Consider the following 115,047-nt stretch of genomic DNA (forward strand, 5'->3'; position numbering starts at 1 on the left):
GAGTTGCAGGGGTTCGTCACGCAAACCGCCTATCTCGTCGTCAACGATGCCGACCAGGTGCACGAGCGCGTGGTCAGCGCCGGCGCGCCGGTGGTGCTGCCGCTGCAGGACGAGGACTATGGCGGCCGTGGCTTCACCTGCCGCGATCCGGAGGGGCATGTTTGGAACATCGGCACGTATGACCCCTGGGAAGAGCCGGAATATCGTCAGTGAGCAGCGGTGGCGTGGCCGGCCAGTGCGTCGACCAGCGCCCTGTCGGTGACCTGCACTGGATGCACGCGGATCGGATCGCGATAGAGCGGCGGCAGGCCTGCGCATAGCTGGCGCAGCGCTTCGGTGGCCATGCGCGGCTGCACGTATTGATACTGCCGCGGATTGTCCGGGGCGGGCGGCCCTTCCATCGTCGAACCCCAGGCACCGAGCTCCATGAAGCCGAGCGCCCCCTCGTCCGGACCGGCCGCAAACACGAAGGTGCCGTCACGCGGATGGCCGAGGTAGCGGCGGATGGCGTGCCGTTCGGCCGGGCCGGCGTGCACCATCAGGCGATGGCGCAGCTGCGCGTAGGCGCGCGTGCATTCGAGGAAGGCGGTGCGGATGCCGCCGCGGCCGTGGCAGCACAGGAGCAGGTTGCCGAAGGCGTCGAGCAGCGCCACCGCGTTGCCGCTGCCGCCGTGCGCGCGGTCCCGCTCGAGCTGGTGCAGCAGGTAGGGTGCCAGCCCGGCATCCGGCTCGTGCGGTGGGCAGCGGTAGGTGAGCGCATCCGGGTCGGCGCGCTTGAGGGCCCGCACGACAGGGTGATCGGCCGGCAGCGTGGCGGGATCGAGCAGGCCGCTGCGGGGCGGATCGGCATCGAACAGCCCGGCCACCGCGCCGGTGGTGGCTTCGAACACGAGCGAGCACAGGGCCTGCGTGGGTTCGGCGATGGTCTTGCCGATGAAGAAGGCCGGCACCGCGGCACCGCTGGCGGGGCGCGCATAGGAGGATGAACCGAGCACGGCCGGATAGGCAAACGTGGCGCGGGCCTGTGCGCGCAGCGTTTCCGGCAGCGCCGTAAAGCTGTCGCCCCCCTCTTCCGCATGGTTGTAGTGGATGCCGGCGGTGCGGTCGTTGGCGGCCACCACCACGTGGAAGCCGGCCGCCAGGATCGCGCCGGCACACATGCAGCAAGGGTCGAGCGAGGTGACGATCGTGACGTCGGCGGGCGCCGGCAGCTCGCGGCCCCGGGCCGCCTCGGCGTGGTACCAGTCCACCAGCTGGCGCTCGCCATGCGCGGTGGGGTCCCACACGAGACCGTCGCGGATGACATCGTTGTGGACGGCCTGCAGCACATTGCCGAAGCCGTCCAGCATCACGCAGCCGACGCCGAACGTGCCCTGCGTCTTCGCGGCGATCGCTTCGAGCGAGGCGCGGGCGACGGCGGCCTGCACGTCGATCGTCTTTTTCACTGCAGGCTTACTTCTTCAGGTCCTGGCCGCCGAAGGCGTTCGGCAGCTGCGCGGCGGCCGTCGTCTCGAGGATATCGCCCTTCAGGTTCGTCAGCAGCACCGGCAGCTCGTTGCCGCCCAGTTCCAGGATCACCTGGCGGCAGGCGCCGCAGGGCGCGATGGGTCCTTCCGTCTCGCCAACGACGACGAGCCGGGCGAAATCGCCCTGCTGGTAGCCCTGCGCGAAGGCGCTGAAGAACGCCGTGCGCTCGGCGCAGTTGCACAGGCCGTAGGACGCGTTCTCCACGTTACAGCCATGGAAGACCTTGCCGTCATTGGCCAGCAGCGCCGCACCCACCTTGAAGTTGGAGTACGGCGTGTAGGCCTTCAGGCGCGCGGCCTTGGCTTCTTCGATCAGTTGTTCGGTGTTCATTATCCTGATACGTCTTTCAAATATGGGGACAGACCCCATTTTCCAGGCAATGTTTCCTGAAAAATGGGGCCTGTCCCTATTTTTAGGGGCGGATGGTGCGGTAGACGATCGGGTTGGCGGCGGGCGCCGTGGCGGCGATCGTGTACGCGGCCTGCACGTCGGCGATGGCGCGCTGGGCGGCCGCTTCCGTGCGGGCGTGGACGAAGGCGAGCGGCTGGCCCGCTTCGATGCGCTGGCCCAGTTCCGCCAGCGCCGTCAGGCCCACGGCGAAGTCGATCGGATCCTGCGGACGGGTGCGGCCGCCGCCCAGCGCGACGACGGCCAGGCCGAGGGCGCGGCAGTTCGTCGTGGCGGCGTAGCCCGATTGCAGGGCCGGCACCGGCACGATGATCGGTGCCTTCTCCAGGTAGTTGTCCGGGTTCTGCATCAGGTCCGCGGGACCGCCCAGCGCGGCGACCATGCGGCCGAAGCGGTCGGCGGCTTCGCCCGAATCGAGCGAGGCCTGCAGCTTGGCGCGCGCTTCCGTTTCGTCGGCGGCCAGCTTGCCCAGCACGAGCATCTCGGCGCACAGCGCCATGTTCACTTCGTGCAGGCGCGCGGGGCGCGACTTGCCCGTCAGGTAGTCGATCGCGCAGCGCACTTCCACCGCGTTGCCGGCGGCAGGGGCCAGCGATTCGTTCATGTCCGTCAGCAGGGCCGACGTCAGCGTGCCGGCGCCATTGCCGACGGCGACGATCGATTCGGCCAGCTCCACCGATTTCTCGTAGGTCGGCATGAACGCGCCGCTGCCGGCCTTCACGTCCATCGCCAGCACATCGAGGCCGGCGGCCAGCTTCTTCGACAGGATCGAACCGGTGATCATCGCCACCGATTCCACGGTGCCCGTCACGTCGCGGATGCCGTAGAAACGCTTGTCGGCCGGCGCCAGCGACGCCGTCTGGCCGATGATGGCCACGCCCACTTCCTTGACGACCTTGCGGAACAGGTCGTTGTCCGGCACCGTCGTGTAGCCGGGGATCGAGTCGAACTTGTCCAGCGTGCCGCCCGTGTGGCCCAGGCCACGGCCCGAGATCATCGGCACGAAGCCGCCGCAGGCCGCGATCATGGGGCCCAGCAGCAGCGAGATCACGTCGCCGACGCCGCCGGTGGAGTGCTTGTCCATCACGGGACCGGGCAGGTTCAGCGATTTCCACTCCAGCACGTCGCCGGAGTCGCGCATGGCGAGCGTGAACGCCACGCGCTCGTCCATCGTCATGTCGTTGAAGTAGACAGCCATCGCGAGCGCCGCGATCTGGCCTTCGGTGGTTTCACCGGTGGGGATGCCGCGCACGAAGAAGCGGATCTCGTCGGCGGTCAGTTCGCCCTTGTCGCGTTTCTTGCGGATGATTTCCTGGGGGAGGTACATGGGTGTTCTCTTTCTTTAAACCTGGGTGGCCGCGATCTTCCCGATCGCGGGCCTGGTGATTCGGTGCGCGGATGTCGCAGACGGCAGCCGCGTCACGGGGTCTGTCCCCGGCCAGCGCTGGCACTGCCGCGGGCCTGCTGCGCCAAACAGGGGACTGACCCCGATTTTTCGCGGCAAGACAGGCACGCTGGCGAAAATCGGGGTCAGTCCCCTTGCCACTGCCAACGGCAGGCGGCAACGTCAACACTACCGGGGACAGACCCCGGCCGTTCAGCTGCTATCTGAAACCTCAAACGCCGTAAGGGATCCAGATGTTCTTCACCTGCGTGGCATGCTGCAGCACGGTGCGGCCAGCCGATTGCTGCGTGCTGAACCAGTCGCGGCCTTTCGCGCCGCCGGTCCAGGTGCGCTTCAGCGAGCCGGCCGACAGGCGCTCGACTTCGGCGCAGCCCTCAAGCGAACCGTCGTGACGCCAGACCGCATCGATCTCCGAGTGCGTGGCCAGCGTGCGCGCCAGTTCGTCCGCGCTGCCGGTGACGATGTTCACCACGCCGCCCGGCAGGTCGGAGGTGTCGAACACCTGGTACAGGTCCGTCACGGACAGCGGATACGCTTCCGACGGCACGGCCACCACGCGGTTGCCCACGGCGATCGCCGGTGCCACCAGCGAGACGAAGCCCAGCAGCGGGTTCTCGTTCGGGCAGACGATGCCGATCACGCCGACCGCCTCGTTCAGCGCGACGGCGATGCCGTGCATTGGCGGCTGGTGCGCGGCGCCGTCGTACTTGTCGGCCCAGGCGGCCCAGTAGAACAGGCGTTCGATGGAGGCCTGCACTTCCTTCTCGGCCTCGCGCGTGCCGGTCTGCGCGGCGATGCGGTCGGCGAATTCGCGGCCGCGGGCGGCCAGGTTCTCGGCGATGTAGTACAGCACCTGGGCGCGGTTGTGCGCCGTGGCCTTCGTCCAGCCGCCGGCCTTGTGCGCGGCCTCGACGGCGTTGCGGATGTCCTTGCGGCTGCCCTCGCCCACTTCGGCCAGGAAGCTGCCGTCCGCACCGTGCACGGCACGGCTGTAGGCGCCGTCCGGGCGGGCCTGCTTGCCGCCGATGTACAGCTTGGCGGTACGGTCGATGGCGAACGGATCGCCCGACGGCGCGGCGCCCTTCGCAGCCGCTTTCACGACTGCCGGCAGCGCCGGACGGGCATCCTCGCTCACCGGCACCAGGTATTCGACCAGGCCTTCGCGGCCCCCTTCGCGGCCATAGCCCGATTCCTTGTAGCCACCGAAGCCAACCGCCGCATCGAACTGGTTCGCCGTGTTGATCCACACGACGCCGGCCTTGATCTGCGGCGCCACGTCCAGCGCCAGGCTGATGTTCTCGGACCACACGCACGCGGCCAGGCCGTACACGGTGTTGTTCGCCAGCTGGACCGCTTCGGCAGGGGTACGGAAGCTCATCGCCACCAGCACCGGGCCGAAGATCTCGGCCTGCGCGACGGCGGCGGACGTCGAGGCGCCCATGATCAGCGTCGGCGGGAACCATGAACCGTCGGCCGGCAGTTCGCAGGCGGCCGGCTGGTAGATCTCGCAGCCTTCGGCACGCGCCGCTTCGACGAGGCCGTGGATGCGCTGGCGCTGGATCGGATCGACCAGCGCGCCGATGTCCATCGACTTGTCGAGCGGCGAGCCGAGACGCAGGTTGTCCATGCGCGTCTTGAGCTTCTTCAGGAAGCGCTCTTCGACGGACTCCTGCACCAGCAGGCGCGAACCGGCACAGCACACCTGGCCCTGGTTGAACCAGATCGAATCGACCAGGCCTTCGATGGCCGCATCGATGTCGGCATCCTCGAACACGATGTACGGCGACTTGCCGCCCAGTTCCAGCGACAGCTTCTTGCCGGTGCCGGCGGTGGCCTGGCGGATCAGGCGGCCCACTTCCGTCGAGCCGGTGAACGCCAGCTTGTCGATGCCGGGATGGTTGACGATCGCCTCGCCGGTGCGGCCATCGCCGGTGACGATGTTGACGACACCGGCCGGCACGCCGGCCTGCACGCAGATCTCGGCAAACAGCAAGGCGGTCAGCGGCGTGAACTCGGCCGGCTTGAAGACGACCGTATTACCGGCGGCCAGCGCCGGCGCGATCTTCCAGGACAGCATCAGCAGCGGGAAATTCCACGGCACGATCTGGCCGACGACGCCGACCGGACGGTGGTTCGGGAACTCTTCGTCCAGCAGCTGTGCCCAGCCGGCGTGGTGATAGAAGTGACGCGCCACCAGCGGCAGGTCGGCATCGCGCGTTTCGCGGATCGTCTTGCCGTTATCGAGCGTCTCCAGCACGGCGAACAGGCGCGCGTGCTTCTGCATCAGGCGCGCGATCGCGTACAGGATCCTGGCGCGGCCATGGCCACCCAGCGCGGCCCATGCCGGCTGCGCGCGACGCGCGGCGCTCACGGCGCGGTCGACATCGTCGCTTGTGGCTTGCGTCAGTTCGGCCAGCGGCTTGCCGTCGGCCGGATTGGTGGACGCGAACAGCTCGCCGGCATCGGTCCAGGCGTTGTCGATGAACAGGCCGAACGTCCGGCCGCGCCCTTCCAGCCACGCTTGTGCTTCTTTCTGGCTTTCTGGAGCGGGGCCGTATTCCATGGTGTTCAAAATCTCGTTAATGGTTGGCATAGGGTTCTCAAGGTTGCGCGTGGCGGTGGGCGGCCGAATAATTGCCGGTCACATGGTGTTCCAGCTGGCGCTCGATGTCGGTCAGCAGGCTGGATGCACCGATGCGGAACAGGTGCGGCTCCAGCCACTCGTTGCCCAGCTCCTCCTTCATCACCGTCATGTACTGCAGCGCGGCCTTGGCCGTGCCCACGCCGCCGGCCGGCTTGTAGCCGATCTGGAAACCGGTGCGCTCGTGGTATTCGCGGATCGCGCGCACCATCACGAGGGACACGGGAATCGTGGCATTCACGCCCTCTTTACCGGTGGACGTCTTGATGAAGTCCGCGCCGGCCATCATGCAGACCCACGACGCCTTCGCCACGTTTTCCAGCGTGACCAGGTCGCCCGTGGCGAGGATCGCCTTCACGTGCGCGTCGCCGCAGGCCTGGCGGTAGGCCACCATCTCGTCGTACAGCGCCTGCCAGTTCCCCGTCAGCACGTGCTGGCGGGTGATGACGATGTCGATCTCCTGCGCGCCATCGGCCACCGACAGTTCGATCTCGCGCACCTTCGTTTCCATGCTCGTCAGGCCGGCCGGGAAGCCGGTCGACACGGCAGCGATGGGCAGGCGGCCCTGCAGCACCTTGTCGGCGTGGCGGATCATCTCGTGGTAGACGCAGACGGCGCCCGTTTTCAGGTTGCGGTCCTGCAGGCCCAGTGCCTCGACCAGGTCCGTGCGCAGCGGGCGCATCGCCTTCATGCACAGGCGCTCGACGCGGCCCGGCGTATCGTCGCCGGCCAGGGTCGTCAGGTCGATCAGCTCGATGGCTTTCACCAGCCAGGCGGCCTGGTATTCCTTCTTCACCGTGCGGCGGTTGGCCAGCGAGGCGGCGCGGCGTTCGGCGGCGGACTTGTTGACGTGGATGTGGTTCAGCCAGCCCAGGTCGAGGTCGATGGCTTCGTTGCGCTTGAAGTCTGCGGGGATACTCATAACAGGTTGGTTCCGTTCGAAAGGGGTGGCACGCCGAGGTGGTGCGCGATGGTCTGGCCGATGTCGGAGAACGTCTCCGAGATGCCCAGCTCGCGGGCCTTCACGCGCGGGCCGAAGAAGATCATCGGGATGTGCTCGCGGGTGTGGTCCGAACCGGGCGACGTGGGGTCGCAGCCATGGTCGGCGGTGATCACCACCAGGTCGTCGTCGCGCAGGCGGGCGATGAATTCGGGCAGGCGCGCATCCAGTTCGTGCAGGGCCTGCGAGTAGCCGGCCACGTCGCGGCGATGGCCGAAGTGCATGTCGAAGTCGACGAAGTTCACGAACGTCAGCGACTTGTCGCCCGCCTCCTTTTCCACTTCCAGCAGGCGGTCGAACAGCGCCATGTTGTCCGGCCCTTTCACCACGCGCGACACGCCCTGGCCCGCATAGATATCGCTGATCTTGCCGAGGGCGATGACTTCGCCGCCGGCATCCTTCACGTGGTCCAGCAGGGTCGGCGCCGAGGGCGGCACGGCGTAGTCGTGGCGGTTCGCGGTGCGCTTGTAGTTGCCGTCGCTGCCCAGGAAAGGACGGGCGATCACGCGGCCGATGTTGTACGGTTTTACGAGCTCGTAGGCTTTCTCGCACATGTCGAACAGGCGATCGAGGCCGAAGGCTTCCTCGTGCGCGGCGATCTGCAGCACGGAGTCGGCCGAGGTGTACAGGATCGGCTGGCCGGTCGCGACGCTTTCGTCACCCAGCTCGGTGATGATCGTGGTGCCGGACGCGTGGCAGTTGCCCAGGAAGCCCGGCACGCCGGTCAGTTCCTGCAGCTTGTCCGTCAGCTCCTTCGGGAAGGTCGGCACCGTCTTCGGGAAGTAGCCCCAGTCGAACAGCACCGGCACGCCGGCGATTTCCCAGTGGCCGCTCTGCGTGTCCTTGCCGGTCGACTGTTCGCGCGCCGCGCCCCAGGCACCGGTAAAACCTTCGCGCTGGCCGAAGCCGGCCGCCCACTGGCCGCTGGCCGCGTGGGCCGCAGCGCCCAGGCCCAGGCTTTCCAGCGCGGGCAGCGCCATCGGCTTGCCGCTGTCGGCGGCCCACTTGGCGATGTTCCCGAAGGTGTTGGTGGCGGCGTCGCCGTACTTGCCGGCATCCGGCGTGGCGCCGAGGCCGAACGAATCGAGCAGGAGGATGAATGCGCGTGACATGATGGTCCGTAAAAGTTCAAGGGCGGCCAAGGCCGCCCGTCATTGCTAGTTCTTCGCGATGTTCTCGAAGTACGCGTGGATCAGTTTCACCAGGCTTTCCGCGCCGATGGCCGCGTATTTCAGCGTCTGCTCGTGCGACAGGGGGAACGGCGACAGGCCTTCGGCCAGGTTGGTGATCACGGACACGCCCACGACCTTCAGGCCGCAGTGACGTGCCGGCACCACTTCCGGCACCACGGACATGCCCACGACATCGGCACCCAGGCGGCCGAACGCGCGGATCTCGGCGGGCGTTTCGAAGTTCGGGCCGGCGTAGGCGATGTACACGCCTTCGTGCAGCGTGATGTTCTGGGCCGCGGCGGTGTCCTGCAGGAGTTTGCGCAGGTCCGCGTCATACGCGTTGGCCATGCTGAAGAAACGGGGGCCGAAGCGCTCGTCGTTCGGGCCGATCATCGGCGTGCCGGGCAGGAAGTTGATATGGTCGCTCAGCGCCACCAGCGAACCGGCATCGACTTCCGGCCGCAGGGAGCCGGCCGCGTTGGTCACGAACAGGAATTCGCAGCCCAGCAGCTTCAGCGTGCGCACCGCGCTCGTCATCACGCCCAGGCCGTAACCCTCGTAGAAGTGGCCGCGGCCCTTCAGGCAGACGACCGGCACACCGGCCAGCGTGCCCACCACCATCTGGCCGGCGTGGCCGTGCACGGTGCTGATCGGGAAGCCCGGCAGCTCGTCGAAGCCGATCGCGACCGAGTCCGTCATCTGTTCGGCCAGCACGCCGAGGCCGGAGCCGAGGATCAGTGCGGCGCGCGGCGCGAAGTCTGCGCCAAGCGCGGCCGACATGCGCGCACGCACGATGGCGGCGGCCTGGAAGGGGGAATTATTCGACATTGGGTTCTCTCTGGTTGGAATCGCGATGGCGGCGCCACGGAGGTGCACGCACTTTATTCGGGCGCACCGATGGCAGGCGACACTATGCACCATGCGCTATATGTATGACAAATACCATTTAACTTGGCTATTTATATTCGGGAAATATAAATAAAGACGTATTATAACGAATCCCGGTGCCCAACTCATCCATTTGACACGCAATGGACAACTGTTTAGCATGCAAGACAAAAGTTAGAATGCCTCGCTACTGACTCTCCCCATGAGCAAGAAAGAACAGCTGTACCAACTGATCCGGTCCAACCCGTTCATCTCGCAGCAGGAGATGGCGGATGCGCTCGGCCTGTCCCGGTCCGCCGTGGCGGGTCATGTGGCCAGCCTGATCCGCGAGCGCCGGTTGATGGGGCGCGCCTATGTGCTGACCGAAGAGCGCACGGTGCTGTGCATCGGCGCCGCGAACCTGGACCGCAAGCTGCGCACGCTGCAGCCGCTGCGCATGGGCACCTCGAATCCGGCCGGCGCCGAGGAAACCTATGGCGGCGTGGCCCGCAATATCGCCGAGAACCTGGCGCGGCTGGGCAGCACCTGCGCCCTGCTGACGGCGGTCGGCGACGACGCCGCCGGCCACGCGCTGCTGGGCCACGCGCAGGCCAGCGGCATCGACACGACAGGCACGCTGACACTTGCCGGCGCCGCGACCGGCACTTATACGGCGGTGCTCGATGCCGGTGGCGAAATGGTCGTGGCGCTGGCCGACATGGCGATCTGCGAGCAGCTCACGCCCGAGTACCTGGCCGGCCGCCAGCAGCGCCGCCACGGCGCCGCGCTGGTGGTGGCGGACCTGAACCTGCCGCACGACAGCGTGGCCCTGCTGCTGGCCGATGCCGCGCGCGAGGCCACGCCGCTGGTGCTGGTGGCCGTGTCGCAGCCGAAGATGGCGCGCCTGCCGCGCAGCCTGGCTGGCCTGCGCCTGCTGATCCTGAACCACGGCGAACTGGAAACCCGCGCCGGCCGCGCACTGCCCAACCAGGCCGCCATCCGCGATGCCTGCCGCGCGCTGCAGGCCGAGGGCGCGCAGGACGTGATCGTGACGGCCGGCGCCGCCGGCGTCCACCACACGGCCGGCGACGAGCTGCACTGGCTGCCCGCTCATGAGGTGAGCGTGGTCGATGTCACCGGCGCCGGCGACGCCTTTTCGGCGGCCGTGTGCTGGTCGCTGGCCCAGGGCGATACCGATCTCGCTCACGCCTGCGCACGCGGCCTGCAGGCCGCCGCCCTCACGCTGCAAAGCCCGCACACCGTCTCACCAGAACTGACTGCCGGCCTGTTCGGCCAGGCGTCCTCCACAGAACAGGAATGACCATGCAACGCTACCTCTCCTTCTCGCCCGAAGTGGCCAATGCCCGCACCGCCGGCAAGCCGATCGTCGCGCTCGAATCGACCATCATCTCGCACGGCATGCCGTATCCGCAGAACGTGGTGACGGCAAAGGAAGTCGAGCAGATCATCCGCGATGCGGGCGCCGTGCCGGCCACCATCGCCATCATCGGCGGCAAGATCTGCGTGGGCCTGACGGACGAGCAGCTGGAATTGCTGGGCAATTCGCCGGAAGCGATGAAGGTCAGCCGCCGCGACCTGGCGTATGCGCTGTCGCAGAACAAGCTGGGCGCCACCACCGTCGCCGCCACGATGATCTGCGCGCAGCTGGCCGGCATTCCCGTGTTCGTCACGGGCGGCATCGGCGGCGTGCACCGCGGCGCGGAGACGAGCTTCGACATCTCGGCCGACCTGAAGGAACTGGCGCAGACCAATGTCGCCGTCGTCTGCGCGGGCGTGAAGTCGATCCTCGATATCGGCCTGACGCTGGAATACCTGGAAACGCAGGGCGTGCCGGTGGTCGCCGTCGGCCAGGAAGGCTTCCCCGCCTTCTTCACGCGCCAGAGCGGCTTCAATGCCGACTTCCGCCTGGACACGGCGACCGAGCAGGCAGCCTTCATCCGCACCAAGTGGGCGCTGGGCCTGGACGGCGGCGTGGTGGTGGCCGCGCCGGTGCCGGAAGCCGATGCGATGCCGAAGGAGGAGATCGACGCCATCACGCTGCAGGCGCTGCAGCAAGCCGAGGAGCTTGGCGTGATGGGCAAGAAGGTCACGCCGTTCCTGCTGGCGCGCATCAAGACGCTGACGGCCGGCCGCAGCCTGGCCACCAATATCGCGCTCGTGAAGAACAATGCCCGCGTGGGCGCGGCGCTGGCCCGTGCGCTGCTGGAGTTCCCTTCCGCCTGAATCTTCGAGCCGCCATCATGTCGATCGACCTGAAGCAACTGAAGTACTTCCTGGCCGTCGCTGAAGAAAAGAGCTTCAGCCGCGCCGCCGAACGGCTGCACATCTCGCAGCCGCCGCTGTCGCAGCAGATCATGAAGCTGGAGGCGGAACTGGGCGTGAAGCTGTTTGCCCGCACCACGCGCAGCTTCGAGCTGACGGTGGCCGGCCGCGCGCTGATGAACGAGGCGGCCGACATGCTGGCGAAGATGCGCATGACGATCGACACGGTGCGCCAGATCGACCGCGGCGAAGTGGGCCGGCTGCGCGTGGGCATCGTCGGGTCGGCGATGTGGGGGCCGATCCCCAGCCTGCTGGAGGAATTCCAGGGCAAGTATCCGAAAGTGACGTGGACCATCCACGAGCTGGGACCCACCGTGCAGTACGAGGCGCTGCGCGCCAAGCAGATCGACGTGGGCTTCTGGCGCGAGCCGAAGCTCGATGCGGAGGACCTGAAAAGCGACAGCCTGCGCCAGGAACTGTGCTTCCGCGAAAACGTGTGCGTGGCCGTCAACGAGCACCATCCGCTGGCCAAGCAGGACGCCATCGAACTCGTCGACCTGGCCAACGAACCGATGCTGACGCTGGCGCTCGACAAGTCGGCCTTCCCGCGCTACCTGATCCAATGCTGCGTCAACGCGGGCTTCCAGCCGACGATCTTCCAGGAAGCCTCCGAACCGCAGACGCTGCTGGCGATGGTGGGCGCGGGACTCGGCGTGACGCTGATGCCGGAGACGACGAGCCGCATCGGCTGGCCCGGCGTGGTCTTCCTGCCGATCCGCACCAACCCGCCCTCCGCCAACCTCTACATCACCTACACCACGACGGACGACGCCCCTGTCGTGCGCGCCTTCCTCAACATCCTGCGGCCGCCCGAGCGGCAGTGATAGCCAACTACGGCTGAGGTCGTGTCCACCATGGGGTCAGACCCCGACATAGACACGGCCTCGGCAGTTCGGCCCATGCTCAGCCTGTGTCCACCTTGGGGTCAACCCCGAAATCAGACACGAACTCAGCCTTTGCATGAACGCAGGCATCCAGATCCACGAACAAATAAAGATGAGGCCGTGTCCATGTCGGGGTCAGACCCCAAGGTGGACACGAACTGGGCAGTAGCTTAGAAGTTCATCCGGAACTGCACGCCATAGGTGCGCGGTTCGTTGAGGATGCCGGTCATGTTGTTGAAGTCGATGGCGCCCACGGATTGCACTTCGTCGGTGATGTTGCGGCCGTACAGGGCCAGGTCGTATTTGCCGTCGCCCCATTTGTAGCCGGCGCGCAGGCCGCCTTCCAGCAGGTCCTTCGCCTTGTACTCCTTGGCTTCGTACAGGAAGAAGTTATACGACGAGCGGTACGACCAGTCGGTGAACGCGTAGAACTCGCCGTTCGCGACCGGGGTGCTGTATTTCAGCGTGAAGTTGTGCTGCCACTTCGGCGCGCGCGGCAGCGGATTGCCGTCGATGAGGGCGACGCGGGTGCCGCCCACGAAGGAGATCGGGTTCGTCACCGTGCAGCCGCCGCCGCAAGGCAGCACGTACAGGCTGGCGTCCTTGATCTCGGTGTCGTTGTAGCTGCTGCCGAAGGTGGCGCTCCAGTTCTGCGACAGGTTGGCCTGCACGTCCAGCTCCACGCCCTGCCCCGTGGCCTTGTCCGCGTTCAGCAGCTGGTTCATGTTGATGGTGCCGCTGCCGGCCGTCAGCTGCTTGTCCTTCACGCGGTAGTGGAACACGGTGGCGGACAGGCGCGCGCGGCGGTCGAACAGGTCCTGCTTGACGCCGATCTCGCCGGACAGCACCTTCTCGGCACCGGCCATCGACGGCAGGCTGGTCAGATCGTTCAGGCGGCCCTGCATCGACGGCGCGCGGTAGCCGGTGGCCACGCGGGCGAACACATTGGTGTCCTTGTCGACGACGTAGGTACCGGAGACATCCCAGCTCACGTTGTTCGACTCGTCATGCAGCGGCAGGTAGGTACGGCCGGTGGTCTCGATGCGCTGGGCGGCGAAGTCCTTCTTGTCGTTCGTGTAGCGCAGGCCGGCGCGCAGCTTGAGCTGATCGCTGACGGCGTAGTTGACGGAACCGAACGCCGCCCACGATTTCGAGTTCTGCGTCTGCGTGGCGTAGTTCGGCGACTGCGGATTGCCCGGTGCCAGCGAATTGAACGCGATGCTGTCGATCGTGATGTCTTCCTTGAAGTAGAACAGGCCGGCGATCCACTGCAGGCGGTCCTTCGTGTTCGACTCGGCGCGCAGCTCCTGCGAGAACTGCTTGTGGTTCGGGATCAGGTCGGCCGTCTCCACGGTGAACGGGATGAAGCCGGGGCCGTATGGGGGCGCATACACGGCACCGTAGCCGCCATCGACGTCCGCGCGGCTGTAGAAGTCCAGCTTCTCGTAGCCGGTGATCGAGTGCAGCGTGATGCCCGGCAGGTCCCAGCGCAGGCGCATGTTGCCGCCCTTGTTCTTCAAGTGCTGCTCGTTGACGCCGTCGGTCGGGTAGCTGTCGTAGTCGAAGCCGTCGACCAGGTCGTTGGTGCCCGTCTTGAGGATATTGGCGCGGAACAGCGTGGCCGTGCCGTCCATGTCGCGGCCGTGCACATTGAACAGCGCCGAGAAGTCCGCGGAAGGTTTCACCAGCACCTGCAGGCGCGCGGCATTGTCCTTGTAGCCTTCGAAGTCGCGCGTGCCGGTGGCGCGCTCGTTGTGCACGCGGTCGCCGCGGTGCTGCGACGAGCCGGAGAAGCGGATCGCCACCGTGTCGCTGACGGGGATGTTGTAGGCACCGTCGACATTGCGCACCCGGTCCTTGCCGAAGCCGGCGGCCAGGTAGCCTTCCTGCTTGAACACGGGCTTGGCGGAATCGAACTTGATCACGCCGGCCGGCGAGTTACGGCCGAACAGCGTGCCCTGCGGGCCGCGCAGCACTTCCATCTGGTCCACGTCGAACACGGGGAAGCCCTTGAGCATGGGGTTTTCCTGCACGATGTCATCCATCACCAGGCCGACCGGCTGCGAGGCGTTCAGGTCGAAGTCGGTATTGCCCAGGCCGCGGATATAGAAGCGCGGGAAGGTGCGGCCGTAGTCCGACTCGATGCTGACGGACGGCGTGCGGCCGGACAGGAAGCGGATGTCCTGGCCGCCGGAAGTCAGCACATCGAGCTTTTCGCCGCGCACGGTGGCGATCGACATCGGCACGTCCTTGATGTTTTCCGCGCGGCGCTGCGCCGTCACGATCACCGTTTCCAGCTGTCCGGCCCCGGCTTTCTCGGCCACGGCTTCCGCCGGCTGGGCCTCGGTAACGGCCTGTGCCCACACGGACGGGAAAGCGGCAGCGATGGCCAGCGCCATCACGGAACGGGGAACGAAACGACGGATTGCCATCATGGAACAACTCCTCATTGTGAGATCCAACATATTTGCAAAAGAGAAATAAGGAGCGATGCTAGCACGGCGCGGCGCTACCGGAAATCGTCATCGACGCCCATTATTTCAGAGCTTTTGCATATAAATCATCAACAAAAAAGGTATTGGTCTGATGGAATGGCGATGATGCATAGTAATCCGCCACTGCAGCCCGCCTGGCGGGCCGCTCCAGAGGGAGGCCGTGTTACGGCGCAGCCTTCACGGCTGCCGAGTGGGACGAAAACAACGGCGATCGCCCGGCCGGGTGGCAGCCAAGACATGTTGTGCAAATACTACAGGCCGATGACAAGTCGGCTTCATGGATGAAACTGCCGGTCAAAAAAATGCCGGCCGCAAAAAATGGGAGCCTGTCGCACGTGCCGAGCATCGCCTCTAATTCCCGCGCTTTCCCGCCTGCAAGCTCATGCGAGTTACTTGTTTTGCTCGCAAAAACTATACAATAGCGAACTTCCAGGAGTCTTTTCATGCAAATCAAACAACTTTCCACGATGATCGCTGCAGTTGCGGTCTCGGCCGGCGCACTGGCGGCCCCGGCCCCTGCGGCACTGAAACTGGGCGTCGTGTATGACGCCGGCGGCAAGTTCGACAAGTCGTTCAACCAGTCGGCCTTCGAAGGCGCCTCGCGCTTCAAGAAGGATACGGGCATCAACTTCATCGAAGTGCAGGCTTCGTCGGACACCCAGGCCGAGCAGGTGCTGCGCGGCCTGGCCCGCAAGAAGCTCGACCTGATCGCCTCCATCGGCTTCGCGCAGACCCAGGCCGTGGCCAAGGTCGCGAAGGAGTTCCCGAACGTGCGCTTCGTGCTGATCGACGGCGTAGCCGCGGGGAACAACGTCAATTCCGTGACGTTCAAGGAAGAAGAAGGTTCCTACCTGGCCGGCGTGGCCGCCGCGATGGCGACCAAGTCGAAGAAGCTGGGCTTCATCGGCGGCATCGACATTCCGCTGATCCGCACGTTCGGCTGCGGCTACGCGCAGGGCGCGAAATCCGTCGACAAGAACATGACGATCGTGCAGAACATGGTCGGCACCACCTCGGCCGCCTGGAACGACCCGGCCAAGGGCGGCGAACTGGCCCGTTCGCAGTTCGAACGCGGCGTGGACGTCGTGTTCGCCGTGGCCGGCGGTTCGGGCATGGGCACGCTGCAGATGGCCAAGGAAAAGGGCAAGCTGGCGATCGGCGTCGATTCGAACCAGAACCACCTGTACCCGGGCACGATGCTGACCTCGATGGTCAAGCGCGTGGACAATGCCGTGTACGACAGCTTCATGCAGATGAAGAACGGCACCTGGAAGGCCGGCATCACGGCCAAGGGCATCAAGGAAGGCGGCGTGGACTGGGCGCTGGACGCCAACAACCGCAAGCTGATCACGCCGGAGATCGAGAAGAAGGTGCTGGGCGTCCGCAAGGACATCATCGACGGCAAGACGAAGGTCATCGACATCCGTTCGGGCGCTGCCTGCCCGGCCTGATTTTTCCGACCCACAACGACAAACGCGCCGCCGGGGCCTCCCCCGCGGCGCGTTTTTCAGTACATGTCACACTACCATTCTATGCAGCCAGCAGTTGAATTCCGCGGCATCTCGAAGCATTTCGGGGCCGTGAAGGCGAATACGGACGTCAGCTTCACGATCGCCAAGGGCGCCATCCACGGCCTCGTGGGCGAGAACGGCGCCGGCAAGTCCACGCTGATGAGCATCCTGTACGGCTACTACCAGGCCGACAGCGGCGCCATCGTGCTCGATGGCCAGGAGCGCCACATCCGCTCCAGCCAGGAAGCGATCCGCCTGGGCATCGGCATGGTGCACCAGCACTTCATGCTGGTCGAAAACATGACGGTGCTCGACAACGTGATGCTGGGCACCGAAGGCGGCTTCCGCCTGGCCAGCCACCGCGCCGAGGCCGAAGCGAAGCTGCGCGAGATCTGCGCGCGCTACCGCCTGGACGTCGATCCGCTGGCCACCATCCACGACCTGTCCGTGGGCGCGCAGCAGCGCGTGGAGATCCTCAAGCAGATCTACCGCAGCGCCAGCATCCTCATCCTGGACGAGCCGACCGCCGTGCTGACGGCGCAGGAAACCGCATCGCTGTTCGAAATCCTGAAGCTGTTCAAGGAACAGGGCAAGACCATCATCCTCATCACGCACAAGCTGCAGGAGATCATGGACATCACCGACACGGTGACGGTCATGCGCGCCGGCCGCGTGGTGGGCGCCGTGCAGACGGCGCAGACGTCGAAGGCGGAACTGGCCAACATGATGGTCGGCCGCCCGATCGAGAACAACCTGCCCCGCGCACCCTACAACCCGGGCAAGCCGGTGCTGGAAGTGCGCGGCCTGGGCCTGAAGGACGGCGCCGGCGTGAACCTGCTGGAAGACATCGGCTTCACCCTGCGCGCCGGCGAGATCGTCGCCATCGCCGGCGTGTCCGGCAATGGCCAGAGCGAGCTGATGGAAATCCTGTCCGGCATGCGCCTGCCGACGGCCGGCGAGGCCGACTTCGAAGGCGCCGCCCTGCCCTACCGCCGGCATGACGCCGATGGCCTGCCGCTGGTGTTCCGCCACCTGGGCATCGCGCACGTGCCGGAAGACCGGCTGCGCGACGGCGTGGTGAAGAACTTCTCCGTCATGCACAACACCTTCCTCGGCTACCAGGACCATGTCAAAGGCCGCTGGGGCCTGATCGACTTCAAGGGGATCGCCGCGCGCTGCGCCGGCCTGCTCAAGGAGTTCGACGTGCGTCCGCCGAACCCGGACCTGCGCATCGGCCTGCTCTCCGGCGGGAACCAGCAGAAGGTCGTCATTGCCCGCGAGGTGCTGGCGAAACCGAAGCTGATGCTGGTCGGCCAGCCCACCCGCGGCGTGGACATCGGCACCATCGAGGCGATCCACACCCAGCTGCTGGCGCTGCGCGATGCCGGCGTGGCGATCCTGCTCGTCTCCGTCGAGCTGGAAGAAGTGCGCGCACTGGCCGACCGCATCCTCGTGATGTGCGGCGGCCGTATCACCGGCGAACTGCCGATCAATGAATTCGACACCACCCGCATCGGCCTGCTGATGGGCGGGACCCACACCTCATGAACAACGATCTTCCCCGCTGGGCCACTGCCGTCGCCTTGCCTCTCCTTAACCTGCTATCCGCGCTGCTGGTGGCCGCGCTCGTGATCCACCTGCTGGGCGAGGATCCCGTCGAGTCGATGCAGATCCTGATCAACAGCGCCATCGTCAATCCGGAAGGCCTGTCGTACACGCTGTTCTATGCATCGACCTTCATCTTCACCGGCCTGGCCGTGTCGATCGCCATGCAGGCGGGCCTGTTCAACATCGGCGCCGAAGGCCAGATGTATGTCGGCGGCCTCGGGCTCACCTGGGCGATGCTGGCGTTCGACGCATCGCTGCCGTGGTACCTGCTGATCCCCGCCGGCATGCTGGGCGCCGCGCTGTTCGGCGCGCTGTGGGCCTTCATTCCGGGCTACCTGCAGGCGAAACGGGGCAGCCACATCGTCGTCACGACGATCATGTTCAACTTCATCGCCGCCTCGCTGATGAACTTCGTGATCGTCAAGTACCTGATCCCGCCGGGCGAGCAGAACACCGCCAGCCGCGTGTTCTCGGCCGCGGCCGAAATGCCCCGGCTGTCCGACTGGCTGCCGGTGCTGGGCGACACGCCGCTCAACATCAGCTTCTTCATCGCCATCGTCGCGCTGGCGATCTATGGCCTGATGGTGTGGCGTTCGTCGTGGGGCTACAAGCTGCGCGCCACGGGCCTGAACAAGCATGCCGCCCACTACGCGGGCGTGAAGATCTCGAAGATGATCATCGTGACGATGCTGATCTCGGGCGCGCTGGCGGGACTGGGCTCGGTGAACTCCATCATGGGCTCGACGCACTACCTGTCGCTGAACTTCGTGGGCGGCGCCGGGTTTGTCGGCATCGCCATCGCGCTGATGGGCCGCCAGCACCCGATCGGCATCTTCCTGTCGGCCGTGCTGTTCGGCGCGCTGATCCAGGGCGGCTTCGACCTGTCGCTGGAAAAACCGAACATCCCCACCGAAACCTTCATCTTCATCCAGGGCCTGATCATCCTGTTCTGCGGCGCCATGGAATACCTGTACGCGCCCGTGCTGATGAAACTCATCAAAGGGAAACAAGCATGACCTTCGAAGACCTGCACCTGGGCAGTATCGTCGTCTCCACCGTGCGCAATGCGCCGGTGCTGATCTTTGCCGCGATGGCCGGCCTGTTCGCGGAACGCTCCGGCGTGATCGACATCGGCCTGGAAGGCAAGATCCTCGCCTCCGCCTTCGTCTCGGCCGCCGTGGCCTTCACCACGCAGAATCCCTGGTACGGCATCCTGGCCGGCATGGCCGTGTCGATCGCGCTGGCCACGCTGCAGGGCTACGTGGCCGTCACGCAGAAGGGCAACCAGCTCGTGGCCGGCATCGCCATCAATATCGCCATGAGCGGGCTGACGTTCGTGGTGGCGCAGTACTTCTTCCAGCAGGGCGGCCGCACGCCGGACCTGGGCGAGGCGCGCCTGTTCGACGTGGTGCTGCCCGGCAGCGCCGCGGTGGCGGACGTGCCGGTGCTCGGCTGGATCTGGACCAAGCTGCTGGGCGGCCATTCGGTGCTGGTGTACCTGGCGTTCGCGCTGGTGCCGCTGGTGCACTGGGTGCTGTACCACACGCGCTTCGGCCTGCGCCTGCGTGCCTGCGGCGAGAACCCGCATGCGGCCGATGCGGCCGGCGTCTCCGTCGCCTGGACCCGTTATTCGGCGATGCTGATCGCCGGCATGCTGTGCTCGTTCTCTGGCGCCTACCTGGCCATCGTGCAGAGCGGCTTCTTCCTGCGCGACATGTCGGCCGGTGCCGGCTACCTGGCGCTGACCGCCATGGTGTTCGGTAACTGGCGCCCCGCGTACACCTTCCTGGGCTGCCTGATGTTCGGCTTCTTCGGCGCCGTGCAGATCCAGCTGGAAGGCGTGGACCTGCCGGTGGTGGGCCGCATCCCGGGCGCCCTGATCCAGATGGTGCCGTATGTCGTGACGGTGATCGTGCTGGCCGGCCTGATGGCGAAATCGGTGGCGCCGAAAGCGATCGGCGTGCCGTTCGTGAAGTCGCGCTAGAGCCTTCGTCCCCACCCCAGGGGCAGTGCCGGGCAACGGCGCTGCCCCTTTTTTACAACAGTTGCCAAAGAAGAATTAGCATTGTCATCAGGATATTCGCTACGCCGTCGGAATTGTCTGATACAATTCTGTTACGCAATGACTTTTCCCTTATTTCAATAAAGTCATCTGACCGGCCCGACATCATCTCCGTCGCGCTGGCACAGTCGGCCCAAACATTGCCGGCAGTTTTTACCCAACTACTGACAATTTTCTGGAGCCTTTCATGCGCCTTGCTTCCGCACTGCTGTCCCTCGCCTTCTTTGCCGCCGGCCTCGCCAGCGCCTCCACCAACCTGGTGACCAATGGCGGTTTCGAATCGACCACCAACGGCAGCAACCTGCAGCTCGATAACAAGACCGGCCGCACCGACCGCACCACGCTGACGGGCTGGACCAGCAGCAACGGCAACGACGGCGGCTTCAACTTCGTGCTGGACAGCAAAATCATGACGACCTGGGATTCCGTGAAATGGCTCAAGGGCCAGAACAACGGTTTCGCCAACTCCGCCAATGGCGGCAATGTGTTCGCATCGGACGCCGTGTACTGGCCGGGCACACTGTCGCAGACGGTCAGCGGCCTGACCGCCGGTAACGCCTACACGCTGTCGTTCGACTACGCGCTGGCGCAGCAGGTGGGCTTCGACGGCGCCAATGCCGACAACTACTGGCACGTGGGCTTCGGCAGCGCCACGCAGGACAGCAAGGCGCTGAGCATCGCCAACGGCGGCTTCAGCGGCTGGCAGACGGCCACCATGACCTTCACCGCCACCAGCGCCAGCGAAGTGCTGTCCTTCCTGGCCAAGGGCACCGCGCCGGGCGCACCGCCGTTCCTGCTGCTGGACGGCGTGTCGCTGGTGTCGGCCGTGCCGGAACCGACGACGTGGGCCATGCTGCTGGGCGGCCTGGGCCTGGTTGGCTTCGCCGCGCGCCGCCGCGCCGCCAGGCAGGCCTGATCGCTTCCGACAGCGATCGCTTCGATCCCATGGCAGGTACCGTTCGCGGTGCCTGCCATTCGTGCGTTGTGCTTTCACGTTGAACCCACGCCATGCCCTTCTCCTTCAATGAATTCGCCGGCACCGTGCTGCGCCTGTTCGCCTGGCTGGTGCTGCTGACGCTCCTGTTCGTGCCGCTGGAACGGTGGTTCGGTGCGCAGCATGCAGCACGCCCGCGCCGCGAGGTGCTGCACAACCTCGCCTGGTACGTCATCAGCAGCCTGGTGCCGGTCGTGCTGCTGAGCGCTCCGCTGGCGCTGCTGGCCGTCGCCGCGCAGCACCTCGTGCCGGCGGCGCTGACCTCGTGGCTGCAGGCGCTGCCCGGCGCCGCGCGCATCGCGCTGGCCTTCGTCATCGGCGAGATCGGCTTCTACTGGGGCCACCGCCTGAGCCACGAGCTGCCATGGCTGTGGCGCTTCCACGCGCTGCACCACAGCACCGAGCACCTGCACTTCATGGCCAACACGCGCACGCATCCGGTGGACATGGTGGTCACGCGCCTCTGTGGCTTGCTGCCTCTCTATCTTCTCGGCCTGGCCGGCCCCAGCGTGGCGGGCACCGCCGCGCCGGCACTGCTGCTGGTGCTGGGCACGCTGTGGGGCTTCTTCATCCATTCGAACGTGCGCTGGCGTCTTGGGCCGCTGGAATGGCTGGTGACGACGCCGGCATTCCATCACTGGCACCACACGCGCAACGACCATATCAACCGCAACTACGCGTCCACGCTGCCGGTGCTGGACCGGCTGTTCGGCACGCACTACCTGCCGCGGCACTGGCCGGCACGGTACGGCACGGATACGCGGGTGGGCGACACGCTGGGCGCGCAGCTCATCGATCCGCTGCTGGGGAAGAAGAGGAAGAAGACAGCCGGGGTGGGATGACTGCCCTGGCCGATACCGGCAACGGTCGATGTCGCGGAGAGTGCCCGCGTCACGGGGTCTGGCACCGCTGGACGGGGACTTGCAGATGCAGTGTTGACGCGGGCTGCGGTGCCTGACCCCAGCCGTGGCGACATGCTGGCCAAAGGCTGGGGTCAGGCACCGCAGCACACGCCATCAGTGCTGCCAACCGCTCCACTGACGGTGCCAGACCCCGGACCGCGGGCCGTGATGCCCGTTACGACCAGATCGCCTTCAGCAGCTCGGCGAGCCGGTAGCCGCCCTTGATCAGCTGTTCGCGCGCGATCGCGGAGGATGGCACGGCGTAGTCGTCCGGCACCGTCAGCGCCCACGTCTTGTAGGTTTCGCCCGTGCTCTTGCTGGTCTGCGTGCTGGCGGCGCCCAGCTTCACGTCCTTGTGCGCGACCTGCGACACGGCCAGCGTATCGTCGGCCCACTGGTAGGGCCAGGTCAGCACATCGCCCTGCGACTTCGCCACCAGCGGCTTCGTGTCGATCGCATACTGCGCGAACTGCTCCGGCGTGCGCGTGTTCGAGCGGCGCATCGCGTACGTCACCACCGTGCTGTCCCAGTACGAGTGGAACGGCCGCGTGGTGCGCGGCTTGTCGCCCGCGGCGGCCTTGGCCACATCCGGCAGCGGCGGAATCAGCTTGTCGCCGCTGGAAGAAGTACTGGCTTCATCGAGCAGCAGGTTGTTGCCGCCGCGCGGATCGAACACGTTGACGCTGTCGATCTCGGCCTGCGTCTTCGGCACCACGAACTTGCCGTCCTTGCCCACGAACCCGGCGCCCACGTGCAGCGGTTGCACGATGTCGCCGCACAGGTGCACCACCAGCAGCAGCGCCTGGCGCTTGGTCAGCTTGTGGGGATTGGTGGCCGGCGTGTCCTTCCCCTGCAGGACGGTGATGGCCCCCTTCAGGCTCTGCACGATGTCGACCTCGGACGTGCCGGCACCATGGTCATGGTAAGCGCTCAGCTGGAACGGCACGTCGGTGTAGTGGTACTCGGCGTGCTTCGGATTGCCGGCCACGTAGTCGACCATCTCCTGCGTCTGCGGACCGCACCAGTCGCCCTTCACGCAGTCGGCCCAGACGGCGATCGATTCCAGCGTTTCGCCCGGCAGCAGCAGCGCATTGACCTGCCCTTCGGCCACGCTGCCCTTCAGCAGCTTGGCGGCAATGGCACCGACAACCCGGTGGCCTTCATAACCCCAGGCATGGGCGGCGGACGGCGCGACGGCGGCAAAGGCGCCGGCCAGCGCCACGATGGACGCGAGACGTTTCAGGGATTTCATTCTTCGGCCCCTTTCTGTGGCTTCGGATACTGCTTGTTGATGTCCAGCGGCTGCGCGTATGGCGAGCTCCAGATCTGTTCATGCACGGCCGCGACGCGCGCCGCCATCGCCTCGTTGCGCAGCACGATCTCCAGGTTGCGCGACAGGTCGAAGTAGCCGCCGGCCCAGTTGCTGGTGCCGACCCAGGCGAGCTTGCCGTCGATCGTCATCGTCTTGCTGTGGATGACGCGGGCGAACGGAATGAAGCCGGTGGACGCCTTCGGCAGGGTGACGATGCGGATCTCCACGTTCGGCAGCACGGCCAGGCTTTTCAGGTAGGGCAGCGCCGGCGATTCGAGATTCCAGTTGGAGACCATCAGCTTGATCTTCACGCCGCGGTTGGCGGCGCTGCGCACGGCATTGTCGACCACGGCGTAATACGGCCGCGTGCCTTTCGGGCCGTACGACAGCGGCGCATAGTCGAGCAGCTGCACGCGCACTTCGTTCTTCGCCTCGGCCAGCAGCAGCGGCAGGCCCGCTTCCGAGTCGCCGACACCGGGCGGGTTGTACGCCGCCGGGCTGGCCAGCAGGTACGCCGGCCGTGCCAGTTCGGCCAGCGCGGCGGCACCGCCAGTGGCCTTCTCCTGCAGGTGCGCCACATTGGCGCCCCGCGCCAGCTGTGCCTGGGCGGCCCAGTCCTGCTCGAAGATCGCCTTCACCTGGCCGACCACGGTGGCGTCATCGACCAGCAGTCCCGTCTCGTGGATGTGCGTGAACGAGCGCCAGTCGAAGTTCTGGCTGCCGACGAAGGCGCGCCGGCCATCGACGACGACATACTTCGCATGGATGATGCCGTTGCCCGTGAGCTGGCTGTAGTCGAGGATGCGCAGCTCCAGGTTCGGGATGGCGCGCAGCCGGTCCAGCGTGGCCGCATCGGACAGGCCGATGCCCTTCCTGTCGAGCAGGAAGCGGATCTTCACGCCGCGCTGGCCCGCCGCGGCAAGGCGCGCGATCACCTTCTCGAACGGCGCGCCCGGCTGGTTCACGGCATAGAACTGGCCGATCGCGATATCGCCCTTGGCGTTGTCGAACAGCTCGCACCACACGGTGACGGGGTCGCGCAGGTCGGCGTTCTTCAAGGTCGTTTCGACGGGCGCGGTCTGCACCAGTTCGAAGCCGGGAATGCGGAAGTCGGCTTGCGCGGTGCCGAAGGAAGTGGCCAGCAGGCCGGCCAGGAAAATGCGTCGCATGGATGTCGTCCTCATTGCACGTGCCCGATGCGGGGCTGGCCCGCCACCAGGCCGGCCGGTTTCAGGTCCTGCTCGCGGCGCTGCAGGTACTTGACCAGCGCATCCACGTCGCGGATGCCCGTCTGGACCCGGTTGGTGCCCTGGGCGAAGACGGGGAATGCGTCGCCGCCATCGGCCAGGAACGAGGCGGCCACGATGCGGTAGGAGGCATCATCGGCCACCGGCCGGCCGTTCAGCAGCATGCCGGACACGCGCTTGCCCTGCGGCTGGCGCAGGTCGTAGCGGTACGTGAAACCTTCCGAGACCTGCAGCAGGCCGCGGGTTTCCACCTTGTCGCCCACCCACTGGCCTTCCAGCAGCGCGCGCAGCTGCGCGCCCGTCAGGTTCATCACCACCAGCGTGTTCCCGAACGGGAGCACGGCCTGCACCTGGCCCTTGCTGGTGACGTTGCCGGCACCGGCCTCCAGGTTCTGGCGGATGCCGCCCGTGTTCATGAACGCGATCTGTGCGCCAAACGGGCGGCCGCCGGCCAGCGTGGCATCGGCCACCAGGTTGCCGAGCGGGGATTCGTCCTTGCCATCGCGCTCGCGCGTGACGAGCGGCACGGCCAGCTTTGCCACTGGCTTGTTCAGCTCGCGGTTGCTGCGCTCCCGCAGCGCTGCCAGGTAGGCGGCCGCTTTCGGCTCGGCCGGGAATGTGCCCTGCTCGATGACGACGTTGCGGGCATTGATGTCGACCACGCCGCCGGTGGCCTTGTCCACCACCAGTTTGATGCGCGACATCATGTGCCCGCCCATCTGCGCCTGCGTGACCAGCTTGCCGTCCACCTTGCACAGGTAGCCCTTGTGCGAATGGCCGCTGATGACGAGCTTGATCGCCGGGTCGAAGCGTTTTACCACCGGGACGATGTCGCCTTCCAGGTCGTCGCAATACTGGCGGTCGTAGTCGGAGGCGGTGCGGCCACCCTGGTGGATCAGCACGACGAAGGTGTTCACGCCCTGCGCGCGCAGCTCGGGCAGCAGGCGGTTCACGGCATCGGCCTCGTCGACGAACTGCAGGCCGGCGATGCCGCTGGCCGCCACCACTTCCGCCGTTTCCTTCAGCACGGTGCCGATGAAGGCGATCTTCACGCCCTTCGCTTCGAGCACGCGGTAGGCCGGCAGGATCGTCTTGCGCGTGCTGGCATCGATGACGTTGGCGGCCAGGTAGCCGAACTGCGCGCCGCCGTACCGGAGTTCGTACTGGCAGGCCTTCTCGGGCCGCGGCGAGTGGCAGCCGCCCTTCTGCTGGCGCAGCAGTTCGTTGCGGCCCTGGTCGAATTCATGGTTGCCGACCGAGGTGACGGTCAGGCCCAGCATGCCGAGCGCCGTGAGCGTGGGCTCGTCCGCCCACATCGCCGACAGCGCGGGGCTGGCGCCGACCATGTCGCCGGCACCGACCAGCAGCAGGTCCCTATCCTCGGCGCGCCACTGCTGCAGCGCGCCGGCCACGGTGTCGATGCCGCCGGCCATGACGGTGCGCGGCGTCGTGTCGCCGGTGCTCGTGTACGTGAACTTGGTGGCTTCCAGGTTGCCGTGCAGGTCGTTCAGGGCAACCAGGTTGATTTCGGTATTCGGGGATGGCGGCGGGGTCGCGCAGCCGGCAAGCGCCAGTGCCACGGCAGCGGCCAGCGGGAGGGAGTGCAGATTTTTCATGAGGTGAGGATGAAACGTGACCACGTATTGTACAGGCGGACGCCGGGCGAAAACAGCGCAGGCAGGCCGTGGAAACCTTCCGTTACAGAGCCGTTCCGGCAGGCGCCCGACATGAAAAAAGGCCGGCGTTTGACGGCCGAGATGAAAAAAGGCCGGCGTTTGACGGCCGGCCTTGCAGTGCAGACTTGAGCGGCGATGCCGCTCAGGCGATGCTTAGAACTCGTACTTGACGGTCGCTTGCAGGGCCCACTGGGACTCGCCCTTGGCCTGGCGCACTTCCAGGTCTTCCACCTTGTCGCGCAGCTGGTAGATGTACTTGCCGCTGGCATCGAGGCCCACCACGTCCACGAAGGAACGGGCTTGCGCGCCGTTGGCCTGGAAGCCCACTTCGTTGATACGGCCCCACTTCTTGTTCAGCAGGTTGCCGAAGTTCAGGATGTCCAGCGTGAAGACGCCTTTATGACCCTGCCAGAAGCCCGGCACTTCCTGCGACACACGCACGTCGAAGTTGTTGGTCCAGTTCGAGAAGCTGTTGTTGCGCTTCACGACGCCGCCCGCCGAATTGCGCAGGCCGCGGTACTGGTTGACGATGTCCCAGAAACGCTGCTCGTTGGCGTGGTTGGTGGCGGTGTCGCCCTTGAACACGACTTCGCCGGAACCGAATGCCGTTGGCACGTACATCAGGTCGTTGCCGGCCAGGCCGTCGCCGTTCATGTCGTTGTTGGTCGTCCAGCTGTACGGCTTGCCGGAGCGGCCTTCATAGAACGTGCCGAACGTGGTGCGGTACGAACCGAAGAAACGCTTCTGGAAGCTGATGGACGCCGTGACGCGGTCCTTCACCAGGTAGCTGGAATTGGCTTCCACTTCCTCGTTCGGGTTGAACACCGAGCGGCCCGAGTAGTTCGAGCTGGACGTCGACGACGTCAGCGGCGAGACTTCCTTCGATTCCGTGTACGTGTACGACGCGGTCCAGGCGAAGCCGCCGATCATCGGACGCTGCAGCGACAGCGTGGCCAGGTTGCTGCCACCCTGCTTCGTGTTGGTGGCGACCAGCACGTTGTTGAACTTCTCGTTCGAGCCGGCACGGGTGCGGAACGTGGAGCAGGTGCCGCTCGTGATGCTGTTGCCGCTGGCATCCCAGCATGCCGTGTTGTAGCCGGCTGGCGTGTAGAACAGCGCACGGCCATCGGTACCGGTGCGGGTTGCCGCGCCCAGGTTCAGGTTCTGGTAGAAGATCGCGTCACGTGCGTCCGTCTTCAGGAACTCGGCGCCCACCGTGATGTTCTGCCATGGCAATTCGTGGTCGACGGCCAGGTTCATCTTCCAGACCGAAGGCTGGCGCAGGCCGGCGGCCAGCACGTCCACCGACGCGGCCGACGGGGTGCCCGTGAAGCGCGGCTGGTTGTTGATGTCCGGGCTGAACACGCCACCCGTGGTCGGGCAGGCCGGGAAGCCGCTGATGCCGCAGCCGATCGTCGACGTGGCCACGCCGGCGTTCTGGAACGGGTTGGCCAGCCAGACGCTCATGGCAGCGCCCTGGAACAGGCCGGCGCCACCGCGGATCTGGGTACGGCGTGCCGTCTCGAAGTTGTAGTTGAAGCCCACGCGTGGCTGCCACAGCTTCTGGCCGTCCATCGTGTTGGTGTTGTCGATGCCGTAGCCGCCCGTTGCACGGCCGGCCGCGTTCATCGCGCCGGGTGCGGCAGCCAGGGCCACGTTCGCCAGCGGGCTTTGCGGCACGCCGACTTTATCAACACGCACGCCGGCCATGACGGTCAGGCGCGGCGTCACGGTCCAGGTGTCCTGCACGAACACGCCGGTGTTCTTCATCGTGAAGTTGGCGACCGCGTCTTCCAGCGAGTAGCCAGGGTTGGCGACCTGCGTCTGGTACGACACGGGACGGCCGCGGCGGAAGTTCTCCAGCACGGCCTGTTCGATCTGGCCGGCGTTCGCCGTGCACGAGGACAGGTTGGCGCCGCCCAGGAATTCGTAGCCGATGCCCGTCGTGCAACCGAAGGTGTAGTTGCCGTAGATGTTCTGCAGGAACGCGTTGTAGATGTCGTTCTTCTGGTAGTCCACGCCCAGCTTCACTTCGTGGTCGCCCAGCAGCAGGTTGCCGCCCACGTAGACGTCGTCCGTCTTGGTGGCCAGGGCATTGCGCTGGCGGCTGTTCTCGGTACCGAAGTTGACGAAGCGGTTGGCCGTGGAGGTGCCGGTGGCCGCGCCGGCTGCCAGCGGACCGGAGATGCGCAGGCCCACCAGCGGCAGCTGCGAGTTCAGCTTCGGCACGCTGTCGTAGTCGCGGCGCGAGTACTTGATCTCGGTGGAGAACGTTGGCGACCAGTCGGACGTCAGCTGGGCAACCTTCGTTTCGATGGTCTTGTTCTGCTGGTACCACTCGCTGTTGAGCGAGATGCCCGTGGCGGTCAGGCCGGCGAAGAACGGCTCGGACTGTTCGGTCTTGGACCAGCGGAACATGGCGCGGTGGTCGTCGTTGATGTTCCAGTCGACCTTGACCAGCTTGTCCGTCACGGACAGCATCGTGCCGCCAGGGACAGCCGAGCTGCCGACGTCGATGCCGTAGGTGTTCTTGGCGATGGCCGCGCCCTGGTCGATCGTGTTCTGCGTTACGCCCACGTTCGTCAGCGAGCTGCCGATCGGGCCGAACGACGGTGCCGTGCGGGTCGATTCCAGCTTCTCGTAGTTGGCGAAGATGAACAGCTTGTCCTTGATCAGGGGGCCGCCCACGGTGGCGCCCTTGGTCGTTTCCTTGAACTTGGCCGGATCGTAGTAGGTGCCGTCGGTGGTGTTGAAGCGCTCGCCGGCGGTCTTGTCGTTACGGAAGACGTAGTAGACGCTGCCCTTCACGTCGTTGGTACCGGACTTCGTGACGGCGTTGATGTTGCCGCCGGTGTAGCCCTTCTGGGTCACGTCGTAGTTGGCCACGTTGACCTGCACCGAAGCGATGGCTTCGATGGAGATCGGCTGCTTGGCGGTCGGCGAACCGGAGGCTTCCAGGCCGAACGTGTCGCTGACGGACACGCCGTCGATCGTCAGGGTGTTGTAGCGGCTGTTCTGGCCGGCCACGGAGATCTCGCCGCGTTCCTTGTCGGTCTGCGACACGCGCGGATCGGTGCGGGCGTAATCCTGCAGGTTGCGATTAATGGATGCCTGGATCGCCAGTTCCGTCGGGCCGATATTGGTACCGGTGCCCATGGCGGTCTTCGAGAAGCGGTCATTGCGCAGGTTGCTGCCGGAAACGGTCACGGTCTGCACGGCCTGGCCCAGCTGGGCATCCACGGTGGAGGTTTCGGCCAGCGCGATGAACACGTTCTCGCGCTTTTCGGTCACGCCGTTGTTGCTGATGGTGATGGTGTACGGACCGCCGACGCGCAGGCCGCGCGCCACGTAACGGCCTTGTGCATCCGTCGTCACCTTGCTCACGGAGCCGGACTCCACGTGCAGCACGCTGACTTCGGCGCCGGACGCTGGGGAGCCGTCCGGGCTCGAGATACGGCCGCCGATGGCAGACGTGGTGTTCTGTGCGAAGGTAGGTGCCGCGGCCAGTGCGATAGACAGACTCAGCGCGATCTGCGTGAGACGGAGCCGTTTATGATTCATCATTATTTCCCCAAATTGGACGAATTTACTGGCGGTTGGACGAAGATCGGGTAGATCTGCCCTTCCCGCCACACTTTACTTTTGCTGCAAACTGCTTAGCCAACCCGAGATTTTACCGGCCGTTGATGTCGCCACGATGACCGCAATGTGACCGTTTCGTGACATCCGGGCCGCCCTGTCTATTGGCTGCAAATCAACTATGCATGACGACAAAAGTCGTGACAAATTCGAATTTGCAAGCGCATTTATATGCGATTGCACTAAATCGATCGTTGGGACAGGCAGATATTTTTTCCCGGGCGGGCTGACGGCGGGGATTATAAAGGCGGCGTGGAAGCGTGAATTTATTTCATCGCGAAATTACAAAAACGCGCTTGCAGCACTGGGAAAGTGTAGCGAAAGGGCTACAAAATTAGTACATTGGAAAGATAAAGCGGCAAGATCCCGGCCGCGTCGGCGACGTGCGGACCGGGATCGGGACTGGGCTCAGCGACCGGTTTTGGGCACCGAGGCGGCGATGTCCGCCTCGAACCGGGCAAAGCGGCTGTCCAGTTGTTGCAGCAAGCGTTGTTTTTCCGCGTCACCGAGGAAGGCGTAGCGGATGCTGTCGTAGGACAGCTTCTTCACCTCCGCATAGTCCGTCCTGTAGCGGGTGGCGAACAGCACATACTCGTTCGACAGGTTGTGCCGGGTGACGCCGGCATCGTCCGTCGCCAGCACGAACGGCACGCCGTGGCGGCGGAACAGTTCGACCGGATGGGCGCCGCCCTGCACGCCGAGGATGAACTCGTTGCTGGTGAGGTTGACCTCGACCGGCACGCGGCGCTCCCGCATCGTCTTCAGCACGCCCAGCGCATCCTTTTCGTGGGCGATGTCGATGCCGTGGCCGATGCGGTCCGCGCCGGCCACCCCCACCGCTTCGGCGATATGGAACGTCAGGCCTTCCGGCGGCACGATGCCGAGACGCAGCTCGCCGGCATGCAGGGCCGTCTTCACGTCGGGATACTTCGCCTTCAGGAACCTGAACATCTTCATGTGCAGGCTGTAGTCGCGCATCGACACGTCGCGGCTTTCCTGGCCGACGATGTTCACGCCCACGATCTTCGGATTGGCTTTCGCGAGCTTGAAGCTGGCCAGCATCTGCGAATACACCAGCGATGGCGACAGGAAGCGCAGCACATACGGCTGGTAGCGCATCGTGAAGCGCTCGTCGTCGATGCCGGCGCTGCTCTTCTCCACGTTGGCGACGTAATCGGCCACGCCCTGCGCAAAGGCGGGGCTCGCTTCCAGCTTCTGCGTGAAGGCGGCCAGCGCGGCGTCCAGTCGTGCGGGATCGGCCACGGCCTTGTCGAAGTCCGCATCCGGCGTGCCCGGCGCCAGTTCGAAGATCGTCTCGATGTACGACAGGTTTTCCGCGATGGCCCGGTCCTTCAGCGTGCGCAGGCCGTCGTTCGTGTTGGTGGAGGCGACCGGGCCGAAATAGCCGAAGGTGTCGAAGAACGCCTGGTCCGGCGGCGGCTGGTCGGCGCCATGGTTGTGGAAGTCCAGCGTGGACCACTTCTGCAGCAGCTTGCGGTAGGCGCCGTCGTCGGCCATCAGGTCGGCGCCGGACACGCAGCCCCGCAGCGGGCCCGGTTTGGCGCGTTCCGCGTCGATCGCCGCCTTGTCGGTGCTGATGCGGAAGGTGGTCTTGCTGACGCAGTAGCCCTGCCGGTCGACCCATTCCAGGTACTGCTCGGCGTAGATCGCGCCGGAGTAATGGTGGTGCAGGTCGCCGCCCTTCGGCATCATCGTCAGGAACATTGTCAGTTCCGAGGTCTGCGCCGGCGCGGCCAGCAGGCTGGCGAAGTGGCGCTTGACGATGGCTTCGTTGTTGCCGGCCTTCTGGGCGTGCGCGGTGGCCGCGAAGGCGAGGGTCAGCGCGGCGGCGCTGAGGCGGGTCTTGTTGATGCGGGCTCGAGACATGGGGGCTCCGTGTGGGTGGACGAGGGCCCTGTCTTCAGCCGCGCCGGTGTACCAGCCTGCCGCCGGAATACGTGGCGGCGACGGTGCGGTCGTCGCCCAGCAGCGCCAGCGCGAACAGCATCTCCTCGAGGCTGTCCGTGTGCGCCGTGCGGCGCGCCAGCAGTGGCGTGCAGGCCGGATCGAGCACCACGAAATCGGCCTCGTTGCCGGCGGCCAGGCTGCCGATCGTGCCTTCCAGGTGCAGGCTGCGCGCGGCGCCCAGCGTGGCCAGGTAGAACATGCGCAGCGCGGGAAGATAGCTGCCCTTCAAGCGCGCTACTTTATAGGCTTCATTCATCGTTTGCAACATCGAGAACGACGTGCCGCCACCCACGTCCGTCGCCAGCGCCATCAGCATGCCGGCCGCATCGGCGCGCTCGAAGTCGAACAGGCCGCTGCCCAGAAAAAGATTGGACGTGGGGCAGACCGCCGCCGCCGATTGCGTCTCGGCGATGCGCCGGCGGTCCCCTTCGTCCAGCCAGATGCAGTGGCCGAACACGGCGCGCGGGCGCAGCATGCCGTAGCGGTCGTACACATCGAGGTAGCTGCGCGCCTGCGGATACAGCGTCTTCACCCATTTGACTTCATCCTCGTTTTCCGAGACGTGCGTCTGGATGAACGTGTCCGGATACCTGCGGGCCAGTTCGCCCGTCAGCTGCATCTGCGCTTCGGACGACGTGGGCGCGAAGCGCGGCGTGATCGCATACAGCGAGCGCTCGTGCCCGTGCCAGCGCTGGATCAGCGCTTCCGATTCCAGCACGCCCCGCTCCGCCGTGTCGCACAGGAAGTCCGGGCAGTTCCGGTCCATCAGCACCTTCCCCGCGATCATGCGCAGGCCACGCGCTTCGCTGGCCGTGAAGAACGCATCCACCGACTGCGGGTGCACGGTGCAGTAGACCAGCGCGGTCGTCGTGCCCACGCGCAGCAGCTCGTCGAGGAAGAACTCGGCCACATTGGTGGCATGCGCGGGATCCTCGAACTTGCGCTCGGCCGGGAAGGTGTACTGCTCCAGCCACGGCAGCAGGCCGGGCGCGGGCGAGCCGATGATGTCCGACTGCGGATAGTGGATGTGCGCATCGATGAAGCCGGCGCTGATGATCTTGCCGCGGTAGTCCGTCACCGCCACGTCCGGCGGCAGGCTGGCGTGCAGCGTGGACCAGTCGCCGATGGCCGAGATCTTCCCGTCCGCGACGATCAGCAGGCCATCCTCGTAATAGGAATGGGCGCGCTCGCTGAAGGCCGGATCGGCGTGAAAGGTCAGCAAGCCGGCACGGTAGGCTTGCACGGTGGAGGTGTTCTGCATGTCAGTTCTCTAGAAGGACGGGGCGCCGTTGGGCGAAGGAGGCGGCAGCGGCATGGGCCTGCGCTTCCCAGGTCATCAGTAATTGCGCGGCGACGGAGGCGGCGATGACGGCCGGTGCCTTGTCGACGATGCCCGGCAGGCCGATCGGGCAGACCATCGCGGCGATCTGCCTTGCGTCGCAGCCCCGCGCCAGCAAGCGCCGTTCGAACTGCAGGCGCTTCGTCTTCGAGCCGATCAGGCCGAACCAGCCGACATCGCCCCGGTCCGCGGCACGCGCCAGGATCGCGGCGCTCAGCCGCTCGTCCAGCGCGTGGCTGTGGGTCATCACGAGATAGCTGCTGCCGGCCGGCGCCTGGGCGACCACGGCTTCCGGGGTGTCGGTCGCTTCGATCGCGGCATTGTCCGGCATTGTAGCGGGGAACATGGCATCGCGTTCATCCACCCACGTGACGGTGCACGGCAGCCCGGCCAGCGCGCGCACGATGGCGGCGCCGACATGGCCCGCGCCGAACAGCACCAAATGCGCGCGCGGCGCGAGCACCGGGTCGACCAGCCAGCCGTCTTTGGTGACGATGGCGCTGCGCGTGCGGGCGAAAGTGCGCGGCGCGCCGGCATCGCCGGCGACCAGGTTGCCGTCCGCATCGAACAGGGCGTTGCGCGGCGCGCCTTCGGTCGCCGCAAGGCGCCAGTAGTCGGTGCGCGGGTTGGTGCGCAGCGTCGTCATGACCTGCGCGAGTTCGGCCGTCACCGGCTCGAATGCCAGCCACACGACGCCGCCGCAGCACTGGCCCAGGCTGGGACCTAGCCCGAAGCGCTGGTACTTCACCGCCGCCGCGCCGTTGGCCAGCATCGCGCGCGAAATCTCGATGGCGCGCAGCTCGAGATGGCCGCCGCCGATCGTGTCGCGCAGCGCGTGCGCCGTCACCAGCATCTTCGTGCCGGGTTCGCGCGGCGCGGAACCTTCCACGCGCGCCACCGTGACCAGCACCGCCGGCCCGGGCATCTCCTTCAGCCAGTCATTCATGATTCAACGACTTGCCTGAAAAATGGGGACAGACCCCATTTTCGAGGCAATGTTTTCGGTGACGGCGTCGATCGCGCGCAGGATCTCCTCGCTGGTGGCCGGGGCGTTCAGCGGCGGGTTCACGCGGTGGCCGGCGACGGCGGAGATGGCATCGCGGATGGCGAAGAACACGGAGAACGGCAGCAGCAGCGGCGGCTCGCCCACGGCCTTCGAGCGGTGGATGCTGTCGACCACGTTCGGCTGGTCGAACAGCTGCACGCGGAAATCTTCCGGGCAGTCCGAGATGCCGGGGATCTTGTAGGTGGACGGCGCATGCGTCATCAGCTTGCCCGCGGCGTTCCACCACAGCTGCTCCGTGGTCAGCCAGCCCATGCCCTGGATGAAGGCGCCCTCGACCTGGCCGATGTCGAGCGCCGGGTTCAGCGAGCGGCCCGCATCGTACAGCGCATCGGCGCGCAGCAGCTTCCATTCCCCAGTGAGCGTGTCGACCACCACTTCCGACACGGCTGCGCCGTACGCATAGTACGAGAACGGGTTGCCGTTCATCGACTTGGCATCCCAGCTCAGGTTCGGCGTGGCATAGAAGCCGTCCGACCACAGCTGCACGCGCTTCAGGTAGGCCTTCTGCACCACCTCCACGAACGGCAGGCTGCCGCCATTGACGTGTACCGCGTCATCGTGGAACTGCACGTCGGCCGCCTCGCCACCGAGCAGCGTGACGGCGAATGCGGCGAGGCGGTCGCGGATGCGGCGGGCGGCATCCTGGGCGGCCTTGCCGTTCAGGTCCGCGCCTGTCGAGGCGGCGGTGGCGGACGTGTTCGAGACCTTGGTCGTGTCGGTGGCCGTGATGCGCACATGCGCCAGGTCCACGCCCAGTTCATGGGCGACGACCTGCATCACCTTCGTGTTGACGCCCTGCCCCATCTCCGTGCCGCCATGGTTGACGAGCACGGAGCCGTCCACGTACACATGCACCAGCGCGCCGGCCTGGTTCAGGTGCGTGACATTGAAGGCGATGCCGAACTTCAAGGGTGTCAGAGCCAGGCCCTTCTTCAGCACGGGACTGGTGGCGTTGTAGGCATCGATCGCTGCGCGGCGTGTGCGGTATTCGCTCGACCGCTCCAGCTGGGCCGTCAGTTCGGGCAGCACATTGCCGGCCACCACCTGGCCATACGGCGTCTGGTTGCGTTCGTCGATGCCGTAGTAGTTCAGTGTGCGGATATCCAGCGCATCCTTGCCGAGATTGCGGGCGATCTCGTCGATCACGTATTCGATGGCGATGGCGCCCTGCGGCCCGCCGAAGCCGCGGAACGCCGTGTTCGACTGCGTGTTCGTCCTCCCGCAGGCGGCGCGGATGTCCACGTCCGACAGGTAGTAGCAGTTGTCGAAGTGGCAGACGGCGCGCGTGGCGACGGGGCCGGACAGGTCCGCCGAGTAGCCGGCGCGCAGCGTCATGTCCACGCGCGCGGCCACGATGCGGCCTTCGTCGTCGTACCCGGCCTCGTATTCGTACCAGAAGCAGTGGCGCTTGCCGGTGACGAGCATGTCGTCGTCCCGGTCGGCGCGCAGCTTCACGGGGCGCTTCAGGTGCGCGGCCGCCAGCGCCGCGCCGCAGGCCCACAGGGCCGACTGCGATTCCTTGCCGCCGAAACCGCCGCCCATGCGCCGGCATTCCACCTGGACGTGGTGCGAGTGCAGGCCCAGCGCATGCGCCACCACGTGCTGCATCTCGCTCGGATGCTGCGTGGAGCACTGCACCAGCATGCCGCGGTTTTCCTTCGGGATCGCGTAGGCGATCTGGCCTTCCAGGTAGAACTGCTCCTGGCCGCCGACGAACAGCTCGCCCTTCACCACATGCGGCGCCCGTTCGAACGCGGCCTGCGCATCGCCCCGCTCCAGCCGCATCGGCGGCAGCACGTAGGAAGCGGCGGCCTTTGCCTGCTGCGGCGTGATGATGGCCGGCAGTTCCTCGTACGTGACATTGGCCTGGCGCGCGGCGCGGCGCGCATTCGTGTGCGTGTCGGCGACCACGATGAAGACCGGCTGGCCGATGTACTGCACGGTATCCGTCACCAGGATCGGATCGTCGTGGATGATCGGGCCGCAGTCGTTGGTGCCGGGGATGTCGGCGGCCGTCAGCACGGCCACCACGCCGGGCATCGCGCGCACCGGTGCCAGGTCGAGCGCGAGAATCCTTGCGTGCGCCTTGCTCGACAGGCCCAGCGCGGCATGCAGCGTGCCCTGCAGCTCGGGGATATCGTCCGTGTAGGTGGCCTGGCCCAGCACGTGCAGCTCGGCCGATTCGTGCGGGCGGGACACGCCGACGGCGCGCCAGCCGGTGTCAGCGTTCGTCGCGGTTTCGGGCATCAGGTTGGGCATCTCGGGATGGTTCATGGCGCGCTCCTCAGGCAGCAAAGGCGTTGACATCGCGGGCCGCGAGCGGCGCATCGGGCCGCGTCTCCAGCCAGAAGCGGCGCAGCAGGTTCCGCGCCGTGCGCAGGCGGTAATCAGCGGAGGCGCGCATGTCCGACAGCGGCGCGTAGTCCTGCGCCAGCGCGGCCATTGCCGCGTCCAGCGCCGCTTCGTCCCAGGCGCGGCCAGCCAGCAGGGCTTCGGCGGCAGCGGCCCGCTTCGGCGTGCCGGCCATGCCGCCGAACGCGATGCGGGCGGACACGATGGTGGCGCCGTCCACCCGGAACGCGAACGCGGCGCAGACGGCCGAGATATCCTGGTCGAAGCGCTTGGCCAGCTTGTAGGTGCGGAAGGCGATGCCGGCACGGGGCAGCGGCACGCGCACGGCGCGCACGAATTCGCCGGGCCGCAGGTCCTTCTTCATGTAGTCCAGGTAGAAGTCCTCCAGCGCCAGGCGGCGTTCGCCGTCGACCGCATGCAGCACCACTTCGGCGCCCAGCGCGATCAGCCACGGCATGGAATCGCCGATCGGCGAGCCGTTGGCGACATTGCCGCCGAGGGTGCCCGCGTTCCGGATCGGCAGCGAGGCGAAGCGCTGGCGCATCTCGCCCAGTTCCTGCGGATAGTGGCGGCACAGCTCCGTGTAGGCTGCCTCCAGCGTGACGCCGGCGCCGATCTCCACCACGCCGCCATCGATGGCGACCGACTTCAGCGCCTCGACATGGCCCAGGTAGACGATGTCGCCCAGCGCGCGCATCTGCTTGGTGATCCACAGGCCCACGTCCGTGGCGCCGGCCAGCAGCGTGGCCGAGGGGTGGATGGCGCGCAGTTGCGCCAGTTCCGCCAGCGTGCGCGGCGCGTAGAACGCCTGGCCGTGGGCGGCGTACACGGACAGGCTGTCGCGCCGCAGGGCCTGCAGCTGCACGGCCAGTGCCGCCGTGTCGAACTGCACGCGCGGCAGCTCCGTCATGCGGCGCGCCGCGTCGATGATGGGCCGGTAGCCCGTGCAGCGGCACAGGTTGCCGGACAGGCAGTCGTCGATCGCCTTGCGCGCGGGGGCGCCATCCACCTTCAGGTACATGCCCCACAGCGACATGGCAAAGCCGGGCGTGCAGAAGCCGCATTGCGAACCGTGACATTCCACCAGCGCCTGCTGCACCGGGTGCAGCGCGCCATCGGGCTGCTGCAGGTCTTCCACCGTGAACAGCGCCTTGCCATCGAGCGTGGGCAGCGGCTGGATGCAGGCATTGACGGCCTTCAGTTCCACCTGCCCGTCCACCAGCGTGCCGACGACGACCGTGCAGGCGCCGCAGTCGCCCTCGGCGCAGCCTTCCTTGGTGCCGGTGCAGTGCAGGTCCTCGCGCAGATGCTGCAGCACGGTCTGCGTGGGGGCGACGCCCTGCACTTCATGCACGGCAGCGCGGAAATAAAAACGGATCGGTTCGGACATCATGGCCTCGGTGTTCTCCCAACGTATCACGTTAACACTGGCGGGCACGGGTCTATATATGCAAAAAATGATGTGTGCTATTCAAATCTAAACATATCAACTTGCATTGAAATCAATGACTTACCGTCATTTTAACGGTTATTTTCCACCTGGATACAACACTTTGATCCGGCACTTGTTACTTTTGATGGAATCCCCTTGTGACAGATGTTTCCGTATGGATAGAATCCAAATCCGCGAAAAATGATTGCGCCTTGCGCGGTCGTTGCAACAGATTCTCCCAACATTCCCGAGTCATAGGTCATTCATGAAAACACGTATTCTTGCCGCCATGCTGGTTCTGCCACTGGCCATCTCCACTGCCTACGCGCAGGAAGTCAGCGACGGCCCGACCGTCAAGATCAGCGGCTTCGGCACCGGCGCCCTGACGGCCACCAACACGGACGACGCGGAATTCGCGCGCGCCAACCAGGCCAGCGGCGCCCGCAAGGATGCCCGCACGGGCGTCGATTCCAACCTGGGCCTGCAGGCCGACATCACCATCAACAGCTGGCTGTCGCTGACGGGCCAGGGCCTGGTGCGCAAGGATGCCGTGGACGAATACGGCGCCGAGGCCACGCTGGCCTTCGCCAAGGCCAAGGTCACCGATGAGCTGAGCGTGCGCGTGGGCCGCCTCGGTTCGCCGATCTTCCTGATCTCCGAATACCGCAACGTGGGCTATGCAAACACCTTCATCCGTCCGCCGCAGGAGATGTACTCGCAGGTGCCGTTCAACGGTACCGACGGTATCGACGCGATCTGGCAGCACGGCTTCGGCCCGACCAGCGTGACGGCCCAGCTGTCCTTCGGCACCAACAAGAACGACATCGTCGGCGGCCAGAGCATGCGCCTGAAGAAGCTGACGTCGGTGAACCTGGTCGCGGAATACGGCCCGTTCACGGCCCGCCTCGGCCACACCCAGGGCAGGGCCACGCTGGACGGCTCGCCGACCCTGGAAGGCCTGTACACGTCCCTACGCGCGGCCGGTACCGGCTACCGCCTGCCGGTGCTGAACCAGCTGGCCAGCGACCTGGAACTGAAGGACAAGAAAGCCTCGTTCACGTCGCTCGGCCTGGCCGTGGACTGGAACAACTTCATCGGCCAGAGCGAATTCGCCAAGCGCCGCACCGACGGCTTCCTGGCCGACACCACCTCGTGGTACGTGATGGGCGGCTACCGCATCGGCAAGTTCACGCCGTACTACACGCACGCCAAGGTGTCGATCGACAGCAACGTGACCAACACCGTGCCGGGCGCCTGCCCTGCCGGCTACCCGGCAGCCTGCCGCGCCACGCTGGCGGCCCTGTCGGCCGGCGTCAATTCGATGCGCACTTCCGGTGGCGGCGAACAGTCCACCAACAGCATCGGCCTGCGCTGGGACGTGTACCGCTCGGTAGACCTGAAGGTGCAGATCGACCGCGTCTCGCCGAAGAACGGCCGTGGCCTGCTGATCAACGCGACGCCGGGTTTCAGCCGCGACATCACGGTCGGCACCGTTGCAGTCGACTTCATCTTCTAAGGAGCACCGTATGAAAAGCATGATGACCGCGGTCCTGGCCGTAATGACGATTTCCGCCGCGCCGGCCTTTGCCGAGGTGGTGGTGGTGGTCAACGCCGCCAACAGCGAAGCCGTGTCGAAGGACACGATCGCCAGCGTCTTCCTGGGCAAATCGACGGCGTTCACGCCGATCGACCAAGCCGACGGCTCGCCGCTGCGCAACGAGTTCTACAAGAAGGTCACCGACAAGGAAGCGGCGCAAGCCAAGGCCCTGTGGTCGAAGCTGGTCTTCACCGGCAAGGCCACGCCGCCGAAGGAAGTGGCCAGCAGCGCCGACGTCAAGAAGGCCATCGCCGCCAATCCGAAAGCCATCGGCTACATCGAGAAGAGCGCCGTGGATGCCAGCGTCAAGGTCGTGCTGACCCCGTAAGGTCGGTGCCGCAAGCGACGCCCCCGTAGCAAACAGCCCGCCGTCCGGCGCCACCGGACGGCGGGTTCGTCACAACAGGACACCATCATGAGTATCAAGCGCAGGATCTGGGCACTGCCCGTCATCTCCACCGTCATCTTCGGTCTCGGCATCGCCGTCAGCGCCAGCATCGCCAACGGCGCGCTGGAGTCGATCCGCACCACCGAACGGGTCGACTACCCGGTGCTCGACATGAGCAAGTCACTGGCGCTGGAAGTGGGCGCCGTCACGGATGCCCTGCGCGATGCCGTCACCGAAGGCGACAAGGCACGCATCGCCAGCGTGGGCGAACAGGCCACCAGGCTGCGCACCAACCTGGGCAAGCTGGCCGCCATCGACGGCCAGCGCGAGACCGGCGAACGCCTGGCCAAGGAATTCGATGCGTATTACGCGCCGGCCCTGTCGGCCGCGCGCATCATGCTTGAAATGGAAGAAGGCGACCCGCAGGCGACCGTGGGCCGCATGCAGAGCGCGCTGGCCGTGCTGAACACCGACCTCCAGAAGACCAACGAAACGGCCAAGGCCCAGTTCAAGGCCGGTATCGACAACAGCGAACGCAGCGTGAACAAGGTGCTGACGACGATGGTGCTGGCCGCGCTGATCGTGATCCTCAGCCTGGCGCTGGTGTCGTGGTTCGTCGTGCGCGCCATCTGGCAGCAGCTCGGTGGCGAGCCGGAATATGCGCGCGACATCGCCGCGGCCGTGGCGGCCGGCGACCTGTCGATGGACATCCATACGCATCCGACCGACAGCACCAGCCTGCTGGCCGCGCTGAAGGAAATGCGCGACCGCCTGGCGAACATGGTGGCCGACATCAAGTCGTCGGCCGAGACGATCGCCGGCGCCAGCGCCGAAATCTCCAGCGGCAACACGGACCTGGCGGCGCGCACCGAATCGCAGGCGGGCAGCCTGGAAAGCACCGCGCGCGCGATGGACGAGCTGACCGGCGCCGTGCGCCAGAACGCCGCCAACGCCAACCAGGCCAATGCACTGGTGATGAATGCCTCGTCGATCGCCACGCGCGGCGGCCAGGTGGTCGGTGGCGTGGTCACCACGATGGGCGAGATCAATACCTCGGCCCACAAGATCGTCGAGATTATCTCGGTGATCGACGGCATCGCGTTCCAGACCAATATCCTGGCGCTGAATGCGGCCGTGGAAGCGGCGCGGGCCGGCGAGCAGGGCCGCGGCTTTGCCGTCGTGGCATCGGAAGTGCGCAACCTGGCACACCGCAGCGCGGCGGCCGCCAAGGAAATCAAGGAGCTGATCGGCGACTCGGTGGCCAAGGTGAATGCCGGCAGCGCACTGGTGGACGAAGCGGGCATCACGATGGGCCAGATCGTCGACTCGGTGAAGAAGGTGCACGACATCATGGCCGAGATCAGCGAAGCGGGCCAGCGCCAGAGCGAAGGCATCGACGACATCGGCAAGGCGATCGCCAGCATCGACGACATGACGCAGCAGAATTCCGCCCTGGTGGAAGAAGCGTCGGCCGCCGCCATGTCGCTGCTGGACCAGACGGAGCAGCTGAGCAGCGCGCTGGCCGTGTTCAAGCTGGGTGGCGCCGCACCGGCGGTGCGCAACGCGGGCCGGCTGGCATTGGCGCAGCACTGATCTTCACCACCTTCGGGCCGGGCTGCCTGGCTCTGCGTTGAACGTCAGCGCTGCTCTTCAGCGCTGCTCTTCAGCGCTGATCTTCAGCGCCGATCTTCACTGCTGATCTTCACTACAGCGCAGCCATCACGCCGCCGCGGTCGCAGGACCCGGCGGCGTTTTCTTTGGCGCTGCAGATTCATGGGGCCGGATGCACCCGGTGCCAGTGTTCGGCGATGTCGATGCGGCGCGTGATCCACACGTTCGGATGGCCCTGCACGTAGTCGAGGAAACGGGCCAGCGATGCCGCCCGTGCGGGCCGGCCGGCGATACGGCAATGCAGGCCGATCGACAGCATCTTCGGCGCATTCAGGCCGTTCGGATCGCCCTCTGCATACAGCACGTCGAACGCATCCTTCAGGTAGTCGAAGAACTGCGTGCCGCTGTTAAAACCCTGCATGGCGGCGAAGCGCATGTCGTTGGTGTCCAGCGTGTACGGCACGATCAGCTGCTGCGTGACGGCCGGCCGGCCATCGGCGCCCGTGTGTTCCACCGGCTGCCAGAAAGGCAGGTCGTCGCCGTAGTAGTCGGCGTCGTAGCGGAAGCCGCCGTGCTCCACCACCAGCCTGCGCGTGCTGGGCGAATCGCGGCCCGTGTACCAGCCCTGCGGCGCGCTGCCCGTCAGGTCACGGATGATGTCCACCGCTTCCTTCATGTGGGCGCGCTCGGTCGCTTCGTCGATGTTCTGGTACGAGATCCAGCGCAAGCCGTGGCAGGCGATCTCGTGACCCAGTTCGCGGAACGCGGCCACCGCTTCCGGATGGCGCTGCAGGGCCATCGACACACCGAACACCGTCAGCGGCAGCTTGCGGTCCTCGAAGATGCGCAGCAGCCGCCACAGGCCGGCGCGCGAACCGTATTCGTACAGCGACTCCATGCTCATGTGACGTGCCGCGAACGGCGCCGCGCCGATGATCTCGGACAGGAAGGTCTCGGAGGCGGCGTCGCCGTGCAGCACGCTGTTCTCGCCGCCCTCCTCGTAGTTGAGCACGAACTGGAGCGCCACGCGGGCGCCGTCCGGCCATTGCGGGTGCGGGGGCGTGCGGCCGTAGCCGGCGAGGTCGCGCGGGTAGTGCGGAGGAAGGGTCATGGCTGTCGGTCCGCCTGGCGGTCGTGGAACTCGAAGCGGGCACGGTCGCGCGGGTCGTAGGCGCCGGACTGCACGTCGATGCGCATCACGTTCGGCGCGGGATCCGTCACGCGGGGCCACTTCGGCAGGCCCTTGCCGTTCGGGTCGCCGTGCTGGATGAAGTTGACGAAGTAGCCGTGCAGCGTGCGGGACACCTGGCGGTCGTCGTCGCTCCAGCGGTAGACCGGATTGCCGGCCAGGTTGTTCATCGCGTATTCGATTTCCGCCGAGTGCGCGGCGCCCGTGGCGGCGGGCTTGCCGTCGACCGTGGCGGGCCGCGGCCGCGAATAATAGTAGCGCCAGGTCGGCGCCGTCTTCGCATGCAGGTCGATCCACTTCCAGGTGCCGTGGACGATCCAGCGGTCGCCGGCCAGGTCGCGCGCGGCGTCGCTCACGTCGTAGTCGTAGACGCGTGCCGCTTCGGCCGCGTCATTGCCGTACAGCCGGCGCAGGGCGGCCTGGAAGTTCTCGCGCGTGGGCGCATCCTGGCCCAATACGCCGGCGGCGCCCTGCTCGGCCGAGTTCCAGCCTGCCAGCAGCGGCACGCGCGCCTGGCGGCCCGTGGCGAAGGTGTCGCGCGGGGCGCGCTCGATCGCATGGCCATCCTGCACGATGCCGAACCAGGGCGCACCCGGCATGCGCGCCGCTTCCAGCAATCGGTCGGCCGGCAGCGCGCGCAGGTCGTTCAGGGTCGGTGCTTCGACCAGGCGCGCGAAGGCGGTGCCCTGTTCTTCCGCCCGGGCCAGCGGCGTGGTGCCGCGCCCGCCCAGGATCGAACCGCTCTCGCCGATGGCCCGGGCGAACAGGCCGCGCGACATCGGCATCACCATCTGCGCGCTGACGGAGAACGAGCCGGCCGATTCGCCGGCGATCGTCACCTGGTCCGGATCGCCTCCGAAGGCGGCGATGTTCCGCTTCACCCAGCGCAGCGCGGCCGACTGGTCCAGCAGGCCGTAGTTGCCGGAAGCCTTGTCGGGCGAGGCGGCCGTCAGTTCGGGATGGGCGAAGAAGCCGAACACGCCGAGACGGTAGTTGACCGTCAGCGCGACGATGCCCGCCTTCGCCATGGCCGCGCCTTCGTAGCGGGGCTCGGAGCCGTCGCCCGTCTGCAGGCCGCCGCCGTAGAAGTAGACCAGCACCGGCAGCTTCTTCCTGGTCGCATCGGCCGGCGCCCACACGTTCAGGAACAGGCAGTCCTCGCTCATGCCGGCGGCGCGGAACACCATGTCCGAATACAGGGGCAGCTGCATGCAGCGGTTGCCGAATGCGCCCGCGGAGCGCACGCCCGTCCAGGGCTGCACGGGCTGCGGGGCCTGCCAGCGCAATGTGCCGACCGGTGCCGCGGCATACGGGATGCCCTTGAAGGCCCGGATGCCATCCTCGAGCGTGCCTTCGATGCGGCCGCCGTCGACCTGCACGATGGTGGCGGGCGCGGCGTGGGCCGTGGGGGCTGCGGTGGTGGCTGCGTTGGGGGCTGCCTCGGTGGCTGCGTTGGTGGCTGCAGTGGTGGCCATGGTGGCGGCGGCCAGCACGAGGCCGGCGGAAGCGGTCCTGATCATCATCCCTCGCTAAGCTTGTCCATATTCGCAACATTATAGGGAAATGTGCCCGGCGGTATAAGATTGCTCCGATAGTCACATCAAGGATCCGATATGGGAAAACTCACCACGCACGTGCTGGACACCGCCCACGGCCGGCCTGGCGCCGGCGTCAAGGTCGCTTTGTATGCCGTCGAGGGCGGGGCCAGACAGTTGATCAGGGAAGACGTCACCAACGCGGACGGCCGCTGCGCCACCCCGCTGCTGGAAGGCGACACACTGCGGCCGGGCCGCTACGAGCTGGCCTTCGGCGCCGGCGACTACTTCGCCGCACTGGGCGTCGACCTCCCCTCGCCGCGCTTCATCGACACCGTCACGATCGCCTTCGGCATCGCCCACGCCGACCAGAACTACCACGTGCCACTGGTCGTCTCGCCGTGGTCCTACTCCACCTACCGCGGCAGCTGATACAGCCGAGCTCGTGTCACACCCCGGGGTCAGGCGTAGTGACACAATCTCAGCCGTAAGCGCTCGCCCGGCCCACTTCCCTATGCTGCACAGGATCTTGGCACACTACTGTCGAGTGCGTGTCACTACGCCTGACCCCACCATGTGACACGAGCTGAGCAGCAGGAGGCGGCGGTTGCACGGGGTCGGGGGTTACCGTAGAATTTGCCGCTCTGCGGTCGGTTTCCGCGCGATTCCTTCGATGTCTTGGACAACATTCCCTTATGGGTGCAGCTGCTTGCACTCGCCTGCCTGATCTTCCTGTCGGCCTTCTTCGCGATGGCCGAAACCGCCCTGATGGCGGCCAACAAGTTCCGCCTGCGCCACGAGGCCAAACGGGGCAGCCGCCGCGCGATTGCCACGCTGTGGCTGCTGGAGCGCACCGAGCGCCTGCTGTCGCTGGTGCTGATCGCGAACACGCTGCTCAATGCAATGGCGATCGCGCTGGTCACCGCCATCGCCATCACCCAGTTCGGGCTGGACGAGCACGTGATCCTCGTGGCGATCGGCATCGTGGTCTTCCTGCTGATCGTGGTGGCGGAGATCGCGCCGAAGATCATCGGCGCGCGCTATGCGGACCAGCTGGTGCTGCCGGCCAGCTTCATCCTGCGTCCGTTGCTGCGCGCGGCCAAGCCGCTCACCTGGTTCGTCAACCTGTTCGTCGAAACGCTGTTGCGCCTGTTCCGCGTCAAGCCGGCCGGCAATCCCCATGAATCGGGGCTGACGGCGGACGAATTGCGCTCCGTGCTGCTGGAAGCGGGCAACTTCATGCCGCAGAAGCACCGCAGCATCCTGCTCAACCTGTTCGACCTGGACCAGATCTCCGTCGAGGACGTGATGACGCCCCGCGCCCAGATCGAGGCGCTGAACCTGGCCGCACCGCTCGCCACGATCCGCCAGCAGCTGGCCGCCTGCCGGCACAACAAGCTGCCCGTCTACGATGGCGAGATCAACCAGATCACCGGCATCCTGCACGTGCGCAAGGCGCTGGCGCTGCTGGACGAAACCGGCGAGCCGGATCTCGCCCGCTTCCGCGCGCTGCTGTCCGCGCCCTACTTCATCCCGCAGGACACGGCCGCTCTGGCCCAGCTGCAGCACTTCCAGGAGCACCGCGAGCGGCTGGCCATCATCGTCGACGAGTACGGCGAGGTGCAGGGCCTCGTCACGCTGGACGACATCATCGAGGAAATGATCGGCGAGTTCACCACGTCGTCCACGCCGGCCGAGTCCAGCGCGGAGAGCTTTGGCTGGAACGGCGGCGAATGCCTGCTGGACGGCGCCACGGCGCTGCGCGACATCAACAAGCGGCTCGGATTACACTTCCCGCTCGACGGCCCGAAGACGCTGAACGGCCTGCTGCTGGAATACCTGCAGGACATTCCGGACGCGCCCACCAGCGTGCGGGTTGACGATTGCATCATCGAGGTTGTAAAAGTGCAAAATCAATCCGTCAAAGTCGTTAAATTGCGACAGCACTGAACGGAACTTCGCTTTACAAAGGTGATGCTCGCGGGCATCATTGATTGTTGGGGCGCTTTGTCGCCCTTCCGTCGCTGCAATCTTCATGGCGACTCCTTTGATCCGGTTCCCCCGCTATGGCAGCAGTCCAACCCAATACGGCGGCAGGCGCTCCCATACCAGGCCTGGCGCGTGCCCTGATGCAGGCGGGCCGCCTCACGGCCCCGCAGGCGGACGCCCTGCAGCGCAAGGCCGTCGCCGACAAGCTGCCCTTCATCGACGTGCTGCTGGCCAGCGGCAGCATCGGCCCGCACGATCTCGCCGTGTTCTGTTCCGAAACCTTCGCCTACCCGATGATGGACCTGCACGCGTTCAGCTTCGCCGCGCTGCCCGCCAAGATCATCGACCCGAAGCTGATGCAGAGCCAGCGCGTGGTGGCGCTGGCCAAGCGCGGCAACAAGATGTCGGTGGCGATCTCGGACCCCACCAACACGCAGGCGCTCGACCAGATCAAGTTCCACACCGAGTCCTCCGTCGAACCCGTGATCGTGGCGCACGACGCGCTGGTGCGCCTGCTGCACGAACTGTCGAAAAGCAGCGAGCAGCTGATCGGCGAGCTGGCCGGCGAGGAAGGCGAGATCCAGTTCGCGGAGGAACAGGAAGCGGCGTCCCAGGAAGCCCCGGCCACCGACGTGGAGGATGCGCCGATCGTGCGCTTCCTGAACAAGATGCTGATGGACGCCGTGAACATGGGCGCCTCCGACCTGCACTTCGAACCGTTCGAGAAGTTCTACCGCATCCGCTTCCGGGTCGACGGCGTGCTGATCGAGCATGCCCAGCCGCCGATCGCCATCAAGGACAAGCTGGTCTCGCGCATCAAGGTGCTGGCCAAGCTGGACATCTCGGAAAAGCGCGTGCCGCAGGATGGCCGCATGCGGCTGATCGTCTCGCCCACCAAGACCATCGACCTGCGCATCTCCACGCTGCCCACGCTGTTCGGCGAGAAGACCGTGATGCGGATCCTCGACGCCACGCAGGCGCAGATGGGCATCGATTCGCTGGGCTACGAGCCGGACCAGCGCGCGCTGCTGCTCGACGCGATCGCGCGCCCGTACGGCATGGTGCTCGTCACGGGGCCCACGGGGTCGGGCAAGACCGTGTCGCTGTACACCTGCCTGAACATCCTGAACAAGCCGGGCATCAATATCTCCACGGCGGAAGACCCGGCCGAGATCAACCTGCCCGGCGTGAACCAGGTGAACGTGAACGACAAGGCGGGCCTCACCTTCCCCGTCGCGCTGAAGTCCTTCCTGCGCCAGGATCCGGACATCATCATGGTCGGCGAGATCCGCGACCTCGAAACGGCGGACATCGCCATCAAGGCAGCGCAGACGGGGCACATGGTGTTCTCCACGCTGCACACCAACGACGCGCCGTCGACGCTCACGCGCATGATGAACATGGGCGTGGCGCCGTTCAACATCGCCTCCTCCGTCATCCTGATCACGGCGCAGCGGCTGGCACGGCGGCTGTGCACCTGCAAGCAGCCGGCCGACGTGCCGACCGACCGGCTGCTGTCGGCGGGCTTCCGCTCCGATGAACTGGACGGCAGCTGGAAACCCTACGGCCCGGTGGGCTGCGAACGCTGCAACGGTACCGGCTACAAGGGCCGCGTGGGCATCTACCAGATCATGCCGATCACGCCGGCGATCGAGAAGCTGATCCTCGCGCACGGCAACGCGATGCAGATCGCCGCGCAGGCGGCAACGGAAGGGGTCAAGACGCTGCGCCAGTCCGGCCTCGTGAAGGTGAAGGCGGGCCTGACGAGCCTCGAGGAAGTCCTGGGCTGCACGAACGAGTAGGAAGAACACGGGAACACATATGGCAAACGCGATCAGGGCACGGGATTCGGGCGTGAAGGAATCCATCTTCGCCTGGGAAGGCAAGGACAAGACCGGCAAGACGGTGCGCGGCGAACTGCGCGCTGGCGGCGAGGCAGTGGTGAACGTGACGCTGCGGCGCCAGGGCATCATGGTCACCAAGGTGAAGAAGAAGGTGTACCGCTCCGGGCGCAAGGTGACGGAGAAGGACATCTCGCTGTTCACGCGCCAGCTGGCCACGATGATGAAGGCCGGCGTGCCGCTGCTGCAGTCGTTCGACATCGTCGGCAAGGGCCACTCGAATCCGTCCGTGTCGAAGCTGATCCTGGACCTGCGCTCGGACATCGAGACGGGCACCAGCCTGAACCAGGCGTTCCGCAAGTTCCCGCTGTATTTCGACCCGCTGTTCTGCAACCTGGTGGGCGCCGGCGAACAGGCCGGCATCCTGGAAGACCTGCTGACCCGCCTGGCGATCTACAAGGAGAAGACGCTGGCCATGAAGGCCAAGATCAAGTCGGCATTGACGTATCCGATCGCGATCCTGGCGGTGGCGTTCATCGTCACGGCCGTGATCATGATCTGGGTGGTCCCCGCCTTCAAGGAAGTGTTCACGAGCTTCGGCGCCGACCTGCCGGCACCCACGCTGGTGGTGATGGCGATCTCGGAATTCTTCGTCAACTGGTGGTACCTGATCTTCGGCGGCCTGTTCTTCAGCATCTACTTCTTCTTCCAGGCCTGGCGCCGCTCGCTGAAGATGCAGCAGGCGATGGACCGGCTGCTGCTGAAGCTGCCGGTCTTCGGCGACGTGATCCGCAAGGCCACGATCGCCCGCTGGACGCGCACGCTGGCCACGATGTTCGCGGCCGGCGTGCCGCTGGTGGAAGCGCTCGACTCCGTGGGCGGCGCCTCCGGCAATGCCGTCTACCTGGAGGCCACGCGCAAGATCCAGAACGAGGTCTCCACGGGCACCAGCCTGACGGTGGCGATGCAGAACGTGGAAGTGTTCCCCAACATGGTCACGCAGATGGTGGCGATCGGCGAGGAATCCGGCGCGCTCGACAGCATGCTGGGCAAGGTCGCCGACTTCTTCGAGGAGGAAGTGGACGAGGCGGTGGCCTCGCTGTCGTCGCTGATGGAGCCGGCCATCATGGTCATCCTGGGCGTGCTGATCGGCGGCCTGGTGGTGGCGATGTACCTGCCGATCTTCAAACTGGGCTCGGTGGTGTAAGCTGCGCCTCAATCCAGGGGCGGGCAGCACGCGCTGTCCGCCGCGCCATAACGAACCGCCCACGCCATGTCCGAAGCCCTCTTCCTGTTTTCGCCGCCCGCCTACCTGCCCGCCGCCATCATCGCCGGCATCTTCGGCCTGCTGATCGGCAGCTTCCTGAACGTCGTCATCTACCGCATTCCGGTCATGATGCAGCGCGAGTCCGACAACTACGTGGCCAGCGAAAGCGGCCAGCCGCTGCCGCACACGGACCGCTTCAACCTGATGACGCCCCGCTCGCGCTGCGGCCATTGCGGCCACCAGATCACGGCGCTGGAGAACATCCCCGTCATCAGCTGGCTGGCGCTGCGCGGCAAGTGCAGCCGGTGCAAGGCGAAGATCCCGGCGCGCTATCCGCTGATCGAAGCATTCACGGGCGCGCTGTCCGCCGTGCTGGTCTGGCAGTTCGGCAGCGGCTGGACGGGCCTGGCCACGCTGCTGTTTGCCTACCTGCTGATCGCGATGACCTTCATCGACTTCGACACGCAGCTGCTCCCGGACGACCTGACGTATCCGCTGCTGTGGGCCGGCCTGCTGGTGAACCTGAACGGCACCTTCGTGCCGCTGCGCGACGCGGTGATCGGCGCAGCGGCCGGCTACCTGGTGCTGTGGTCCGTCTACTGGGCCTTCAAGCTGCTGCGCAACAAGGAGGGCATGGGCTACGGCGACTTCAAGCTGCTGGCGGCATTGGGCGCATGGCTGGGGTGGACGATGCTGCCGACGATCATCCTGCTGTCCTCCATCGTCGGCGCCATCGTCGGCATCAGCCTGATCGTGTTCGCCAAGCGGGGCCGCGACAATCCGATCCCGTTCGGTCCCTACCTGGCCGCGGCCGGCCTGATCGCGCTGCTGTTCGGCGCGCCGATCGCCGCCTTCACGCAGTCCTTCCTCACCGGCACCTGAGGCCGGCCATGACGGGCACCCGCTTCACCGTCGGCCTGACGGGCGGCATCGGCAGCGGCAAGAGCGCCGTGGCGCGCCTGTTCGCCGAACGGGGCGTCGATATCGTCGACACGGACCGGATCGCGCGCGGCCTCACCGCACCGCACGGCGCCGCGATGCCCGCCGTGCTGGCCGCATTCGGGGACGGCTTTGCCGATGCCGCCGGCGCCCTCGATCGTGCGAAGATGCGCGCGCTGGTGTTTGCCGATCCCGCCGCCAAGCGACGCCTGGAAGGCATCCTGCACCCGATGATCCGCGACGCCGTGCTGGCCGAGAGCCTGCTGGGCACCGGCCCTTACGTGATCTTCGATATTCCGCTGCTGGTGGAATCGGGCACCTGGAAGAGCCGCGTGGACCGCGTGCTGGTGGTCGACTGCCCGGAAGCGCTGCAGCTGGAGAGGGTCATCGCACGCAATGGCCTGCCGGAAGCGCAGGTGCAGGCGATCATGGCGGCACAGGCACCGCGGCAGGTCCGGCTGGCGGCGGCGGACGATATCGTCGACAACGGCGGGGCGATTGCCGCGCTGCCGCCCCAGATCGAACGGCTGCACAGCCGTTACTTAATATGCGCTGAAGGAAAAGTAAGAAACGATTAACAACGTTTGTAATTTTGCCTCGCATGGTTCAGAATCACGAGAATATTTCAGGTCTACCAACGAGGATTTGCTTTGATCGTTTATGAATATCCTTTCAACGAGCGCATACGTACGTTATTGCGCCTGGAGGACCTGTACGAGAAGTTCAAGTTTTTTGTGCACCAGGATCACCCGATGCAGCACCACGTGGCACTGGCCACGATCTTCGACATGCTGGAAGTGGCCGGCCGCGCCGACCTGAAATCGGACCTGCTGCAGGAACTGGAGCGCCAGAAGCAGACGCTGATGGGCTACCGCAGCAACCCCGCCGTGCAGACGGAAATGCTGGACGCGATCCTGGAAGAACTCGACAGTGCCGCCACCGCCCTCGTGGCCACGCAGGGCAAGACGGGCCAGAACGTGCGCGACAACGAGTGGCTGATGAGCATCCGCGGCCGTACCATCATTCCTGGCGGCGCCTGCGAATTCGACCTGCCGTCCTATTACGCCTGGCAGCAGCGCTCGTTCGAGCAGCGCTATGCCGACATCGCCACCTGGTTCGCGCCATTGGCACCGCTGTGCGATGCCCTGTCCCTCATCCTGCGGCTGCTGCGCAATTCCGGCGCGGCCAAGAAAATGATCGCAAATGCCGGCAGTTACCAGCAGATGTTGCAGGGGAAGGTCTTCCAGATGCTGCGGCTGACGGTGGATGGCGCGTTCGGCGCCATTCCCGAAATGTCGGCCAACAAATACATGCTATGGGTGCGTTTTACCAGCCAGGGCGGCGACTGCAAGCCGAAACCGCTGGAAGAGGACGTGCCGTTCGAACTGACGCTGTGCAGTTTCTGATTAATTCTGAAAAACGTTTTTGATATGCCAACCGTTGTCGATTGCCCTACCTGCGGTAAAAAAGTGGAGTGGAGCGAGAAAAACAAATACCGCCCCTTCTGTTCCGAACGCTGCAAGCAGATCGATCTGGGCGCCTGGGCCGAGGAGAAATACACGATACCCGGCGGTGCACCGACCGATCCGCTCGACGATCCGCTGGATGAAGGCAAGCAGTAATTGCCGAAAAAATGGGGACAGACCCCATTTTTCAGGAAATGTTTCTTGAAAAATGGGGTCTGTCCCTATTTTCGTTCGATCCACTGCAGCAGAGGGATGGTGGCCGGCAGCAGCGGCTCCACGCTGAACTCGCCCTGCCAGGCAAAGGCCTGACCCTCCAGGCTTTGCGGCTCCCCGCGCCACTCCCGGCTGATGAAAAAGTGCAGCCGCACGTGCGCGTGCTCGTACACGTGCTCCACCCCGCACCACTCCTCCGCCGACAGCACGGCGATCCCCAGTTCTTCCATGAACTCGCGCTGCAGCGCCTGGAAGATGGTCTCGCCCGGATCGACTTTCCCACCCGGGAATTCCCAGTAGCCCGCATACGGCTTGCCGGCCGGGCGCTGGCCCAGCAGCACGTCACCGTTCGGTTTCATCAGGATGCCGACAGCGACATCGACCGGCTGCGTGGATAGATGCGCCTCCGTCATGGCATCTTGCCCGCATGGTCGCGGGCGAACTGCCAGGCCACGCGGCCGGAACGCGAGCCGCGCTGCAGCGCCCAGCGCAGCGCATCGCCGCGGGCTGCCGCGATCTGCTCGGGCGTGCAGCCGAACGACGCCAGCCAGTGGCCGACGATGGCCAGGTAGTCGTCCTGCTTGAACGGATAGAACGACAGCCACAGGCCGAAGCGTTCGGACAGCGAGATCTTCTCCTCGACCGTCTCGCCGGGATGCAGGTCGCCGTCCTCGTCGTGCTTGTAGCTCATGTTCTCGGACATCTTCTCCGGCAGCAGGTGGCGGCGGTTCGACGTCGCGTAGATCAGCACATTGTCCGACTGCGCGGTGATGGAGCCGTCCAGCGCCACCTTCAGCGCCTTGTAGCCGCTCTCGCCTTCCTCGAACGACAGGTCGTCGCAGAACACGATGAAGCGCTCGGGCCGGCCGGCAACGAGGTCGATGATGTCCGGCAGGTCGGCCAGATCCGCCTTGTCCACTTCGATCAGGCGCAGCCCGCGGTCGGCAAAGCCGTTCAGGCAGGCCTTGATCAGCGAGGACTTGCCGGTGCCGCGCGCGCCCGTCAGCAGCACGTTGTTGGCCGGGCGGCCTTCCACGAACTGGCGCGTGTTCTGCTCGATCTGCGCCTTCTGCGTCGCGACGTTGTGCAGATCTTCGAGGCTGATCTTCGATGCATGCGCCACCGGCTGCAGCCAGCCCGAGGTTGCACCCATGACACCGCTGCGCTTGCGCCAGCGGAATGCAAACGCCGCGTCCCAGTCCGGCGCCGGCATGGCCGGCGGCAGCAGCGCCTCGACGCGGGCGAGCACCCGCTCGGCGCGCAGCAGGAAGTCTTCGAGTCCGGCCATCAGGAACGGTAGTCCGCGTTGATCGACACGTAGTCGTGCGACAGGTCGCAGGTGTACACGGTGGCCGCAGCGGCGCCGCGCGCCAGCTTCACGCGCACGGTGATCTCGCTCTGCTTCATGATGCGCTGGCCGTCTTCTTCCCGGTAGTCCGGATTGCGGCCGCCGTCTTTGGCCACCCACACATCGTCCAGCCACATGTTGATCTTCGCGACATCGAGTTCCACGCCGGCATAACCGATGGCGGCCAGGATGCGGCCCAGGTTCGGGTCGGAGGCGAAGAACGCCGTCTTCACCAGCGGCGAGTGGCCGATCGAGTAGGCGATCTTGCGGCACTCTTCCACCGACTCGCCCTCTTCGACGGTGATGGTGATGAACTTGGTGGCGCCCTCGCCGTCGCGCACGATGGCCTGGGCCAGGAAGACGGACAGTTCCGTGACGGCGGCTGCCAGTTCGCGGTATTCGGCCGAATCGACCGAATCGACCTCCAGCGTGCCGGCGCCGGTGGCGACCAGGATGAAGGAATCGTTGGTCGACGTGTCGCCATCGATCGTGATGCAGTTGAACGACTGGTCGGCCGCTTCCTTCACCAGCACTTCCAGCACCGGCTGCGCCACCTTCGCGTCGAACGCCAGGTAGCCCAGCATGGTCGCCATGTTCGGCTTGATCATGCCCGCGCCCTTGCTGATGCCCGTCAGCGTGACGGTGTGGCCGGCAATCGTGACGGTGCGCGAGCCGGCCTTCGGCTGCGTGTCCGTCGTCATGATGCCTTCCGCGGCGTTGAACCAGTTGTCAGCCTTCAGGTTCGCGACCGCGGCCGGCAGGCCCGCCTTGATCTTCTCGACCGGCAGCGGCTCCAGGATGACGCCGGTGGAGAACGGCAGGATCTGCTGCGCATCGATGCCCAGCTGCGGCGCCAGCGCATCGAGCGTGGCGCGCGCATTGGCCAGGCCCGCTTCGCCGGTGCCGGCATTGGCATTGCCCGTGTTGACGAGCAGCGCGCGGATCGGCTTGCCGCCGGCCTTCACGGCCGCCAGGTTGTCCTTCGAGATCTGCACGGGCGCGGCGCAGAAGCGATTCAGCGTGAACACGCCGGCCACGGTGGCGCCTTCGGCCAGCTTCATCACCAGCACATCCTTGCGGTTCGGTTTCTTGATGCCCGCTTCGGCATAGCCGATCTCGATCCCGTTGACGGGTTTCAGCTCGGCGGCGACGGGGATGGGGGAATTGACGGCCATGTTCGGGTTCTCGGGCAGGTAAAAGAGCCAATATTGTAATGCCTCGGCCCGCGCTGCGGAGTTCATGCCGGCGTGCGGGTGCGGCAACCCGAGCATGGTGCTGCTCCCGTCACTGCACGCGTCCCGCCAGTTCAGCCGACCGTCTTCACCCACACCGCCTGCGCATTGGTGAACTCGCGCAGGCCGAAGTGCGACAGCTCGCGGCCATAGCCGCTTTTCTTCACGCCGCCAGTGGGAATGCGCGGGTCCGTCAGCGAGAAGCCGTTGACGAACACGCCGCCCGTTTCCAGGCGCCGGGCGATGCGCTGCGCCTGCACCGTGTCGCCCGTCCACAGCGCGCCACCCAGCCCGTAATCGCTCGTGTTGGCCAAAGCGATCGCGTGCTCGACATCGTCGGCCGCCTTGATGGCGGCCACCGGGCCGAAGGTCTCCTCGTCAAACGCGGCCATGCCGGGCACCACGCCGGCCAATACCGTCGGCGCATAGAAATTGCCGGCGCCAGGCAGCTTTTCGCCGCCCAGCAGCAGCGTCGCACCGGCCGCGATCGTGCGCTGCACCTGGCCGTGCAGCTCTTCGAGCAGGTCGGCGCGCGCCATCGGCCCCATCGTGGTGGCCGGGTCCAGCGGATCGCCGACGGTCACCTGCCGCGCGGCGGCCACGAACTTGCGCGTGAACTCCTCCAGCACAGGCCGCTCGACGATGAAGCGCTTGGCGGCCAGGCACACCTGCCCGGCGTTCTGGAAGCGTGCGTGGACGGCGGCCTTGACGGCCAGGTCGATGTTCGCGTCGGCCAGCACGATGAACGCGTCGGAACCGCCCAGCTCCAGCAGGCTTTTCTTCAGCGCCCGGCCGGCCAGCGCGGCGATGGCCGCACCGGCGCGGGCACTGCCGGTCAAGGTCACCGCCGCGATGCGCGGATCGCCGATGACGCGCGCCACCGTGTCGTTGTCGGCATTCAGGCTGGCGAACAGGCCCCGCGGGAAACCGGCGGCCTCGTAGAGTTCCTGCAGTGCGAACGCGGCGCCCATCACGTTCGGCGCATGCTTGAGCACGAAGCCGTTCCCGGACAACATGATGGGGCCGGCGGCACGGATCACCTGCCACAGCGGGAAGTTCCACGGCATCACGGCCAGCACCGTGCCGATCGGCAGATACGACACGAATACCTGGTCGCCGCCCTCGACCGGCACCGGCTCGTCGGCCAGGAGCGCGGGACCGTGTGCCACCAGCCACTCGAGGGAGCCGGCGCATTTCTCCACTTCGGCGCGCGCGGCCGCGAGCGTCTTGCCCATCTCGCTGGTCATCAGTGTCGCCAGGCGTTCGCTGTTCTCGCGCAGCAGCGCGGCCAGGCGGCGATAGGCTGATACGCGTTCGGCGATCGGCGTGTCGCGCCACTGCCGCTGGGCTGCGGCGTTCGCGCCCAGCAGCTGCTCGACCTCGGCAGCGGTGTGGAACGGGTAATTGGCGATCAGTGCGCCGCTGGCCGGATTGCGCGAGACGGCGCCGGCGGGGGAAAGGGGATCGAGTTTCGACATACGGCCTCCATGACGGTTTGCAGCAGCAAGCACTGCCTGTTCAATCACTGTAGACCTGTCGCGCGGGCCGGGGAAGGCGTCCCGTGATCCTATGAGTGCCGCTCCCAGGCAGGCTCGCGCGGCATGTAGGTCACCAGCGACAGGTCCGGCCGGCCCACCGGGGTCAGTGCCAGGTACGTGTAGGCGACCTGCGCGCCGCCGGGCAGCCGCAGGATCTTGCCGCCCTCGTCGAAGATCTTGACGTCCGTATCGCCCCACCAGGCGCTGAATTCCGGGCTCAGGTCGGACAGCTCGGCCACCAGCGCGTCGAACGGCGCCTTGTCCTGGGCCTGGGCACGCGCGGCGCGGAAGGTGGAGAGCATGCTGCGCGCCATCTGCGCCCAGTCGACGATGCGGGTGCGGAACGGCTCGTGCAGGAACAGCAGGCGCAGCGTGTTGCGCTCGTGCGGCTGCAATGCGGCGTAATCGACGAACAGGTCGGCGACGGCGGCGTTCCAGACCAGGATGTCGAGCCGCGTGTTGCGCACGTAGGCTGGAACATCGATGGCACGCACCAGCTGTTCCAGTCCATCGCTGACGGGACCGTTGCCGGCTGGCGGCGGTGGCGGCTGGCGTGCGGCCAGCGCGAACAGGTGGGCCGCTTCGGCCTGGTCCAGCCGCAGGACATCGCCGATGCGGCGCAGCGCATCGGCCGACGGATGGATTTCGCGGCCCTGCTCCAGCCAGGTGTACCAGCTGACGCTGACGCCGGCCAGCAGCGCCACTTCCTCGCGGCGCAGTCCCGGCGTGCGGCGCGGGCCGGCAGGCAGGCCGAAGTCGGTGGGCTGCAACCGCGCGCGGCGGCTGCTGAGGAAGGCGCCCAGTTCGCGGCGCTGTTCGGGAGAAGGATGGTCGGACATCGCGGAACCCTGCGGAGGAGGAAGCGGAATCGGCGTCGGCGTCGGAATACGAATTGGAATCGGAATGAAGCCGGAATCGGAATCGGCGGAAGCAGAATGCAAAAAACCGGAGCGTACCCCGGTTTTTCTCGCTGCGTCAGCCCATCAGGCCAGCTTGCCGTGGCAGGCCTTGTACTTCTTGCCGCTGCCGCAAGGGCAAGGGTCGTTGCGGCCGATCTTCGGGCCGACCTGCACTTCGGCGGCCGGCGTGGTGGTGGTCACCGAGATCGGTGCCAGCAGCTCTTCCGGCGCCGCGTTCGGGTCGAAGTCGGCGTGCTGGTAATGCACGTTCTCCAGCTGCGTGGCGGCCATGGCCGCTTCGGCCGCTTCCACTTCCTCGCGGGACTGGATACGCACCGTCATCACCAGGCGCACGACCTCGTTCTTGATCATGTCCAGCATCTGGGCGAACAGCTCGAACGCTTCGCGCTTGTATTCCTGCTTCGGGTTCTTCTGCGCATAGCCGCGCAGGTGGATACCCTGACGCAGGTGGTCCAGCGCGGCCAGGTGTTCGCGCCAGTGGCTGTCGACACCCTGCAGCATCACGCTGCGTTCGAAGCCGCCGAACGATTCCTTGCCGACGATGGCGATCTTGCTGTTGTAGACCTCGTCCGCCGCCGCCGTCACGCGCTCGACGATGTCTTCGTCCGTCAGGTTGTTTTCCTTCTCCAGCATCTCCGCCAGCGGCACGTTGATCTGCCACTCGGCCGCCAGCGCAGCCTGCAGGCCCGGCACGTCCCACTGCTCTTCGACCGATTCGGCCGGCACGTACTGGCGCACCACTTCCTCGAACACGCCGTGGCGCAGGTTCTGGATCATCTCGGAGATGTCGGTCGCTTCCAGCAGTTCGTTGCGCTGCTGGTAGATCACCTTGCGCTGGTCGTTGGCCACGTCGTCGTATTCGAGCAGCTGCTTGCGCACGTCGAAGTTGCGCGCCTCGACCTTGCGCTGCGCCGATTCGATCGAGCGCGTGACGATGCCCGCCTCGATCGGTTCGCCTTCCGGCATCTTCAGGCGTTCCATGATGGCGCGCACGCGGTCGCCCGCGAAGATGCGCAGCAAAGGATCGTCCAGCGACAGGTAGAAGCGGGACGAGCCCGGGTCGCCCTGGCGGCCGGAACGGCCACGCAGCTGGTTGTCGACGCGGCGCGATTCATGGCGCTCGGTGCCGATGATGTGCAGGCCACCGGCCGCCACCACCTTCTCGTGCAGCGCCTGCCAGCCGTCGCGCAGCCTGGCCGATTGCGCGGCCTTCTCCGCATCCGACAGGGCCGGATTGGCCTCGACGAACTGGATCTGCTTCTCGACGTTGCCGCCCAAAACGATGTCGGTCCCGCGGCCCGCCATGTTGGTGGCGATGGTGATGGCCTGCGGCGAACCGGCCTGCGCGATGATCTCGGCCTCGCGGGCGTGCTGCTTGGCGTTCAGCACGTTGTGCGGCAGCTTGGCCTTGTCGAGGATCCCCGACAGCAGCTCGGAGTTCTCGATCGACGTGGTACCCACCAGCACCGGCTGGCCGCGCTCGTAGCACTCGCGGATGTCGGTGACCATCGCCATGTATTTTTCCTGCGCCGACTTGTACACCTGGTCCTGCTTGTCCTTGCGGGCGGACGGGCGGTTCGGCGGCACCACCACGGTCTCGAGGCCGTAGATGTCCTGGAACTCGAACGCTTCCGTGTCGGCGGTACCCGTCATGCCGGCCAGCTTGCCGTACATGCGGAAGTAGTTCTGGAACGTGATCGAGGCCAGCGTCTGGTTCTCGTTCTGGATCTTGACGCCTTCCTTCGCCTCGACGGCCTGGTGCAGGCCGTCGGACCAGCGGCGGCCCGTCATCATGCGGCCGGTGAATTCGTCGACGATGACCACTTCGCCGTGCTGCACGACGTAATGCTGGTCCTTGTGGTACAGCGCATGGGCGCGCAGCGCCGCATACAGGTGGTGCACCAGCGTGATGTTGGCCGAGTCGTACAGCGACGCGCCTTCCGGCAGCAGGCCCATCTGCGTGAGGATCGCCTCGGCCTTCTCGTGGCCCGCTTCCGTCAGCAGCACCTGGTGCGCCTTCTCGTCCTTCGTGTAGTCGCCCGGGACTTCGACGTTGCCGCCGCCGTCCGGCTTCTCTTCGCCGATCTGCAGGGTCAGCTGGGGCGGCACGGTATTGATCTTGTGGTACAGGTCCGTGTGGTTCTCGGCCTGGCCGGAGATGATCAGCGGAGTGCGCGCCTCGTCGATCAGGATCGAGTCGACTTCATCGACGATGGCGTAGTTCAGGCCGCGCTGCACGCGGTCGCGGATCTCGAACACCATGTTGTCGCGCAGGTAGTCGAAACCGAATTCGTTGTTGGTGCCGTAGGTGATGTCGGAACCGTAGGCTTCCTGCTTGACGGCATGGTCCATCTGCGACAGGTTGATGCCCGTCGTCAGGCCCAGCCAGCGGTACAGCTTGCCCATCGTTTCCGCATCGCGCTGGGCCAGGTAATCGTTGACCGTGACGATGTGCACGCCCTTGCCGGACAGCGCGTTCAGGTAGGCCGGCAGCGTGCCGGTCAGCGTCTTGCCCTCGCCCGTGCGCATCTCGGCGATTTTCCCGTAGTGCAGCACCATGCCGCCCAGCAGCTGGACATCGAAGTGGCGCATCTTGAAGACGCGCTTCGACGCCTCGCGGCACACGGCGAATGCCTCGACCAGCAGGTCGTCCAGCGACTCGCCGTTGGCGACGCGGGCCTTGAAGGCGGGCGTTTTCGCCTGCAGTTCGGCGTCCGACAGCTGTTCGTACTGCGACTCGAGCGCATTGATCTCGTTGACAGTCTTCTGGTATTGCTTGAGGAGCCGCTGGTTACGGCTGCCGAAAATCCGGGTCAGTAAGGACATGCTTGAATTTCTTGAATAAACGCCGTTTAAAAAAGACCGCTGTGCGGGAGGGGTTTCCGCCCGTGCCCAGGGTACCTGCCCCACGACTATGGCAAAAGACCATGATTTTAGCACGGGGGTACATGGGGCTGCCCGAACGGTAAGACAATAGCCTGATGGGAAATATTAACATCCAGCATTAACCGGAGCGGTACGGCTGGCCGCCCGCGGCGCCTGCCGGGGGACGCGAAGCCGGCCCGACGGTGCCCATCCTCCGCTGCACACCCGGCGCGGCTATGCTAAGGTGCGCGAATGCGATTCAACTCACCGAACCAGACCCGCACCGCCGTTGGCGCCACGGATTTCCTGCGCTATCACGACAAGCTGGCAGCCCTGCTGCCCGCCGTCCAGCGCATGGCACAGCTGCAACAGGACTGCGCGCGCGTGCTGCCGGCCGCGTTCGGCCTGTGCGAGATCCTGTCGTTCGAGGCGGGGCTGCTGGTGCTGTCGACGCCCAACGCGTCGGTCGCCGCCAAGCTTAAACAGCAATTGCCAAAACTGCAAGAGACGCTGGCGCAAAAAGGCTGGCAGGTCGACAGCGTGAAGTTGAAGGTGCAGATGATGAAGGCGATGTCGACACCGCCCGTGGAGCGCCGTCCGCTGGTGATCCCGGCAGTGGGTGTCGATTCGTTCGCCGAGCTGTCCGACGCGCTCGAACCAACCAAGGCCAACGCCACGCTGATCGCCGCGCTGAAGAACCTGGTCGCGCACCGGCGCTAGCTTACTGCCCAGCTCGTGTCCGTGTCGGGGTCTGACCCCATGGTGGACACGAGCTCGGCCTTAGTTGTATTCCCACTCCTGCTCGAGCTGGCGCGCATACGATGGCGGGGCCTGGTCGGCGGAGTCGTAGGTGACGATCTCGTAGGCATCCGGCCGGGCCAGCAGTTCGCGCAGCAGGCGGTTGTTCAGCGCGTGGCCGGACTTGTGGGCCTCGTAGGCGCAGATCAGCGGGTGGCCGATCACGTACAGGTCGCCGATCGCGTCCAGGATCTTGTGGCGCACGAATTCGTCGTCGTAGCGCAGGCCGTCGGGATTCAGGACACGGTACTCATCCATCACGATGGCGTTTTCCAGCGAGCCGCCGCGCGCCAGGCCGATCCCGCGCAGCATTTCCACATCCTGCATGAAGCCGAAGGTACGGGCGCGCGCCACGGCCTGGATGTACGACTGCGTGCCGAAATCGATCTGCGCGCGCTGCGCCGTGCCGTCGACGGCCGGGTGATTGAATTCGATGAAGAAGTCCAGCTTGAAGCCGTCGTGCGGCACGAGGCGGGCCCACTTCTCGTTGGCGCCCTGGCCATCGCGCACTTCGACGGGCTTCAGGATGCGCAGGAACTGTTTCGGCGCGTCCTGCTCGGCCAGGCCGGCCTGCTGCAGCAGGAACACGAACGACGAGGCCGAGCCGTCCATGATGGGAATCTCTTCGGCCGTCACGTCGACAAACAGGTTGTCGATACCGAGACCCGCGCAGGCGGACATCAGGTGCTCGATCGTCGAGACGCGTGCGCCGTCGCGGATCATCACCGTCGCCATCCGGGTGTCGCCGATCTCAAGCGGCCCCACGGGGAACACCACCGGCGGCGTCAGGTCCACGCGCGCGAAGACGATGCCCGTGCCGGGCGGGGCCGGCCGCAGGGTCAGTTCGACCTTGGTGCCGGAGTGCACGCCGACACCGATGGTGCGGACGGTTTCCTGGATGGTTCGTTGTTTCAGCATTTCACGATTATATCGAGATTCGACGGCTGGCGTTCCCGGCCGTGGCTTCGCCTCGACAAGTTGAAACGACGATAACGTCGGCCGCCATGACAGGTTGCCGGGACACGCTGCGGCCATCGCCCTGCCCATCCCGATGTTCGCTCTGCACGCAGCGGCTGGCATGGCCGTTGCAATCTCCTCCCGCATGGACTGTCGGGAGAACGCCATGACATCGCCGCACATGCTTGCCGTCCTGCTGCTGATCGCCAGCAGCGCCGCCGCCGCGCTGGCTGCCGCGACACCCTTGCTGCAGAACGGCGGCTTCGAAGCCGGCTTCACCGGCTGGACCGTCGTCGACCGTCCCGGCAGCGCCGGCACCTGGTTCGCGCACGCGGGAACGGCCACCCCGCTCAGCTCGATCGCGACCGTGGGCGCGCACGGCGGCAGCACCTATGCCGTGACGGACCAGTTCAACCCCGGCACCCACGCGCTGCTCCAGGGCTTTGGCGTGGCACCGGGCGCCGCATCGGTGACCCTGGACTTCAGCATGTTCGTCAACTCCTATGGCGCCTTCGCCCCGCACAACGGCGAGCTCGATCACACCACGCCGCGCGCGCAATTCGGCCGCGTCGACCTGCTGTCGGCCGGCGCCGATCCGTTCGACACGGGCGCCGGCGTGCTGCGCAACTTCTACTTCGGCATCGACGATCCGTCCACCAATCCCCATCCCTACACCGACTACACGTTCGACATCACGCCGCTGGTGGCGGCCGGGGGGAACTACCAGCTGCGTTTCGCGGCGGTGGAAACGGACTTCTTCCTGCACCTGGGGGTGGACGACGTGAGCATCGACGCCGTGTTCGCAGTGCCGGAACCGGACAGCCTGGCCCTGCTGGGGCTGGGCCTTGGCGGCCTGGTGGCGGTGCGCCGGCGCGCCTGAGCAGGATCGGATATCGAAACACCTCTACAGGAGAACATCATGAAAACACTGCAATCCCTGGCCGCACTGCTGCTGGTTGCCGGCACGGCCGCCACCGCCACGCCGCTGCTGCAGAACGGCGGCTTCGAAGCGGGGCTCGCCAACTGGACCGCCATCGATCGTCCGAACAGCGCCGGCAGCTGGTTCGCGAACACAGGCACGACCACGCCAGTGTCGAATTTCTCCACCGTCGGCGCGCACGGCGGCGTGGGCTATGCCGTGACCGACCAGGTCAATCCCAGCACCCACGCGCTGCTCCAGTCCTTCAACGTGGCCCCTGGCGCCACGTCGGTGATCCTCACCTTCAGCATGTTCGTGAACTCGTATGCGGATTTCTTCCCGAACGGCGGCGTGCTCGATCACCTCACCGGCCAGCCGGCGCAATTCACCCGCGTCGATCTGCTGACGGCCGGCGCGGATCCGTTCGACACGGGCGCCGGCGTGCTGCAGAATTTTTACTTCGGCATCGATGACCCGGCCACGAACCCGCACCCGTACACGGACTACACGTTCGATATCACGGCGCTGGTGGCGGCCGGCGGCACTTACCAGCTGCGCTTTGCCGCGGTGGAGACGGAGTTCTTCCAGCACGTGGGCGTGGACGACGTGAGCATCGACGCGGCCTTTGCCGTCCCCGAACCGGGCAGCCTCGCTCTGCTGGGACTGGGCCTGGGCGCCCTGGCGCGGACGCGGCGCCGCCGCTGAATCAGGGGTGCTCCGCCTCGCTGTGCACGGCCTCGCGCCGCACCAGGTAGATGCCGCTGGCGATGATGATCGCGGCGCCCGTCAACGTCCAGCGGTCCGGCAGCGTGTTCCAGATCGCCCAGTCGATCGCCACGCTCCACGCCAGCCCGGTGTACTCGAACGGCGCCACGATGGACGCCTTGCCGATGCTGAATGCCTTCGTGATCGCCATCTGGCCCAGGAAGCCGGAGGTGGCCAGCAGCGCGATCACGGGCCAGTCGTCCCAGCGCAGCGGCACCCAGCCGGGCAGCGCCAGCGGCAGCGCACCGGCCCCCATCAGCACCAGTACCCAGAACATGATGTGTTCGTTGGAATCGGTACGGCTGAGGATGCGGCTGGCGATCGCCGACACGGCATAGCCCGTGGCGGCCGCCAGCACGGCCAGTCCCGCCAGCGAAATGAAGTTCAGGCCGCTCGGCCGCAGCACCACCAGCACGCCGCCCAGTCCGACGAAGATCGCCAGCCACTGCCGGCCGTCGACGCGCTCCTTCAGGATGAACACCGACAGCGCCGTGATCAGCGCCGGCGCGATGAAGAACAGCGAATACGCTTCGGCCAGCGGCAGCGATTTGAGGCCCCAGGCGAACACCGTCAGCATGACCACGCCCAATGCGCCGCGCAGCAGGTGCAGCGGCCAGCGCACCCGCAGGATGCCGCGGAACTTGCCCCGCCAGGCGATGAACGCACACACCAGCGGCAGCGACGTCAGCGCGCGCAGCACCGTCACCTGCACGGCCGGATAGTGGCCGGCCAGCAGCTTCATCGAGGTGTCCATCAGCGCGAACATGGCCACGGCGGCGATCATCGCGTAGATGCTGTGCAGGTTTTCCTTGGCGTCGGGTTTCAAGCGCGATCCTGTGAGTGGCGGATCGGCCATTGTACGCAATGCCCGGGGCTGTTGTTAAGCCGCCCGGTGCATCGCGATTTGCTATCGTGCGGCTATCGTATCTGACCGGCAGGCACGGTAAGATGCAGAAATGACCACATCCGCCAAGAAACCCCTGCCCCTCTACGAAGTGCACGAGTCCCCGATTCATGGCCGCGGCGTGTTCGCCCGCCGCAAGATCCCGGCCGGCGCCCGCATCATCGAATACACGGGCGAAATCGTCGACTGGGACGAAACCTGCCGCCGTACCGCCGCGAAGGGCGGCCCGATCAACCACACGTTCTTCTTCACGCTGAACAACGGCCTGCTGATCGACGGCGGCGCCAACGGCAACGAGGCGCGCTTCATCAACCACTCGTGCGCGCCGAACTGCGAAGCGATGGAAGACGAGGACCGCGTCTACATCCACGCGCTGCAGGATATCGAGAAGGGCGAGGAACTGAACTACAACTACGGCCTCATCTACGACGAGCGCCACACGCCGGCCGTGAAGAAGGCTTTCGCCTGCCACTGTGGCGCGCCCGAATGCACAGGCGTGATGCTGGCGCCGAAAAAGCGCTCGCGCAAGAAAGCGGCCGCGTAGCATTCCCACAACATCCGCCCTGCCGCTCGGGGGCGCGATGGTAGCAACCACTCCCTCGCCCCCGGCTGACCGGCCGCAAACGCCGTGCGGGGCATTTCGATGGCCTCCTCTAGAGAACCGCCTCCGCACTTGGTGCCACGCAAAAGACAGTGCCGCCTTGACAATTGATGAGTAGACAATTTTTGCGGATCGATATAGTCGAGCTCGCTCTATAGCCGCGCTCGCTCTATCCCCGCTCGTCCAATCGCCGCTTCATCATCCATTGCCCGGAGGCCTTATGTCGATCTGCCATCACTGCGGTACCCACTTCATCACGAGCCCGCTGTGCACGGCATGCCGGCCGACCAGCGCCATTGCCAGCTGCACGCCGCCGGAGTTCGCCGTGCCGCAGCGCCTGCCGCTTGTGTGGCGCGAGAAATTCGGCGCCATCGACCGCGCCGGCGGCGTGACGCTGGCCAAGCTGGCGCAGCTGCCCCTGCCCGATCGGCTACGCATCCGCTGCAATGTCTTCGCCCTGCTGTTCGGCGCCGCCTACTACGCGTGCAAGGGCATGTGGAAGCGCGGCCTGTCGCTGGCGCTGCTGATGGCGGCCCTCACGCTGCTGATGATGAGCGCCGCGGACCTGGCCGGCATCGCCCCTGAACTGGCGCGCAACGTGGGCATCAGCATCGCCGCCTTCGTCTATGCCTACCGCGCCAACCTGGACTACTACAAGCAGGCCGTGCTGGGGGACGACAGCTGGTGGTAGATCGCGGCGCTGCATGAAGGCGCAAGCATGGAAGCAATGGTGAGTTTGCCCAGCCGCAATATCCTGAGCTCACCGGATTCTTAAGCTTACAGCTCGACGACGCCGGACCCGCCGGCGTCAACCATAGGAGAGCTCGAGATGGTGCGCTGCGAACATTGCAATACCGGCTACAGTGCCGGCAACGGCTGTTTTGGTTGCGGTCATGACCTTGGCCGAGGGCTCGAAGCGCTGTCGCCGGCCTGGCGGCGGCGCTTCGCATTGATCGAACAGGCTGGCGGCCCGACTTTCGAAAAAATCCGCACGTTGCCGTTACGCGAGCGCTTCAGAGCTGCGTTCAACGTATGGGCACTTTTCTTCGGGCCATTCTATTTCATGGCGAAGGGCATGTGGAAACGTGCCATCACGCTGACGGTCGCGCTGATCGGCTCGAACTTTGCTGTGAATGTAATTCTCGCTGCGATGGGTGCGCCGGAGGGCGCCGCCGACGCCGCTTTCCACGCTGGCGGCCCCGTGACATTTGCAGCCGTCTGCAATCTGGCCTATTACAAGGCCAAGGTGCTTGGCGACTGGGGTTGGTGGTAGGGATAGCGACGACGCAATAAAAAAACCCGGAGCGCGCTCCGGGTCTTGCATTGCAGCCGATGCAGCTTACAGCTGGCCCAGCAGCGTCTCCGCATTCGACACTTCGAACTTGCCGCCCTGCTCCACGTTGAGCTGCTTCACGACGCCATCCTCGACCAGCAGCGAGTAGCGCTGCGAGCGCGTGCCCATGCCGAACTTCGAGAAATCCGCGTCCAGGCCCAGCGCCTTCGTGTAGGCGGCGTTCCCGTCGCCCATCATGCGCACGATGCCGGTGGCCTTCTGTTCGCGGCCCCAGGCGCCCATCACGAACGCGTCGTTGACGGCGATGCACCAGATCTCGTCCACGCCCTTTTCCTTGAACTGATCCGCATGCTGGATGAAGCCGGGCACGTGCTTGGCCGAGCAGGTGGGCGTGAAGGCGCCCGGCAAGCCGAAGATGGCGATCTTCTTGCCCTTCACCAGATCCTGCACGTTGAACGTGTTCGGACCCAGCGAGCACGCTTCGGTTTCGACTTCGACGAATTCGGACAGCGTGCCTTCCGGCAGCGTGTCGCCGATCTTGATGGTCATGGTGGACTCCTGTGTATGGCATAAAAAAAGCCGCGCAAGGGTGAAGCACCCAGGGCGCGGCAGCGCTGGCAAAGTATGCCAGAGCGTGAGCGAATCCGCTCGAAGACGCTGCCCCCTCTCTCGAAGGACAGCGCCAGGGCACCCGGGCTTACGGGTACCTGCGTGATCCTCTGATCAATCAGCCTGCTTGCGCAGGAAAGCCGGAATATCGTAGGTTTCCATGCCGTTCTTCTCCATCGCGCGCACCTGTTCGGAAGCGGATTCGCGACGCCACACGGCCGGGGCCTTCATGCCTTCGAACGCATGGTTGCCGCCGGCGGCGCCCACGCCCATCGACACGGACGTGGTGCCCGGGATGCCGCCCATCGCGCCCTGGATCGGCGCGTTGTTGGTCCCCGTGCGCAGCATCTGCTGCGGCACCAGCTGGACGTGGCGCTTGGCCTTGCCCAGGCCGGTCGCCACGACCGTCACGCGGATCGCGTCGCCCATGTTGTCGTCGTACGCGATACCCTGCGCGATCGACGCGTCCGGTGCGGCGAAGGCACGCACGGCGGCCATGACTTCCTTGATTTCCTTGCCCTTCAGGCCGCGGCTGGCCGTGACATTGACCAGCACGCCGCGCGCGCCGGACAGGTCCACGCCGTCCAGCAGCGGCGAAGCGACCGCCTGCTCCGCCGCGATGCGTGCGCGGTCAACACCTTCGGCCGTGGCCGTGCCCATCATGGCCTTGCCCTGCTCGCCCATGATCGTCTTCACGTCGTTGAAGTCGACGTTGATGTGGCCCGGCACGTTGATGATCTCGGCAATGCCGGCCACCGCGTTGTTCAGCACATCGTCGGCATGCTGCAGCCATTCGATCAGCGATTCGTCTTCGTAGATCTCTTCGAGCTTCTCGTTCAGGATCACGATCAGCGAGTCGACGTTCTCGGACAGCAGTTCCAGGCCGTCGTCGGCGATTTCCATGCACTTCTGGCCTTCGTGCGAGAACGGCTTCGACACCACGGCGACCGTCAGGGCACCCAGCGACTTGGCGATTTCCGCGACGATCGGCGCCGCGCCGGTGCCGGTACCGCCGCCCATGCCGGCCGCGATGAACACCATGTGCGCGCCGCGCAGCGAGTCTTCGATCCGTGCGCGCGATTCCTCGGCCAGCTTGCGGCCCACTTCCGGCTTCATGCCCGCACCCAGGCCGGTCTCGCCGATCTGGATGACGTTGTCGGCCTTGGAGGTCGACAGCGCCTGGGCATCGGTGTTGGCGGCGATGAACTCGACGCCGCTCATGCCCTTGTTGATCATGTGCTGCACCGCGTTGCCACCCGCGCCGCCCACGCCGACCACCTTGATCACCGTTCCCAGTGATGCGTTATCGACCATATCGAACTCCATGATGTGCTCCTAAAAGTATTGCGGCTTCCAAGCGCCAACCCTCATATCGGTAGAAGACCTGGCGCTTGAAAACTGCGAAAATTTGAAATGACCCGACCCTGTTTGGTAATACGTGCTGCCTGTGATTTGCTGCCTGTGACTTGCTGCCTGTGTTCCGCTGCCGTGCTGCCGTCCTAGAAATTACCCAGGAACCATTCCTTCATGCGTTGCCACACCGCCTTCACCGAACCGTCCTGGCGCGTCACGATATGCCCGCGCAGATACTGCTTCTTCGCTTCCTGGAGCAGGCCGAGCACGGTGGCGTAGCGGGGGCTGCGCACCACGTCGGCCAGCTGGCCGCGATAGTCCGGCGTGCCGAGGCGCGCCGGTTTCAGGAAGATGTCTTCCGCCATTTCCACCATGCCGGGCATGATGGCCGTGCCGCCGGTGAGCACGATGCCGGACGAGAGCACGCCCTCGTAGCCGGACTCGCGCACCACCTGGTGCACCATGGCGAACAGTTCCTCCACGCGCGGCTCGATGACGGCAGCCAGCGCCTGGCGGGACAGGTTGCGGGGACCGCGGTCGCCCAGGCCCGGCACTTCCAGGTGTTCGCCCGGATCTGCCAGCACCTGCTTCGCCACGCCATAGCGGATCTTGATTTCTTCCGCTTCCGTGGTGGGGGTCCGCAAGGCCATCGCGATGTCGTTGGTGATCTGGTCGCCGGCGATCGGAATCACTGCCGTATGGCGGATCGCGCCGTCCGAGAACACTGCAACGTCGGTGGTGCCGCCGCCGATATCGATCAGCACTACACCCAATTCCTTTTCATCCACCGTCAGCACGGCGTCGGCCGATGCCATCGGCTGCAGGATCAGGTCGGAGACCTCGAGCCCGCAGCGGCGCACGCACTTGACGATGTTCTGCACGGCGCTCACTGCGCCGGTCACGATATGGACTTTGACTTCGAGGCGGATACCGCTCATGCCGATGGGTTCGCGCACATCTTCCTGGCTGTCGACGATGAATTCCTGCGGCACGGTGTGCAGCAGCTGCTGGTCGGTCGGGATATTAACCGCCTTCGCCGTTTCGATGACGCGCGCCACGTCCGTGGCCGTCACTTCCTTGTCCTTGATGGCCACCATGCCGCTCGAATTGAAGCTGCGGATATGGCTACCCGCGATGCCCGCGTAGACATTGCGGATCTTGCAGTCGGCCATCAGCTCGGCCTCCTCGAGCGCGCGCTGGATCGATTCCACCGTCGCCTCGATATTGACCACCACGCCTTTTTTCAGGCCCCGCGATTCGTGCTGCCCCAGCCCGATCACTTCGTGGCGGCCATCGCCCATCACCTCGGCCACCACGGCCACCACTTTCGAGGTGCCGATGTCGAGACCGACGATCAGGTTTTTCGCGTCTTTTGTCATCTTCTGTGCCTGCCCAATTCGTTCGATAGCTGTGCTAAATATTTTTGAATGCGTGGTATTACTTGGTTTTCTCGGCCGGGATCTTCAGTCCCGTCGCCGCCAGCGCCAGGCCGTTCTGGTAGCGCATGTCGATCGTTTCGATGTCCGGCACGCGCGCCGCCAGCTGCGGCCAGATCGACACCAGCCGGTCGACCCGGTCCTTCAGCGTGCGTGGCGTCTGTTCGCGGCCCAGCGCCACGCTGGTGCCGTTATCGAGCATCACCGTCCAGGCATAGCGGCCCGACAGCGCCAGGCCTTCCGGCACCAGCTTCGCCGGCGCGAACCACTTGCGCAGCTCGGCGTAGCGGGCCAATACTTCCTTCTCGCTGCCGTCCGGTCCGGAGAACTGCGGCAGCTCGTGATCCTCTTCCGCCTCGGCCAGGTTGGCGGTGAAGACATCGCCCTTCACCGACAGCAGGCGGCCATCCTCGCCCCAGGTGCCCAGTGCCTCGTGCTCTTCCACTTCCACGATCAGCTGGTCCGGCCATTCGCGCCGCACCGTGGCGCGCCGCACCCACGGCACCGCCTCGAACACCTGGCGCACGTTCTCCAGGTTCGCCGTGAAGAAGTTACCGCGGATGCGGCCCTGCGTGCCGTTCTTCAGCGTCAGCAGGTTCACGTGGCGCAGGTCCGCGCTGGCCAGCGCCTCGACGCGGATCGTGCGCAGGTTGAACACGGGCCGGTGCGCCAGCCAGTAGACGCCGGCGGCCACGCAAACGCCGAACACCAGGGCATAGATGCCGTTGGCGGTTGCGTTCAGGGCTTTCGCGTCTTGCCACATCTCGTGCCGTCCTTAAACCTTGGTGTTCTTCAGGCGCGCGGAACGAAGAATCTCCACGCACAGCGCCTCATACGACAACCCCACCGCGCGCGCCGCCATCGGCACCAGCGAATGGCTCGTCATGCCCGGCGACGTGTTCACCTCCAGCAGGAACGGACGCTGGTCGCTCTCGCGCAGCAGCACGTCCACGCGGCTCCAGCCTTCGCAACCGAGCGTGCGGTAGGCCTCGACGGCGATGCGCGCCATCTCGGCCTGGATCGCCTCGTCCAGCTGCGGCGGGCAGAAATACTGCGTGGTGTCGGTGAAATACTTGTTCTGGTAGTCGTAGTTGCCCTTCGGCGCCACGATCTCCACGACCGGCAGCGCGCGCGCCGTGGCGCCCGTGCCCAGCACCGCGACCGTGAATTCGCGGCCCGTCACGAACGACTCGACCAGCACGGCGTCGTCCAGCGGTGCGCACTTGTCGTAGGCGGCCTGGAATTCGTCCAGCGCGTTCACCGTGAACACGCCGATCGAGGAACCCTCGCGCGGCGCCTTGACGATCAGCGGCAGGCCCAGTGTCGCGGCCACGCCCGGCAGGTCGGCGTCATCGTGCAGCACGGCGTAGGCCGGCGTCGGCAGGCCGGCCTTCAGCCACAGCACCTTGGTGGTGATCTTGTCCATGCCCACCGCGCTGGCCATCACGCCGCTGCCCGTGTACGGAATGCCCAGCAGTTCCAGCGCGCCCTGCAGGCTGCCGTCTTCGCCGAGGCGGCCGTGCAGCGCGATGAACACGCGGTCGAACCGTTCCGCGGCCAGCTCGCCCAGCGAACGCTCGGCCGGGTCGAACGGATGCGCGTCGATGCCCTGGCTGCGCAGCGCGGCCAGCACGCCGGTGCCGGACATGATCGAGACTTCGCGTTCGGCCGAACGGCCGCCGAACAGCACGCCCACCTTGCCGAAGGCACGGATGTCTTCCTGTGTCAGAGTCGTCATGCTGCAGCCTCCTTGCTCATGCTCACCAGCTTCGCGGGCACGCCGCCGATCGCGCCGGCGCCCATCGTCAGCACCACGTCGCCGTCGCGCACCACCGTCATGATCGTTTCCGGCAGCTCGCCGATCGTCTCGACGAACACCGGTTCGGTCTTGCCGCGCGCGCGGATGGCGCGCACCAGCGAGCGGCCGTCGGCACCGACGATCGGCGCCTCGCCGGCCGGATACACTTCCACCAGCACCAGCACGTCCACCGTGGACAGCACCTTGGCGAAGTCCTCGAACAGGTCGCGCGTGCGGGTGTAGCGGTGCGGCTGGAATGCCAGCACGAGGCGGCGGTCCGGATAGGCGGCGCGCGCGGCAGCCACGGTCACTTCCGTTTCCACCGGGTGGTGGCCGAAATCGTCGACAAGTGTGAATGCGCCACCAGCGGGGATGGCCACATCGCCATACTTGGTGAAGCGGCGGCCCACGCCGGCAAAGTTCTCCAGGCCGGCCTGCGTGGCTTCATCGGGCACGCCGATCTCGCGGGCGATCGCCACGGCCGAGCAGGCGTTCTGCACATTGTGCATGCCGGGCTGGTTCAGCACCACGTCCAGGTCCGGATAGCCTTCCTGCAGCACCGTGAAGTGCATCTGCGTGCCGACGGCGCGCGCGTTCACGGCGCGCACTTCGGCGTCCTCCGCGAACCCGTAGGTCGTCACCGGCTTGGTCACCTGCGGCAGGATGCTGCGCACGTGCTGGTCGTCGATGCACAGCATGGCGCGGCCGTAGAACGGCAGGCGGTGCGTGAAGTGCACGAAGGCCTGTTTCAGCTTCTCGAAATCGTGCTCGTAGGTTTCCATGTGGTCGGCATCGATGTTCGTGATCACCTCGATCATCGGTGCCAGGTTCAGGAACGACGCATCCGACTCGTCCGCCTCGGCCACCAGGTATTCGCCCGAACCCAGCTTGGCGTTCGCACCCGCTGCCGTCAGGCGGCCGCCGATCACGAACGTGGGATCCAGGCCGCCCTGCGCCAGCACGGAAGCGACCAGGGACGTGGTCGTGGTCTTGCCGTGCGTGCCGGCGATGGCGATGCCCCGCTTCAGGCGCATCAGTTCGCCCAGCATCACGGCGCGCGGCACGATCGGGATTTTCTTCGCCCGCGCGGCCACCACTTCCGGATTGTCCTTCGCGACGGCGGTCGACGTGACCACCGCATCGGCGGCGCCGATATATTCCGCCGCGTGGCCCTGGTGGATCGTGGCGCCCATGTCCGCCAGCCGCTGCGTGACGGCATTGCTGCCCAGGTCCGAGCCGCTCACGTGGTAGCCGAGCGTGAGCAGCACCTCGGCGATGCCGCTCATGCCGCTGCCGCCGATGCCGACGAAGTGAATGTTCTTGACTTTATGCTTCATGCTTTTTTGTCCACCAATGATTCCAGTACGTGCGCGATCGCCTCGTTCGCGTTCCTCCGCCCCGCCGCATGTGCCGCGATGGCCATGCCGCGGCAGGCCGTGCGCGTGAGCGTCTGCAGGAGCGCCGCCAGGCTTTGCGGGTTCAGTTCCGTCTGCGGCATGTGCAGCGCGCCGTTCAGGCCCGCCAGCCACTGCGCGTTGTCGCGCTGGTGACTGGTCGTCGAGGCGACCAGCGGCACCAGCACGCTGGCCACGCCGGCCGCCGTCAGTTCCGAAACGGTGATCGCGCCGGCGCGGCAGATCACCACGTCGGCCCGTTCGTACGCGGCGGCCATGTCATCGATGAAGTCGACCACATTGGCCGTCACGTTCGCCCCGGCATACGCGGTGCGCAGCGCCTCGATATTCTTCTTGCCCGACTGGTGCGTGACCACCGGGCGCCGATCCGCCGGCAGCAGTGCCAGCGCGGCGGGCAGCGCATTGTTCAGCGCCTGCGCACCGAGGCTGCCGCCCACCACCAGGATGTTCAGGGGACCTTCGCGGTCCGCGAAACGCAGGTCCGGCGTCGGCAGGGCCAGGATCTCGGCGCGCACCGGATTGCCGGTGACGACCGCCTTGCCGGCCGCCTTGCCGAAATCGGCCGGGAAGCCGAAGCACACCTTCGCCGCCACCGGTGCCAGCGTCTTGTTCGACAGCAGCAGCGCCGCATCCGCATTGACGAGCGCCAGCGGCACGCCGCGCACCTTCGCCACCACGCCACCGGGCACCGTCACGTAGCCGCCCATGCCCAGGATCACGTCGGGCTTGCGGCGGCCGAGGATCTCGAAGCAGTCGCCGAAGGCCTTGAGCATCTTGATGCCGCCGGACAGCGTATGCGCCAGGCCCTTGCCGCGCATGCCGGAGAAATGGATCGCATCCATCGCGATGCCGTGCTTCGGCACCAGTTCCTGCTCCATGCCGTGCGACGTGCCGAGCCACGACACGTCCCAGCCGCGCTCGCGCATCGTCTGCGCGATCGCCAGGCCGGGGAAGATGTGGCCGCCGGTGCCGGCCGCCATGATCATCAGCTGCTTTTTCCCGTTCATAGGCGGCCACCCCGCATCAGCACGCGGTTCTCGTAGTCGATGCGCAGCAGGATCGCCAGGCCGATGCAGTTCACGAGCACGCCCGTGCCGCCATAGCTCATCAGCGGCAACGTCAGTCCCTTGGTGGGCAGCAGGCCCAGGTTCACGCCCATATTGATGAAGGTCTGTACGCCGATCCAGATGCCGATGCCTTTCGCGACGAGGCCCGCGAAGGTCTGGTCGATGGCAATGGCCTGGCGGCCGATGTCGAAAGCGCGTTTAACGATCCAGTAGAACATCCCGATGACAACCAGCACGCCGGCCAGGCCCAGTTCTTCGCCGATCACGGCCAGCAGGAAGTCGGTATGCGCTTCCGGCAGGTAGTGCAGCTTCTCCACGCTGCCGCCCAGCCCAACGCCGAACAGCTCGCCGCGGCCGAAGGCGATCAGCGAGTGCGTCAGCTGGTAGGCCTTGTTCAGCGCATTCTCTTCTTCCCACGGGTTCAGGTAGGCGAAGAAGCGGTCGCGCCGGAATTTGGATAGCGCGATGATGGCAACGAAAATCGTCACCAGCATGCCGGCGATGCCGCCGAACCAGATGGCGTTCACGCCGCCCAGGAACAGGATGCCCATCGCGATGCAGACGATCACGCCGAACGCGCCCAGGTCGGGTTCGAGCAGCAGCAGCAGGCCCACGAAGCTGACGGCCAGCGCCATCGGCAAGAAGCCCTTGGTCAGCTTGTGCATGTATTCCTGCTTGCGCACCGTGTAGTCGGCGGCGTACAGCACGATGAAGAGCTTCATCAGTTCGGAAGGCTGCAGGTTGTAGACCTTCAGCGACAGCCAGCGCCGGCCGCCGTTGACGACGACGCCCACGCCGGGAATCAGCACCAGCAGCAGCAGGAACAGCGTGCCGATGAAGACATACGGCGCGGCCTTCTGCCAGGTGGCGACGGGAATGCGGAACGTCAGCGCCGCGGCCACGGCCGAGATGATGATGAAGGTGGCCTGGCGCGTCAGGAAGTACGAGTTCTTGTAGGCGGCGAACTTGGGCGAATCGGGCAGCGCGATCGACGCCGAGTACACCATCACCATGCCCAGCAGGAGCAGCAGGATCACGACCCACACCAGTGGCTGGTCGTATTCCATCATGCGCGACTGCCGCGCGCGGATGTCGATCGGCGTGACGGAGGCGCCGCCGAGGAATTTGAACGGGAGCTGGAAGGCCATCAGAGCTCCTGCCCCGCGTCGAGCGCCACGTCGCGCACGGTGTCGATGAACACCTGCGCGCGGTGCGCATAATTCTTGAACATGTCCAGGCTGGCGCACGCGGGCGACAGCAGCACGGCGTCACCCGACTGCGCCAGCGCGGCGGCGCGCTTCGTGGCTTCTTCCAGGGTCTTGAAATCTTCCAGGTGCACGCCGGTGTCCGCCAGCGCGGTACGGAGGGCCGGCGCATCGCGGCCGATCAGCACCACGGCGCGCACGTAACGGGACACGGGGCCGGCCAGCGGATCGAATGCCTGGCCCTTGCCGTCGCCACCGGCGATCAGCACCAGCTTCTGGCTGTCGCCCGTGAAAGCGGTGCCGAGACCGTCGATGGCGGCCACGGTGGCGCCCACGTTGGTGCCCTTGCTGTCGTCATAGAAATCGACGCCGTTGATCGACGCGACCAGCTCCACGCGGTGCGGCTGGCCGCGATAATCGCGCAGGCCGTGCAGCAGCGGCGCCAGTGGCAGGCCGATGGCGCGGCACAGGGCCAGCGCGGCCAGCGCATTCGTCGCGTTGTGCGTGCCGCGGATCTGCAGCGCATCGGCCGGCATCAATTTTTTTACGCTCGTTTCGACGGCCGGCATGGGTTCATGCTTGCGCCGCGATGATCGGCTTGAACTGCGCGGCTCCGCATCATCGACCGGCTCGGCCGTGGCCAGCCAGTGGATGCCGCGCTCGTTGACGAGGCCGAAATCGTTCGGTGCGGATGGTTCATCCGTGCCGAAGGTGATGTTGGTGCCGGTGGCATTCGCCATGCGCATCACGTAGGCATCGGCGCGGTTCAGCACGCGCACCGTGCCGGCGCCGAAGATGCGCGCCTTGTCGTCCGCATAGGCCTGCATGGTGCCGTGCCAGTCCAGGTGATCCTGCGTCACGTTCAGCACCGTGGCCACATCGGCCTGCAGCGAATACGTGGTGTGCAGCTGGAAGCTGGACAGTTCCAGCACCCAGGCCTGCGGCAGGGACTCGCTGTCCATGGCCTCGCGCAGCACATCGAGCGCGGCCGGGCTGATATTGCCGGCCACCTTGACGGACAGGCCGGCGCGTTCGCACAGCTGGCCCGTCAGCGACGTGACCGTGGTCTTGCCGTTGGTGCCCGTGATGGCGATGACCTTCGGCGCGTAGGCGCGGTCCGTCTTCAGCCAGGCCAGCGCCTGGGCGAACATCTCGATCTCGCCCCAGACGGGAATATTCTTTTCGGCGGCGGCGGGCAGCAGCGCGGACAGTTCGCGGTCCGGCGCCAGGCCGGGGCTGACGGCAACGAAATCCACCCCATCGAGCAGCCTGGCGTCGAACGGTCCCGCGATGAACTGCGTGCCCGGCAGCGTCTCGCGCAGGGTGGCCAGGCGGTCCGGCACGCCGCGCGTATCGGCCACGCGCAGCAGCGCGCCGCAGCGGGCCAGCCACTGCGCCATCGCCAGGCCGGATTCCCCCAGCCCCAGTACCAGCGCGATTTTGCCGTTGTAGATCATCTTGTGATTACCGCAGTTTCAACGTCGACAGGCCGAGCAGCACGAGCATCATCGTGATGATCCAGAAGCGCACGACGACCTGCGTCTCCTTCCAGCCCTTCTGTTCGAAATGGTGGTGCAGCGGCGCCATCAGGAACACGCGGCGGCCCTGGCCGTAGCGCTTCTTGGTGTACTTGAACCAGCCCACCTGGATGATCACGGACAGCGTTTCGGCGACAAAAATGCCGCCCATGATGAACAGCACGATCTCCTGGCGCACGATGACGGCAATGGTGCCCAGCGCGCCGCCCAGCGCCAGCGCGCCCACGTCGCCCATGAAGACCTGCGCGGGGTGCGTGTTATACCAGAGGAAGGCCAGGCCCGCGCCGGCCATCGCGCCGACGAAGATGATCAGCTCGCCGGCACCGGGAATGTGCGGGATGAACAGGTATTTCGAGTACGTGGCGCTGCCCGTCAGGTAGGCGAACAGGCCCAGGCCGGAACCGACCATCACGGTTGGCATGATGGCCAGGCCATCGGCGCCATCGGTGAAGTTGACGGCGTTCGACGTGCCCACGATCACGCAGTAGGTCAGCGCGATGAAGCCCCACACGCCCAGCGGATAGCTGATCGTCTTGAAGAACGGTACGATCAGGTCGGCCTTCGGCGGCAGGTCCAGCGAGAAGCCGGACTGCACCCACGCGAAGAACAGCTTGAAGACTTCGGCCGGCGTCGGTGCCGACACGGAGAAGGCCAGGTACAGCGCAGCGGCCACGCCCACCAGCGACTGCCAGAAGTATTTTTCCGCCGAGCGCATGCCTTCCGGATCCTGGCGCACCACCTTGCGGTAGTCGTCCACCCAGCCCACCGCGCCGAAGCCCAGCGTGACGACGATGACGGGCCAGATCAGCCGGTTCGACCAGTCGCACCACAGCAGGGTGGCGGTGCCGATCGCGATCAGGATCAGCACGCCGCCCATGGTGGGCGTGCCATGCTTTTTCAGGTGCGTCTGCGGGCCGTCGGTACGCACGGCCTGGCCGTACTTCATGGCCGTCAGCTTGCGGATGACGGCGGGACCGGCGACGAGGCCGATGACGAGGGCCGTGATGGTGGCGAACACCGCGCGGAACGTGATGAAGTTGAAGACGCGGAAAGCGCCTATGTCGTCCTGCAGGTATTGTGCGAGCCAGAGCAGCATGATCAGTGTGGTTCCTTGTTAGCTTGTTGCGGTCCAATCAAATGCTGCACGACCCGCTCCATCTTCATGAAACGGGAGCCCTTGATCAAAACTGTGGTGTCCGGCGTCACCGCGGCATCGACTGCCGCCAGCAGTGCGTCGAACGCTTCGAAGTGACGGGCATGCGGTGCCATGAATTGCGCCAGCTCGCCCGTCACGAGCACCCCTTCGATGCCCTTCTGTGCCGCATACGCGGCGATCTCTTCATGGAACTCGCGGCCCTGCGTGCCCACTTCGCCCATGTCGCCCAGCACCAGCAGGCGCGGCGCCGGGAAACCGGCCAGCACGTCGATGGCGGCGCGCACGGAGTCCGGGTTGGCGTTGTAGGTGTCGTCGATGACGGCGGCGCCGTTCGCGGCACGCTTCTGCTGCAGGCGGCCACTGACGGGCGCGAAGCGGTCCAGGCCTTCCTTGATCTTTTCCAGCGCGATGCCGGCCGCATGCGTGCAGGCGACGGCGGCCAGCGCGTTGCGCACATTGTGTGCGCCGGCGGCCTGCAGACCAATGTAGAACTGTTCCAGCTCGCCGTCCTCGCGCCGGATCGACACGAAGATCTCGTTGCCGAAGTCGGCGGGACGGAACGAGCAGCTCACGTCCGCCTCCTTCGTGAGGCCGAAGGTGAGCGTGCGGCGCGCGCCGGCCAGTTCGCGCCAGATCGGCGTGAACTCGTCCGCCGCGGGGAACACGGCCACGCCGTCCGGCGGCAGCGCGGCCAGCACGGCACCGTTCTCGCGCGCCACGGCTTCCACTGTGTGCATGAATTCCTGGTGTTCGCGCTGGGCGTTGTTCACCAGCGCGATGGTCGGCGCGGCGATCTGCGCCAGCCGGCCGATCTCGCCCGGGTGGTTCATGCCCAGTTCGACGACGGCGGACGAATGGTGCGTGGCCAGCCGGAACAGCGTGAGGGGCACGCCGATCTCGTTGTTCAGGTTGCCCCGCGTGGCCAGGCGGTCTTCCTCGCCATGCGCGGCGCCCAGGATCGCGGCGATCATTTCCTTCACCGTCGTCTTGCCGTTGCTGCCGGTGACGCCGATGACGGGCAGGTCGAACTGGTTGCGCCACCAGTGGGCGATCTGGCCCAGTGCCACCAGCGTGTCCGGCACGACGATGGCAGGCAGCGCGAAGCCTTCCGGCACTTCCTCGACGACGACAGCGGCCACATGATGCTGCGCGACCTGCGGCAGGAAGCTGTGCGCGTCGAACACTTCGCCGCGCAGCGCGACGAACAGCGCGCCCGGTGCCACCGTGCGGCTGTCGGTCGACACGCCGTCGAAAGCGACGGCCTCGCCCACCAGCGTGGAACCGGTCAGGGCGTGCAGGAGCTGGTCGAGAGTTGCGCGCATTATCCTGTCACCTTCATGTCGTCCATCAGTTCTGCCTCATCATCGTCAGGCGCGCGGTCAGTGCCAGCTGCGCATGGTCCAGGTCCGAGAACGGCAGCTTCTTGCCCTTGATCTCCTGGTACGGCTCATGGCCCTTGCCGGCCACCAGGATCACGTCGGCCTTCGCCGCGTTCTTGACGGCGGACAGGATCGCGGCGGCACGGTCCTCGACCGTCTGCACGGCGCGCGTCGTGTCGGTGCCGGCCACGATCTGTTCGATGATCGAGTGCGGGTCCTCGCTGCGCGGATTGTCGCTGGTGACCAGCACGTGGTCGGCCAGCGTCTGCGCGATGCGGCCCATCTGCGGGCGCTTGCCCGGATCGCGGTCGCCGCCGCAGCCGAACACGCACCACAGCTGGCCGTTGCGGTCGGCCGCCACGGCGCGCAGCGCGTCCAGCGTCTTTTCCAGCGCATCGGGCGTGTGCGCATAATCGATGACGACCATCGGCGCCTCGTTGCCGCCGACCAGCTGCATGCGGCCCGGCGCGGGCGCCAGCGCTTCGATCGCCTCGACGGCGGCGCGCAGCGGCAGGCCCTTCGCCAGCAGCACGCCCAGCACGCCCAGCGCATTGCTGACATTGAAGGCGCCCACCAGCTGCGTCTTCACCTGCGCGCTGCCGGCCGGCGTGTCGACATGGAATTCGGTGCCGGCGCTGCGGCTTTTGACCTGACTGGCGCGGATCATCGCCACGCCCGGCAGTGCCGCCACGTCGATCTCATTCTTCAGCGTGTAGCCATGGACGGTGGCACCGGCCACCTGCGCGGCCATGCGCACGCCGGCCGGATCGTCCAGGTTGACCACGGCCGCCTTCAGGCCCGGCCAGGCGAACAGCCTGCCCTTGGCCGCTTCGTAGGCGTCCATCGAACCGTGGAAATCGAGGTGGTCGCGCGTGAGGTTGGTAAACAGCGCCACGTCGAAATGCATGCCCGTCACGCGGCCCTGCTCCAGGCCGATGGACGAGACTTCGATGGCCAGCGCGCGGGCGCCGGCGGCGCGGCATTCGTCCAGCGTGCGGGCCAGCAGCACCTGGTCCGGCGTGGTGTAGCCGGTGGTGGTGAACTGCGGCTCGCCGCGGCCATGGAACAGGCCCACGCCCAGGGTGCCAATGACGGCCGTCGTGTCGCCGGTGCGCGCCAGTGCGCTGCCGAGCCAGACGGCGGTGGAGGTCTTGCCATTGGTGCCCGTGATGCCGACGCTGAACATGCCCGCATCCGGACGGCCATACACGGCGTGCGCGATCGGGCCGGCTTGCTGCTGCAGGGATGGCACGGCGCGGTGCGCCACCTTCCATTCGGGCTTCCAGTCGAAACCGGCCGGGTCGTAGACCACGGCGGCGGCGCCCTGCTCGATGGCGCCTTCGATGAAGCTGCGGCCGTCGCCTGCCCCGTCGCCATTGCCATTGCGGTAAGCGAAGAACACATCGCCCGGGCGGATGCGGCGCGAGTCGGAAGCCAGCTGGCCATTCGGCGCGGCCTGGCGGATCCATGCCGCGATGGCGCCGCTGTCGCTGTCGCTGTCTTTATCGTTATCGTTATGGTCGTTCATGGCGCTCATTACATGGCCTCCGGTCCGGAGTCCGCCGGCACCACGATTTCCGTCACCGTGGAATCGGGCGGCACGTTCATCGCGCGCAGCGCGTTCTCGGCCACCTTGGCAAACGTGGGTGCGGCCACCGAGCCGCCGTAGTGGCCGCCCTCGGTGGGTTCGTCGATCATCACGGCGATCACGAAGCGCGGCGCGGACATCGGCACGATGCCCACGAACGAGCCGATGTACTTGCGCGGCATCGCGTAGCGGCCGTTCTCCACCTTGTAGGCGGTGCCCGTCTTGCCGCCCACGCGGTAGCCGGGAATCTGCGCCTTCTTCGCCGTGCCGTCCTTGCCGGAGACGACCATCTCGAGCATCTCGCGCATGGCGCGCGCCGTTTCCGGCTTGATGATCTGCTGGCCGGCCGGCATCTCGCTGGCCTTTTCGAACGTGAGGGGGATCGTGTCGCCATCGCGGGCGAACATCAGGTAGGCGCGCGCCAGCTGGATCAGCGACACGGAGATGCCGTTACCGTAGCTCATGGTGGCCTGCTCGATCGGGCGCCACGACTTATAAGGACGCACGCGGCCGGCCACGGCGCCGGGGAAGCCCCACTTCGGCTGCTGGCCGAAGCCCACCTTCGTGAACATCTCCCACATGTCCTGCGACGGCATCGACAGCGCGATCTTCGAGGTGCCGATGTTCGACGACATCTCGACCACCTGCTGCACCGTGATCACGCCGTGCGCCTTGGTGTCGCTGATGGTGCGGTCGAGGATCGTCAGGCGGCCGTTGCCCGTGTCGATGGTGCTGTGCGGCGTGACCTTGCCCTTGTCCACGGCGAGCGCCACGGTGACGGGCTTCAGGGTGGAGCCGGGCTCGAACGAGTCCGTCATGACGCGGTTGCGCAGCTGCGCGCCGGTCAGCTTGCGGCGGTCGTTCGGGTCGTAGCTGGGGTAGTTGGCCAGCGCCAGCACCTCGCCCGTGTGCACGTCCAGCACCACGGCGGCGCCGGCCTTGGCCTTGAACTTCTCCACGGCGCCCTTGAGCTGCGTGAAGGCGATGTACTGGATCTTCGAATCGACCGACAGCTCCAGGTCCTTGCCGTCGTGCGGCTCGTGCTTGGCGCCGATGTCCTCGACGATGTGGCCCAGGCGGTCCTTGATGACGCGGCGCGAACCGGTCGAGCCGACCAGCGTCTTCTGGTGCGCCAGCTCCATCGATTCCTGGCCCACGTCTTCCACGTTGGTGAAGCCCACGACGTGCGTCATGACTTCGCCCTGCGGATAGAAGCGCTTGTATTCCTTGCGCGTGTCGATGCCTTCGATGCCCAGCTTGGCGATCTTGTCGGCCACGTCCTGCTCGACCTGGCGCTTCAGGTAGACGAAGCCGCGGTCGGAATCGAGCTTCTTGCGCAGGTCGGCCTCGCTCATGTCGAGCAGGCCGGCCAGCGCGCGGATCTTTTCGGCCGGCGCCTGCAGCACGTCGTCCGGAATCGCCCAGATGGCCTTCACGGGAATCGACGAGGCCAGCACCTGGCCGTTGCGGTCCATGATCTTGCCGCGCGTGGCCGGCAGTTCGATGGTGCGCGCGTAGCGGATCTCGCCCTGCTTCTGCAGGAACTGGGTGGACACGCCCTGCAGCCACAAGGCGCGCGCGCCCAGCGCCGCGAACGCGGCGAACAGCACGAACAGCACCACGCGCGAACGCCAGGTGGGCAGGCGCACCGCCAGCACGGGGCTCTTCGAGAAGGACACGCCTTTCGACGCGGCCACGCGCGCACCGGCCGCACCGCCGTTCCGGGCCGGGCGGTTCATTCCTGCCCCTCCGTCAGGTACTGCGTGCGGGCCGGCGTCAGTTGCGTCATGCCCAGGTCGCGGTGCGCGATGTCCTCGATGCGGGCGTGCTTGCCCAGCGTGGACTGGTCCAGCTGCAGCTGGGCCCATTCGATGTCGAGCTGGCGTGCCTTGGCCTGCGCCCGTTCCAGTTCGATGAACAGGTGGCGCGCCTGGTACTGCGTATTGACGAGCGCCAGCGCGCAGCCCACCAGGCAGGCTGCCAGAACCACATTGAGCTTGCCGGTCACGCCCTCACCTCGCTGCCCGTGTCCGGCAGGCGCACAGGAAGACGAACTGCAACCCGCATCACGGCGGAGCGCGCGCGCGGATTGGCCTCGACTTCGGCATCGGACGGCTTCACGCGCGCGATCAGCTTGAGCTTCGGCTGCGGCAGGTCGACGGCGCGGATTGGCAGGCGGCGGTCCGGCTGCGGCACGTTGGCCAGGCTGGCGAAGTACTGCTTGACGATGCGGTCTTCCAGCGAATGGAAGCTGATGATCGACAGGATGCCGCCCGGCGCCAGCGCCTCGTAGGCCTGCTTCAATCCGGCTTCGAGGTCCTCAAGCTCCTGATTGATGAAAATCCGGATAGCCTGAAAGGTCCGTGTGGCCGGATCCTTGCCCTTCTCCCGGGTTTTGACCGCGCCTGCCACGATGCCGGCAAGCTGTCGTGTGCCTGAAATTGGTTCGACTGCCCGGCGAGCAACAATCGCCTTTGCAATCTGAAAAGCAAACCGTTCTTCCCCATAATCCCTGATCACCTTTTCGAGAGTCTGTTGCGTTTCCGTGGCCAGCCATTCGGCCGCGGAGATGCCGCGCGTCGTGTCCATCCGCATGTCCAGCGGACCGTCGTTACGGAAGGAAAAGCCGCGGGCGGCGTCATCGACCTGGGGCGACGAGATCCCCAGGTCGAGCAGTACGCCATCGACCTGCGCGACGCCCCGTTCGGCGAGGGCGTCGGCCATCGTCGCGAAGCTGTCGTGCACGATCGTGAAGCGCGGGTCGGCGATGCCCTGTGCGGTGGCGATCGCCTGCGGGTCCTTGTCGAACGCGATCAGGCGGCCCCGCTCCCCCAGGCGCGACAGCAGCAGGCGGCTGTGGCCGCCGCGGCCGAAGGTGCCGTCGATATAGGTACCGTGGACACGCTCGCCCGTGATGGCCAGCGCATCGACTGCTTCATCGAGCAGCACGGTGCGATGCTGGAAGGATGGCTCCGCTGGGTGGGTCATGGCGGCGCTCTCAGAAGGCAAAGTCGGACAGGTTGGCGGGCATGCCGGCATCGATGGTGGCCTGCTCGTTCTCGTCCCGCTTGACCGGGTCCCAGATCTCGAAGTGCGTGAGCATGCCGGACAGCACGACCTCGCGGCCCAGGCCGGCGGCAGTGCGCAGTTCCGGGGCGACGAGGATGCGGCCGGCCGAATCCATCTCGACATCGACGGCATTGCCCAGCAGGATGCGCTGCCAGCCGCGCGCGGCCATCGGCCAGGCGGCGATCTGGTCGCGTTTCGCTTCCCATGCATGGCGGGGGTACATCAGCAGGCAGCCATCGGGATGTTTCGTGAGCGTCAGGCGGCCTTCGCACTGGATCAGCAGGGCGTCACGGTGCTTGGCGGGAATGGACATCCTGCCTTTCGCATCGAGAGTGATTGCGGACGCGCCTTGGAACACGGCTGTATTTTCTCTTCAGAACGTTATTTTTCGAAACTGTCGTGAACGTCGCGTGATGCCGATCCGCCAGAACATCCCACAAAACTACACTTTTTCACACAGGTGCCCACTTTAGAGTATGGCAAATAGGCGGTCAAGCGATTTCCGAATGGAAAAAAGCGATTTTTACTAATGAAATTAAGGACTTAGCGTCATAACTTGAAGCGGTCTCAAGTCAGAAAACGTCGAGAAATCAGGCACCTAGACAATTTACTGAAAGTTCTACCTCATCTGCTGGCCCGGGTGCACCTGTGCCGAATGGTAAAAAATTAAACCAGGACAATTCGATAAGCTTGTCATTTGGCAACCACTCCGTCGCGCTGGGGCAACGTTTGAATCCTGAAGTAATCTTTCCTATCAGAATGCAAGTTTACCCAGCTCAGCCGCAGAAATGCGCGGCTGGGGGCGCAGTGAGCGCTATCGGGGGCGTCCGGAAAAATTGCCTTTTAAATAAAAGACACTCCGGCGAAAATGGTGGTGTTGGGACTGAATAAATTCCCATTTGCAATATGTTGTCTAGACAAATCTGACACCCATCGAGCACGGTGCCGCGGCCATTCGGGCAGCCTGTCCGGCGCGAGCGGCCGCGCCAGAGCAACCATCAATCACGTGCGCAGGGATGCATTCATGCGGGTTACGGCGTGAGCGGGCACTTTCGCCCGCCGGACGTCAAAGTGGCGCTTCCCAGTCCTTGGCGCGCGCGACGGCGCGGGCCCAGCGGTCCAGCAGCGCCTGCCGCCGGTCCGCAGGCATGGCCGGCTCGAAGCGCCGCGCGCAGCGCCACTGGGCGGCAATCTCTTGGCAGTCCGCCCAGAAGCCCACGGCCAGGCCGGCCAGGTAGGCGGCCCCCAGCGCCGTCGTCTCGGTGACGGCAGGCCGCAGCACGGGCACGCCGAGCAGGTCGGCCTGGAACTGCATCAGCAGGTCGTTGCGGGCCGCGCCGCCATCGGCACGCACTTCCAGCACGGGCTGCGCCGCATCGCGCTGCATGGCCGTCAGCAGTTCGGCGCTCTGGTAGGCGATCGCCTCCACCGCCGCGCGGGCGATGTGGGCGGCCGTGCTGCCGCGCGTGAGGCCCACGATGGTGCCGCGCGCATACGGGTCCCAGTGCGGCGCACCGAGACCGACGAAGGCCGGCACCAGCAGCACGCCGCCGCTGTCCGGCACGGAGGATGCCAGCGCCTCCACGTCGCCCGAGGTGCGGATGATGCCCAGGCCATCGCGCAGCCACTGCACGGTGGCGCCGCCCATGAACACGCTGCCTTCCAGCAGGTAGCAAGGCTGGCTGGCTTCCTGCAGGCGCCAGCCGACGGTGGACAGCAGCCGCTGGTGCGACACGGCCGGCGTGCCGCCCGCATGCATCAGCATGAAGCAGCCGGTGCCGTAGGTATTTTTCACCATGCCGGGCTGGTGGCAGGCCTGGCCGAAGGTGGCCGCCTGCTGGTCGCCGGCGATGCCCGCCACGGCGATCGGTGCGCCGAACAGGTCGGCATGGGTCATACCAACGTCCGCACTCGATGGCACGACTGCCGGCAGCAGGGATGGGGGGATGCCGAACAGCGCCAGCAGGCCGTCGTCCCAGCGCAGCTGGTGGATATTGAACAGCATGGTGCGGGCGGCATTGCTGGCATCCGTGACGTGCGCGCCGCACAGCTTGTATGCGAGCCAGCTGTCGACCGTGCCGAAGCACAGCTCGCCCTTCTCGGCGCGCTCGCGTGCACCGGGCACGTGGTCGAGCAGCCAGGCCAGCTTGGTGGCGGAAAAATAGGCATCCAGTTCGAGGCCGGTGCGGGCCCGGATGGTGTCGGCATGGCCGGCCGCGCGCAGGGCATCGCAGGCATCGGCCGTGCGGCGGTCCTGCCAGACGATGGCGGGCGCCACGGCACGGCCCGTGGCGCGCTCCCACAGCACGGTGGTCTCGCGCTGGTTGGCGATGCCGATGGCGCGGACCTGGTCGGGACGCACCCGCGCCTCGCGCAGCACCTGGCGGGCCACGGCCAGCTGGCTCGTCCAGAGATCGTCGGGGTCGTGTTCCACCCAGCCGGGCTGGGGATAGTGCTGGGGGAATTCCTGCGCGGCCGAACCGCACGGGCGGCCGGCGTGGTCGAACAGGATGGCGCGGGAACTGGTGGTGCCCTGGTCGAGGGCCAGGATATAGTCCGTCATCGCGAGAATTTAGTGAAGCAAGCCGATAGGCCGGATTTTGTTACGGCGCCGAAGCGCTATGACAGCCATTCCTCTAGGCGATGGATTACTCCACCGCTCAAGCTTTCTACCCGCACGCTCCGCGAGCAGCATCATCGCGTGCCTATTTGAAATTGCACCAGGTGGAGGTTACCGCGTTTCACCGTAACTTAATACGCTCGTCTCTGTGGCCCTGTTCCTCGCCTTATACCCCGAAGGGCTTTCGGCGGACGGCCGTTAACCGTCACCCCGCTCTATGGAGTCCGGACCTTCCTCCCGCCAACGCATTGCTGCATCGACCAGCGGCTGTCTGGCTTGCTTCGGGGCGTATTGTACCCGATCGCACCGGCTCATCGGATTGAAAAACCGTGTCGCCATTTGCAAAGCAGTCCACCGGGGGCGGTTCTAGAATGCCCCATCCCAATCGCTGGAGGTTCTCCGATGACGTTCCCTACCCGCTCCGGCGGCCAGATCCTGGTCGACGCCCTGAAACTCCACGGCGTCGACACGGCCTTCGGCGTGCCCGGCGAAAGCTATCTCGATGTGCTGGACGCGCTGCGCGACTCCGGCATCCGCTTCGTCATCAACCGGCAGGAAGGCGGCGCGGCCTTCATGGCGGATGCCTACGGCAAGCTGACGGGGCAGCCGGGCATCTGCTTCGTCACCCGCGGTCCTGGCGCCACGAACGCGTCGATCGGCGTGCATACGGCCTACCAGGATTCCACGCCGATGATCCTGTTCATCGGCCAGGTGGGCGGCGACTTCGTCGACCGCGAAGCCTTCCAGGAAGTGGACTACCGCCGCATGTACGGCCAGATGGCGAAATGGGTGGCGCAGATCGACCGCGCCGAACGCATTCCCGAATACCTGGCGCGCGCCTTCCAGGTGGCCACCAGCGGCCGCCAGGGTCCGGTGGTGCTGGCCCTGCCGGAAGACATGCTGGTGACGCAGGCGGCAGTCGCCGACACGCGCCGTTACCAGCCGGTGCAGGCCGCGCCTGCGCAGGAACAGATGGCGCAGCTGCGCGCGATGCTGGCACAGGCCGAACGCCCCCTGCTGCTGCTGGGCGGCAGCGGCTGGACGGACGCGGCGCGCGCCGACATCACCCGCTTCGCCGAAGACAATGCGCTGCCGGTGGCCTGCGCGTTCCGCTTCCAGGATCTGCTCGATAACGAACACCCCCACTATGCGGGCGATGTGGGCATCGGCATCAACCCGAAACTGGCGGCGCGGGTGCGCGAGGCGGACGTGCTGATCGCGCTGGGCCCGCGCCTGGGCGAGATGACGACGAGCGGCTACACGCTGCTCGAGTCCCCGGTGCCGCGCCAGCGGCTGGTGCACATCCACCCGCATGCGGAGGAACTGGGCAGCGTGTACCAGGCCGAGCTGATGATCGCCAGCGGCATGCCGCAGGCGGCGCGGATGCTGGCGGCGCTGGCACCCGTCGAGGCGGACAAGTGGCAGGCCAGCGTGGCGCAGGCGCGCGCAGAGCTGCAGGCCTGGCAGCAGCAGCCGGCCATCTTCACCGACGGCACGGCGCCACTGAACCTGTGGCAGGTCATGCAGACGATCGGCACGCTGGCGCCGCACGACGTGATCATCACGAACGGCGCCGGCAACTACGCCACCTGGGCGCACCGCTTCCATTCGTACGGCGGCGCGCGCACGCAGCTGGCGCCGACCAGCGGTGCGATGGGCTACAGCGTGCCGGCCGCCGTGGCCGCGAAGATCGTCGATCCGTCGCGCACGGTGATCGCGTTTGCCGGCGACGGCGAATTCATGATGAACGGCCAGGAGCTGGCCACGGCGGTGCAGTACGGCGCGGGCGTGATCATCATCGTCTTCAACAACCGCATGTTCGGCACGATCCGCATGCACCAGGAAAAAACCTATCCGGGCCGCGTGTCCGGCACCGAACTGGAAAATCCGGACTTCGCGGCACTGGCGCAAGCCTATGGCGGCCACGGTGAAATCGTGGAAGCCACCGCGCAGTTCGCGCCGGCCCTGGGGCGCGCCCTCGCTTTCACACGCGCGAAGGGGCTGCCAGCACTGATCGAGCTGCGCTACGACGGCAACCTGATCACGCCGGGCGCCACGCTGGAAACGCTGCGCGCCAATGCGGAGGCGGCGCGCAACTAAGGCGTATCAGCCCTGCGTCGGTGGCAGCGGCTGCCACTTCGGCGCTTCCGGCTGGCCGGCCGCCGGGGCCTCGGCCGGTTTTTCCTTCCCGGCCGGACAGGCGCGGCAGGCCTTCGGCTGCTGGCCGTAGTTGCGCACCTTGTCCAGCTTCATGGGGATCGATTCGTCCGCGCAGTAGCCGCCATCGAGCGTGAGCGTCTCGCCGTCGGCGGAGAACTTGCCGCTCAGCGTGCGCTCCGGCTCGTCCGGCGGCTGCACCGTGAAGTACATCTGCCGGCCGCGCGGATCGACATTGACATCGTTGGCGACGACGGGCCACGACAGCCCGCCGGCCGTGTATTCGTAGATCACGGTGTCCACTTCGGCAAAGCGCTGCAGCGTGATGCGCTGGCCGCCGAACTCGCCGCCCGGCTGCACGCACAGGTCGGAATAGACGGCCATGCCGTAGCGCGGGATGCCGCCTTTTTCAGCGGCGGACTTTTTATCACCCTTCGAGGGTGCGGCCGCAAGGGCGGCGCAGGAGATGGCGAGCAGTGCAAGTGCGGCGACGCGATGTGTTGTTTTCATTGGAGCAGTCGGGGCATGGGAGATGGCGCATTCTAACGCGCCCATAAAAAAACCGGCCGCCCGAAGGCAGCCGGTTTTCGGTGCGGCCAGGCGAACCTGGCCGGCAAGCGAGAAACGCTTAGAACGAGTGACGCACGCCCACGTTGAACGCGGTGTCGCCCGTACCGACTTCGGTGTTGCCACCGACGGTGTACGAAGCGCCGTTGCGGTTGTCGATGCGCGCGTACGACACGTAGGCCGTGGTGCGCTTCGAGATGTCGTGCGTGTAGCCCAGGGCCCACTGCTTGGCATCGCGGTTGGCGAATTCACGGTCGTCGGCGTAGATGTACGACACGATGACCTTGCCGGTCTTGCCAGCGACAGGGATCTGCACGCCCACCAGGCCGTCGCGGCTGTCCTGCGACGCGGCGATGGCAGCCGTCGTGTACGCGGTACCGTTCGGGTAGGCGACGCTGTTCAGGCCCTTGTTCTGGTTGTACATGAAGAACGCTTTGGCGACGTTGAAGTCATAGTTCACGGCCAGCAGGCTGTTGTGGCCGATGCCGCGCTCGACGACCGGTGCGATGCCGGTGGCGGTGTCGTTGTTGCGGTTGTTGTACGCCAGACGCGCGTTCAGCGGGCCGTTGGTGTACGACAGCGCAGCGCTGACCTGACGGCCGGCCGACGAATCGGACTGCTCGCCGAAGCCGTAGAACACTTCGCCGGAGAAGCCGTTGAACAGCGGCGTCTGGTACACGACGGCGTTGCTGTTACGCAGGTTGATGCCGTTGGCCGGGAACAGGTTCTTGGCCGAGCCAGCCAGGCCGGCGGCGAACGGGTCACCGACCTGGGCCAGGGCGTTGTACCAAGGGGTGTACTGGCGGCCGACCGTCAGGGTGCCGGCGGTGTTCGAACGCAGGCCGACGAAGGCCTGGCGGTTGAACAGCGTGTTGTTCGTGTTGTCCAGGGTGCCGTCGTCGACCTTGTAGCCGGTTTCCAGCGTGAAGATCGCGGACAGGCCGCCACCCAGGTCTTCGGTACCGCGGAAGCCGATACGCGAAGCGTTGGCCACGCCGGACGACAGCTTGGTCACGTTGCCCAGCTTGCCGCCGCGCTCGCTGACGATACCTGCATCGACGATACCGTAGATCGTTACATTCGATTGTGCAAAAGCGGCGCTGCTCATGGCGCCCAGAACTGCGACGGAGATTAGAGTTTTTTTCATTACTTTTCCTTCAGTTGTGTTGCATCTAAAAATAAGGCAACGGCTAAATGATGCTGAGTCGACAGTGCGGTGCTTGGGCTACATGGTCCCGGACCGCTTATGGTGAGGGCAAACCCCGAATTGCCACTGTGCCGCGTGCCCCGGATCGGGGCGGCGGCGTTCACGTGTTATCGCGGCCGATTCAATCGCGCCGTCTTGCTGCCGGTGCCAGGGGCACTGGAGGCGGCACTATACTGAGGCTTTGACAATCCATCAAGAGTAAAGATACTGACCAGCTGGGCCAGGCTGGCGGCCTGGTCCTTCATGCTGTGCGATGCCGCGGTGGCTTCTTCCACCAGTGCCGCGTTCTGCTGCGTGACGGAATCCATTTCGGCGATGGCTTCGTTGACCTGCACGATGCCCGCGCTTTGTTGCTGTCCTGCAACAGTAATCTCGCCCATGATGTCCGTGACGCGGCGGACGCTGACCACCACTTCCTGCATCGTGCTGCCGGCCTGGTTCACCAGTTTCGTGCCCGCTTCCACTTCGCCGACCGAGTCGCCGATCAGTTCCTTGATCTCGCGCGCCGCCGCGGCGGAGCGCTGCGCCAGGTTGCGCACTTCCGAGGCCACCACCGCGAAGCCGCGGCCCTGCTCACCGGCACGGGCCGCTTCCACCGCGGCGTTGAGCGCCAGGATGTTGGTCTGGAAAGCGATGCCGTCGATCACGCCCGTGATGTCCGAGATCTTCTTTGCCGACTCGTTGATGGAACCCATCCGTTCAACCACCTGCGACACCACCTGGCCGCCCTGCTCGGCGATGGCCGAAGCGCTGACGGCCAGCTCGTTGGCCTGGCGCGCGCTGTCGGAGTTGTGGCGCACGGTGGAGGTCAGTTCCTCCATCGATGCCGCCGTTTCCTCCAGCGAGCTCGCCTGTGCTTCGGTGCGGGCCGACAGATCCAGGTTGCCGGCCACGACCTGCTGCGCCGCGCTGCCGATCGTATCGGTGGCCTGGCGCACCTGGCCGACGATATTGGCCAGGCTGTCACGCATCGTCTTCATTGCGTACAGCAGGCTGGAATCGTCGCCGGCGCGGGTGCGCACATCGACGCTCAGCTCGCCTGCGGCAATCTGGTTGGCCAGCTTCACCGCGTACTGCGGTTCACCGCCCAGGGTATTGACGAGCCAGCGGGTAATCACCAGCGCGCCCAGCGCGCCGATCGCCACCGAAAACACCAGCAGGCCGATGATCCATGCGCGGGAAGAATTGTATACCTGATCACCAAATTTTGCCGCCTGGGTGCCGCCTTCGCCGTAATATTTGACCAGCTTGTCAACCTGGCCGCGCAAGGCCACGATCAGTTTATTCGACTCGCCCCGAATGAGCTGCTTGGCCAGCGGCGTGTCCTGGGCGCGCACGGCGGCACGCAGTTTGGCGTCCTCCGTCATGTAGCGTTCCCACAACACCGTGAACTCGTTGTACAGTGCGCGCTCTTCCGGCGTCTCGATCAGCGTGACGTATTCGTCCTGCATTTTCTTCAGTTCGACGAGGTCGTTGGCGATCACCTTGTCATATTTGTCCAGCTCGGCCACTTCGTCCGAGATGATGTATTGCAGTTCGCGGGTGCGGACCCGGGCGATCTGCGACTTGATGTCCTGGATCACGCGCATCGCCGGCATCCAGCGGTGCGACAGGTCGCTGGCGGTGTCGTTCACCTTGGCCAGCTGGTTGATCGAGAAGATGCCGACGAACGCCGTCAGCAGCAGGACGACGGCAAAGGCCAGTCCCAGTTTGGTAGAGAGCTTGCGCTCGATGAGCCACTTCATGTCGGTCCTTGTCAGGTTGTCCAGTGAGCAGGGAAATTGCTGAGAGGCAATATTCTATCGCATTGCGGCGGCGCACGATTGAATGCACAAAAAGTTTGCGTGACATTGTCACAATGTGTCGTTTTTCCGCATTTCCGAATTTTCACTTATGGCGGACAAGGACTTGCACCAACTTTGCAAACTTCCCTATGACGGAGCACTGGCGCAATAAACATTTCTACGAGGATATGGTCACCTTTTGGCATTATGTGTGTTGCAACGCACAAAACTCCGCTTGAAACTTGTTCAGCAATGGAAGAAAATGGCTCCATTATTGCCGTGTGGCAATTCCACCCACAGGAGCTTCCATGTTTTCTTCGATTGAGCAATCCGGCAACATCGCTGTCGTACAAACCAACTTTTCCTGGGGCGAAGACCTCGCCCGCGTGATCGCCATCGTCGAGCGCCACTTCGACGACTTCAACGGCAACGGCTTCTATCCGCATCCCGACGAAGAGTCCCTGCAGCGCGAGCTGCTGCAAGTGCCCACGCTGGCCAAGTTCGCCGCCCAGGTCGGCAGCCGCAAGGCCCGCGGCCTGGCCATCACGGGCCTCGGCCTGGCCGGCATGTCCGAAGCGCACCGCAACGCCGTGCTGTACGCCATCGCGCTGACCCAGGGTTTCCCGACCTCCACCGACCAGCGCACCAAGCGCGTCGCCTGGGATGTGCGGGCCCGCGCCGGCACCCAGTCCAAATTCGTCACCTTCTCCGAGCGCGTCGGCAATGCCGACATGCACACGGACTCGTCGTTCTACCCGATGCCGGAAGAGCAGTTCATGCTGTACGTGGTGTCGTCCGCCCGCTGCAACGGTGGCGAGTCGCTGCTGATCGACGTGGAAGACATCGTGGCCGAACTGCAGAAGACCGAAGCCGGCCGCGCCGCCTACGCGCTGCTGCTGACCCGCGACGTGCCGTTCCGCGTGCCGTCCGTGTACGCGGCCCAGGACGACCAGGTCGAAATATTCTACGCCCCGGTCTTCCACTCGGAAGGCACGGCGATGCGGTGGCGCTACGATTCGATTGAAAAAGGACTTGCGGCGCGCCCCGATCTGGCCACGCCCGACCTGGTGGCCGCCCTGCGCCTGCTGAACGACGTGATCGAAACGGGTGCGCCGCGCTTCGTGCGCCAGCTGCCGGACGATACACTGCTGTGCGCGGACAACCACCGCACGCTGCACGGCCGCGCGATGTACACGGACCCGGACCGCCACCTGATCCGCATCCGCATCTCGAGCACGCCGAACGCGCTGCGCGTGGGCCCTTCCGGCGTCGCCGCGGACTAAGGAGTTTCTGCAATGCTGGCATCCATCATCCCCGTATTCCTGATCCTGCTGCTCGGGGTGGCCATCCGCCGCTACGGCTGGATGCCGGCCGACTTCTTCCCGTCGATCGAGAAGTTCTCGTACAACATCGCCTTCCCGGCCATGCTGTTCGCCGGCACCGCGCGGCTGTCGTTCCACGGCAGCCAGGTGGGAGAACTGGCGCTGGCGACGCTGCTGCCGACCTTCCTGATCGTCGTGCTGACACTGGCGTCGCTGCTGCTGATGCCGACGCTGCCAGGTGCCAGCCGCTCCTCGGTGATGCAGGGCGCGATGCGTCCCAACACGTATTTCGGCCTGGCCGTGGCGGCACTCGTGTTCGATGCCAAGACGGCCTCGCTGGTGATGCTGGCGCTGGCGCTGTGCCTGCCGGTGGTGAATGCCCTGTCCGTCATCGCGCTGGCCTGGTGGAGCGGCAGCAAGCCGAACCTGGCCACCGTCGGCAGGACGCTGGCACGCAACCCGATCATCCAGGCCACGCTGGCCGGCGTGATCGTCAGCCTGCTGGACATCGCGCTGCCGACCGCGCTGATGAACACGCTCGACATCCTCGGCAAGTCGGCCACCGCGCTGGGCCTGCTGTGCGTGGGCGGCGGCCTGGTGTTTTCGCTGGAAGGCGCGCGCCCCGGCGCGCTGGCCGTCAGCTCGGTGCTGAAACTGCTGGCGATGCCGCTGCTCGCCGCCCAGGTGTGCCTGCTGGCCGGCGTGGCGCCGGAGGTGGCGCTGGCCGCGTGCTTCTACTGCGCCTTGCCGACCGCGCCGAATGCGTACATCATGGCGCGCCAGCTGGGCGGCGACACGCGCCTGATGGCATCCCTGATCACCTTGCAGACGCTGCTCGCCCTCGTGACCGTACCGCTGAGCCGCCTGTTCATGCCGGCACTGGGTGCGTAACTAAAAGTCAACGGCATTCATTCATTTAAAATATTTTTCGCCTTATTGTCCAATACAAACGTGCGGCAACACGTTAAAAGGAGTAAATTCTGCTTACCCCGTCTACCATGTCGTGGACAATTAGGTACGTAGTAACAATTGCCATACAACATCTTGCTCTCACTGCAATTTTTCCGGTTGAAAAGGACTGTAGAATGCCGGATGCCCAATGCAGGAGTCGCCCGCGCAGATGAATAACAGCACCTTATCCCCGTCACTTTTGTGCACGATCAGCGACGTGGAGCGCGACACGGGCGTTGCCAAGGAAACCCTGCGGGTGTGGGAGCGGCGTTACGCCTTCCCGAATCCCGGGCGCGATCCTTTCGGCGAGCGCGTGTATTCCACCGACCAGGTCCAGAAACTGCGCCTCGTCAAGCGCCTCATCGACATGGGCTTCCGGCCCGGCAAGGTGATCGGCTGCACCGTCGCTGAACTGCAGGCGCTGGCCGAGAAGACCACCGCCAGTGCCCGCCCCCGCCCGCGCGGCCCCACACCGGACCTGCAACCGTTCCTCGACCTGGTCCGCAACCACCAGAGCGACACCCTGCGCCGCAAGCTGTCGCAGGCGCTGCTCGTGATGGGCATGCGCAATTTCGTCATCGAGCTGATGGCGCCGCTGACGATCGCCGTCGGCGATGCCTGGGCCTGCGGCGACCTGGGCGTCTGGGAAGAACACCTGTTCTCGGAAACCATGCAGATGGTGATCCGCAGCGCCATCTTCTCCGTGCCGGCCATGAATGCCGCCAGCAGCGGCCTGCGGCCGCGCATCGTGCTGACCACGATGCCGCAGGAAAAGCATGGCCTGGGCCTGCTGATGACGGAAGCGCTGCTGGCCGCCGAAGGCGCCGCCTGCATGTCGCTGGGCGTGCAGACGCCGCTGCCGGATATCGTCGAGGCTGCCCACGGCCTGCAGGTCGATGTAGTGGCGCTGTCCTTCTCCACTTCGGTCAATACGCGGCAGGTGCTGGACTCGCTGAAGGAGCTGCGCGCGCGGCTGCCGGAAACGGTGGAGATCTGGGCCGGCGGGGGCAATGCCGCGCTGCGCCGCCGTGCGCCCGAGTATGTGCAGGTGCTGTCGCTGCACGACATTGCCGGTGCGCTGGCCGACTGGCGCCTGCGCATGCGCGACTGACGGCCGCCGTCGGCGTGCCGGATGAGCAAGGCGTGCGGACCGCTCTGGTAGAATAGCCGACGCGCATCCTTACCTATAGAGATCAGCAGCCGCCCCGGCGGCCCGCCACCCATGTTCAGCTTCTTCAAGAAAAAACCCGTCACGCCCGACGCGGCAACGCCTGCGCCAGTGCCCGTGCCGGCACCTGCATTGCCCCCCGCGTTGTCCCCCGTTTCTTCGCCGGCCTTCGACCCCGCAGCCGGCCACCCTCCCGCCGAACCGCTGTCCTTCGAGATGGAGACGGCACCCCGCCTGGCGGCGAAACAGTCCTGGATGAGCCGCCTGAAGGCCGGCCTGTCGAAGACCTCCGCCAATCTGTCCGTGCTGTTCGTCGGCGCCCGCATCGACGACGACCTGTATGACGAGCTGGAAGGCGCGCTGCTGATGGCCGATGCCGGCATCGATGCGACGCAGTACCTGCTCGATGCGCTGAAGCGCCGGGTCAAGGACGACAAGCTGCTCGATGCGGCCGCCGTCAAGGTGGCGCTGAAGGAACTGATGATCGACCTGCTGCGCCCGCTGGAAAAGGGCTTCGAGCTGGGCCGGCACCAGCCCACCGTGATGATGATCTCCGGCGTGAACGGCGCCGGCAAGACGACGACCATCGGCAAGCTCGCCAAGCACATGCAGGCCCACGGCCAGTCCGTGCTGCTGGCTGCCGGCGACACGTTCCGCGCCGCCGCGCGCGAGCAGCTGATGGTCTGGGGCCAGCGCAACGACGTGACCGTCGTCTCGCAGGCGTCGTGCGACCCGGCCGCCGTGTCGTATGACGCGGTGCAGTCCGGCAAGGCGAAAGGCACCAATGTCGTGATGATCGACACGGCCGGCCGCCTGCCCACCCAGCTGCACCTGATGGCCGAACTGCAGAAGATCCAGCGCGTGATCGGCAAGGGCATGGACGGCGCGCCCCATGAAACGCTGCTCGTCATCGACGGCAACACGGGCCAGAACGCGCTGGCGCAGGTGAAAGCCTTCGACGACGCGCTGGGACTGACCGGCCTGATCATCACGAAGCTGGACGGCACCGCGAAAGGCGGCGTGCTGGCCGCCATCGCGCGCGTGCGCCCGGTGCCCGTGTACTTCATCGGCATCGGCGAACAGATCGAGGATCTGCAGCCGTTCGACGCGACGGAATTCGTCGAGGCGCTGCTCGGCTGACCATGATCGAATTCGCCAACGTCACCAAACAATATGCCGGTCACGGCGCGAGCAGCCACAGCGCACTGCGCGACGTCTCGCTGACGGTCGCCAAGGGCGAGCTGGTCTACCTGGCCGGCCCGTCCGGCGCCGGCAAGTCCACGCTGCTCAAGCTGATCGCCGCCATGGAGCGCCCGAGCGCCGGCACGGTCACCGTCAACGGCACCGACATCGGCCGCCTGAAGCATGCCGGCATTCCCTTCCTGCGCCGCAACCTGGGCCTGATCTTCCAGCAGCAGCGCCTGCTCACCGACCGCTCCGTGCTGGCCAATGTGATGATGCCGATGCTGGTGACCGGCCTGCCGCGCGCGCAGTCCGAGGACCGGGCCCGCGCCGCACTCGATAAAGTGGGCCTGCTGGACCGCGCAGCTGCCCATCCGCTGGCCCTGTCCGGCGGCGAGCAGCAGCGCGTGTCGATCGCGCGCGCCATCGTCAACCGGCCGCAGATCATCCTGGCCGACGAACCCACCGCCAACCTGGATCGCGCCAGCGCCACCAAGGTCTTCGATGCGCTCCGCGCGTTCAACAAGGTGGGCGTGACCTGCCTGATCTCGACGCACGACGAGCACGTGCTGGACAGCGCCACCCGCGTGATCCACCTGAGGCAGGGCATGCTGCAGGATGGCGTGCCGGCGGCCCCAGCGCAGGAGGTGGCGCCATGAGCATCTGGTTCCGTCAACACGGCTTTGCGCTGGGTGCCGCGCTGGTGCATGTGCGCCGCGCGCCCGGCTCCTTCCTGTTCAATATCCTCGTCGTGGCGATCGCGCTGGCGCTGCCGTTTGCCGGCCTGACCGTGCTCGACAATGTGCGGCCCGTGTCCGAACAGCTGTCGGTGGACCCGGAGCTGTCCGTGTTCCTGAAACCGGACCTGCCGCGCGAGCATGCGCAGGGCCTGGCCGGCGCGCTGCGCGCCGCCGCGCACGATGCCAGGATCATCTTCGTGCCCCGCGAGCAGGCGCTGGAGGACCTGCAGGAAAAGAACGGCGTGGCCGGCGTGGTCGACACGCTGGGCGCCAATCCCCTGCCGGACAGCTACATCGTGCGCCTGAACGCGTTCCAGGGTGCGGCCCAGGCGGCGGACATCGACGACATCGCCGACCAGATGCGGGCGGTGCCGGGCGTGGAATCCGTGCAGGTGGACTCGGCGTGGGTGAAGCGGCTGTCCGCGCTGCTGGGCGTGCTGCGCATGGGCCTGCTGCTGCTGGCGGCCACGCTGGGCACTGTCGTGATCGCCGTCGTGTTCAACACCATCCGGCTGCAGGTGCTGACACAGCGCGAGGAAATCCTCGTCTCGCGGCTGATCGGCGCCACCGACACCTACATCCAGCGCCCCTTCTATTACACGGGCGCGCTGCTGGGCCTGTGCGCCGGTGGCGTGGCACTGGGCGCCGTGGCGCTGTCGCTGCGGCCGTTGAACGGTGCGATCGCCGAATTCGCCCGGCTGTACGCGTCCGAGTTCCAGCTGGCGCCCCTGCAGCCACTGGCGATGGGCCTGCTGCTGGCGCTGTCCGCCGGGCTGGGCCTGGTGGGTGCGGCGCTGTCGGTGCGCCGGCAACTGAAGCGTCTTTCCTGACGAAAAAATCGGGTAGCGAGGCCTTGTAAAAGGCGTAAGCCGCCCGCATTTCTTGCCGTAGCCCTTCTCCTTGGCGTACAACATGGCTGGCCGTCGTCCTACACGACCGCCGGCAGGTTCGTGCGTTCACGCACAGAGTGCGTTTCTTCCCCCACTTAACCTTGATACCAACCCATTGATGCAGCGCAAACGCGCGGCGACGAGGGTCTGCACAAGGCTAATTATCCCTTTGGTCTGATAGGTTTTTCACTATCAAAGCCATAGAATCACAGCCATTGGCACTCGTCGAGTGAGAGTGCTAATATGTGTTCAAACGCAATGTGATGGCCGAATCGGCCCTTTCCAAGGGTTAAGACCGGATTAAGTTCATCACTGCATGCTGTAGAAGTGCCGCAGCAATCTCGCGCGGCACGGGCAAGACTTCGAGCGAGGAATGAAAATGACTACCATGTCCGCACCAACCGCTGTAGTACCAGCCGGCACCAGTGCACTCGGACTCGGGTTCAGCGGCAACCTGGGTAACCTGGATGCCTACATTTCCGCCGTGAACCGCCTGCCGATGCTGACGCATGAAGAAGAAGTGTCGCTGGGCCAGCGGCTGAAACAGAACAACGATCTGAAAGCCGCCGAAAAACTGGTGATGTCCCACCTGCGCCTGGTCGTGTCGATCGCCCGCGGCTACCTGGGCTACGGCCTGCCGCATGCCGACCTGATCCAAGAGGGCAATATCGGCCTGATGAAAGCCGTCAAGCGCTTCGATCCGGACCAGGGCGTGCGCCTCGTGTCCTATGCGATGCACTGGATCAAGGCCGAGATGCACGAGTACATCCTGAAGAACTGGCGCCTGGTGAAAGTGGCCACGACGAAGGCGCAGCGCAAGCTGTTCTTCAACCTGCGCAGCCACAAGACCGGCCTGGACGCGATGACGCCGGCGCAGATCGACCAGCTGGCGAAAACGCTGGACGTGAAGCGCGAGGAAGTGATCGAGATGGAAACCCGCCTGTCGGGCCGCGACATCGCCCTCGAAGCGCCGACCGACGACGAGGACGACAAGTTCTCGCCGATCGCCTACCTGTCGTCCGACCTGTCGGAGCCGACCAGGGTGCTGGAAGCGGAACAGGTCACGCGCCTGCAGTCGGAAGGCCTGGAAACGGCGCTGTCGAAGCTGGACCCACGTTCGCGCCGCATCGTCGAAGCACGCTGGCTGGCCAACGACGACGGGTCGGGCGCCACGCTGCACACGCTGGCCGCTGAATTCGGCGTCTCGGCCGAGCGCATCCGCCAGATCGAATCGGCCGCGCTGAAGAAGATGAAGACCGCTCTCGCCGCCTACGTTTAACGGCTTGCGCGCTCCCCGAAACCCGGCCCCGGCCGGGTTTTGTTTTTGGTGGCTGGCTTCATGCTGGTGTCTGACATCGTGCTGGTGCCTGACATCGTGCCGGTGTCTGACCTACTTCTTGCCGCAGATTCTCCCTGCACCCGCTTCCCTTGTCGGGAATGGTGCCAGACACCGGCCTTCCCGCCGGGCTGATGAGCCATGCGACCTGCGAGACACCGCTCGCGCTGGTGTCTGGCATCATCCGCCAAACACCCGTGGCTGCCAGCCACGCTGCACGCGGGACGAAATGCCGGACAGCGGTCCCCTCTAGCTCTCAGCCGTGCGCCGCCCATGATGACACTTCGCTAAGATATGTTTCTCGGCCCACATGGCCGAATGGAGGCAATCTTGAGAACACGAGTTGGAAGGGGCTTCATCGCCACCCTCGCTTTCGCACTGCTGTTCGGTATCGTGGCGGCCTGCACCGTGACCGGCAGCCCCGCAGGCGAAGGCAAACCCAGGAAGACCAGCGCCAGCTACACGCTGCGCCAGGGCGAGATCGTCATGCTGTCGCCCGGCACCACGCTGAAGCTGGAACGCGTCAACGACAGCCGCTGCAAGCAGGGCGCTGTGTGCGTCTGGGCCGGCTTCATCAGCTACACGTTCGCGCTGGCCGGCCCGCATGGCACCCGCAGCTTCGTGCTGGCCGAGAACATGCCGAATGCGGCGCCCAGCGCCACGCTCGATGGCCTGACATTCGCACTGGAGAAACTGGAACCGCCGGAGCCGCCCGCCCTCGATGCGCCGGCGCCGGATTATCGGGTAAGCTTGCGCGTATCCATCGCCCAGCCTGCCAGCCCATGACCCCTCTCCGCCAGCGCCATCTCACCACCGCCATCCTCCTCACCCTCAGCTGCACCATCGCCATCGCGAAGACGCCCGTCGCCACCGGCACGGGTGGTGCCGTGGCGACCATCAGCGAGGAGGCGTCACGCGCGGCGCTGACGATCCTGAACCGCGGCGGCAATGCCGTCGATGCGGCCGTGGCGGCGGCCGCCACGCTGGGCGTGACGGACCCGTTTTCCTGCGGCGTAGGCGGCGGCGGCTTCATGGTGCTGTACCTGGCCAAGGACAAGCGCGTGATCACCATCGATCACCGCGAGACAGCGCCGATGTCGTTCCAGCCCGCGGTATTCCTCGACAACGGCAAGGAGATGGACTTCGAGACGGTCGTTGCCAGCGGCATGTCGGTCGGCGTGCCCGGCACCGTGCGCGGCTGGCACGAAGCACTGCAGCGCTACGGCACCATGTCGTTCAGGGACGTGCTGGCGCCGGCAATCGGCGTGGCGGACAAGGGCTTCACCGTCAGCGAGAATTTCACCCACCTGGTCGACCAGAACACCGCCAAGTTCAGCCGCTTCCCTGCCACTGCCGCCCTGTACCTGCGCAACGGCAAGGCCATCCGGGCCGGCACGCTGCTGCGCAATCCTGACCTGGCGCGCACCTACCAGACGCTGGCCAGGGGCGGCGTCAAGGCCTTCTACCAGGGCCCGCTGGCCCGGGCCATCGTCGATGCCGTCAACCGTCCTGCCACCGCGCCCGGCATGACGGTGCGCGGCGGCGCGATGACGCTGGCCGACCTGGCGAACTACGAAGCGCGCATCCGCCAGCCCGTGCACAGCACCTACCGTGGCTACGACCTGTACGGCATGCCGCTGCCGAGCAGTGGCGGCGTGGCCGTGTTCGAGGCGCTGAACATCCTGGAAGGCTGGGACCTAAAATCCCTGCCGCGCGACAGGGCCGAGCACCTGTACCTGGAGGCCAGCCGTCTGGCGTTCGCCGACCGCAATGCCTACCTGGCCGACCCGGAATATGTCGATGCGCCCATCGCGGGACTGCTCAGCAAGGGCTACGCGGCGCAGCGGCGCGCGCTCGTCGATGAGACGCGCGCTGCCAGCGGTCCCGTCGCGGCGGGCGATCCGTATCCCTTCCAGCAGGATGCCAGCGTGCCGCTGCGTCCCGCCGCTGTGAAACTGCAGCAGGAAGGCGCGCACACCACGCACCTGACCGTCTCCGACAAGGACGGCAACATCGTCTCCTACACCTTCACCATCGAATCGTGGGGCGGCAGCGGCATCGTCGTGCCGGGCCACGGCTTCCTGCTCAATAACGAGATGACGGACTTCGACTTCACCGGTCCGCAGCCGAACGTGCCGGAGGCGGGCAAGCGGCCGCGCAGCAGCATGGCGCCGACCATCGCGCTGAAGGACGGCAAGCCGGCGTTCTCGATCGGCAGCCCGGGCGGCGCCACGATCATCACCACCGTGCTGCAGACGATCGTCAACTACGTCGACCTGGGCATGCGCATGGACCAGGCCGTCGATGCGCCGCGGCTGTCCGAACGGAACGGCACCGCCACCGATATCGAGCCCGGCTTCGCCACCGGCGCGCAGGCCGGCACGCTGGCCCGCTACGGCCAGCGCTGGTCCGACGCCCCCGAGGAAATCGGCGCCGCCAACGCCCTCGTCTTCAACCCGGACGGCACCGTCACGGCCGTCAGCGAAGGCCACCGCCACGGCATCGGCAGCGCGCTGGTGCAGAAGTCCGCGCACTGACTCTCGGCAAGCGCTACAGCCGAGTTCGTGTCCTGGGGCCAGGCACCCTGACACGAGCTGAACAACTGAATTTCGACGCCGGTTGGCGCAGCCTGCTCTCTTTGCGAGACACTCAGAAAAAACGGTTGAGTCCGTGTCACAGTGCCTGACCCCACGTGACACGGACTCGGCCATTCATGCCACGGGATCCCTTTACGAACCTTTACAGCACGGCATGCTTGTCGGTCGATACGTAGATGCCCTAAAATGAGAATAATTCTCATTCTCAAACATATAAGGACATCATGCCCGCTCCCATCGCCCACCTGCGTCCCACCGCCGCCGCCCTCGCAGCGGCCCTGCTGTGCGGTGCCGCCCATGCGGCCCCTGATCCCGCGCCGGAGGAGCAACAGCAGCAGATGACGACGGTGGTCGTGCAGGGCAGCGCCATCGAGGACAGCTACACGGTCAAGGACAGCAAGGGCTCCGCCCGCCTCGACCTGTCGCTGCGCGAGACGCCTCAATCGGTCAGCGTGATCACCCGCGCGCAGCTGGACGACTTCCGCCTCGACACCGTCAACGACATGCTGGCCACCACCACCGGCGTGACGGTCGAACGCGTCGAGAACGACCGCACCTACTACACGGCGCGCGGCTTCGACATCACCAATTTCCAGTACGACGGCGTGGGCATCCCCTTCGTCTCCGGCCTGGTGCAGGGCGACCTGGACACCGTGCTGTACGACCGCGTGGACGTGGTGCGCGGCGCGAATGGCCTGATGTCCGGCACCGGCAATCCGTCCGCCACCGTCAACTTCATTCGCAAGCGCCCGACGAGCACGTTCCAGGCCTCGGCCGCCCTCACCTACGGCTCGCATGCGAAGAAGCGCGCCGAAGCGGACATCTCCGGCGCGCTGAACGAAGCCGGCACGGTCACCGGCCGCATCGTCGCCGCCTACCAGGATGGCGACTCGTACATCGACCGCTACTCGGCCGACCGCAAGGTGTTCTACGGCGTGATCGAAGCGAAGCTGGCACAGGACACCACGCTCACTGTCGGCCACTCCAGCCAGATCAGCGACACGAAGGGCGGCATGTGGGGCGCGCTGCCCCTGTACTACACGGACCTGACGCCGACCGACCTGCCGGTGGGCTACTCGACGGCGGCCGACTGGACCCGCAACCACTTCAACGACCAGAGGACGTTCGTGGAGCTGGTCCAGCGCTTCGGCAACGGCTGGCGCGCGCAGGCCACGCTGGCCCGCAACACGACGAAGAACGACGGCAAGCTGTTCTACACCTACGGCACGCCGGACCGCGCCACCGGCTTCGGCCTGTTCTCGTATCCGTCGCTGTACGCATCGGACAACCGGCAGACGCTGGCCGAAGCCTCCGCCACCGGCCAGTTCACGCTGGGCGGCCGGCGGCATGACCTGACGTTCGGCGCCAACTGGTCCCGCTCCACGCTCGACGACGTGTCGCACTACGGCCAGGGCATCGGCACGGCGCTGGTGCCGCTGGACCAATGGACCGGCGTCTATCCGGAACCGGCCTTCGACGCAGGCATCGATGGCAGCGCGTATGTCGACCGCCGCAAGTCCGCCTTCGTTGCCGCGCGCTTCGATCTCGCCGATCCCCTGAAGCTGATCACGGGCGTGACGCACACGAAGGCGGACAGCACCGGCAACGCGTATGGCGTGACCCGCTTCAAATCGGCTGCGAAGACCACGCCCTACCTGGGCCTGACCTACGAGCTGGCGCCGGCGCTCACGGCCTACACGAGCTACACGGAGATCTTCAACCCGCAAAGCGAAACGGACATCACCGGTGCCACGCTGGCGCCGATGGAAGGCAGGACGCGGGAGGCCGGCGTCAAGGGCGAATGGTTCGACGGCCGCCTGAATGCCGCGGCCGCGGTCTACAAGACGAAGCAGCTGAACACCGCCGAGCAGGCCGGCATGGTCGGCGTGAAGGCCTATTACCGCGGCGTGGATGCGGAAGCGAAGGGCTTCGAGTTCGACCTGGGCGGCGAGCTGGCAAAAGGCCTGCAGGCCAGCGCCGGCTTCTCCGTGCTGCACCTGGAAGATGAACAGGGCAATGCTGCCCGCACCTATGTCCCGCGCCGCACGCTGCGCTTCTCCGCCACCTACCAGCTGCCGGCCGTGCCGAAGCTGCGCGTGGGCGCCAGCGCGACGTGGCAGGACGACATCTACCGCAACGAAGCCGATGGCGCGGTGATCCGCCAGCCGTCCTACGCGGTGCTGGGCCTGATGGCGCGCTACGAGATCGACCGCCAGCTGTCGCTCGCCGTGAACGTCAACAACCTCGCGGACAAGAAATACCTCACGAGCCTGTACTGGAGCCAGGCCCTGTACGCCGCGCCGCGCACTGCCAGCGCCACGCTGAACTGGAAGTACTGATTCCAGCCGTCCCGCGAGCGCCACTGCCGAGCTCCTGTCCCGGTGCCTGGCTCCATGACGCAAGCTCAGCCATTGCGTACTGTCCCGGTGCCTGGCCCCATGACACGAGCTCAGCCATTGCGGGCACGGCTGTCGGCGGGCACTTCGTCCCGCTCGTGCATGCCGTAGTCGCGGATCACGCCGGCGATGCGCAGCCGGTAGTCGGCGAATAGTTCGCTGCGGCCGGCGTGTTGCGCAATGCGGTGCGCTTCCAGGTTGCGCCACTGCCCCAGCGCGGCTTCGTCGCGGAAGACGGATAACGACAGCAGCTTGCCCGGGCTGGCCAGGCTCTCGAAGCGCTCCACCGAAATGAAGCCGTCGATCCGTTCGACCAGCGGGCGTAGCGCGGCGGCGTGGTCCAGGTAGCGCTGCCGGTGCTGCGGATGGGGAATCACTTCAAAGATCACGGCGATCATGGCGTCTCCTTGTCGATGAAATGCGGCATGCGGGCATTCGGCGCCGGGCAGTAGCGCCACGATACGGCTGGCAGTGCAGCCCTGGCCGGCAGTGCAGCCGCGACGATGGAATGCGCCAGCCGCGCGCCGGGACAGGCATGGCGTCCGCTGCCGAACGGCTGTCCCGCTACCAGGATCAGCAGCATCGCATCGCCGGCCCGCACCATGGTACCGGCGATGGTGACGTCGCGTGCGGCAAAGCGGCGCGTGTTATGGATGGCCGGATCGCATTCCGCTACCCGCGCCACCAGCGCCGCCGATCCCTCTGCCGCACTACCATTCGCACCACCCGTTATGCCACCCACTGCACCACCGGTCGCAACATCCTTGGCACCATCTCCAGCTCCGCGCAGCCGCGCCACGATGCAGTTGCCCAGCAGGCCCGCGGTCGCCTCGCACGTTTGCGTCAGCAGCCCGGCCAGGTTGGCGCACAGTGCGAAGCTGTCGCCGTCCGGCGGCAATGCGCGCCGTACCTCGGCCACCAGTCCCCGCGCTGGTGCCGCCTCGACCAGCCTGCGCATCGCATCGACGAGTACCCTCGCGCCATCATGCGCCGCGTCGACCTGCGCGGGCGATGCCAGCCGCGCCAGGCCCGCCACGAACCGCCCCGCCGCCCAAGCGATGGCTGGCAGCTGCGGCGGCGGGCATCCCAGCAGGCTGGCGACCGTCTGCACCGGCACGTTGAAGACGAAGTCGTTGAGGGTGGCCGCATCGTGCACCGCGTGCAGTGCCACGATGGCCTTCGCATGCGCCATCACCTCTTCCGCCGCCACCAGCGCCAGCGCCTGCCGGAGCGCCGCCTTCATCTGCGCATGGGGTGCGCCGTCGTTCATTCGTACCAGCGCGCCGAACAGGTCGCCGGCCGGTCCGCCCGCCAGCGCCACCGGCACCGGTTCGTTCGATGGTCGCACATGGCAGTCGGGGTGCGCCATCACCTCGCGCACGGTGGCGGGATGCGCGGCGACCCACAGGTTCGATGGCTCATCCCGCAGCAAAGCCGGCGCCTGCGCGAGCGCGGCGTAATACGGGTACGGATCGTGATGCGTCACGGCCGCCAGCGCGCCGGCCGGCCAGGAGGGATCGTGCATGGGAGTCCTTTACTGGAAGCGATGCGGTGCAGTATCCTGAAAAGCCCACGTACACACTTCGCCCGGGAGCGAATCATGGATGCAGACAACCGCCTGGCGCGCATCGCCGCCGCCATCGCCGAACCGGCCCGCGCGCGCATGCTGTGCTGCCTGCTCGACGGCCATGCGCGTACCAGCACCGAGCTGTCCGTCGTTGGCGAAGTGGGCGCCTCCACGGCCAGCGCGCACCTGGCGCGGCTGAAGGAAGACGGCCTGCTGCGCCAGCTCGCGCAAGGCAAGCACCGCTACTACAGCCTGGCCGGCCCGGAGGTCGCCACGGCCCTCGAAGCGCTGCTGGTCGTGGCCGGCGTACCCCGCCCGCCCTTCCGCCCGAGCACGCCCAGCCGGCTGCGCCAGGCCCGCACCTGCTACGACCACATGGCCGGCAGCGTCGCCGTCTCCCTGCACGATCACTTCACGCGGCAGGGCTGGCTCATCGAGACCGGGGATGGTTACACACTTTCCCGGCCTGGTGAACAACGCTTCGCCGCGCTCGGCCTGGACGTGGCTGCCCTGCGCCGCCAGCGCCGCCGCTTCGCCTGCCCCTGCCTGGACTGGAGCGAACGCACGCCGCACCTGGGCGGTTCGCTGGGCGCGGCGCTGCTGCAACTGGCGCTGCAAAAGCGCTGGGTCGAGCAGGATCTGGACAGCCGCGCCCTGACCGTGTCGCCGCGCGGCCACAGGCGCATGCTGCAGGCCTTCGATCTGGCGGAACCGTAAGCACCCTTTAAGACAGCCGCCCGATGATGGATTTTCACCACCACCACAGGAGCCCCGCCATGCCTTTCCAGCTGAAAGAATCGATCCGTGCCAACAAGGGCTTTCTCGCCTTCCTGCTGCTGTTCGGGATTTTCCGCACCGCCGTGGCGGACTGGAATCCGATCCCGTCCGGCTCGATGCGCCCGAACCTGCTGGAAGGCGACGTGGTGTTCGTCAACCGCCTGGCCTACGACGTGAAGGTGCCGCTGACGGACATCTCGCTGGCCCACACCGGCGACCCGCAGCGCGGCGATGTGGTCACGTTTTCGTCGCCGGAGGACGGCACGCGGCTGATCAAGCGCATCGCCGCCCTGCCCGGCGACACCGTCGAGCTGCGCGGCGAGCGGCTGCTGATCAACGGGCGGCAGGCCGATTACACCGTGATCGGCAACGCGGTGGAACACATGGCGCCGCTGGGCGACCTGCAGGCGCTGCACCTGCGCGAGCACAGCGGCACTGCCGACTACCGCATCCAGGTGCTGCCGCAGGTGACGGCCATGCGCGACTTCGGCCCCGTTACCGTGCCGGCGGACAGCTACCTGATGCTGGGCGATAACCGCGACAACAGCGGCGACTCGCGCGTGTTCGGCACCGTGCCAAGGAACCTGCTGATCGGCCGCGCCGAACGCATCCTCGTCTCGGCCGACATCAAAGGCAACTGGGCACCACGCACGGAACGCATCGGCATGAGCCTGCGACAGGTGGCGCACGCCGAATGATAAGATCGGCGCTCAACCATTCGGGAGCGCCATGATCGAATTCGACGGCCTGGCCAAGCGCTATGGCGACTACGACGCGGTACGGCCGCTGCACCTGGCCGTCGGCCGCGGCGAAGTGTTCGGCTTCCTGGGCCCGAACGGCGCCGGCAAGACGACCACGATCCGCATGATGATGGGCATCCTCGTGCCCAGCGCGGGCCGGGTGCTGGTCGATGGACTGGACTGCCATCGCGATGCCGCCGAAGTGAAGCGCCACGTCGGCTACCTGCCCGACAACCCGATCTTCTACGATTACCTGCGCGGCCGCGAGATCCTGCAGTTCGTCGCCGAGATGCACGGCTTCCGGCGCAACGATGCGGCCGCGCGCGCCGAACAGCTGCTCGACGAATTCGGGCTGGACGACGTGTCCGAGGAATATGCCGTCAACTACTCGATGGGCATGAAGAAGAAGCTGGGCCTGGCCTGCGCGCTGGTGCACGACCCGGCCGTGCTGATCCTCGACGAACCGATCAACGGCCTCGACCCGCGCGCCGCGCGTGACGTGCAGGACCTTCTCATCGGCCGTGCCGCGGCCGGCAAGACGATCTTCGTCTCCACCCACCTGCTCGACATGGCGCAGCGCATGTGCGCCCGCGTGGGCATCATCCACCGCGGCAGCCTGGTCGCCACCGGCGCGCTGGACGAGCTGCGCACGGATGCCGGCACCTCGCTGGAACAGGTCTTCCTGAACCTCACGGAAGAGGCATGAACGGGCCGGTCAGCGGGGCAGGCGCGGCATGGCTGCTGGCGCGGCTGCGCATCCGGCGGCTGCTGAACCTGGCCAGCACGCCGCTGCGCCGGAAGAAGCCCGGCCGTGCCGCCACGGCCAGCAAGCGCCGCGGCCGCTGGCTCCTGCCGGTGTTCGTGGCGCTCATGATGACGCTGGCCTTCACCCACATGTCGTACGGGATAGTGCTGAACCTGCAGTGCGAACTGGCGCCGGGCACGGCCTGCGATGCGCAGATGCAGGAGAGCGAGCGCCAGCAGGTGGCGGCGGGAGAACTGGCCGGTGGATCGTTCGGCCCCGCCGTCAAGGCGGGGCTGGCGCTGGAGCTGACGCTGCTCTGGCTCGTCGCGCTGCTGGTGCCACTGGGCAGCCGCGAACTGGCGCAGCCGGACTGGGACCTGGAATGGCTCGTCACCCTGCCCGTGCAGCGCAAGGCCCTGCTGTGGGCGCGCGTGCTGGAACGCAGCGTCACCAATCCGACCGGCATGCTGGTGCTGTGGCCCACGTGCGCCGTGATCGCCTGGCTGGCGGGCCTGCGCTGGAGCGCACCCTTTGCCGCGCTGGCCGCCGCGCTGGTCCTGCTATTGCTCGCGGCCGTCCTGCGCACGCTGGCCGACACCGGCCTGCGCCTGCGCCTGGCCCCTTCCCAGCTGCGCAACCTGCAGGCGGCCATCTCGCTGGCGGCGATGCCGCTGATCTACCTCGTCATCGCGCTGTCGCTGCCCGGCGGCGGCGTGACGATGGAGTGGGCCCGTGCCTGGCCTGCCTGGACCCTGTGGACGCCGCCCGGTGTGGCGCTGCAATGGCTGGAAGCACGCACCCTGTCGGCGACGCTGGGCTGGTTCGCCGTGCTGGCGGCGCAGGCGGCGCTGCTGGCGTGGGCCGGCGTGGCGCTGCTGGCGCACCTGCTGTCGGCCGGCGTGGTGGCGACCAGCTCGCGCGAATCGAGCCGTTCCGCACGCACTGCCGGCAAGCCGCTGCGCACGCTGCCCGCCACCCCGCTGCAGCGCCGCGAACTGCGCCTGCTGGGGCGCGACCGCACCTTCCTCGTGCAGAGCCTGCTGGTGCCGGTGGTGATCATCGGCAGCCAGATGCTGTTCAGTGGCCGCCTCCACGATGTCGCGCAGCTGGGGCAGGACCAGATGCTGCTGGCCTCCATCGCGTTCGGGCTGGGCAGCTACGTGCTGCTGCTGTCCGCCTTCCAGACCATCAACACGGAAGGCCAGTCGCTGTGGATGCTGTACACCTTCCCGCACACGCTGGAGCGCATGCTGGTGCAGAAGGCGCAGCTGTGGGCCGTGCTGGCGCTGGCCTACCCGGCCGCCGTGTTCTCGATCGGCATCGCCTACACGCCGCATATCGATGCGCAACTGGCGGCGCGCATGCTGCTCGTCGCCCTCGGCATGCCCGTCTTCGCGCTGATCGCCGTGGCGCTGGGCGTGTGGGCCTCCGACCCGCTGGCGCAGGAAGCCCATGCGCGCGTGCGGCCCACCTACGTCTACCTGTATTCGATGCTGGCGGCGTTGTATGGCTTCGCGCTGTACACGGAAGTCTGGCAGTACCGGCTGGCCGTCGTGGTGCTGGTGGCCTCCCTCGCACTGGCCTTGTGGCAGAAGGCACGCGACCACCTGCCGTACCTGCTCGACCCGACTGCCGCGCCGCCGCCGCGCGTATCGGCAGCCGACGGCATGGTGGCCGCCCTGCTGTTCTTCGCGGTCCAGGCCATCGCCTTGGCGGTGGTGCACCGGAGCGACGGCCCGCCGCCGCTGTCGCAACTGGCCATCGCGCTGGCCGTGGCGGGTGTCGTCGTGTATGGCCTGATGCGGCTGGCCTACTGGCGCATGGGCACCAGCGGCGTGCCGGTGCTGCTGGCGGGGCCGGTGCTGCCGGCCGTGACCACGGGCCTCGCCTGCGCCGTGCCGGCGATCGCCGTCGGCGTGCTGTGGATGCTGGCGCTGCGCCACTTCCATGTGCCGCTTCCCCAGACGGGTGGCGGCATCGCGCCGTGGCTGCTGCTGGCGGTGGCCTGCGTGGCCGCGCCGCTGTGCGAGGAATTCATCTTCCGCGGCCTGCTGTTCGGCGGCCTGCGGCGTTCGCTGCCCCGTGCTGCGGCAATGGCAGCCAGCGCGGCGCTGTTCGCGGTGGTGCATCCGCCGCTGTCCATGCTGCCCGTGTTCGTGCTGGGTCTATGCACCGCCTACGCCTTCGACCGCCAGCGCGGCCTGCTCGCACCGGCCATCGCGCATGCCGTCTATAACGCGGCGATGATCGCGGCGCAGGCGTAAGCGCCGATTACATCAGCCGCGCCGGAAACACGCGCCCGATCGCCCACATGGCGCCCGCACCCAGCGCGCTGGTGCCGAAGGTGGCCAGCACGATCATCGCGGCCAGGTTGTGTTCGCCGTACATATCGGCGGCAACGATGCAGCCGAAGGCCACGATCAGCTGCAGCGGCACGATGATGCGCAGCGGGCGTGTCGCCAGCCGGTAGCCGCGCAGGTACAGCTTGCGCGCGACGAGCAGCGCCGGCCCGCACAGCACGGTGAGAAAAACGGCGGTCATCAGGATCAGTTGCAACAGGCGCATGGGGCTTCATCGACGGTGGCGGGACCGACAGCATACTGCAAGCCGTGGCAGCGCGAGCCGGGCGCTTCGAGATCGATTTTAATGCTATGTTGGCAATAACGATCCATCTCCCATTTGCTCAAATTTCCCATGAAAACGTTTCACTGCGACAAGTGCGCACAGCAGGTCTTTTTCGAGAACACCGTCTGCTTCAATTGCAACAGCATGCTGGGCTATCAGCCGTCCCAGCGCAGCATCAACGCCTTCGAGTCCACCGGCACCGGCCTGTGGCGCAGCCTGAACCGCAAGGATGAAGGCAAGCTCTTCAAACAATGCAGCAACTACGTGCAGCACAATGTCTGCAACTGGATGCTGCCGGCGGACGATCCCCATGCACTGTGCGAATCGTGCCAGCTGACCGTCATCATCCCGGCCCTGTCGAAGGAGCAGAACCACGTGCTGTGGGCCCGCCTCGAGGCGGCCAAGCGCCGCCTGCTCTTTTCGCTGGCGGTGCTGCGCCTGACGCCCGCCTCGAAGGAGGTGGAACCGGAAACAGGCCTGGCCTTCCAGTTCCTGGAAGACGGCGTGTCCGACCAGACCGTGATGACGGGCCACGACAACGGCCTGATCACGCTGAACATCGCCGAAGCCGATCCGGCCGAGCGGGAACGCACGCGCGACCAGATGCACGAACGCTACCGCACGCTGCTGGGCCACTTCCGCCACGAAAGCGGCCATTATTATTTCGACCGCCTGGTGGCCGGCACCCACTGGATCGACGAGTACCGTGCCCTGTTCGGCGACGAGCGGGCCGACTACGGCGAGGCGCTCAAGCGCCACTACAGCGAAGGCCCGCCGGCCGACTGGGAATCGCGCTTCATCAGCACCTACGCCAGCTCGCATTCATGGGAGGACTGGGCCGAGACCTGGGCCCACTACCTGCACATGTTCGACACGCTGGAAACGGCGCAGGCCAGCGGCGTGTCGCTCCATCCCGTCAAGCCGAACGAACCGTCGCTGGACATCGTGGCGCCGCCCGTCAAGATCGATTCCTTCGACGAATTGGCCAACGAGTGGTTCGCGCTGAGCTATGTGCTCAACAGCCTCAATCGCAGCATGGGCATGCCGGACTCGTATCCGTTCAAGCTCAGCACCCCGGTGCTGGAAAAGCTGGCCTTCGTGCACAAGGTCGTGCACGCCCAGATCGACGAGGCGAAGGCGGCTACCGCGAAACCCTGACCGCGCCGCCCAGCATCTTCGTCGGCGTATAGCGCACACCGCCAGGCGGAAAATCGTCCAGCCGGCTGTGTACCTGGTAGCCGTGCCGTTCATAGAACGGCAGTGCCTGGAAGCTGAGCGTTTCGACGAACACGCGCGGGCAGCCGCGGCGCAGCGCCTCTTCCTCGGCCAGTGCCAGCAGCGCACCGCCATGGCCCTGGCCGCGCAGGCCCTCTTCGAGCCACATCACCTGGATGCTGAGCCAGCCCAGATAGGTGGCGCCCAGCAGCCCGCCGCCCAGGCGGCCGGTGGCATCGCGCACGCTGACCAGCAGGTAGTTCGGCACATCGCCGGCCGCATGCAGCGCGTTGTATTCCGTCAGTCCACCCACCAGTTGCGCCATGTCGCCGTGATCCGGCTCGGCGTCGATGCCCACCACGCAATCACTCATCGGGAAGCTCCTCGCAATGAAAAAAAGCGGTGGCCGGTTACCCGGTCCACCGCAAAGGGAAGCGCGCCATGGGGCAGGCGCAGGTGAAACGCGTTACGTGAAGCGTGTTCTTACAGGTGCTGGGCGATCTGCGGCATCAGGTCGTCGAAGGTGCGGCCCTTGCCGTTTTCGCCGATCGCGTGCAGCTTCCATTCGCCGTTGTGGCGGTACAGCTTGGCCATGATCTGGGCATTGTGCTCGCCCTGGACGGACAGGTCGAAGCGCGCCACTTCCTTGCCGCTGCTCGCGTCGAGCAGGCGGCAGTAGGCGTTCTGCACCTGGGCGAAGCTCTGGCCCGTGAAGCTGTTCACCGTGAACACGATGCTCTTCACGGTGGCGGGCACCTGCTGCAGGCTGACGTTGATCTGCTCGTCGTCGCCATCGCCGGCGCCGGTACGGTTGTCGCCCGTGTGGACGACGCTGCCGTCACGGCTCTTGAGCTGGCGGAACCACACCACGTCGACGGGCTTGCCGGCGTCGTCGAACAGCGCGCACGAGGCATCCAGGTCGATATCGGCACCCTTCGCGCCGAAGCCCAGGAAGCCCTTGCTCTTCACGGCATCCCAGCCCAGGCCCATCGTGACCTGGTTCAGCGTGGCGCCGGCTTCCTTGTCCAGAGAGATCTTCTGGCCCTTCGTCAAATTCACAGACATTTGTTCCTCCTTGAGTCGGTCGACTCGTTTCAATCGTTATTGGCCGCGGCCCTTGCTCAGCCAGGCCACGAAGGCTTCGCGGTTGCGCGAGCACACCACGACCTTGCCGCTGCCGGAAAAGCGCAGCACCATGCCTTCACCGCTCGTCACGCTGTTCACCAGGTTGCCGATGAAACCGCTCTTCTGGTTCGTCGTCACCGAGATCTCGTAGCGCAGCGCGCTGTCCCAGCACACCACGTGGGCGTTGTCGATGACGATGTCCTTGCCCGCCTCGACCTGCAGCTCGGAGATCGAGCCGAAGCCCGACACCACCAGCTGGCCGCGGCCGGAGGTTTCCGTGATGAAGAAACCGCCGCTCTGGCCGAACAGCGCGTTGCCGATGTTCTGGGTCCGCACGTTCAGGTTCACATCCGACGTGGCCGCGACAAACGCGCCGTCGCTGATCATGTACTGGCGCGCGCCGATGTCCATCACCTGCATCGCGCCGGGCAGCGTGGGCGAGAGCAGGCAGTCGCCCTCGCCCTTGGTAGCCTCGATATGCTGCTGGAAGAACGATTCGCCGTTGGCGAAGGTGCGCATCAGTGCCGCACCCAGGCCGCCGCTCATCTTGCCTTTCAGCTCGAGGTTCGACTCCATCATCACCATCGCGTTCGATTCGCAATAAATCTTCTCGCCGTGGCGCAGGGTCACGTGCAGGAACGGATCGACGTCCCCGGTAACGGTGAAGGCTGGCATGGCTTACACCGACACGCCGTAGCTGGAAGCCAGTGCGGCGAGGCCGCCCTGATAGCCCTGGCCAACGGCGCGGAACTTCCAGTCGGTGCCGTTGCGATAGACCTCGCCGAACACCATTGCCGCTTCCGTCGAGCCGTCTTCGGACAGGTCGTAGCGGGCGATTTCCTGGTTCGTGGCGCCGTTGATGCAGCGGACGAAGGCCTTCGACACCTGGCCGAAGTTCTGGCGGCGCGCTTCGGCGTCGTGGATCGTGACGGCGACCGAGATGCGGTCCACGTCGGCCGGCACCTTCGAGAGGTCGATCTTCACGAACTCGTCGTCGCCTTCGCCTTCGCCGGTGCGGTTGTCGCCGGAGTGCTGCACCGAGCCGTCGGCCGATTTCAGGTTGTTGTAGAAGATGAAGTCCTGGTCGGCGCGCACCTTGCCGTCGGTCTTCAGCAGGAACACGGAACTGTCGATGTCGAATGCCGCGCCATCGGTGGCGCGCACATCCCAGCCCAGACCGACGGTCAGTTGGGACAGGCCCGGGGCTTCCTTGCTCAGGTTGACGTTGCCGCCTTTTTGCAGACTGATTGCCATGATCGAAACTCCTTCAATGAGTGATATGAAAGTAAAACCCGACTACAGAGACACTACCTGCATACCCGGCGCGACAGGTCTCATGTGTCGCGCCGCGGATTCTTCCGCCTTACGCCTGCAGCGCAAGGCCCTTCTGTTTCTTCTTGTACTGCAGCGAGGACCACAGCGAAGCCAGGATGAATGCCACACCGATCAGGCCCGTGAACAGCTCCGGTACGTGGAACTTCATACTCGCCAGCATGATCACGGCCAGGATGCCGATCGCATAGTGGGCGCCATGCTCCAGGTACACGTACTGGTCGAGCGTGCCCTTGTCCACCAGGTACACCGTCATCGAGCGGACGAACATCGCGCCGATCGCCAGGCCCAGCATGATGATCACGACATCCTTGGTGATGGCGAACGCGCCGATCACGCCGTCGAAGCTGAACGATGCATCCAGC

General features: G+C 66.1%; 98 protein-coding genes and 1 other RNA gene (2 of these 99 running past the window's edge). 43 read left to right on the forward strand and 56 right to left on the reverse strand.

Going from position 1 to position 115,047, the window contains the following annotated elements; all coding sequences use genetic code 11:
- Positions 1-213, forward strand: partial view of a VOC family protein gene (locus IP91_RS17190; RefSeq protein ID WP_145650324.1) — the 3' end only. Its footprint begins 231 nt before the window's first position; the window shows 213 of its 444 coding nt (coding positions 232-444); its start codon lies off the left edge, out of view; the stop codon is at positions 211-213.
- On the opposite strand, the gene IP91_RS17195 is transcribed toward IP91_RS17190, so the two are convergent.
- From IP91_RS17195 to xapA, 7 genes are all read right to left on the reverse strand, one after another.
- Positions 207-1,445 carry a nucleoside deaminase gene (locus IP91_RS17195; RefSeq protein WP_145650325.1) on the reverse strand — a complete coding sequence of 413 codons (1,239 nt, stop codon included), beginning with the start codon at positions 1,443-1,445 and terminating at the stop codon, positions 207-209. The genes IP91_RS17190 and IP91_RS17195 overlap by 7 nt on opposite strands.
- Before the next feature lie 7 nt (positions 1,446-1,452).
- Positions 1,453-1,857 (reverse strand): cytidine deaminase, encoded by a 405-nt coding sequence (locus IP91_RS17200; protein ID WP_145650326.1) that lies wholly within the window; start codon positions 1,855-1,857, stop codon positions 1,453-1,455.
- Between the two features lie 82 nt (positions 1,858-1,939).
- Positions 1,940-3,262, reverse strand: a complete 1,323-nt coding sequence (gene deoA / locus IP91_RS17205; RefSeq protein ID WP_145650327.1) for a thymidine phosphorylase — start codon at positions 3,260-3,262, stop codon at positions 1,940-1,942.
- Positions 3,263-3,551: 289 nt separating this feature from the next.
- On the reverse strand, positions 3,552-5,933 hold the full coding sequence (locus tag IP91_RS17210; protein ID WP_371860631.1) for an aldehyde dehydrogenase family protein: 2,382 nt from the start codon (positions 5,931-5,933) through the stop codon (positions 3,552-3,554).
- A gap of 7 nt (positions 5,934-5,940) precedes the next feature.
- Entirely contained in the window at positions 5,941-6,903 is a 963-nt protein-coding gene (gene deoC, locus IP91_RS17215; protein ID WP_145650328.1) for a deoxyribose-phosphate aldolase, read from the reverse strand.
- A complete protein-coding gene (locus IP91_RS17220) occupies positions 6,900-8,093 on the reverse strand; it encodes a phosphopentomutase (RefSeq protein ID WP_145650329.1) in 1,194 nt (397 codons plus the stop codon). Before IP91_RS17220 ends, deoC begins: the two co-directional genes overlap by 4 nt.
- 45 nt (positions 8,094-8,138) lie before the next feature.
- Positions 8,139-8,981, reverse strand: coding sequence for a xanthosine phosphorylase (xapA, locus tag IP91_RS17225; protein ID WP_145650330.1), 843 nt, complete (start codon positions 8,979-8,981; stop codon positions 8,139-8,141).
- Positions 8,982-9,243: 262 nt separating this feature from the next.
- Here xapA and IP91_RS17230 point away from each other — a divergent pair, with 262 nt between their 5' ends.
- From IP91_RS17230 to IP91_RS17240, 3 genes are read left to right on the forward strand one after another with little or no spacing between them, the layout of a single operon-like run.
- Positions 9,244-10,341, forward strand: coding sequence for a carbohydrate kinase (locus tag IP91_RS17230; RefSeq protein ID WP_145650331.1), 1,098 nt, complete (start codon positions 9,244-9,246; stop codon positions 10,339-10,341).
- 2 nt (positions 10,342-10,343) lie between these two features.
- Positions 10,344-11,264: a pseudouridine-5'-phosphate glycosidase gene (locus IP91_RS17235; protein ID WP_145650332.1), complete on the forward strand. Its 921-nt coding sequence runs from the start codon at positions 10,344-10,346 to the stop codon at positions 11,262-11,264.
- A gap of 17 nt (positions 11,265-11,281) precedes the next feature.
- The gene (locus IP91_RS17240; RefSeq protein WP_145650333.1) at positions 11,282-12,187 is read left to right on the forward strand and encodes a LysR family transcriptional regulator; all 906 of its coding nucleotides are present in this window, start codon (positions 11,282-11,284) and stop codon (positions 12,185-12,187) included.
- A gap of 230 nt (positions 12,188-12,417) precedes the next feature.
- On the opposite strand, the gene IP91_RS17245 is transcribed toward IP91_RS17240, so the two are convergent.
- The gene (locus tag IP91_RS17245; RefSeq protein WP_371860632.1) at positions 12,418-14,682 is read right to left on the reverse strand and encodes a TonB-dependent receptor; all 2,265 of its coding nucleotides are present in this window, start codon (positions 14,680-14,682) and stop codon (positions 12,418-12,420) included.
- A 503-nt stretch (positions 14,683-15,185) separates the two neighbouring features.
- Here IP91_RS17245 and IP91_RS17250 point away from each other — a divergent pair.
- The 6 genes from IP91_RS17250 to IP91_RS17275 all read left to right on the forward strand — a co-directional run bounded on the left by IP91_RS17250 (position 15,186) and on the right by IP91_RS17275 (position 21,759).
- Positions 15,186-16,193, forward strand: a complete 1,008-nt coding sequence (locus tag IP91_RS17250) for a BMP family lipoprotein (RefSeq protein ID WP_145650334.1) — start codon at positions 15,186-15,188, stop codon at positions 16,191-16,193.
- An 81-nt stretch (positions 16,194-16,274) separates the two neighbouring features.
- Positions 16,275-17,801: an ABC transporter ATP-binding protein gene (locus IP91_RS17255; RefSeq protein ID WP_145650335.1), complete on the forward strand. Its 1,527-nt coding sequence runs from the start codon at positions 16,275-16,277 to the stop codon at positions 17,799-17,801.
- The gene (locus IP91_RS17260; protein WP_145650336.1) at positions 17,798-18,877 is read left to right on the forward strand and encodes an ABC transporter permease; all 1,080 of its coding nucleotides are present in this window, start codon (positions 17,798-17,800) and stop codon (positions 18,875-18,877) included. Before IP91_RS17255 ends, IP91_RS17260 begins: the two co-directional genes overlap by 4 nt.
- A complete protein-coding gene (locus tag IP91_RS17265; protein WP_145650337.1) occupies positions 18,874-19,845 on the forward strand; it encodes an ABC transporter permease in 972 nt (323 codons plus the stop codon). The genes IP91_RS17260 and IP91_RS17265 overlap by 4 nt, the downstream gene beginning before the upstream one ends.
- 265 nt (positions 19,846-20,110) lie before the next feature.
- Positions 20,111-20,839 (forward strand): FxDxF family PEP-CTERM protein, encoded by a 729-nt coding sequence (locus IP91_RS17270; protein WP_145650338.1) that lies wholly within the window; start codon positions 20,111-20,113, stop codon positions 20,837-20,839.
- 92 nt (positions 20,840-20,931) lie between these two features.
- Positions 20,932-21,759: a sterol desaturase family protein gene (locus IP91_RS17275; RefSeq protein WP_145650339.1), complete on the forward strand. Its 828-nt coding sequence runs from the start codon at positions 20,932-20,934 to the stop codon at positions 21,757-21,759.
- Between the two features lie 235 nt (positions 21,760-21,994).
- Here the strand turns inward: IP91_RS17275 and IP91_RS17280 are convergent, their stop codons facing one another.
- The 9 genes from IP91_RS17280 to xdhA form a co-directional block, all read right to left on the reverse strand.
- Complete coding sequence (locus IP91_RS17280) at positions 21,995-23,071, reverse strand: S1/P1 nuclease (RefSeq protein ID WP_307724426.1); 1,077 nt, start codon at positions 23,069-23,071, stop codon at positions 21,995-21,997.
- Positions 23,068-24,300 carry a phospholipase D-like domain-containing protein gene (locus IP91_RS17285; protein ID WP_145650340.1) on the reverse strand — a complete coding sequence of 411 codons (1,233 nt, stop codon included), beginning with the start codon at positions 24,298-24,300 and terminating at the stop codon, positions 23,068-23,070. Before IP91_RS17285 ends, IP91_RS17280 begins: the two co-directional genes overlap by 4 nt.
- An 11-nt stretch (positions 24,301-24,311) precedes the next feature.
- Positions 24,312-25,994: a bifunctional metallophosphatase/5'-nucleotidase gene (locus IP91_RS17290; protein ID WP_145650341.1), complete on the reverse strand. Its 1,683-nt coding sequence runs from the start codon at positions 25,992-25,994 to the stop codon at positions 24,312-24,314.
- A 213-nt stretch (positions 25,995-26,207) separates the two neighbouring features.
- Positions 26,208-29,618, reverse strand: a complete 3,411-nt coding sequence (locus IP91_RS17295) for a TonB-dependent receptor (RefSeq protein ID WP_145650342.1) — start codon at positions 29,616-29,618, stop codon at positions 26,208-26,210.
- A 483-nt stretch (positions 29,619-30,101) separates the two neighbouring features.
- Positions 30,102-31,580: an adenosine deaminase family protein gene (locus tag IP91_RS17300; protein ID WP_145650343.1), complete on the reverse strand. Its 1,479-nt coding sequence runs from the start codon at positions 31,578-31,580 to the stop codon at positions 30,102-30,104.
- Between the two features lie 34 nt (positions 31,581-31,614).
- Positions 31,615-32,922: a guanine deaminase gene (gene guaD, locus IP91_RS17305; RefSeq protein WP_145650344.1), complete on the reverse strand. Its 1,308-nt coding sequence runs from the start codon at positions 32,920-32,922 to the stop codon at positions 31,615-31,617.
- A gap of 1 nt (position 32,923) precedes the next feature.
- The gene (gene xdhC / locus IP91_RS17310; protein WP_145650345.1) at positions 32,924-33,946 is read right to left on the reverse strand and encodes a xanthine dehydrogenase accessory protein XdhC; all 1,023 of its coding nucleotides are present in this window, start codon (positions 33,944-33,946) and stop codon (positions 32,924-32,926) included.
- 3 nt (positions 33,947-33,949) lie between these two features.
- Positions 33,950-36,340, reverse strand: a complete 2,391-nt coding sequence (gene xdhB, locus IP91_RS17315) for a xanthine dehydrogenase molybdopterin binding subunit (protein ID WP_145650346.1) — start codon at positions 36,338-36,340, stop codon at positions 33,950-33,952.
- 10 nt (positions 36,341-36,350) lie between these two features.
- On the reverse strand, positions 36,351-37,808 hold the full coding sequence (xdhA, locus tag IP91_RS17320) for a xanthine dehydrogenase small subunit (RefSeq protein ID WP_145650579.1): 1,458 nt from the start codon (positions 37,806-37,808) through the stop codon (positions 36,351-36,353).
- A gap of 307 nt (positions 37,809-38,115) precedes the next feature.
- Here xdhA and IP91_RS17325 point away from each other — a divergent pair, with 307 nt between their 5' ends.
- The 3 genes from IP91_RS17325 (at position 38,116) to IP91_RS17335 (ending at position 41,428) form a co-directional block, all read left to right on the forward strand.
- Positions 38,116-39,366 carry a hypothetical protein gene (locus IP91_RS17325; protein ID WP_145650347.1) on the forward strand — a complete coding sequence of 417 codons (1,251 nt, stop codon included), beginning with the start codon at positions 38,116-38,118 and terminating at the stop codon, positions 39,364-39,366.
- A gap of 10 nt (positions 39,367-39,376) precedes the next feature.
- Positions 39,377-39,775, forward strand: coding sequence for a type 2 periplasmic-binding domain-containing protein (locus tag IP91_RS17330; RefSeq protein WP_145650348.1), 399 nt, complete (start codon positions 39,377-39,379; stop codon positions 39,773-39,775).
- Positions 39,776-39,862: 87 nt separating this feature from the next.
- A complete protein-coding gene (locus IP91_RS17335; RefSeq protein ID WP_145650349.1) occupies positions 39,863-41,428 on the forward strand; it encodes a methyl-accepting chemotaxis protein in 1,566 nt (521 codons plus the stop codon).
- Between the two features lie 178 nt (positions 41,429-41,606).
- Here IP91_RS17335 and puuE read toward each other — a convergent pair whose 3' ends face one another.
- Positions 41,607-42,557, reverse strand: a complete 951-nt coding sequence (gene puuE / locus IP91_RS17340) for an allantoinase PuuE (RefSeq protein ID WP_145650350.1) — start codon at positions 42,555-42,557, stop codon at positions 41,607-41,609.
- Entirely contained in the window at positions 42,554-44,158 is a 1,605-nt protein-coding gene (locus IP91_RS17345) for a carboxylesterase/lipase family protein (RefSeq protein ID WP_229474586.1), read from the reverse strand. The genes puuE and IP91_RS17345 overlap by 4 nt, the downstream gene beginning before the upstream one ends.
- A gap of 90 nt (positions 44,159-44,248) precedes the next feature.
- On the opposite strand from IP91_RS17345, the gene uraH reads away from it, so the two are divergent.
- The 8 genes from uraH to yacG all read left to right on the forward strand — a co-directional run bounded on the left by uraH (position 44,249) and on the right by yacG (position 51,828).
- Complete coding sequence (gene uraH / locus IP91_RS17350; protein ID WP_145650351.1) at positions 44,249-44,602, forward strand: hydroxyisourate hydrolase; 354 nt, start codon at positions 44,249-44,251, stop codon at positions 44,600-44,602.
- A 246-nt stretch (positions 44,603-44,848) separates the two neighbouring features.
- The gene (locus tag IP91_RS17355; RefSeq protein ID WP_145650352.1) at positions 44,849-46,120 is read left to right on the forward strand and encodes an HlyC/CorC family transporter; all 1,272 of its coding nucleotides are present in this window, start codon (positions 44,849-44,851) and stop codon (positions 46,118-46,120) included.
- Between the two features lie 116 nt (positions 46,121-46,236).
- Positions 46,237-47,961: a type IV-A pilus assembly ATPase PilB gene (pilB, locus tag IP91_RS17360; protein ID WP_145650353.1), complete on the forward strand. Its 1,725-nt coding sequence runs from the start codon at positions 46,237-46,239 to the stop codon at positions 47,959-47,961.
- A 19-nt stretch (positions 47,962-47,980) separates the two neighbouring features.
- A complete protein-coding gene (locus IP91_RS17365; RefSeq protein ID WP_145650354.1) occupies positions 47,981-49,207 on the forward strand; it encodes a type II secretion system F family protein in 1,227 nt (408 codons plus the stop codon).
- A gap of 66 nt (positions 49,208-49,273) precedes the next feature.
- Positions 49,274-50,149 (forward strand): prepilin peptidase, encoded by an 876-nt coding sequence (locus tag IP91_RS17370; protein WP_145650355.1) that lies wholly within the window; start codon positions 49,274-49,276, stop codon positions 50,147-50,149.
- Positions 50,150-50,157: 8 nt separating this feature from the next.
- Positions 50,158-50,784, forward strand: a complete 627-nt coding sequence (gene coaE / locus IP91_RS17375) for a dephospho-CoA kinase (RefSeq protein WP_145650356.1) — start codon at positions 50,158-50,160, stop codon at positions 50,782-50,784.
- 72 nt (positions 50,785-50,856) lie between these two features.
- The gene (gene zapD, locus IP91_RS17380; RefSeq protein WP_145650357.1) at positions 50,857-51,612 is read left to right on the forward strand and encodes a cell division protein ZapD; all 756 of its coding nucleotides are present in this window, start codon (positions 50,857-50,859) and stop codon (positions 51,610-51,612) included.
- A 24-nt stretch (positions 51,613-51,636) separates the two neighbouring features.
- A complete protein-coding gene (yacG, locus tag IP91_RS17385) occupies positions 51,637-51,828 on the forward strand; it encodes a DNA gyrase inhibitor YacG (RefSeq protein ID WP_145650358.1) in 192 nt (63 codons plus the stop codon).
- 65 nt (positions 51,829-51,893) lie between these two features.
- Here yacG and IP91_RS17390 read toward each other — a convergent pair whose 3' ends face one another.
- The 6 genes from IP91_RS17390 to secA all read right to left on the reverse strand — a co-directional run bounded on the left by IP91_RS17390 (position 51,894) and on the right by secA (position 59,749).
- Entirely contained in the window at positions 51,894-52,298 is a 405-nt protein-coding gene (locus IP91_RS17390; RefSeq protein WP_145650359.1) for an NUDIX domain-containing protein, read from the reverse strand.
- A complete protein-coding gene (locus tag IP91_RS17395; protein ID WP_145650360.1) occupies positions 52,295-53,173 on the reverse strand; it encodes an ATP-binding protein in 879 nt (292 codons plus the stop codon). Before IP91_RS17395 ends, IP91_RS17390 begins: the two co-directional genes overlap by 4 nt.
- Positions 53,173-54,408 carry a bifunctional glutamate N-acetyltransferase/amino-acid acetyltransferase ArgJ gene (argJ, locus tag IP91_RS17400; protein WP_145650361.1) on the reverse strand — a complete coding sequence of 412 codons (1,236 nt, stop codon included), beginning with the start codon at positions 54,406-54,408 and terminating at the stop codon, positions 53,173-53,175. The genes IP91_RS17395 and argJ overlap by 1 nt, the downstream gene beginning before the upstream one ends.
- 131 nt (positions 54,409-54,539) lie before the next feature.
- Entirely contained in the window at positions 54,540-55,943 is a 1,404-nt protein-coding gene (locus IP91_RS17405) for an NAD-dependent succinate-semialdehyde dehydrogenase (RefSeq protein ID WP_145650362.1), read from the reverse strand.
- Positions 55,944-56,032: 89 nt separating this feature from the next.
- Complete coding sequence (locus IP91_RS17410; RefSeq protein ID WP_145650363.1) at positions 56,033-56,842, reverse strand: helix-turn-helix transcriptional regulator; 810 nt, start codon at positions 56,840-56,842, stop codon at positions 56,033-56,035.
- A 144-nt stretch (positions 56,843-56,986) separates the two neighbouring features.
- Positions 56,987-59,749, reverse strand: coding sequence for a preprotein translocase subunit SecA (gene secA / locus IP91_RS17415; RefSeq protein WP_145650364.1), 2,763 nt, complete (start codon positions 59,747-59,749; stop codon positions 56,987-56,989).
- A gap of 291 nt (positions 59,750-60,040) precedes the next feature.
- On the opposite strand from secA, the gene IP91_RS17420 reads away from it, so the two are divergent.
- On the forward strand, positions 60,041-60,508 hold the full coding sequence (locus IP91_RS17420) for a DciA family protein (protein WP_145650365.1): 468 nt from the start codon (positions 60,041-60,043) through the stop codon (positions 60,506-60,508).
- 60 nt (positions 60,509-60,568) lie between these two features.
- Here IP91_RS17420 and lpxC read toward each other — a convergent pair whose 3' ends face one another.
- Positions 60,569-61,504 carry a UDP-3-O-acyl-N-acetylglucosamine deacetylase gene (gene lpxC, locus IP91_RS17425; protein WP_145650366.1) on the reverse strand — a complete coding sequence of 312 codons (936 nt, stop codon included), beginning with the start codon at positions 61,502-61,504 and terminating at the stop codon, positions 60,569-60,571.
- A 205-nt stretch (positions 61,505-61,709) separates the two neighbouring features.
- Here lpxC and IP91_RS17430 point away from each other — a divergent pair, with 205 nt between their 5' ends.
- Positions 61,710-62,423 carry a PEP-CTERM sorting domain-containing protein gene (locus IP91_RS17430; RefSeq protein WP_145650367.1) on the forward strand — a complete coding sequence of 238 codons (714 nt, stop codon included), beginning with the start codon at positions 61,710-61,712 and terminating at the stop codon, positions 62,421-62,423.
- Between the two features lie 39 nt (positions 62,424-62,462).
- Entirely contained in the window at positions 62,463-63,167 is a 705-nt protein-coding gene (locus IP91_RS17435; protein ID WP_145650368.1) for a PEP-CTERM sorting domain-containing protein, read from the forward strand.
- Position 63,168: 1 nt separating this feature from the next.
- Here the strand turns inward: IP91_RS17435 and IP91_RS17440 are convergent, their stop codons facing one another.
- On the reverse strand, positions 63,169-64,011 hold the full coding sequence (locus IP91_RS17440) for a DMT family transporter (RefSeq protein ID WP_145650581.1): 843 nt from the start codon (positions 64,009-64,011) through the stop codon (positions 63,169-63,171).
- 172 nt (positions 64,012-64,183) lie between these two features.
- On the opposite strand from IP91_RS17440, the gene IP91_RS17445 reads away from it, so the two are divergent.
- The 3 genes from IP91_RS17445 to IP91_RS17455 all read left to right on the forward strand — a co-directional run bounded on the left by IP91_RS17445 (position 64,184) and on the right by IP91_RS17455 (position 66,005).
- Entirely contained in the window at positions 64,184-64,675 is a 492-nt protein-coding gene (locus tag IP91_RS17445; protein ID WP_145650369.1) for an SET domain-containing protein, read from the forward strand.
- A gap of 277 nt (positions 64,676-64,952) precedes the next feature.
- The gene (locus IP91_RS17450) at positions 64,953-65,423 is read left to right on the forward strand and encodes a DUF2628 domain-containing protein (protein ID WP_145650370.1); all 471 of its coding nucleotides are present in this window, start codon (positions 64,953-64,955) and stop codon (positions 65,421-65,423) included.
- A 138-nt stretch (positions 65,424-65,561) separates the two neighbouring features.
- On the forward strand, positions 65,562-66,005 hold the full coding sequence (locus IP91_RS17455; protein WP_145650371.1) for a DUF2628 domain-containing protein: 444 nt from the start codon (positions 65,562-65,564) through the stop codon (positions 66,003-66,005).
- A gap of 66 nt (positions 66,006-66,071) precedes the next feature.
- On the opposite strand, the gene IP91_RS17460 is transcribed toward IP91_RS17455, so the two are convergent.
- The 18 genes from IP91_RS17460 to rnpB form a co-directional block, all read right to left on the reverse strand.
- Positions 66,072-66,575 (reverse strand): peroxiredoxin, encoded by a 504-nt coding sequence (locus IP91_RS17460; RefSeq protein ID WP_145650372.1) that lies wholly within the window; start codon positions 66,573-66,575, stop codon positions 66,072-66,074.
- A gap of 174 nt (positions 66,576-66,749) precedes the next feature.
- On the reverse strand, positions 66,750-67,961 hold the full coding sequence (gene ftsZ / locus IP91_RS17465; protein WP_145650373.1) for a cell division protein FtsZ: 1,212 nt from the start codon (positions 67,959-67,961) through the stop codon (positions 66,750-66,752).
- Positions 67,962-68,134: 173 nt separating this feature from the next.
- Positions 68,135-69,367, reverse strand: coding sequence for a cell division protein FtsA (ftsA, locus tag IP91_RS17470; protein WP_145650374.1), 1,233 nt, complete (start codon positions 69,365-69,367; stop codon positions 68,135-68,137).
- Positions 69,368-69,425: 58 nt separating this feature from the next.
- Positions 69,426-70,187: a cell division protein FtsQ/DivIB gene (locus IP91_RS17475; protein WP_145650375.1), complete on the reverse strand. Its 762-nt coding sequence runs from the start codon at positions 70,185-70,187 to the stop codon at positions 69,426-69,428.
- A gap of 12 nt (positions 70,188-70,199) precedes the next feature.
- A complete protein-coding gene (locus tag IP91_RS17480; protein WP_145650376.1) occupies positions 70,200-71,162 on the reverse strand; it encodes a D-alanine--D-alanine ligase in 963 nt (320 codons plus the stop codon).
- On the reverse strand, positions 71,159-72,559 hold the full coding sequence (murC, locus tag IP91_RS17485) for a UDP-N-acetylmuramate--L-alanine ligase (protein ID WP_145650377.1): 1,401 nt from the start codon (positions 72,557-72,559) through the stop codon (positions 71,159-71,161). The genes IP91_RS17480 and murC overlap by 4 nt, the downstream gene beginning before the upstream one ends.
- Positions 72,556-73,644, reverse strand: coding sequence for an undecaprenyldiphospho-muramoylpentapeptide beta-N-acetylglucosaminyltransferase (gene murG / locus IP91_RS17490; protein ID WP_145650378.1), 1,089 nt, complete (start codon positions 73,642-73,644; stop codon positions 72,556-72,558). Before murG ends, murC begins: the two co-directional genes overlap by 4 nt.
- Positions 73,641-74,852, reverse strand: coding sequence for a putative lipid II flippase FtsW (gene ftsW / locus IP91_RS17495; RefSeq protein WP_145650379.1), 1,212 nt, complete (start codon positions 74,850-74,852; stop codon positions 73,641-73,643). The genes murG and ftsW overlap by 4 nt, the downstream gene beginning before the upstream one ends.
- Positions 74,852-76,366: a UDP-N-acetylmuramoyl-L-alanine--D-glutamate ligase gene (gene murD, locus IP91_RS17500; RefSeq protein ID WP_145650380.1), complete on the reverse strand. Its 1,515-nt coding sequence runs from the start codon at positions 76,364-76,366 to the stop codon at positions 74,852-74,854. The genes ftsW and murD overlap by 1 nt, the downstream gene beginning before the upstream one ends.
- Before the next feature lie 7 nt (positions 76,367-76,373).
- Positions 76,374-77,543 carry a phospho-N-acetylmuramoyl-pentapeptide-transferase gene (gene mraY, locus IP91_RS17505; protein WP_145650381.1) on the reverse strand — a complete coding sequence of 390 codons (1,170 nt, stop codon included), beginning with the start codon at positions 77,541-77,543 and terminating at the stop codon, positions 76,374-76,376.
- A gap of 2 nt (positions 77,544-77,545) precedes the next feature.
- Positions 77,546-78,925, reverse strand: a complete 1,380-nt coding sequence (locus IP91_RS17510; protein ID WP_145650382.1) for a UDP-N-acetylmuramoyl-tripeptide--D-alanyl-D-alanine ligase — start codon at positions 78,923-78,925, stop codon at positions 77,546-77,548.
- Positions 78,926-78,950: 25 nt separating this feature from the next.
- Positions 78,951-80,519, reverse strand: coding sequence for a UDP-N-acetylmuramoyl-L-alanyl-D-glutamate--2,6-diaminopimelate ligase (locus IP91_RS17515; protein ID WP_145650383.1), 1,569 nt, complete (start codon positions 80,517-80,519; stop codon positions 78,951-78,953).
- Positions 80,519-82,309, reverse strand: a complete 1,791-nt coding sequence (locus IP91_RS17520; RefSeq protein WP_145650384.1) for a peptidoglycan D,D-transpeptidase FtsI family protein — start codon at positions 82,307-82,309, stop codon at positions 80,519-80,521. The genes IP91_RS17515 and IP91_RS17520 overlap by 1 nt, the downstream gene beginning before the upstream one ends.
- Positions 82,306-82,578 (reverse strand): cell division protein FtsL, encoded by a 273-nt coding sequence (gene ftsL / locus IP91_RS17525; protein WP_145650385.1) that lies wholly within the window; start codon positions 82,576-82,578, stop codon positions 82,306-82,308. Before ftsL ends, IP91_RS17520 begins: the two co-directional genes overlap by 4 nt.
- Positions 82,575-83,558, reverse strand: a complete 984-nt coding sequence (gene rsmH / locus IP91_RS17530) for a 16S rRNA (cytosine(1402)-N(4))-methyltransferase RsmH (protein ID WP_145650386.1) — start codon at positions 83,556-83,558, stop codon at positions 82,575-82,577. Before rsmH ends, ftsL begins: the two co-directional genes overlap by 4 nt.
- A 10-nt stretch (positions 83,559-83,568) precedes the next feature.
- On the reverse strand, positions 83,569-83,997 hold the full coding sequence (mraZ, locus tag IP91_RS17535; RefSeq protein WP_145650387.1) for a division/cell wall cluster transcriptional repressor MraZ: 429 nt from the start codon (positions 83,995-83,997) through the stop codon (positions 83,569-83,571).
- 708 nt (positions 83,998-84,705) lie between these two features.
- The gene (gene glpK / locus IP91_RS17540) at positions 84,706-86,202 is read right to left on the reverse strand and encodes a glycerol kinase GlpK (protein WP_145650388.1); all 1,497 of its coding nucleotides are present in this window, start codon (positions 86,200-86,202) and stop codon (positions 84,706-84,708) included.
- Positions 86,203-86,212: 10 nt separating this feature from the next.
- Positions 86,213-86,542: RNase P RNA component class A (gene rnpB, locus IP91_RS17545), an RNA gene on the reverse strand.
- Between the two features lie 119 nt (positions 86,543-86,661).
- On the opposite strand from rnpB, the gene IP91_RS17550 reads away from it, so the two are divergent.
- A complete protein-coding gene (locus tag IP91_RS17550) occupies positions 86,662-88,359 on the forward strand; it encodes a thiamine pyrophosphate-binding protein (protein ID WP_145650389.1) in 1,698 nt (565 codons plus the stop codon).
- Positions 88,360-88,365: 6 nt separating this feature from the next.
- Here IP91_RS17550 and IP91_RS17555 read toward each other — a convergent pair whose 3' ends face one another.
- From IP91_RS17555 to IP91_RS26715, 3 genes are all read right to left on the reverse strand, one after another.
- Positions 88,366-88,926 carry a hypothetical protein gene (locus IP91_RS17555; protein ID WP_145650390.1) on the reverse strand — a complete coding sequence of 187 codons (561 nt, stop codon included), beginning with the start codon at positions 88,924-88,926 and terminating at the stop codon, positions 88,366-88,368.
- 118 nt (positions 88,927-89,044) lie between these two features.
- Positions 89,045-90,130, reverse strand: a complete 1,086-nt coding sequence (locus IP91_RS17560) for a porin (RefSeq protein WP_145650391.1) — start codon at positions 90,128-90,130, stop codon at positions 89,045-89,047.
- A gap of 167 nt (positions 90,131-90,297) precedes the next feature.
- The gene (locus IP91_RS26715) at positions 90,298-91,935 is read right to left on the reverse strand and encodes a methyl-accepting chemotaxis protein (protein ID WP_145650392.1); all 1,638 of its coding nucleotides are present in this window, start codon (positions 91,933-91,935) and stop codon (positions 90,298-90,300) included.
- A 347-nt stretch (positions 91,936-92,282) separates the two neighbouring features.
- Here IP91_RS26715 and IP91_RS17570 point away from each other — a divergent pair, with 347 nt between their 5' ends.
- From IP91_RS17570 to IP91_RS17615, 10 genes are all read left to right on the forward strand, one after another.
- Complete coding sequence (locus tag IP91_RS17570) at positions 92,283-93,257, forward strand: TauD/TfdA family dioxygenase (RefSeq protein WP_145650393.1); 975 nt, start codon at positions 92,283-92,285, stop codon at positions 93,255-93,257.
- 12 nt (positions 93,258-93,269) lie between these two features.
- Positions 93,270-94,187 (forward strand): AEC family transporter, encoded by a 918-nt coding sequence (locus tag IP91_RS17575; protein ID WP_145650394.1) that lies wholly within the window; start codon positions 93,270-93,272, stop codon positions 94,185-94,187.
- A 229-nt stretch (positions 94,188-94,416) separates the two neighbouring features.
- A complete protein-coding gene (locus IP91_RS17580; RefSeq protein WP_145650395.1) occupies positions 94,417-95,358 on the forward strand; it encodes a MerR family transcriptional regulator in 942 nt (313 codons plus the stop codon).
- 111 nt (positions 95,359-95,469) lie between these two features.
- Positions 95,470-96,555 (forward strand): signal recognition particle-docking protein FtsY, encoded by a 1,086-nt coding sequence (ftsY, locus tag IP91_RS17585; RefSeq protein WP_145650396.1) that lies wholly within the window; start codon positions 95,470-95,472, stop codon positions 96,553-96,555.
- A gap of 2 nt (positions 96,556-96,557) precedes the next feature.
- Positions 96,558-97,256 (forward strand): cell division ATP-binding protein FtsE, encoded by a 699-nt coding sequence (locus IP91_RS17590; RefSeq protein ID WP_145650397.1) that lies wholly within the window; start codon positions 96,558-96,560, stop codon positions 97,254-97,256.
- Entirely contained in the window at positions 97,253-98,167 is a 915-nt protein-coding gene (gene ftsX / locus IP91_RS17595) for a permease-like cell division protein FtsX (RefSeq protein ID WP_145650398.1), read from the forward strand. The genes IP91_RS17590 and ftsX overlap by 4 nt, the downstream gene beginning before the upstream one ends.
- A gap of 439 nt (positions 98,168-98,606) precedes the next feature.
- Positions 98,607-99,506, forward strand: coding sequence for an RNA polymerase sigma factor RpoH (gene rpoH / locus IP91_RS17600; RefSeq protein ID WP_145650399.1), 900 nt, complete (start codon positions 98,607-98,609; stop codon positions 99,504-99,506).
- 387 nt (positions 99,507-99,893) lie between these two features.
- Entirely contained in the window at positions 99,894-100,349 is a 456-nt protein-coding gene (locus tag IP91_RS17605; protein WP_145650400.1) for a hypothetical protein, read from the forward strand.
- On the forward strand, positions 100,346-102,100 hold the full coding sequence (ggt, locus tag IP91_RS17610) for a gamma-glutamyltransferase (RefSeq protein ID WP_145650401.1): 1,755 nt from the start codon (positions 100,346-100,348) through the stop codon (positions 102,098-102,100). The genes IP91_RS17605 and ggt overlap by 4 nt, the downstream gene beginning before the upstream one ends.
- 284 nt (positions 102,101-102,384) lie before the next feature.
- Positions 102,385-104,499 carry a TonB-dependent siderophore receptor gene (locus tag IP91_RS17615; protein ID WP_145650402.1) on the forward strand — a complete coding sequence of 705 codons (2,115 nt, stop codon included), beginning with the start codon at positions 102,385-102,387 and terminating at the stop codon, positions 104,497-104,499.
- A 110-nt stretch (positions 104,500-104,609) separates the two neighbouring features.
- Here IP91_RS17615 and IP91_RS17620 read toward each other — a convergent pair whose 3' ends face one another.
- Positions 104,610-104,954 carry an antibiotic biosynthesis monooxygenase family protein gene (locus tag IP91_RS17620; RefSeq protein ID WP_145650403.1) on the reverse strand — a complete coding sequence of 115 codons (345 nt, stop codon included), beginning with the start codon at positions 104,952-104,954 and terminating at the stop codon, positions 104,610-104,612.
- Positions 104,951-106,081 carry a cytochrome P450 family protein gene (locus IP91_RS17625; RefSeq protein ID WP_145650404.1) on the reverse strand — a complete coding sequence of 377 codons (1,131 nt, stop codon included), beginning with the start codon at positions 106,079-106,081 and terminating at the stop codon, positions 104,951-104,953. Before IP91_RS17625 ends, IP91_RS17620 begins: the two co-directional genes overlap by 4 nt.
- Positions 106,082-106,156: 75 nt before the next feature.
- Between IP91_RS17625 and IP91_RS17630 the strand changes: the two genes are divergently transcribed.
- Genes IP91_RS17630 through IP91_RS17645 form a run of 4 tightly spaced genes read left to right on the forward strand, consistent with a single transcriptional unit; the run spans position 106,157 to position 110,649 of the window.
- Positions 106,157-106,840: an ArsR/SmtB family transcription factor gene (locus tag IP91_RS17630; protein ID WP_145650405.1), complete on the forward strand. Its 684-nt coding sequence runs from the start codon at positions 106,157-106,159 to the stop codon at positions 106,838-106,840.
- A 59-nt stretch (positions 106,841-106,899) separates the two neighbouring features.
- Positions 106,900-107,598: a signal peptidase I gene (lepB, locus tag IP91_RS17635; protein WP_145650406.1), complete on the forward strand. Its 699-nt coding sequence runs from the start codon at positions 106,900-106,902 to the stop codon at positions 107,596-107,598.
- Between the two features lie 31 nt (positions 107,599-107,629).
- Positions 107,630-108,346 (forward strand): ABC transporter ATP-binding protein, encoded by a 717-nt coding sequence (locus tag IP91_RS17640; protein WP_145650407.1) that lies wholly within the window; start codon positions 107,630-107,632, stop codon positions 108,344-108,346.
- Complete coding sequence (locus IP91_RS17645; RefSeq protein ID WP_145650408.1) at positions 108,343-110,649, forward strand: CPBP family intramembrane glutamic endopeptidase; 2,307 nt, start codon at positions 108,343-108,345, stop codon at positions 110,647-110,649. The genes IP91_RS17640 and IP91_RS17645 overlap by 4 nt, the downstream gene beginning before the upstream one ends.
- 7 nt (positions 110,650-110,656) lie before the next feature.
- On the opposite strand, the gene IP91_RS17650 is transcribed toward IP91_RS17645, so the two are convergent.
- Positions 110,657-110,950, reverse strand: a complete 294-nt coding sequence (locus tag IP91_RS17650; protein WP_145650409.1) for a hypothetical protein — start codon at positions 110,948-110,950, stop codon at positions 110,657-110,659.
- Between the two features lie 129 nt (positions 110,951-111,079).
- On the opposite strand from IP91_RS17650, the gene IP91_RS17655 reads away from it, so the two are divergent.
- On the forward strand, positions 111,080-112,168 hold the full coding sequence (locus IP91_RS17655) for a zinc-binding metallopeptidase family protein (protein WP_145650410.1): 1,089 nt from the start codon (positions 111,080-111,082) through the stop codon (positions 112,166-112,168).
- Here the strand turns inward: IP91_RS17655 and IP91_RS17660 are convergent.
- The 5 genes from IP91_RS17660 to IP91_RS17680 form a co-directional block, all read right to left on the reverse strand.
- Positions 112,152-112,598 carry a GNAT family N-acetyltransferase gene (locus IP91_RS17660; protein WP_145650411.1) on the reverse strand — a complete coding sequence of 149 codons (447 nt, stop codon included), beginning with the start codon at positions 112,596-112,598 and terminating at the stop codon, positions 112,152-112,154. The genes IP91_RS17655 and IP91_RS17660 overlap by 17 nt on opposite strands.
- 110 nt (positions 112,599-112,708) lie before the next feature.
- Entirely contained in the window at positions 112,709-113,290 is a 582-nt protein-coding gene (locus tag IP91_RS17665) for a TerD family protein (protein WP_145650412.1), read from the reverse strand.
- Between the two features lie 36 nt (positions 113,291-113,326).
- A complete protein-coding gene (locus IP91_RS17670; RefSeq protein ID WP_145650413.1) occupies positions 113,327-114,025 on the reverse strand; it encodes a TIGR00266 family protein in 699 nt (232 codons plus the stop codon).
- Positions 114,026-114,028: 3 nt separating this feature from the next.
- The gene (locus IP91_RS17675) at positions 114,029-114,604 is read right to left on the reverse strand and encodes a TerD family protein (protein WP_145650414.1); all 576 of its coding nucleotides are present in this window, start codon (positions 114,602-114,604) and stop codon (positions 114,029-114,031) included.
- A 109-nt stretch (positions 114,605-114,713) separates the two neighbouring features.
- A protein-coding gene (locus IP91_RS17680) for a DUF475 domain-containing protein (protein ID WP_145650415.1) crosses the window boundary here: on the reverse strand, positions 114,714-115,047 show its 3' portion. It continues 716 nt past the right edge of the window; 334 of the gene's 1,050 nt are visible here — the last part of the coding sequence; its start codon lies beyond the right edge, outside the window; it ends in the stop codon at positions 114,714-114,716.

Origin of the sequence: Pseudoduganella lurida (assembly GCF_007830455.1) — a bacterium.
Lineage (GTDB): Bacteria > Pseudomonadota > Gammaproteobacteria > Burkholderiales > Burkholderiaceae_D > Rugamonas > Rugamonas lurida.

Excerpts from the sequence above, each read along its gene's own strand:
- IP91_RS17450 (WP_145650370.1), top strand. The coding sequence starts at position 64,953 with ATGTCGATCTGCCATCACTGCGGTACCCACTTCATCACGAGCCCGCTG.
- IP91_RS17655 (WP_145650410.1), top strand. The coding sequence starts at position 111,080 with ATGAAAACGTTTCACTGCGACAAGTGCGCACAGCAGGTCTTTTTCGAG.
- IP91_RS17455 (WP_145650371.1), top strand. The coding sequence starts at position 65,562 with ATGGTGCGCTGCGAACATTGCAATACCGGCTACAGTGCCGGCAACGGC.
- IP91_RS17390 (WP_145650359.1), bottom strand. The coding sequence starts at position 52,298 with ATGACGGAGGCGCATCTATCCACGCAGCCGGTCGATGTCGCTGTCGGC.
- glpK (WP_145650388.1), bottom strand. The coding sequence starts at position 86,202 with ATGACGGACTATATCCTGGCCCTCGACCAGGGCACCACCAGTTCCCGC.
- IP91_RS17620 (WP_145650403.1), bottom strand. The coding sequence starts at position 104,954 with ATGATCGCCGTGATCTTTGAAGTGATTCCCCATCCGCAGCACCGGCAG.
- IP91_RS17200 (WP_145650326.1), bottom strand. The coding sequence starts at position 1,857 with ATGAACACCGAACAACTGATCGAAGAAGCCAAGGCCGCGCGCCTGAAG.
- IP91_RS17420 (WP_145650365.1), top strand. The coding sequence starts at position 60,041 with ATGCGATTCAACTCACCGAACCAGACCCGCACCGCCGTTGGCGCCACG.
- IP91_RS17230 (WP_145650331.1), top strand. The coding sequence starts at position 9,244 with ATGAGCAAGAAAGAACAGCTGTACCAACTGATCCGGTCCAACCCGTTC.
- puuE (WP_145650350.1), bottom strand. The coding sequence starts at position 42,557 with ATGACCCTTCCTCCGCACTACCCGCGCGACCTCGCCGGCTACGGCCGC.
- deoC (WP_145650328.1), bottom strand. The coding sequence starts at position 6,903 with ATGAGTATCCCCGCAGACTTCAAGCGCAACGAAGCCATCGACCTCGAC.
- IP91_RS17325 (WP_145650347.1), top strand. The coding sequence starts at position 38,116 with ATGAAAACACGTATTCTTGCCGCCATGCTGGTTCTGCCACTGGCCATC.
- IP91_RS17480 (WP_145650376.1), bottom strand. The coding sequence starts at position 71,162 with ATGACGACTCTGACACAGGAAGACATCCGTGCCTTCGGCAAGGTGGGC.
- IP91_RS17645 (WP_145650408.1), top strand. The coding sequence starts at position 108,343 with ATGAACGGGCCGGTCAGCGGGGCAGGCGCGGCATGGCTGCTGGCGCGG.
- uraH (WP_145650351.1), top strand. The coding sequence starts at position 44,249 with ATGGGAAAACTCACCACGCACGTGCTGGACACCGCCCACGGCCGGCCT.
- IP91_RS26715 (WP_145650392.1), bottom strand. The coding sequence starts at position 91,935 with ATGAAGTGGCTCATCGAGCGCAAGCTCTCTACCAAACTGGGACTGGCC.
- murC (WP_145650377.1), bottom strand. The coding sequence starts at position 72,559 with ATGAAGCATAAAGTCAAGAACATTCACTTCGTCGGCATCGGCGGCAGC.
- IP91_RS17220 (WP_145650329.1), bottom strand. The coding sequence starts at position 8,093 with ATGTCACGCGCATTCATCCTCCTGCTCGATTCGTTCGGCCTCGGCGCC.
- IP91_RS17660 (WP_145650411.1), bottom strand. The coding sequence starts at position 112,598 with ATGAGTGATTGCGTGGTGGGCATCGACGCCGAGCCGGATCACGGCGAC.
- IP91_RS17570 (WP_145650393.1), top strand. The coding sequence starts at position 92,283 with ATGTTTTCTTCGATTGAGCAATCCGGCAACATCGCTGTCGTACAAACC.
- IP91_RS17300 (WP_145650343.1), bottom strand. The coding sequence starts at position 31,580 with ATGTCTCGAGCCCGCATCAACAAGACCCGCCTCAGCGCCGCCGCGCTG.
- ftsX (WP_145650398.1), top strand. The coding sequence starts at position 97,253 with ATGAGCATCTGGTTCCGTCAACACGGCTTTGCGCTGGGTGCCGCGCTG.
- IP91_RS17290 (WP_145650341.1), bottom strand. The coding sequence starts at position 25,994 with ATGAAAAATCTGCACTCCCTCCCGCTGGCCGCTGCCGTGGCACTGGCG.
- IP91_RS17630 (WP_145650405.1), top strand. The coding sequence starts at position 106,157 with ATGGATGCAGACAACCGCCTGGCGCGCATCGCCGCCGCCATCGCCGAA.
- deoA (WP_145650327.1), bottom strand. The coding sequence starts at position 3,262 with ATGTACCTCCCCCAGGAAATCATCCGCAAGAAACGCGACAAGGGCGAA.
- IP91_RS17330 (WP_145650348.1), top strand. The coding sequence starts at position 39,377 with ATGAAAAGCATGATGACCGCGGTCCTGGCCGTAATGACGATTTCCGCC.
- IP91_RS17280 (WP_307724426.1), bottom strand. The coding sequence starts at position 23,071 with ATGAAATCCCTGAAACGTCTCGCGTCCATCGTGGCGCTGGCCGGCGCC.
- IP91_RS17295 (WP_145650342.1), bottom strand. The coding sequence starts at position 29,618 with ATGATGAATCATAAACGGCTCCGTCTCACGCAGATCGCGCTGAGTCTG.
- IP91_RS17665 (WP_145650412.1), bottom strand. The coding sequence starts at position 113,290 with ATGTCTGTGAATTTGACGAAGGGCCAGAAGATCTCTCTGGACAAGGAA.
- rpoH (WP_145650399.1), top strand. The coding sequence starts at position 98,607 with ATGACTACCATGTCCGCACCAACCGCTGTAGTACCAGCCGGCACCAGT.
- ftsA (WP_145650374.1), bottom strand. The coding sequence starts at position 69,367 with ATGACAAAAGACGCGAAAAACCTGATCGTCGGTCTCGACATCGGCACC.
- IP91_RS17670 (WP_145650413.1), bottom strand. The coding sequence starts at position 114,025 with ATGCCAGCCTTCACCGTTACCGGGGACGTCGATCCGTTCCTGCACGTG.
- IP91_RS17365 (WP_145650354.1), top strand. The coding sequence starts at position 47,981 with ATGGCAAACGCGATCAGGGCACGGGATTCGGGCGTGAAGGAATCCATC.
- argJ (WP_145650361.1), bottom strand. The coding sequence starts at position 54,408 with ATGGCCGTCAATTCCCCCATCCCCGTCGCCGCCGAGCTGAAACCCGTC.
- IP91_RS17515 (WP_145650383.1), bottom strand. The coding sequence starts at position 80,519 with ATGAGCGCCATGAACGACCATAACGATAACGATAAAGACAGCGACAGC.
- ggt (WP_145650401.1), top strand. The coding sequence starts at position 100,346 with ATGACCCCTCTCCGCCAGCGCCATCTCACCACCGCCATCCTCCTCACC.
- IP91_RS17550 (WP_145650389.1), top strand. The coding sequence starts at position 86,662 with ATGACGTTCCCTACCCGCTCCGGCGGCCAGATCCTGGTCGACGCCCTG.
- IP91_RS17575 (WP_145650394.1), top strand. The coding sequence starts at position 93,270 with ATGCTGGCATCCATCATCCCCGTATTCCTGATCCTGCTGCTCGGGGTG.
- IP91_RS17510 (WP_145650382.1), bottom strand. The coding sequence starts at position 78,925 with ATGCGCGCAACTCTCGACCAGCTCCTGCACGCCCTGACCGGTTCCACG.
- IP91_RS17615 (WP_145650402.1), top strand. The coding sequence starts at position 102,385 with ATGCCCGCTCCCATCGCCCACCTGCGTCCCACCGCCGCCGCCCTCGCA.
- IP91_RS17520 (WP_145650384.1), bottom strand. The coding sequence starts at position 82,309 with ATGAACCGCCCGGCCCGGAACGGCGGTGCGGCCGGTGCGCGCGTGGCC.
- rsmH (WP_145650386.1), bottom strand. The coding sequence starts at position 83,558 with ATGACCCACCCAGCGGAGCCATCCTTCCAGCATCGCACCGTGCTGCTC.
- IP91_RS17475 (WP_145650375.1), bottom strand. The coding sequence starts at position 70,187 with ATGTGGCAAGACGCGAAAGCCCTGAACGCAACCGCCAACGGCATCTAT.
- IP91_RS17625 (WP_145650404.1), bottom strand. The coding sequence starts at position 106,081 with ATGCACGATCCCTCCTGGCCGGCCGGCGCGCTGGCGGCCGTGACGCAT.
- xdhB (WP_145650346.1), bottom strand. The coding sequence starts at position 36,340 with ATGAACCATCCCGAGATGCCCAACCTGATGCCCGAAACCGCGACGAAC.
- xdhA (WP_145650579.1), bottom strand. The coding sequence starts at position 37,808 with ATGTCCGAACCGATCCGTTTTTATTTCCGCGCTGCCGTGCATGAAGTG.
- IP91_RS17560 (WP_145650391.1), bottom strand. The coding sequence starts at position 90,130 with ATGAAAAAAACTCTAATCTCCGTCGCAGTTCTGGGCGCCATGAGCAGC.
- IP91_RS17555 (WP_145650390.1), bottom strand. The coding sequence starts at position 88,926 with ATGAAAACAACACATCGCGTCGCCGCACTTGCACTGCTCGCCATCTCC.
- IP91_RS17445 (WP_145650369.1), top strand. The coding sequence starts at position 64,184 with ATGACCACATCCGCCAAGAAACCCCTGCCCCTCTACGAAGTGCACGAG.
- IP91_RS17345 (WP_229474586.1), bottom strand. The coding sequence starts at position 44,158 with ATGATGATCAGGACCGCTTCCGCCGGCCTCGTGCTGGCCGCCGCCACC.
- guaD (WP_145650344.1), bottom strand. The coding sequence starts at position 32,922 with ATGCAGAACACCTCCACCGTGCAAGCCTACCGTGCCGGCTTGCTGACC.
- IP91_RS17240 (WP_145650333.1), top strand. The coding sequence starts at position 11,282 with ATGTCGATCGACCTGAAGCAACTGAAGTACTTCCTGGCCGTCGCTGAA.
- IP91_RS17210 (WP_371860631.1), bottom strand. The coding sequence starts at position 5,933 with ATGCCAACCATTAACGAGATTTTGAACACCATGGAATACGGCCCCGCT.
- IP91_RS17370 (WP_145650355.1), top strand. The coding sequence starts at position 49,274 with ATGTCCGAAGCCCTCTTCCTGTTTTCGCCGCCCGCCTACCTGCCCGCC.
- yacG (WP_145650358.1), top strand. The coding sequence starts at position 51,637 with ATGCCAACCGTTGTCGATTGCCCTACCTGCGGTAAAAAAGTGGAGTGG.
- IP91_RS17650 (WP_145650409.1), bottom strand. The coding sequence starts at position 110,950 with ATGCGCCTGTTGCAACTGATCCTGATGACCGCCGTTTTTCTCACCGTG.
- IP91_RS17245 (WP_371860632.1), bottom strand. The coding sequence starts at position 14,682 with ATGATGGCAATCCGTCGTTTCGTTCCCCGTTCCGTGATGGCGCTGGCC.
- IP91_RS17435 (WP_145650368.1), top strand. The coding sequence starts at position 62,463 with ATGAAAACACTGCAATCCCTGGCCGCACTGCTGCTGGTTGCCGGCACG.
- IP91_RS17260 (WP_145650336.1), top strand. The coding sequence starts at position 17,798 with ATGAACAACGATCTTCCCCGCTGGGCCACTGCCGTCGCCTTGCCTCTC.
- ftsW (WP_145650379.1), bottom strand. The coding sequence starts at position 74,852 with ATGGCCTTCCAGCTCCCGTTCAAATTCCTCGGCGGCGCCTCCGTCACG.
- lpxC (WP_145650366.1), bottom strand. The coding sequence starts at position 61,504 with ATGCTGAAACAACGAACCATCCAGGAAACCGTCCGCACCATCGGTGTC.
- xdhC (WP_145650345.1), bottom strand. The coding sequence starts at position 33,946 with ATGAATGACTGGCTGAAGGAGATGCCCGGGCCGGCGGTGCTGGTCACG.
- IP91_RS17430 (WP_145650367.1), top strand. The coding sequence starts at position 61,710 with ATGACATCGCCGCACATGCTTGCCGTCCTGCTGCTGATCGCCAGCAGC.
- secA (WP_145650364.1), bottom strand. The coding sequence starts at position 59,749 with ATGTCCTTACTGACCCGGATTTTCGGCAGCCGTAACCAGCGGCTCCTC.
- pilB (WP_145650353.1), top strand. The coding sequence starts at position 46,237 with ATGGCAGCAGTCCAACCCAATACGGCGGCAGGCGCTCCCATACCAGGC.
- murG (WP_145650378.1), bottom strand. The coding sequence starts at position 73,644 with ATGAACGGGAAAAAGCAGCTGATGATCATGGCGGCCGGCACCGGCGGC.
- ftsY (WP_145650396.1), top strand. The coding sequence starts at position 95,470 with ATGTTCAGCTTCTTCAAGAAAAAACCCGTCACGCCCGACGCGGCAACG.
- ftsZ (WP_145650373.1), bottom strand. The coding sequence starts at position 67,961 with ATGGAGTTCGATATGGTCGATAACGCATCACTGGGAACGGTGATCAAG.
- IP91_RS17395 (WP_145650360.1), bottom strand. The coding sequence starts at position 53,173 with ATGGCCGGACTCGAAGACTTCCTGCTGCGCGCCGAGCGGGTGCTCGCC.
- IP91_RS17265 (WP_145650337.1), top strand. The coding sequence starts at position 18,874 with ATGACCTTCGAAGACCTGCACCTGGGCAGTATCGTCGTCTCCACCGTG.
- IP91_RS17235 (WP_145650332.1), top strand. The coding sequence starts at position 10,344 with ATGCAACGCTACCTCTCCTTCTCGCCCGAAGTGGCCAATGCCCGCACC.
- IP91_RS17270 (WP_145650338.1), top strand. The coding sequence starts at position 20,111 with ATGCGCCTTGCTTCCGCACTGCTGTCCCTCGCCTTCTTTGCCGCCGGC.
- IP91_RS17580 (WP_145650395.1), top strand. The coding sequence starts at position 94,417 with ATGAATAACAGCACCTTATCCCCGTCACTTTTGTGCACGATCAGCGAC.
- IP91_RS17275 (WP_145650339.1), top strand. The coding sequence starts at position 20,932 with ATGCCCTTCTCCTTCAATGAATTCGCCGGCACCGTGCTGCGCCTGTTC.
- IP91_RS17460 (WP_145650372.1), bottom strand. The coding sequence starts at position 66,575 with ATGACCATCAAGATCGGCGACACGCTGCCGGAAGGCACGCTGTCCGAA.
- IP91_RS17285 (WP_145650340.1), bottom strand. The coding sequence starts at position 24,300 with ATGCGACGCATTTTCCTGGCCGGCCTGCTGGCCACTTCCTTCGGCACC.
- IP91_RS17250 (WP_145650334.1), top strand. The coding sequence starts at position 15,186 with ATGCAAATCAAACAACTTTCCACGATGATCGCTGCAGTTGCGGTCTCG.
- mraY (WP_145650381.1), bottom strand. The coding sequence starts at position 77,543 with ATGCTGCTCTGGCTCGCACAATACCTGCAGGACGACATAGGCGCTTTC.
- IP91_RS17590 (WP_145650397.1), top strand. The coding sequence starts at position 96,558 with ATGATCGAATTCGCCAACGTCACCAAACAATATGCCGGTCACGGCGCG.
- IP91_RS17335 (WP_145650349.1), top strand. The coding sequence starts at position 39,863 with ATGAGTATCAAGCGCAGGATCTGGGCACTGCCCGTCATCTCCACCGTC.
- xapA (WP_145650330.1), bottom strand. The coding sequence starts at position 8,981 with ATGTCGAATAATTCCCCCTTCCAGGCCGCCGCCATCGTGCGTGCGCGC.
- IP91_RS17410 (WP_145650363.1), bottom strand. The coding sequence starts at position 56,842 with ATGTCCGACCATCCTTCTCCCGAACAGCGCCGCGAACTGGGCGCCTTC.
- IP91_RS17675 (WP_145650414.1), bottom strand. The coding sequence starts at position 114,604 with ATGGCAATCAGTCTGCAAAAAGGCGGCAACGTCAACCTGAGCAAGGAA.
- IP91_RS17255 (WP_145650335.1), top strand. The coding sequence starts at position 16,275 with ATGCAGCCAGCAGTTGAATTCCGCGGCATCTCGAAGCATTTCGGGGCC.
- IP91_RS17640 (WP_145650407.1), top strand. The coding sequence starts at position 107,630 with ATGATCGAATTCGACGGCCTGGCCAAGCGCTATGGCGACTACGACGCG.
- IP91_RS17405 (WP_145650362.1), bottom strand. The coding sequence starts at position 55,943 with ATGTCGAAACTCGATCCCCTTTCCCCCGCCGGCGCCGTCTCGCGCAAT.
- IP91_RS17440 (WP_145650581.1), bottom strand. The coding sequence starts at position 64,011 with ATGATCGCCGCCGTGGCCATGTTCGCGCTGATGGACACCTCGATGAAG.
- coaE (WP_145650356.1), top strand. The coding sequence starts at position 50,158 with ATGACGGGCACCCGCTTCACCGTCGGCCTGACGGGCGGCATCGGCAGC.
- lepB (WP_145650406.1), top strand. The coding sequence starts at position 106,900 with ATGCCTTTCCAGCTGAAAGAATCGATCCGTGCCAACAAGGGCTTTCTC.
- murD (WP_145650380.1), bottom strand. The coding sequence starts at position 76,366 with ATGATCTACAACGGCAAAATCGCGCTGGTACTGGGGCTGGGGGAATCC.